General features: G+C 64.2%; 114 protein-coding genes, 3 tRNA genes and 2 pseudogenes. 47 read left to right on the top strand and 72 right to left on the bottom strand.

Annotation, left to right across the window (positions count from 1 at the left end):
• Nucleotides 1-526 (top strand): integrase core domain-containing protein (locus CH266_RS05315; RefSeq protein WP_141214500.1); only part of this gene is annotated, 526 nt, incomplete at its 5' end.
• Nucleotides 527-1129: 603 nt separating this feature from the next.
• On the opposite strand, the gene CH266_RS05325 is transcribed toward CH266_RS05315, so the two are convergent.
• The 4 genes from CH266_RS05325 to CH266_RS05340 all read right to left on the bottom strand — a co-directional run bounded on the left by CH266_RS05325 (nt 1130) and on the right by CH266_RS05340 (nt 4467).
• Nucleotides 1130-2005 (bottom strand): DUF2637 domain-containing protein, encoded by an 876-nt coding sequence (locus CH266_RS05325; protein ID WP_094714899.1) that lies wholly within the window; start codon nt 2003-2005, stop codon nt 1130-1132.
• Nucleotides 2002-2352, bottom strand: a complete 351-nt coding sequence (locus tag CH266_RS05330; protein WP_037143995.1) for a hypothetical protein — start codon at nt 2350-2352, stop codon at nt 2002-2004. Before CH266_RS05330 ends, CH266_RS05325 begins: the two co-directional genes overlap by 4 nt.
• The gene (locus CH266_RS05335) at nt 2352-3140 is read right to left on the bottom strand and encodes a ParA family protein (RefSeq protein ID WP_094714900.1); all 789 of its coding nucleotides are present in this window, start codon (nt 3138-3140) and stop codon (nt 2352-2354) included. Before CH266_RS05335 ends, CH266_RS05330 begins: the two co-directional genes overlap by 1 nt.
• 1129 nt (nt 3141-4269) lie before the next feature.
• Complete coding sequence (locus CH266_RS05340) at nt 4270-4467, bottom strand: helix-turn-helix transcriptional regulator (protein ID WP_094714985.1); 198 nt, start codon at nt 4465-4467, stop codon at nt 4270-4272.
• 138 nt (nt 4468-4605) lie between these two features.
• Between CH266_RS05340 and CH266_RS05345 the strand changes: the two genes are divergently transcribed.
• Nucleotides 4606-5241: a helix-turn-helix domain-containing protein gene (locus CH266_RS05345; RefSeq protein ID WP_094714901.1), complete on the top strand. Its 636-nt coding sequence runs from the start codon at nt 4606-4608 to the stop codon at nt 5239-5241.
• Nucleotides 5242-5380: 139 nt separating this feature from the next.
• A complete protein-coding gene (locus CH266_RS05350; RefSeq protein ID WP_255175849.1) occupies nt 5381-6433 on the top strand; it encodes a tyrosine-type recombinase/integrase in 1053 nt (350 codons plus the stop codon).
• Between the two features lie 221 nt (nt 6434-6654).
• Here the strand turns inward: CH266_RS05350 and CH266_RS05355 are convergent.
• The 7 genes and pseudogenes from CH266_RS05355 to CH266_RS05385 all read right to left on the bottom strand — a co-directional run bounded on the left by CH266_RS05355 (nt 6655) and on the right by CH266_RS05385 (nt 12625).
• A tRNA-Leu gene (locus CH266_RS05355) sits at nt 6655-6728 on the bottom strand.
• Nucleotides 6729-6772: 44 nt separating this feature from the next.
• Nucleotides 6773-8207: pseudogene (locus CH266_RS26035) on the bottom strand (TIGR00366 family protein).
• Nucleotides 8208-8323: 116 nt separating this feature from the next.
• Nucleotides 8324-9268 (bottom strand): Ppx/GppA phosphatase family protein, encoded by a 945-nt coding sequence (locus CH266_RS05365; protein WP_094714903.1) that lies wholly within the window; start codon nt 9266-9268, stop codon nt 8324-8326.
• Complete coding sequence (locus CH266_RS05370; protein ID WP_094714904.1) at nt 9265-9795, bottom strand: DUF501 domain-containing protein; 531 nt, start codon at nt 9793-9795, stop codon at nt 9265-9267. The genes CH266_RS05365 and CH266_RS05370 overlap by 4 nt, the downstream gene beginning before the upstream one ends.
• A complete protein-coding gene (locus CH266_RS05375; RefSeq protein WP_027496114.1) occupies nt 9792-10280 on the bottom strand; it encodes an FtsB family cell division protein in 489 nt (162 codons plus the stop codon). The genes CH266_RS05370 and CH266_RS05375 overlap by 4 nt, the downstream gene beginning before the upstream one ends.
• Nucleotides 10281-10539: 259 nt before the next feature.
• Entirely contained in the window at nt 10540-11826 is a 1287-nt protein-coding gene (gene eno, locus CH266_RS05380; protein WP_094714905.1) for a phosphopyruvate hydratase, read from the bottom strand.
• A gap of 88 nt (nt 11827-11914) precedes the next feature.
• Nucleotides 11915-12625 (bottom strand): lytic transglycosylase domain-containing protein, encoded by a 711-nt coding sequence (locus tag CH266_RS05385; RefSeq protein WP_045842124.1) that lies wholly within the window; start codon nt 12623-12625, stop codon nt 11915-11917.
• A 189-nt stretch (nt 12626-12814) separates the two neighbouring features.
• Between CH266_RS05385 and efeU the strand changes: the two genes are divergently transcribed.
• The 4 genes from efeU to CH266_RS05405 all read left to right on the top strand — a co-directional run bounded on the left by efeU (nt 12815) and on the right by CH266_RS05405 (nt 16818).
• Nucleotides 12815-13696 (top strand): iron uptake transporter permease EfeU, encoded by an 882-nt coding sequence (gene efeU / locus CH266_RS05390; protein ID WP_032373011.1) that lies wholly within the window; start codon nt 12815-12817, stop codon nt 13694-13696.
• 14 nt (nt 13697-13710) lie between these two features.
• Entirely contained in the window at nt 13711-14850 is a 1140-nt protein-coding gene (gene efeO, locus CH266_RS05395) for an iron uptake system protein EfeO (protein ID WP_032401194.1), read from the top strand.
• Entirely contained in the window at nt 14831-16081 is a 1251-nt protein-coding gene (gene efeB / locus CH266_RS05400) for an iron uptake transporter deferrochelatase/peroxidase subunit (RefSeq protein WP_094714906.1), read from the top strand. Before efeO ends, efeB begins: the two co-directional genes overlap by 20 nt.
• Before the next feature lie 95 nt (nt 16082-16176).
• Nucleotides 16177-16818 carry a dihydrofolate reductase family protein gene (locus CH266_RS05405; protein ID WP_094714907.1) on the top strand — a complete coding sequence of 214 codons (642 nt, stop codon included), beginning with the start codon at nt 16177-16179 and terminating at the stop codon, nt 16816-16818.
• Nucleotides 16819-16934: 116 nt separating this feature from the next.
• Here the strand turns inward: CH266_RS05405 and CH266_RS05410 are convergent, their stop codons facing one another.
• Nucleotides 16935-17303, bottom strand: a complete 369-nt coding sequence (locus tag CH266_RS05410; RefSeq protein WP_027496107.1) for an ArsR/SmtB family transcription factor — start codon at nt 17301-17303, stop codon at nt 16935-16937.
• An 89-nt stretch (nt 17304-17392) separates the two neighbouring features.
• Between CH266_RS05410 and CH266_RS05415 the strand changes: the two genes are divergently transcribed.
• Nucleotides 17393-19390 carry a heavy metal translocating P-type ATPase gene (locus tag CH266_RS05415; RefSeq protein ID WP_094714908.1) on the top strand — a complete coding sequence of 666 codons (1998 nt, stop codon included), beginning with the start codon at nt 17393-17395 and terminating at the stop codon, nt 19388-19390.
• Here the strand turns inward: CH266_RS05415 and CH266_RS05420 are convergent.
• From CH266_RS05420 to CH266_RS05435, 4 genes are all read right to left on the bottom strand, one after another.
• Nucleotides 19379-20293: a MazG family protein gene (locus CH266_RS05420; protein WP_027496105.1), complete on the bottom strand. Its 915-nt coding sequence runs from the start codon at nt 20291-20293 to the stop codon at nt 19379-19381. The genes CH266_RS05415 and CH266_RS05420 overlap by 12 nt on opposite strands.
• A gap of 2 nt (nt 20294-20295) precedes the next feature.
• Nucleotides 20296-23961 (bottom strand): transcription-repair coupling factor, encoded by a 3666-nt coding sequence (mfd, locus tag CH266_RS05425; protein WP_094714909.1) that lies wholly within the window; start codon nt 23959-23961, stop codon nt 20296-20298.
• A gap of 186 nt (nt 23962-24147) precedes the next feature.
• Nucleotides 24148-24792 (bottom strand): ScbR family autoregulator-binding transcription factor, encoded by a 645-nt coding sequence (locus CH266_RS05430; protein ID WP_027496103.1) that lies wholly within the window; start codon nt 24790-24792, stop codon nt 24148-24150.
• A gap of 188 nt (nt 24793-24980) precedes the next feature.
• Complete coding sequence (locus CH266_RS05435) at nt 24981-25619, bottom strand: TetR/AcrR family transcriptional regulator (RefSeq protein ID WP_032364106.1); 639 nt, start codon at nt 25617-25619, stop codon at nt 24981-24983.
• Between the two features lie 254 nt (nt 25620-25873).
• On the opposite strand from CH266_RS05435, the gene CH266_RS05440 reads away from it, so the two are divergent.
• From CH266_RS05440 to CH266_RS05480, 9 genes are all read left to right on the top strand, one after another.
• Nucleotides 25874-25944: transfer RNA gene (locus CH266_RS05440), tRNA-Gln, on the top strand.
• A 53-nt stretch (nt 25945-25997) separates the two neighbouring features.
• Nucleotides 25998-27470, top strand: coding sequence for a bifunctional UDP-N-acetylglucosamine diphosphorylase/glucosamine-1-phosphate N-acetyltransferase GlmU (glmU, locus tag CH266_RS05445; RefSeq protein ID WP_094714910.1), 1473 nt, complete (start codon nt 25998-26000; stop codon nt 27468-27470).
• On the top strand, nt 27467-28450 hold the full coding sequence (locus tag CH266_RS05450; RefSeq protein ID WP_027496100.1) for a ribose-phosphate diphosphokinase: 984 nt from the start codon (nt 27467-27469) through the stop codon (nt 28448-28450). Before glmU ends, CH266_RS05450 begins: the two co-directional genes overlap by 4 nt.
• Nucleotides 28451-28598: 148 nt before the next feature.
• Nucleotides 28599-29240 (top strand): hypothetical protein, encoded by a 642-nt coding sequence (locus CH266_RS05455; RefSeq protein WP_027496099.1) that lies wholly within the window; start codon nt 28599-28601, stop codon nt 29238-29240.
• An 18-nt stretch (nt 29241-29258) separates the two neighbouring features.
• Nucleotides 29259-30458, top strand: a complete 1200-nt coding sequence (locus CH266_RS05460; protein ID WP_032373017.1) for a sensor histidine kinase — start codon at nt 29259-29261, stop codon at nt 30456-30458.
• Nucleotides 30455-31114 (top strand): response regulator, encoded by a 660-nt coding sequence (locus CH266_RS05465; protein WP_094714911.1) that lies wholly within the window; start codon nt 30455-30457, stop codon nt 31112-31114. Before CH266_RS05460 ends, CH266_RS05465 begins: the two co-directional genes overlap by 4 nt.
• An 81-nt stretch (nt 31115-31195) precedes the next feature.
• Nucleotides 31196-31951, top strand: coding sequence for an ABC transporter ATP-binding protein (locus CH266_RS05470; protein ID WP_032371206.1), 756 nt, complete (start codon nt 31196-31198; stop codon nt 31949-31951).
• Nucleotides 31948-33330 (top strand): ABC transporter permease, encoded by a 1383-nt coding sequence (locus CH266_RS05475; protein WP_027496095.1) that lies wholly within the window; start codon nt 31948-31950, stop codon nt 33328-33330. Before CH266_RS05470 ends, CH266_RS05475 begins: the two co-directional genes overlap by 4 nt.
• Before the next feature lie 195 nt (nt 33331-33525).
• Nucleotides 33526-34383, top strand: a complete 858-nt coding sequence (locus tag CH266_RS05480; protein WP_032401187.1) for a DUF559 domain-containing protein — start codon at nt 33526-33528, stop codon at nt 34381-34383.
• 108 nt (nt 34384-34491) lie between these two features.
• Here CH266_RS05480 and egtD read toward each other — a convergent pair whose 3' ends face one another.
• Genes egtD through egtA form a run of 4 tightly spaced genes read right to left on the bottom strand, consistent with a single transcriptional unit; the run spans nt 34492 to nt 38750 of the window.
• Nucleotides 34492-35457, bottom strand: coding sequence for an L-histidine N(alpha)-methyltransferase (gene egtD / locus CH266_RS05485; RefSeq protein ID WP_094714912.1), 966 nt, complete (start codon nt 35455-35457; stop codon nt 34492-34494).
• Between the two features lie 9 nt (nt 35458-35466).
• A complete protein-coding gene (gene egtC, locus CH266_RS05490) occupies nt 35467-36207 on the bottom strand; it encodes an ergothioneine biosynthesis protein EgtC (RefSeq protein ID WP_094694711.1) in 741 nt (246 codons plus the stop codon).
• Nucleotides 36208-37512: an ergothioneine biosynthesis protein EgtB gene (egtB, locus tag CH266_RS05495; protein ID WP_176457017.1), complete on the bottom strand. Its 1305-nt coding sequence runs from the start codon at nt 37510-37512 to the stop codon at nt 36208-36210. It abuts the gene before it with no gap.
• Nucleotides 37509-38750: an ergothioneine biosynthesis glutamate--cysteine ligase EgtA gene (gene egtA, locus CH266_RS05500; protein WP_094694713.1), complete on the bottom strand. Its 1242-nt coding sequence runs from the start codon at nt 38748-38750 to the stop codon at nt 37509-37511. Before egtA ends, egtB begins: the two co-directional genes overlap by 4 nt.
• A 143-nt stretch (nt 38751-38893) precedes the next feature.
• On the opposite strand from egtA, the gene CH266_RS05505 reads away from it, so the two are divergent.
• On the top strand, nt 38894-40063 hold the full coding sequence (locus CH266_RS05505) for an aminotransferase class V-fold PLP-dependent enzyme (RefSeq protein WP_094714986.1): 1170 nt from the start codon (nt 38894-38896) through the stop codon (nt 40061-40063).
• 48 nt (nt 40064-40111) lie between these two features.
• On the opposite strand, the pseudogene CH266_RS05510 reads toward CH266_RS05505, so the two are convergent.
• A pseudogene (locus tag CH266_RS05510) lies at nt 40112-40939 on the bottom strand (DMT family transporter); the annotation flags it as partial.
• A 74-nt stretch (nt 40940-41013) separates the two neighbouring features.
• On the opposite strand from CH266_RS05510, the gene CH266_RS05515 reads away from it, so the two are divergent.
• The 3 genes from CH266_RS05515 (at nt 41014) to pth (ending at nt 43146) form a co-directional block, all read left to right on the top strand.
• Nucleotides 41014-41610: a TetR/AcrR family transcriptional regulator gene (locus CH266_RS05515; protein WP_048319468.1), complete on the top strand. Its 597-nt coding sequence runs from the start codon at nt 41014-41016 to the stop codon at nt 41608-41610.
• A 198-nt stretch (nt 41611-41808) separates the two neighbouring features.
• The gene (locus tag CH266_RS05520; protein WP_027496086.1) at nt 41809-42471 is read left to right on the top strand and encodes a 50S ribosomal protein L25/general stress protein Ctc; all 663 of its coding nucleotides are present in this window, start codon (nt 41809-41811) and stop codon (nt 42469-42471) included.
• A gap of 81 nt (nt 42472-42552) precedes the next feature.
• A complete protein-coding gene (gene pth / locus CH266_RS05525; RefSeq protein ID WP_032364117.1) occupies nt 42553-43146 on the top strand; it encodes an aminoacyl-tRNA hydrolase in 594 nt (197 codons plus the stop codon).
• Here pth and CH266_RS05530 read toward each other — a convergent pair whose 3' ends face one another.
• Entirely contained in the window at nt 43147-44781 is a 1635-nt protein-coding gene (locus CH266_RS05530) for a fatty acyl-AMP ligase (protein ID WP_094714913.1), read from the bottom strand.
• A gap of 129 nt (nt 44782-44910) precedes the next feature.
• On the opposite strand from CH266_RS05530, the gene CH266_RS05535 reads away from it, so the two are divergent.
• The 3 genes from CH266_RS05535 (at nt 44911) to CH266_RS05545 (ending at nt 48015) form a co-directional block, all read left to right on the top strand.
• Complete coding sequence (locus tag CH266_RS05535) at nt 44911-46593, top strand: peptide chain release factor 3 (protein WP_027496083.1); 1683 nt, start codon at nt 44911-44913, stop codon at nt 46591-46593.
• A 9-nt stretch (nt 46594-46602) separates the two neighbouring features.
• Nucleotides 46603-47256, top strand: coding sequence for a nicotinamide riboside transporter PnuC (gene pnuC / locus CH266_RS05540; RefSeq protein WP_032371214.1), 654 nt, complete (start codon nt 46603-46605; stop codon nt 47254-47256).
• A 147-nt stretch (nt 47257-47403) separates the two neighbouring features.
• Nucleotides 47404-48015 carry a hypothetical protein gene (locus CH266_RS05545; protein WP_027496081.1) on the top strand — a complete coding sequence of 204 codons (612 nt, stop codon included), beginning with the start codon at nt 47404-47406 and terminating at the stop codon, nt 48013-48015.
• Nucleotides 48016-48026: 11 nt separating this feature from the next.
• Here CH266_RS05545 and CH266_RS05550 read toward each other — a convergent pair whose 3' ends face one another.
• The 4 genes from CH266_RS05550 to CH266_RS05565 form a co-directional block, all read right to left on the bottom strand.
• Complete coding sequence (locus CH266_RS05550) at nt 48027-49025, bottom strand: enoyl-CoA hydratase/isomerase family protein (RefSeq protein WP_094714914.1); 999 nt, start codon at nt 49023-49025, stop codon at nt 48027-48029.
• Between the two features lie 45 nt (nt 49026-49070).
• Nucleotides 49071-49754, bottom strand: a complete 684-nt coding sequence (locus CH266_RS05555; RefSeq protein WP_032364166.1) for a DUF4166 domain-containing protein — start codon at nt 49752-49754, stop codon at nt 49071-49073.
• A gap of 79 nt (nt 49755-49833) precedes the next feature.
• Nucleotides 49834-51630: an ABC-F family ATP-binding cassette domain-containing protein gene (locus CH266_RS05560; RefSeq protein ID WP_032401069.1), complete on the bottom strand. Its 1797-nt coding sequence runs from the start codon at nt 51628-51630 to the stop codon at nt 49834-49836.
• Complete coding sequence (locus tag CH266_RS05565) at nt 51630-52565, bottom strand: 4-(cytidine 5'-diphospho)-2-C-methyl-D-erythritol kinase (protein WP_032371216.1); 936 nt, start codon at nt 52563-52565, stop codon at nt 51630-51632. The genes CH266_RS05560 and CH266_RS05565 overlap by 1 nt, the downstream gene beginning before the upstream one ends.
• 181 nt (nt 52566-52746) lie before the next feature.
• Here CH266_RS05565 and CH266_RS05570 point away from each other — a divergent pair, with 181 nt between their 5' ends.
• Nucleotides 52747-53736: a helix-turn-helix transcriptional regulator gene (locus CH266_RS05570; RefSeq protein ID WP_094650497.1), complete on the top strand. Its 990-nt coding sequence runs from the start codon at nt 52747-52749 to the stop codon at nt 53734-53736.
• A gap of 12 nt (nt 53737-53748) precedes the next feature.
• On the top strand, nt 53749-54564 hold the full coding sequence (locus CH266_RS05575; protein ID WP_094714915.1) for a DNA/RNA non-specific endonuclease: 816 nt from the start codon (nt 53749-53751) through the stop codon (nt 54562-54564).
• A 10-nt stretch (nt 54565-54574) separates the two neighbouring features.
• On the opposite strand, the gene rsmA is transcribed toward CH266_RS05575, so the two are convergent.
• From rsmA to CH266_RS05590, 3 genes are all read right to left on the bottom strand, one after another.
• On the bottom strand, nt 54575-55450 hold the full coding sequence (gene rsmA, locus CH266_RS05580; protein ID WP_032364124.1) for a 16S rRNA (adenine(1518)-N(6)/adenine(1519)-N(6))-dimethyltransferase RsmA: 876 nt from the start codon (nt 55448-55450) through the stop codon (nt 54575-54577).
• A 28-nt stretch (nt 55451-55478) separates the two neighbouring features.
• Entirely contained in the window at nt 55479-56606 is a 1128-nt protein-coding gene (locus CH266_RS05585; protein ID WP_027496073.1) for a resuscitation-promoting factor, read from the bottom strand.
• Nucleotides 56607-56708: 102 nt separating this feature from the next.
• A complete protein-coding gene (locus CH266_RS05590) occupies nt 56709-57536 on the bottom strand; it encodes a TatD family hydrolase (RefSeq protein WP_032381745.1) in 828 nt (275 codons plus the stop codon).
• Between the two features lie 21 nt (nt 57537-57557).
• Here CH266_RS05590 and metG point away from each other — a divergent pair, with 21 nt between their 5' ends.
• A complete protein-coding gene (metG, locus tag CH266_RS05595; protein ID WP_032373032.1) occupies nt 57558-59108 on the top strand; it encodes a methionine--tRNA ligase in 1551 nt (516 codons plus the stop codon).
• Between the two features lie 52 nt (nt 59109-59160).
• Here the strand turns inward: metG and CH266_RS05600 are convergent, their stop codons facing one another.
• On the bottom strand, nt 59161-60540 hold the full coding sequence (locus CH266_RS05600) for a WS/DGAT/MGAT family O-acyltransferase (protein ID WP_094714987.1): 1380 nt from the start codon (nt 60538-60540) through the stop codon (nt 59161-59163).
• A 186-nt stretch (nt 60541-60726) separates the two neighbouring features.
• Here CH266_RS05600 and CH266_RS05605 point away from each other — a divergent pair, with 186 nt between their 5' ends.
• Together CH266_RS05605 and CH266_RS05610 are read left to right on the top strand one after the other, a co-directional pair.
• Nucleotides 60727-61731, top strand: a complete 1005-nt coding sequence (locus CH266_RS05605; RefSeq protein ID WP_051365061.1) for an alpha/beta hydrolase — start codon at nt 60727-60729, stop codon at nt 61729-61731.
• Nucleotides 61732-61745: 14 nt separating this feature from the next.
• Complete coding sequence (locus tag CH266_RS05610) at nt 61746-62174, top strand: SRPBCC family protein (protein WP_027496068.1); 429 nt, start codon at nt 61746-61748, stop codon at nt 62172-62174.
• 3 nt (nt 62175-62177) lie between these two features.
• On the opposite strand, the gene rsmI is transcribed toward CH266_RS05610, so the two are convergent.
• Nucleotides 62178-63002 carry a 16S rRNA (cytidine(1402)-2'-O)-methyltransferase gene (gene rsmI / locus CH266_RS05615; protein WP_027496067.1) on the bottom strand — a complete coding sequence of 275 codons (825 nt, stop codon included), beginning with the start codon at nt 63000-63002 and terminating at the stop codon, nt 62178-62180.
• Between the two features lie 107 nt (nt 63003-63109).
• On the opposite strand from rsmI, the gene CH266_RS05620 reads away from it, so the two are divergent.
• Complete coding sequence (locus CH266_RS05620) at nt 63110-64621, top strand: dolichyl-phosphate-mannose--protein mannosyltransferase (RefSeq protein WP_094714988.1); 1512 nt, start codon at nt 63110-63112, stop codon at nt 64619-64621.
• A gap of 23 nt (nt 64622-64644) precedes the next feature.
• Here CH266_RS05620 and CH266_RS05625 read toward each other — a convergent pair whose 3' ends face one another.
• The 3 genes from CH266_RS05625 to CH266_RS05635 all read right to left on the bottom strand — a co-directional run bounded on the left by CH266_RS05625 (nt 64645) and on the right by CH266_RS05635 (nt 66181).
• On the bottom strand, nt 64645-65067 hold the full coding sequence (locus tag CH266_RS05625; protein WP_027496065.1) for a DoxX family protein: 423 nt from the start codon (nt 65065-65067) through the stop codon (nt 64645-64647).
• Nucleotides 65068-65136: 69 nt separating this feature from the next.
• Nucleotides 65137-65505, bottom strand: a complete 369-nt coding sequence (locus CH266_RS05630) for a GntR family transcriptional regulator (RefSeq protein WP_027496064.1) — start codon at nt 65503-65505, stop codon at nt 65137-65139.
• A gap of 7 nt (nt 65506-65512) precedes the next feature.
• Nucleotides 65513-66181, bottom strand: coding sequence for an SDR family oxidoreductase (locus tag CH266_RS05635; RefSeq protein ID WP_027496063.1), 669 nt, complete (start codon nt 66179-66181; stop codon nt 65513-65515).
• Between the two features lie 63 nt (nt 66182-66244).
• Between CH266_RS05635 and arsC the strand changes: the two genes are divergently transcribed.
• A complete protein-coding gene (arsC, locus tag CH266_RS05640) occupies nt 66245-66592 on the top strand; it encodes an arsenate reductase (glutaredoxin) (protein WP_027496062.1) in 348 nt (115 codons plus the stop codon).
• A 13-nt stretch (nt 66593-66605) separates the two neighbouring features.
• Here arsC and CH266_RS05645 read toward each other — a convergent pair whose 3' ends face one another.
• Nucleotides 66606-67844 (bottom strand): arginine deiminase, encoded by a 1239-nt coding sequence (locus tag CH266_RS05645; RefSeq protein WP_027496061.1) that lies wholly within the window; start codon nt 67842-67844, stop codon nt 66606-66608.
• A gap of 64 nt (nt 67845-67908) precedes the next feature.
• Here CH266_RS05645 and soxR point away from each other — a divergent pair, with 64 nt between their 5' ends.
• Nucleotides 67909-68409 carry a redox-sensitive transcriptional activator SoxR gene (gene soxR / locus CH266_RS05650; protein WP_080731190.1) on the top strand — a complete coding sequence of 167 codons (501 nt, stop codon included), beginning with the start codon at nt 67909-67911 and terminating at the stop codon, nt 68407-68409.
• On the opposite strand, the gene CH266_RS05655 is transcribed toward soxR, so the two are convergent.
• The 10 genes from CH266_RS05655 to CH266_RS05695 form a co-directional block, all read right to left on the bottom strand.
• Nucleotides 68325-69227: an SDR family oxidoreductase gene (locus tag CH266_RS05655; protein ID WP_032407705.1), complete on the bottom strand. Its 903-nt coding sequence runs from the start codon at nt 69225-69227 to the stop codon at nt 68325-68327. The genes soxR and CH266_RS05655 overlap by 85 nt on opposite strands.
• A 74-nt stretch (nt 69228-69301) precedes the next feature.
• A complete protein-coding gene (locus CH266_RS25325) occupies nt 69302-69457 on the bottom strand; it encodes a hypothetical protein (protein ID WP_167329154.1) in 156 nt (51 codons plus the stop codon).
• A gap of 57 nt (nt 69458-69514) precedes the next feature.
• Nucleotides 69515-70189: a ScbR family autoregulator-binding transcription factor gene (locus CH266_RS05660; protein WP_027496059.1), complete on the bottom strand. Its 675-nt coding sequence runs from the start codon at nt 70187-70189 to the stop codon at nt 69515-69517.
• Nucleotides 70190-70379: 190 nt separating this feature from the next.
• A complete protein-coding gene (locus CH266_RS05665; RefSeq protein WP_228139163.1) occupies nt 70380-70697 on the bottom strand; it encodes a GyrI-like domain-containing protein in 318 nt (105 codons plus the stop codon).
• A gap of 116 nt (nt 70698-70813) precedes the next feature.
• Nucleotides 70814-71266 carry a GyrI-like domain-containing protein gene (locus CH266_RS05670; protein ID WP_027496057.1) on the bottom strand — a complete coding sequence of 151 codons (453 nt, stop codon included), beginning with the start codon at nt 71264-71266 and terminating at the stop codon, nt 70814-70816.
• Nucleotides 71267-71429: 163 nt separating this feature from the next.
• On the bottom strand, nt 71430-72302 hold the full coding sequence (locus CH266_RS05675) for an SGNH/GDSL hydrolase family protein (RefSeq protein WP_057473752.1): 873 nt from the start codon (nt 72300-72302) through the stop codon (nt 71430-71432).
• Between the two features lie 220 nt (nt 72303-72522).
• The gene (locus CH266_RS05680) at nt 72523-73407 is read right to left on the bottom strand and encodes a glycosyltransferase family 2 protein (RefSeq protein ID WP_162182895.1); all 885 of its coding nucleotides are present in this window, start codon (nt 73405-73407) and stop codon (nt 72523-72525) included.
• Between the two features lie 167 nt (nt 73408-73574).
• Nucleotides 73575-74195, bottom strand: coding sequence for an acyltransferase (locus tag CH266_RS05685; RefSeq protein ID WP_235580006.1), 621 nt, complete (start codon nt 74193-74195; stop codon nt 73575-73577).
• On the bottom strand, nt 74192-75034 hold the full coding sequence (locus tag CH266_RS05690) for a glycosyltransferase family 2 protein (protein ID WP_094714916.1): 843 nt from the start codon (nt 75032-75034) through the stop codon (nt 74192-74194). The genes CH266_RS05685 and CH266_RS05690 overlap by 4 nt, the downstream gene beginning before the upstream one ends.
• 261 nt (nt 75035-75295) lie before the next feature.
• Nucleotides 75296-76429, bottom strand: a complete 1134-nt coding sequence (locus tag CH266_RS05695; RefSeq protein ID WP_176457018.1) for a hypothetical protein — start codon at nt 76427-76429, stop codon at nt 75296-75298.
• A gap of 82 nt (nt 76430-76511) precedes the next feature.
• Here CH266_RS05695 and CH266_RS05700 point away from each other — a divergent pair, with 82 nt between their 5' ends.
• Complete coding sequence (locus CH266_RS05700) at nt 76512-77060, top strand: hypothetical protein (RefSeq protein ID WP_027496056.1); 549 nt, start codon at nt 76512-76514, stop codon at nt 77058-77060.
• 49 nt (nt 77061-77109) lie between these two features.
• Here CH266_RS05700 and CH266_RS05705 read toward each other — a convergent pair.
• The 5 genes from CH266_RS05705 to CH266_RS05725 all read right to left on the bottom strand — a co-directional run bounded on the left by CH266_RS05705 (nt 77110) and on the right by CH266_RS05725 (nt 81192).
• Nucleotides 77110-77182 (bottom strand) — tRNA-Ala (locus tag CH266_RS05705).
• 56 nt (nt 77183-77238) lie between these two features.
• Nucleotides 77239-78111, bottom strand: a complete 873-nt coding sequence (sepX, locus tag CH266_RS05710) for a divisome protein SepX/GlpR (protein WP_032371228.1) — start codon at nt 78109-78111, stop codon at nt 77239-77241.
• Between the two features lie 149 nt (nt 78112-78260).
• Nucleotides 78261-78908 (bottom strand): GNAT family N-acetyltransferase, encoded by a 648-nt coding sequence (locus CH266_RS05715; RefSeq protein ID WP_032364078.1) that lies wholly within the window; start codon nt 78906-78908, stop codon nt 78261-78263.
• 37 nt (nt 78909-78945) lie between these two features.
• Nucleotides 78946-80205, bottom strand: a complete 1260-nt coding sequence (gene glp / locus CH266_RS05720; RefSeq protein ID WP_027496053.1) for a molybdotransferase-like divisome protein Glp — start codon at nt 80203-80205, stop codon at nt 78946-78948.
• Between the two features lie 33 nt (nt 80206-80238).
• Nucleotides 80239-81192 carry a UTP--glucose-1-phosphate uridylyltransferase gene (locus tag CH266_RS05725; protein WP_027496052.1) on the bottom strand — a complete coding sequence of 318 codons (954 nt, stop codon included), beginning with the start codon at nt 81190-81192 and terminating at the stop codon, nt 80239-80241.
• Nucleotides 81193-81298: 106 nt separating this feature from the next.
• Between CH266_RS05725 and CH266_RS05730 the strand changes: the two genes are divergently transcribed.
• The 4 genes from CH266_RS05730 (at nt 81299) to mscL (ending at nt 83705) form a co-directional block, all read left to right on the top strand.
• On the top strand, nt 81299-81895 hold the full coding sequence (locus CH266_RS05730; protein WP_094714917.1) for a 5-formyltetrahydrofolate cyclo-ligase: 597 nt from the start codon (nt 81299-81301) through the stop codon (nt 81893-81895).
• A 143-nt stretch (nt 81896-82038) separates the two neighbouring features.
• Nucleotides 82039-82383, top strand: a complete 345-nt coding sequence (locus CH266_RS05735) for an FmdB family zinc ribbon protein (protein ID WP_027496050.1) — start codon at nt 82039-82041, stop codon at nt 82381-82383.
• Nucleotides 82384-82472: 89 nt separating this feature from the next.
• Nucleotides 82473-83135 (top strand): RcpC/CpaB family pilus assembly protein, encoded by a 663-nt coding sequence (locus tag CH266_RS05740; RefSeq protein ID WP_094714918.1) that lies wholly within the window; start codon nt 82473-82475, stop codon nt 83133-83135.
• A 93-nt stretch (nt 83136-83228) separates the two neighbouring features.
• Nucleotides 83229-83705, top strand: a complete 477-nt coding sequence (gene mscL / locus CH266_RS05745) for a large conductance mechanosensitive channel protein MscL (protein ID WP_094714919.1) — start codon at nt 83229-83231, stop codon at nt 83703-83705.
• 109 nt (nt 83706-83814) lie between these two features.
• Here the strand turns inward: mscL and CH266_RS05750 are convergent, their stop codons facing one another.
• The 7 genes from CH266_RS05750 to CH266_RS05785 form a co-directional block, all read right to left on the bottom strand.
• Nucleotides 83815-84264 carry a hypothetical protein gene (locus tag CH266_RS05750; RefSeq protein ID WP_032390819.1) on the bottom strand — a complete coding sequence of 150 codons (450 nt, stop codon included), beginning with the start codon at nt 84262-84264 and terminating at the stop codon, nt 83815-83817.
• A 120-nt stretch (nt 84265-84384) separates the two neighbouring features.
• Nucleotides 84385-85182, bottom strand: coding sequence for an MspA family porin (locus CH266_RS05755; RefSeq protein ID WP_032390818.1), 798 nt, complete (start codon nt 85180-85182; stop codon nt 84385-84387).
• A gap of 764 nt (nt 85183-85946) precedes the next feature.
• On the bottom strand, nt 85947-86444 hold the full coding sequence (locus CH266_RS05765) for a MogA/MoaB family molybdenum cofactor biosynthesis protein (protein WP_197077495.1): 498 nt from the start codon (nt 86442-86444) through the stop codon (nt 85947-85949).
• Nucleotides 86445-86533: 89 nt separating this feature from the next.
• The gene (locus CH266_RS05770) at nt 86534-88042 is read right to left on the bottom strand and encodes a trypsin-like peptidase domain-containing protein (RefSeq protein ID WP_094714920.1); all 1509 of its coding nucleotides are present in this window, start codon (nt 88040-88042) and stop codon (nt 86534-86536) included.
• 100 nt (nt 88043-88142) lie between these two features.
• Complete coding sequence (locus CH266_RS05775) at nt 88143-89537, bottom strand: HAMP domain-containing sensor histidine kinase (protein ID WP_094621741.1); 1395 nt, start codon at nt 89535-89537, stop codon at nt 88143-88145.
• A gap of 56 nt (nt 89538-89593) precedes the next feature.
• Nucleotides 89594-90280 carry a response regulator transcription factor gene (locus CH266_RS05780; RefSeq protein ID WP_027496041.1) on the bottom strand — a complete coding sequence of 229 codons (687 nt, stop codon included), beginning with the start codon at nt 90278-90280 and terminating at the stop codon, nt 89594-89596.
• A 76-nt stretch (nt 90281-90356) separates the two neighbouring features.
• On the bottom strand, nt 90357-90971 hold the full coding sequence (locus tag CH266_RS05785; RefSeq protein ID WP_027496040.1) for a trimeric intracellular cation channel family protein: 615 nt from the start codon (nt 90969-90971) through the stop codon (nt 90357-90359).
• A 114-nt stretch (nt 90972-91085) separates the two neighbouring features.
• On the opposite strand from CH266_RS05785, the gene CH266_RS05790 reads away from it, so the two are divergent.
• Nucleotides 91086-91367 carry a PASTA domain-containing protein gene (locus tag CH266_RS05790; RefSeq protein WP_032371235.1) on the top strand — a complete coding sequence of 94 codons (282 nt, stop codon included), beginning with the start codon at nt 91086-91088 and terminating at the stop codon, nt 91365-91367.
• Here the strand turns inward: CH266_RS05790 and CH266_RS05795 are convergent.
• Nucleotides 91364-91792 carry a VOC family protein gene (locus CH266_RS05795; protein ID WP_094650518.1) on the bottom strand — a complete coding sequence of 143 codons (429 nt, stop codon included), beginning with the start codon at nt 91790-91792 and terminating at the stop codon, nt 91364-91366. The genes CH266_RS05790 and CH266_RS05795 overlap by 4 nt on opposite strands.
• Before the next feature lie 78 nt (nt 91793-91870).
• Here CH266_RS05795 and CH266_RS05800 point away from each other — a divergent pair, with 78 nt between their 5' ends.
• Entirely contained in the window at nt 91871-92887 is a 1017-nt protein-coding gene (locus CH266_RS05800; RefSeq protein WP_094644504.1) for a magnesium and cobalt transport protein CorA, read from the top strand.
• A 64-nt stretch (nt 92888-92951) separates the two neighbouring features.
• Here the strand turns inward: CH266_RS05800 and CH266_RS05805 are convergent, their stop codons facing one another.
• A complete protein-coding gene (locus CH266_RS05805; RefSeq protein WP_094714921.1) occupies nt 92952-94670 on the bottom strand; it encodes a metallophosphoesterase in 1719 nt (572 codons plus the stop codon).
• Nucleotides 94671-95104: 434 nt separating this feature from the next.
• Here CH266_RS05805 and CH266_RS05810 point away from each other — a divergent pair, with 434 nt between their 5' ends.
• The gene (locus tag CH266_RS05810; protein ID WP_094714922.1) at nt 95105-95401 is read left to right on the top strand and encodes a hypothetical protein; all 297 of its coding nucleotides are present in this window, start codon (nt 95105-95107) and stop codon (nt 95399-95401) included.
• A gap of 93 nt (nt 95402-95494) precedes the next feature.
• Here the strand turns inward: CH266_RS05810 and CH266_RS05815 are convergent, their stop codons facing one another.
• The 5 genes from CH266_RS05815 to mrf form a co-directional block, all read right to left on the bottom strand.
• Nucleotides 95495-96676, bottom strand: coding sequence for an RtcB family protein (locus CH266_RS05815; RefSeq protein WP_094714923.1), 1182 nt, complete (start codon nt 96674-96676; stop codon nt 95495-95497).
• 310 nt (nt 96677-96986) lie between these two features.
• Nucleotides 96987-98051, bottom strand: coding sequence for a VIT1/CCC1 transporter family protein (locus CH266_RS05820; protein WP_094714924.1), 1065 nt, complete (start codon nt 98049-98051; stop codon nt 96987-96989).
• A gap of 77 nt (nt 98052-98128) precedes the next feature.
• A complete protein-coding gene (rpmF, locus tag CH266_RS05825; RefSeq protein WP_027496033.1) occupies nt 98129-98296 on the bottom strand; it encodes a 50S ribosomal protein L32 in 168 nt (55 codons plus the stop codon).
• Between the two features lie 3 nt (nt 98297-98299).
• A complete protein-coding gene (locus tag CH266_RS05830; RefSeq protein WP_032385686.1) occupies nt 98300-98560 on the bottom strand; it encodes a type B 50S ribosomal protein L31 in 261 nt (86 codons plus the stop codon).
• Nucleotides 98557-99789, bottom strand: coding sequence for a ribosome hibernation factor-recruiting GTPase MRF (mrf, locus tag CH266_RS05835; protein ID WP_032365914.1), 1233 nt, complete (start codon nt 99787-99789; stop codon nt 98557-98559). The genes CH266_RS05830 and mrf overlap by 4 nt, the downstream gene beginning before the upstream one ends.
• 137 nt (nt 99790-99926) lie before the next feature.
• Between mrf and rpmB the strand changes: the two genes are divergently transcribed.
• From rpmB to CH266_RS05870, 7 genes are all read left to right on the top strand, one after another.
• Nucleotides 99927-100163 (top strand): 50S ribosomal protein L28, encoded by a 237-nt coding sequence (gene rpmB / locus CH266_RS05840; protein WP_032365915.1) that lies wholly within the window; start codon nt 99927-99929, stop codon nt 100161-100163.
• Nucleotides 100160-100330: a 50S ribosomal protein L33 gene (gene rpmG / locus CH266_RS05845; RefSeq protein ID WP_170944568.1), complete on the top strand. Its 171-nt coding sequence runs from the start codon at nt 100160-100162 to the stop codon at nt 100328-100330. The genes rpmB and rpmG overlap by 4 nt, the downstream gene beginning before the upstream one ends.
• A 3-nt stretch (nt 100331-100333) precedes the next feature.
• A complete protein-coding gene (gene rpsN, locus CH266_RS05850) occupies nt 100334-100639 on the top strand; it encodes a 30S ribosomal protein S14 (protein WP_032365916.1) in 306 nt (101 codons plus the stop codon).
• A gap of 14 nt (nt 100640-100653) precedes the next feature.
• A complete protein-coding gene (gene rpsR / locus CH266_RS05855) occupies nt 100654-100908 on the top strand; it encodes a 30S ribosomal protein S18 (protein ID WP_008719028.1) in 255 nt (84 codons plus the stop codon).
• Nucleotides 100909-100988: 80 nt separating this feature from the next.
• Nucleotides 100989-101915 (top strand): AEC family transporter, encoded by a 927-nt coding sequence (locus CH266_RS05860; protein ID WP_032365917.1) that lies wholly within the window; start codon nt 100989-100991, stop codon nt 101913-101915.
• A gap of 46 nt (nt 101916-101961) precedes the next feature.
• Nucleotides 101962-102426, top strand: coding sequence for a hypothetical protein (locus CH266_RS05865; protein ID WP_027496026.1), 465 nt, complete (start codon nt 101962-101964; stop codon nt 102424-102426).
• A 25-nt stretch (nt 102427-102451) separates the two neighbouring features.
• The gene (locus tag CH266_RS05870) at nt 102452-103024 is read left to right on the top strand and encodes a DUF1707 SHOCT-like domain-containing protein (RefSeq protein ID WP_032371242.1); all 573 of its coding nucleotides are present in this window, start codon (nt 102452-102454) and stop codon (nt 103022-103024) included.
• On the opposite strand, the gene CH266_RS05875 is transcribed toward CH266_RS05870, so the two are convergent.
• The 8 genes from CH266_RS05875 to sfnG form a co-directional block, all read right to left on the bottom strand.
• On the bottom strand, nt 103025-104971 hold the full coding sequence (locus tag CH266_RS05875; protein ID WP_032390810.1) for a vWA domain-containing protein: 1947 nt from the start codon (nt 104969-104971) through the stop codon (nt 103025-103027). It lies immediately after the preceding gene.
• The gene (locus CH266_RS05880) at nt 104971-106356 is read right to left on the bottom strand and encodes a sigma 54-interacting transcriptional regulator (RefSeq protein ID WP_032388654.1); all 1386 of its coding nucleotides are present in this window, start codon (nt 106354-106356) and stop codon (nt 104971-104973) included. Before CH266_RS05880 ends, CH266_RS05875 begins: the two co-directional genes overlap by 1 nt.
• Nucleotides 106357-106544: 188 nt before the next feature.
• The gene (locus CH266_RS25805) at nt 106545-106997 is read right to left on the bottom strand and encodes a hypothetical protein (RefSeq protein ID WP_255175852.1); all 453 of its coding nucleotides are present in this window, start codon (nt 106995-106997) and stop codon (nt 106545-106547) included.
• A gap of 495 nt (nt 106998-107492) precedes the next feature.
• On the bottom strand, nt 107493-109049 hold the full coding sequence (gene purH / locus CH266_RS05890) for a bifunctional phosphoribosylaminoimidazolecarboxamide formyltransferase/IMP cyclohydrolase (protein WP_094714926.1): 1557 nt from the start codon (nt 109047-109049) through the stop codon (nt 107493-107495).
• Nucleotides 109046-109660: a phosphoribosylglycinamide formyltransferase gene (purN, locus tag CH266_RS05895; protein ID WP_032371247.1), complete on the bottom strand. Its 615-nt coding sequence runs from the start codon at nt 109658-109660 to the stop codon at nt 109046-109048. The genes purH and purN overlap by 4 nt, the downstream gene beginning before the upstream one ends.
• A gap of 79 nt (nt 109661-109739) precedes the next feature.
• The gene (locus CH266_RS05900) at nt 109740-111098 is read right to left on the bottom strand and encodes a cell division protein PerM (RefSeq protein ID WP_255175853.1); all 1359 of its coding nucleotides are present in this window, start codon (nt 111096-111098) and stop codon (nt 109740-109742) included.
• Between the two features lie 171 nt (nt 111099-111269).
• Complete coding sequence (locus CH266_RS05905; RefSeq protein ID WP_094714928.1) at nt 111270-112487, bottom strand: DUF5336 domain-containing protein; 1218 nt, start codon at nt 112485-112487, stop codon at nt 111270-111272.
• 93 nt (nt 112488-112580) lie between these two features.
• Nucleotides 112581-113705 (bottom strand): dimethylsulfone monooxygenase SfnG, encoded by a 1125-nt coding sequence (gene sfnG, locus CH266_RS05910; protein WP_094714929.1) that lies wholly within the window; start codon nt 113703-113705, stop codon nt 112581-112583.
• Nucleotides 113706-113813: the final 108 nt, after the last annotated feature.

Below are 113813 nucleotides of genomic sequence, written 5' to 3' on the forward strand. Positions count from 1 at the left end.
CCGAATCCCCGACGGCGGCGGACATCGCAAGCTCGGCCGCGCGATCGGAAAGCGGCACAACAAGAAACAGGGCCGCGGTTACTCCTACGTCCATCACGCCGTCGACGATCACAGCCGGCTCGCGTATTCGGAGATCCTCGGTGACGAACGCAAAGAAACCGCCTCGGGGTTCTTCGAGCGCGCCAAAGCCTACTTCGCAGCCCATGACATCACGATCGCGCGTGTGCTGACCGACAACGGATCCTGTTACCGCTCAACACTGTTCGCGCAGACCCTAGGCCCTGGAATCAAGCACAAACGAACCAGGCCGTATCGGCCGCAGACCAACGGCAAAGTCGAACGATTCAACCGAACCCTCAACCAGGAATGGGCCTACGCGAACACCTACCTCTCCGACGAAGCCAGAGCGGCGACCTACCAAGACTGGATCCATCACTACAATCACCACCGACCCCACACCGGCATCGGCGGCAAGTCACCCATCGAGCGACTGACCGTCCACAACGTCCCCGGGAAGAACACCTAGTGCGACGATCATCTGCGCTTCGTCGGTGGCTGCGGAGGAAGCGGTGATAGTGGCCTGTTGGGGTCCGGAGACCAGGACGGTTGTGTGGGTGACGATTCCGGTGGTCCGGGCGTTGTGTGCGGCGGTGGTCCGTCGTCCTGTGCTGGAAGTATTCTGCGGCATGTCGGGCTCTCTTTCTGTTGCGGAACCGGCTCCCCCGGCCCTTTCGCTCTGCCAATTTCTTTCGCCGTCATCTGGCTCGAAGGAGAGAAGGCGGCGCACTGGACCGGCGTCCTGGCCCTGATCCGGAAAGTTTTCAGCCGCAGGCGCTTTGAAAGGTTTTCGGAGCCCATCGGGCCGGAGCAACGCGGAGTCAGGGTTGGGTAAGACGGGTCAGGGTGTTGCATGCTCGACCGGAGCCAGATGTGCGAAGGAAATTGTTCTTTCTGCTGTGCGGAGCGCAGCGGAGCTCAATCCGGAGACCGCCGGAGGTGGTCCCAGGGCAGCGCGTGCCTCGACGCAGACTGAGTCATCCGGGCGCGACCACCTCCCAGCCATCGACAGCCTGGGGCGATTGCGCGGGAGCGACGGAAAGCAACCAGGCTCGATGTCGCGGTAGCACTTCTATCCTGCGGACATGCGGTCACGCTCGCTGGCTGGCTTGTCATCAAACCTGGATTGCCCGTCCTGGTGGCCATCGACGATCCCTGCGGTGACTTCTTCCCACTTCCGATATCGGCGCATCGCGGTCGATGCAACGGAGCCGTCCGTTTCTCTACCGATTCGTGCCCACGACCATTCGCGGTGGGCGTGTCGGAGCCGCGCTGTTTCCGCAACTTCCGGTGTGAGGTCGTCTACTTGCAGTCGAGGCGAGTCCGGCGTGTCGACCTGTTCTCCACAGGAGCCGTCCTCACCTTCTGGATCGTCCCCACTCAGGTTCCGGCCTCGGTGGGCGAACTCAGCATCTGCCCAATCCGGTTGTTCTATCGCAGCACTTGGAGCAGATTCCGCCCTAACGGTCCCACGGGGCGCACGAAGTATGACGGCCAGCACTTCGGTCATTGCAAGGAGCGCAATAGGTGCAATGGTGGCAATACCCGCCGAGACGACGGCCGGAAGCAAGGTCGCACTCAACACTGCGTGGTACGAGTTACCCGCAATCGACGCCGATGCGGCAACACGCAAGATCGTGACGACGAAGCGACGGCCCTTGATCGTGCGGTTATCCGTATGATTCGACAGCGCAATGGCTGTCACTGTTGTCGAGACAATTGCGCCGTCCAACACCACTGGAATCACCCACGCCTCGCCGGGACCTATCCCAGCCATCACCGCGAGATCACGCAACACAGCGAAACTGAGCCAGAAGGACGCCCCGGCAATGCCTACTGTCAGCGCAACGGCCGTTGCCAGGGCCCACTGCAAGATCGCTGGATGGAGCGCAACGACGTCTGACGGCTTCGTTGTCAACGGAGTTGCCGCGGAGTGTGATCGGCTCATCGGATTCTCGGTCCTCGTGCGAGGGGGCCCGTTCGTTGCGGGAACGGCGCACCGTCGTTGAATCTGTTGCGCAACAACTCCAAGTAGTCTTCGATTGCCGCATTGACCAGATCTGACGGGCCTCGCGGCGCGCCGGGCGTTGCGGACAGCGCTTCGGCTGCATTGAGAAGATCGTCGACGGTGGACTGGTAAAGGTAGTACGAACGCTTCTGTTTTGCGTTGTCCGGTGACGGTTGCGCAACGGTCTCGGCCGACGAAACTGTGTCGTGGGGCTGCCGCGAGTTCTCCGGCGGATCGACTGGGCTCGATCCGGCGAGTGCGCTCTTCATACGTTCGGGCCGGGCCATCAGAGGTGTCCCTTCGTGAGCAGCGCAAGAGTGTCGCGATAGATCGTCGACAGGCTGCGAGATTGTGTTGTCCCCCAGTCGACCAGGCTGGTTTGGGCCTCCATCGAGTCTTTGATGACAACCCGCTTGGGAACGGCATCGCCGAGAACGTCGATGCTTGAGGCGATCTCGATCAATTGTTCTCGGCCGCTGATCGTCGCGATCTCGTGGAGGTTGACGATCGCACCGAGCATGGCGAGGTCCGGGTTGTAGCTGCGCTTGACTGCATCGATGGTGCGCAGCAATCGCGCGAGTCCATTGGCTGAAAACAGCGCGGACTGAGTCACGACGACGGCGGCGCGCGCTGCAACAAGGGCGTTGATAGTCAGCAGATCGAGGCTAGGTGGGCAATCGATGAGGATCACGTCGTACACGCCTCGTACGAGATCGATTGCGTCGCGAAGCCGCCGTTCTCGGCCGGCACCGGCGACGACCAATTGATCGCGGACGTAGGCCAGGGACTCGTTTCCCGGTGACGTGGGTACCAGGTCTACGCCAGGCCAGATGGTGGGGACGACAGCATCGGCGATGGTCGCGTTCGACGACTCGGCGAGTACGTCGGCAACACCGACATCGTCGCTCTCGAGTTCGGTCCTGCTCAGGACCGTGCTGGCGTTGCCTTGCGGATCCACGTCGACAACAAGCGCGCGCTTACCCGCTTGAGCAACGGCGTAGGCGAGGTGAAAAACGGTGGTGGTCTTGCCCACCCCGCCCTTCTGGTTGCAGAACGCAAAGATGTCAGCGGGCATGGTGGGTCTCACTTTCCATGGATGCATGGGACGAATTGGGGGTATAGCGGGAATGGGATGTCATGCACGCCTTGGAACCGAGGGATGTGTCGTGCCCCGTACAAGTGTTGGTTGTATTGCGGGTACGGGGCCTGATTCGCGAGTCGCGTCCCAGAGGCGAAAGGCATGCCATAGTGGTATGAGAAGCTTTTACTTCCAATACATCCCGGGTGTGAGTGACATCCCTTGTGTGCATGGGAGGTGGAACCACCGCAGGACATATGACATCCGGCGCCCGCGAGTCATCTGAGGCACTCTTTGCGGGTAATTCAGGTATGGGACTGGCGGGCAACGCCGCCGTACCGCTAGCGGGAGCGGCCTGCACTGGCGGGCTGCTGCTCTCGTGTCCAAGGAACCAAGTGTGTTGCCCTGGTTGCATCTTCGAGAATCTCGCGTCCACAACGGATACGAGCAAGAGCGCGGCAAGGATTGAAAAATCGAGGTCTGAATGACGGTTCGCCATGCCAGGCAACTCAGTGATGTCTGCATTGCAGATGGGTCGAGAACTCAACTGGTACCTCCATAGTGGTGACGTATGACAGACAAGGGACTTCGTTCGTTCCTCCGGACCCCCCATGGCCCCTGAGCCAATTTCCGCACCCACGTTGTCCGCTCCACGCCCGATAGCCCCGCGCCTCGATGGGCGCGCGGCTAATCGGTATCGCCACCCGTTCGATGATCAGTCGAGCTGGTGGTGCCTCGGGGCCGGTCTCCGAGGATTTACAAAGGGTGCACAGGCCGGCGGCAGGCTGGTGTTACGTCGGGCTCTGCCAGAAAACGACGCTGCTGCGGTACATCAGGCCTTGCTAGGAAGTTCCGTGGCCAAGGCTTGTGGACGCGAGCAGAAGAACTCGACCGCGCTGTCGCGGGTCGAAACATGCGTCATCGCCCGCTCGGCCCCTGACCTAAATCGAGGGCGGAGAACGGTGACTCGGCGAAATCTCTTGAATGACTTATCAAGACGCTCTATGATCGGTGACGAAGCTCCTTCCTCACGGGTTGTGGTTTCGACGCCCTCGGCCTCAGTGCTGGTAACACTGAGATTTTCCGGGGGCGTTTCATCTTCTTGAGGGACAATTCGCTCTGGGCCTCACGCGACGCCTGAGCTGGCGTCGGATTGCGCCTCAAGACCTTCGATGTACTCATCGATGGCCGTATCCGGGATCAGCCGGCGCTTGCCGATCTTGACGCTCCGGATTTCTCCGGACGCGATCTTGTTGAAAAAGTTGGATCGTCCAAGTCCCGTGCAAGCCATAGCCTCCGGGACAGACAGCAACCGTCTGGGCATCTTCAGCACCTCCACTGAATTGTGTAGTAAAGCCACATTTTGTGGTCATATTTGATCAGTCCACGTGGTTCCACCACAGAGTAACAAGTACGTAGCCATCCCACAACGACAGGACAATCTCCGCTAGACTGCGTAACCATGACGCAGTCGTGGGCGGAATCGATCGTTGCCCGGGTCGCCTCGGAAGTGCGCCGACTCCGGGGGAAAGACCACTCCGCTCTATCCGCAGCAAAGCTTGCCGACAGGACGGTTGACTTCGGGTGGGGGATCTCGCGATCTGTAGTCGCGGACTTGGAAACCGGACGCAAGAAGAGCCTGGACGTCTCGGAACTCCTGATTTTGGCTGCGGCACTGGGAGTCTCACCAGCGCAACTGGTCTATCCAGACCTCCCCAAGGGAACAGTCGAGGTCCTCCCAGGGCTGCAGCAGGAGTCTCACGATGCCCTCCGCTGGTTCAGTGGGGAGGCCGGGCTGATGCGGCCGAGCTCCGAGTGGGCCGAGGAGGAATCCGATGCTCCCTTCGAAATGTGGGTACGTGACACCTTCGACCCGAAGAACGATCGCGTCGGAATCACTCGTGAATGGCTCGATGCGTTGAAGGCAATGCGGCGTGCTCGGGTACAGCTCCGAAACGGCCTTTCCAAGAACGAATCAGCTGAGCACATCGAGTCGATGCAGTACCTGTACGAGGATGCACGTAGACGTTCGGAGGACCTGTTTCGGCGCATGACGGATCTGGGCATGAGCATGGGAGACGAGGACCGCGATGGCTAGAAATCAGCTACCACCTCAGATCCGGAAGATCACCGTCCGCGACAGGAAGTCGCACAAACCACTAATTCGCTATCAAGTCACAGTCGATACGGGTACCCGTACGGCCGTGGAGGTGGACGCTGACGGAGTACCTAGGACTGTGTCTAAGCGGACACAGACTCGCCGACGGTACAAGACCGAGCAAGAGGCCAGGACCGCGCTGGCCGCCACACTGAACTCGGTCAACGACGGGCTCTACGTGCATACGTCGGAGTTGACCGTGGAAATGGCGATCGAGTATTGGCTGACCTCGAAGCACTCGCTCAAGCCGTCGTCCCTTCACGGTCATCGAACAAACCTTCGCCCGGTTGTTTCAGAGCTCGGTCAAATTCCCATTCAGAAGCTCACAAAGCCCCACATCGAGTCATTGGTCAAGGCATTGCGAGCGGGTGGCCTGCCGACACCACAGGGCCGCCCACGCAAACCATGGTCGGCGCGCACTGTCAACTACATGCTCGGACTTCTGTCTTCGGTTCTGCAAGACCAGATGAGACAGGGCAACATCGTTCGAAACGTTGCTGCGATGGTCGACCGGTTGCCGTCCGAGGCTCGCGAGATGGACACACTGTCCAGGACCGAGGCGGCTAAACTCCTCGCCCATGTTGGCCGCGAGCCCTTGCCCCAGGCATGGCAATTGGCGATGCACGGATTGAGAAGGGGCGAGATCGCAGGCCTGCGCTGGTCGGACGTGGACTTGACCAAGTCGAAGCTCAAGATCACGAACACCCGCATCGCGGTAGGCAGCACGATAATCGAAGGACCACCGAAGACGAAGAAGTCTCGGCGCACGCTGCCACTTACCAAACCCCTTGCCGCCGCACTGAAGGCAGCGAAAGCGCAACAGGCCCAGGAGAAATTGACGCTCGGCGAGCACTACCAGGACTCAGATTATGTAGTGCGCCTTCCGACTGGACTTCCGGTGCACCCGAATCTACTGACGTTCAGGTGGAAGAAGATCCTCGAGTCGGCCGGCCTCAAGCACGTGCGCCTTCATGACGCGCGCCATACGTGCGCGACTCTCATGCACCGGCAAGGAATTCCCATTGCTGTCATTGCAGCCTGGCTCGGGCACGCCTCGGCCGCCTTCACCCTGAGCGTCTACGCACACTCTCAGGAAGAGGCCTTGATGGAAGCGGCAAGCAGCTTCGAGTAGCGCCGTTTCTTCTGCCCTGCGGAGGGCTCCATCAGCAATGTTCTACGGTCGCTCGGGGAACTCACATTGGGCGGTTGGTCCGGGCGAATCCATGTGGATTCGTTGGCGTGTTCGAGCGCCGATCCAGAGCAGTTAATTCGAGTTGTGACATTCTGTGACACCGAAGTGCGTGTTCGAACCATGATTGAAGCGCCATAACGCTCTGACCTGCCGAAACAGAGTGCCCCCAGTCGGACTCGAACCGACACTGTGCGGATTTTAAGTCCGCTGCCTCTGCCAATTGGGCTATAGGGGCCACCGCTGGAGTCGCGCTCCGGCGGTGACGATCATATCGGGCTGCTATTGCGCCGGGATGACCGGCGGCACGAAGTCGAAGGTCATGCCGAGGAGCCACACGAGCAGCAGGACCACCGGGAAGTGGAAGATGAACTGCAGGAACGTGAATCCGATCAGATCGCGCGCCCGCAGTCCCAGTACGGCCAGCAGCGGGAGCATGAAGAACGGGTTGATCAGGTTCGGCAGGGCCTCGGCGACGTTGTTGATCTGGACGGTCCAGCCGAGGTTCATTTGCACGTCTGTGGCCGACTGCATTACGTACGGCGCTTCGACGAGCCACTTACCGCCACCGGAGGGGACGAAGAGCCCGAGTATGACGGTGTAGATCGCGATGACCACGGCGAATCCGCCGCCACTGCCGATGTCGGTGAAGAAATTCGCGAGGTGTTCGGAGATCCTGACGCCTCCCCTGCCCTCCGCTTTGGTCAGCATGGCGGCCATCGCGGCGTAGAGCGGAAACTGCACGAGGATCCCCGCAGTGGCGGGGACCGCCTTGCTGACCGAATCGAGGAAGCGCCGCGGGGTGCCGTGCAGCACGAGCCCGAGCATCAGGAACACCAAGAGATAGCCGTTGAGACTACTGACGACCGACAGCACCGGCAGCGTCAACAGCTGGGAGACAAGCCATCCCAGCGTCATTGCCGGCGAAGAGCGGAAGGATGCGGCTGTATTCGAGCCACTCCCCCGGCCTGGTGCGCGGTGCCGGTTCAGCGACGGTGTCGTCCAGATTGACCTCCATGTCAGCGGCAGTCTTGATCGCGGCACCCTTCGGAGCAGACACGTGTGCGATGACGACCGTCAACACGATGATGATGACGCACATCAGCAGCGACTGCCACGTGAAGATGGTCGTACCGAAATCGAGGACACCCGTTATCGAAAGCAGTGTCGCCGGAAGCGAACTGGCCGTCGCCTGCAACTGAGCAGCTGAGGACGACATGCCCAGCGCCCACACCGCTCCGAGTCCCATGAATGCCGCAGCCCCGAGAGCCCGATAGTCCGTCCGCAAATCGTCACGCCGCGCGATGGCACGGGCCAACAGACCGGCGAACACCAGACTCAGACCCCAGTTGAGGAACGAGACCGAACAGGACAGCAGCGAAACGAAACTGACTGCGCTACTGGAACTCTTGGGCACCTGCGCCAATCGGGTGATCGATCTGGCGACCGGTGGAGAGGTTGCCACGACGTAGCCGGTGAGAACGACCATTGCCATCTGGAGCGTGAAGGCCGTCAGGTCCCAGAAACCGTTTCCGAATGCGTCGACCACATTCTGCGGAGACGACCCGTTTGCGAAGGCAGCGACCGCCACTACGACCACGCCGGCGAGGGCGAAGATGTACGCGTCGGGAAACCACTTCTCGGTTCCCTTGGCGAGCGCTTGCGCTACGCGCGCCAGACCTTTCTCAGCCGGGGCCTGCTGGGCGGGTGTCGTCATCGGTGGTCCTAGCCTCGTCGGGAGCAGTGACGTGAGCCACAGCGCCTATCAGGCTTCACCGAAACACGAAGCGATGCAACCTACATCGCCGCAGACCGGGTCTGCAGAATTGCAGATCAGATCTTGATCGACATCGCGATGCCGTCGAGGATGTCGTGTTCACTGACCGTCAACGAGCTCACAGCACCGCGTCGCTCGAACTCCTCGGCCAATACGCTGCACACGATTGCTCCGCCGCCGATGACGTCGACCCGACCGGGATGCATGGGGCCCAACGCACTTCGCTGCGTATGCGTCATGCCGATCAGTCGCTCGCACACCTCGAACAACTCCGAGAAGGGCACACGCGACAAGTGCACGGCGTCTGCGTCGTACTCGGGTAGTTCCTTGGCGATGGCCGCGATGGTCGTCATCGTGCCGGCCACACCGACCCAGCTCGACGCGTCGCCGATCGACACGTCCTCGAACGCCTCCGCCAACTTCTCGCGGGCGTACTCACGCGCACCGTTGATCTCGTCTGCGGTGGGCGGATCCGAATGCAGGAATCGTTCGGTCAGACGGACACAGCCGATGTTCGCCGAGAACGCCGCCTTGACGCCTTTGGCGTCGCCCAGTACGAGCTCGGTAGAACCGCCGCCCAGATCGACGACCAGGAAAGGGCCTGCAGCAGAGTCGAGTTCACCGACTGCACCGGCGAAGGACAACCGCGCTTCCTCGTCGCCGGTGATCACCTCAGCTTCGGCACCGGGGATGACCTTCCCCAACACCTCGCGCACCATCGAGAAGAAGTCCTCGCGATTCGACGCATCACGGGTGGCGGAGGTGGCGACCATCCGCACTGCGGTGGCCCCGGTCTTACGGATGATCTCCGCGTACTCCACCAATGCAACACGGGTGCGCTCGATGGCCTCGGGCACGAAGGCTCCGGTCGCGTCGACGCCTTGCCCCAAGCGCACGACCCGCATCTCACGAGCGACGTCAGCAAGGGTCTTACCGTTGTTGTCTGCGACGAGCAGGCGGATGGAGTTGGTGCCGCAATCGATCGCTGCAACCCTGGTCATGATTTCTCCGCACGTAGTTCTTCGATGGTCGGCCAATCGGCCGGAATAGCTTTGCCGCGCAACGCGTTTTCGGCTGCCAATGCCACCGACTCGTCGCCGAGCGGATTGACTCCTGGCCCCTTGGCCAACGAATGCGCGATCAACACATGCAGGCACTTGACGCGGTCGGGCATGCCGCCGCCGGTGAAATCCGTTCCGAGAGATTCGATCTCGTTGCGCTCAGCCAGGTACGACTCGTGTGCACGCAAATAGGCGGCAGCCAATTCCGGATCGGTGCCCAAGCGTTCGGTCATCTCACGCATGACTCCGGCCGATTCCTGCCGACTGGCTTCTGCCGTCAATCGCGGGTCGGTCAAGTAGTACAGGGTGGGAAACGGAGTGCCGTCGGGCAACTTCGGGGCAGTTTTCACCACACCCGGCCTGCCGTCCGGAGATCGATACGCGATTTCGAGTACGCCACGCGGTTCACGTCCGAGCTGCGATGCGACCGCATCGAGATCTTCCTGCGAGACTGCCGAGGAATTCACCCGACGGGTCCCCCTTCTGGTTCTGGCACCGGCGGGGCCGGAGCGGGTTCTGGCTGTACGACGGGCATGGGTGCGGACGTGGGCTCCGACGGCTCGTCCGATCCCTGCGGCTGCACCGCGGTGTTCCACAGGTCGGTGTACCACGGCCCGGTCGGGGTGTTGTCCACCTCGAGATCCTTGGAGCTCGGCGAGTAGTCACCGGGGAGCTGCACCTGATATGGCGTCTCCCCCGGCATGACGAACCGCAGCCGCTCGCGAGCATCGGCAGCGATACGGGACGGTTCGTTGAGCTGAGATTTCTGGGTCTCGAGCGCGTCGACCTCATCCTGCAGGGTCTGACGCTCCGCCAACACGGACTCGAGCTCGCCGCGTTGCGAGAAGTAGGTCCTGAGCGGCACGGCCAGCGTCAGCGCCAACGCGCACACCACGACTCCGAGAATGACCGCGCGTCCGGTGGACAGCCCGAAGAACGTTCGCTCAGGCATCTTGGGTCTACGAACACCGACGCGTCTGGGAGCGGCTTTGCCACCCACCACCGCGTCACGCGCCTGATCGGACGGCTCCGGTGGAGTGGCCGGCCGGCCGGAGGCGGTCTCGTCGCGAGACGCACCCCCGGTCGGCTTCGAGCGATTCGGAGACGAAGGACGGCCGCGGGGTCGGGGATCCCGTCCACCTGGACTGGTCCCGGACCTCCCGCGTCGTGCCATCATTCACTCTCCACTTCGTGCATACGTATCGGTTGACTCAGCCCTCGTAATTGAACCGGGGGAAAGCCAGCTCGCCTGCGTAACGCGCCGCGTCACCCAGAGCTTCTTCGATTCGCAGCAACTGGTTGTACTTGGCGACGCGCTCGCTTCGGGCGGGGGCACCGGTCTTGATCTGCCCGCTGCCGACGGCAACTGCCAGGTCAGCGATGGTGGTGTCCTCGGTTTCGCCGGAACGGTGGCTCATCATCGTCTTGTAGCCGTTGCGATGGGCCAGATCCACTGCATCGAGGGTCTCGGTCAGCGTGCCGATCTGGTTGACCTTGACCAGCAGTGCGTTGGCCGCGCCCTTGACGATGCCGTCTTCGAGACGCTCGGGGTTGGTGACGAACAGGTCGTCGCCGACGAGCTGAACCTTGTCGCCGATCGATTCGGTGAGTGCGACCCAGCCGTCCCAGTCGTTCTCGTCGAGCGGATCCTCGATGGAGACCAGCGGGTAGGCGTCGACGAGCTCGCCGTAGAAGGCCGACATCTGCTCGGCGGACTTGGTCTCACGCTCGAAGGCGTAGCCGGTGCCCGCGGTGTAGAACTCGGTGGCCGCCACGTCGAGGGCGAGCGCGACATCCTGGCCGGGCTTGAGACCGGTCTTGCCGATGGCCTCGAGGATCAGGTCGAGAGCTGACTTGGTGCCGGCGAGATCGGGAGCGAAGCCGCCCTCGTCGCCGAGGCCGGTGGACAGGCCCTTGGCCTTGAGCACTGCCTTGAGTGCGTGGTAGACCTCGGCACCCCAGCGCAGCGACTCCTTGAACGTGGCCGCACCGATCGGCGCAATCATGAATTCCTGCACGTCGACGCCACTGTCTGCGTGCGCGCCACCGTTGATGATGTTCATCATCGGCACCGGCAGGATGTGGGCGTTCGGGCCACCGAGGTAGCGGAAGAGCTCGAGTCCGGTGGACTCCGCAGCAGCCTTGGCGACGGCGAGCGAGACACCCAGCAGGGAGTTCGCGCCGAGGCGGGACTTGTCGGGAGTGCCGTCGAGGTCGAGAAGGGCCTGGTCGACGGTGCGCTGCTCGATGGCGTCGAGGCCGATGACGGCGGGTGCAATCTCGTCGAGCACCGCGTTGACGGCCTTCTCGACGCCCTTGCCGCCGTAGCGGTCTCCGCCGTCACGAAGCTCGACGGCCTCGTGCTCACCGGTGGATGCGCCGGAGGGAACGGCTGCACGGGTCAACGTCCCGTCGTCCAATGCGACCTCGACCTCAACCGTGGGGTTGCCACGGGAATCGAGGATCTCGCGAGCTCCGACCTGCTCAATGATGGCCACGAATGCTTCTCCTAGTAACGGGGACCGGCGGACTGTGCCGGGTGCAAGACTAGCCGCTGTTGCATGGTGCCCGCGATGCACGGAGTTTCTACGGCCTGGTGCCCACCGAGTACGCGGCCGCTCGATCTCGCACGTCGCGCAGGTACTGGCCCGAGAGGTTGTACGCCATCAACGCGCTCTCCCACCCCTGCGCCGTCCGCAGATCACCGCCGCGCGCGCAGAGATAACGCGCCGCCGTCAGAGCGGCGTCGTCGATGTTGTCCGGATCTGCGATGCCGTCGCCGTTGGCGTCGACTCCCCATTTCTTCCACGTCTCGGGGATGAACTGCATGGGTCCCATCGCACGATCGAACTCGGCATCGCCGTCCATCGATCCGCCGTCGGTGTCCGGGATCTCGGCGACGCCTGGGCCGCCGTCGAGTGGGATTCCGCGAATCGGCGGTGCGACGAGTCCGTCGGGTTGCACGGAAGATCCCTGGTAGGTGCCGTGCCGACTCTCGATGTACCCGATCCCGGCCAGTGTCGTCCAGGCGATGCCGCAGTCCGCGTCGGTCTCGGCCATGATCGCGGCAGCGTGCCCGTACGACGCGAGTGCGGTCACCGAGATACCGAGCGCATCGGTCTGCGGCTCTGCCCAGGCAATGAGCAGATCGGCCGTTCGGCCGGGCGCATTGAAGTCGATGATCGGCACCTCCGTGCCCGGGCCGGGCGGAATGCCCTCGGGAATCTCACGCTTCGGCTCGCTGCTGCCACATGCGGTGAGCGCAAGGAGTACCGATGCGGTGGCGAGCACGCAGATTCGTGAGATCACCTCACCATCCTGCACACGGAAGGTAATAGAAAGCTAAAGGCCGATAAAACCCCAGTACAACGTGCATAAGGACCAGGTTGCAGGGTGTATGTTTCTGTCAACCTTCACGCATGAGGGTCGCCTACCCTTCGCGAGGCAAGGCGTACCAATGTTCGACGCACAACAGGAGCACCTTCCGTGTCCGTACTGGCTGCCGCAGGATCTGCGCCGTCGATCGCTACCCAGATGTTCGGCAGCGGTCTGATCGGTCTTCGCGAGGGTCTCGAGACCGGCATCGTGGTGATGATTCTCGTGGCGTTCCTCGTCAAGGCGAACCGCCGCGACGCCCTCAAGTGGGTGTGGCTGGGAGTCGGCCTGGCCGTCGCGATGGTGGCGGCGATCTTCTTCGTGATCCACTACGGCACGTCCACCGTCACCGGACTGACGGCCGAGATCATCGCGGGAGCGGCCTCGCTGGTCGCCGTCGTCATCGTCACGGCCATGGTCCTGTGGATGCGCACCGCCGCCAAGAACATCTCCGGCGAGCTGCGGGCGAACATGGAGAAAGCACTCACCGTCGGGCCTGCGGCAGTGCTGACGCTCTCGTTCTTCGCCGTCGGCCGTGAGGGTGTCGAGACGGCACTGCTCATGGTCGGGTACGCCGAGAACACCAACGGCAGCCTGTGGCCACTGCTCGGACTTCTACTGGGCATCGTCGTCGCCGCAGTACTGACGGTGTTCCTGTACTTCGGCGCGGTGCGCATCAACTTTGCCGTGTTCTTCAAGTACACCGGCATCTTCCTCATCGTGGTCGCCGCCGGAATCCTGGCCTACGGCATCCGCGCCCTGCAGATCGGCGGAGTCCTACCCGGTGGCAGCGCTGTCGCCTTCGACATCACCGCACACTTCGATGCCTCGAGCTGGTACGGCACCGTGCTCGCCGGCATCTTCAACTTCCGCCCCGAACCCACTGTCTTCCAAGCGATCGCGTGGGTGCTGTACATCGTCGTCGTGTTGTTCCTCTTCCTCCGCCCGGTCCGCGTTCCCGCGGCTCCCGAGCCTGTACTTCAGAACTCCTGAAAGGCACCACCACCATGCGTCGTACCACCTACGCTCTGGCCGCGGTCGCGGTTCTACCGATGGCCCTGGCCGGATGCACCGAGAAGTCCTCGACCGAGGCCGCATCGGGCGATATCGCCGTCACGGCCACCGACTCGTCCTGCGACGTCGGTGCAACCGAGGGCACCACCGGAAACTCCACGTTCCAGATCACCAACAACGGCAGCAAGGTCACCGAGTTCTACGTCTACGGCGAGGGCGACCGCGTCATGGGCGAGGTCGAGAACATCGGACCGGGTCTGACGCGTCAGCTCATCGTCGCTCTGCCCGACCCCGGCACGTACCAAACCGCATGCAAGGCAGGCATGGTGGGCGACGGCGTCCGGGCCGACTACGTCGTGACCGGCGATTCGGTTCGCCAGACGGACGAGGACGGCTTGCTCGCCGAGGCAGCCGACGGCTACAAGCGCTACGTCGTCAGTCAGATCGACGCGTTGCAAGAGACCACGACGTCGTTCGTCACCGCGGTCAAGAGCGGCGACGTTGCCGCAGCCAAGGCCCAGTTCCCCATCGCGCGTAGCTATTACGAGCGCATCGAGCCGGTCGCCGAGAGCTTCCCGGACGATCTCGATCCGCGCATCGACCTGCGCGAGCCCGACGTCGAGCCCGGCGCGGAGTGGACCGGCTTCCACCGCATCGAGAAGGACCTGTGGACGCAGGGACTGCAGCCCGACACCAACGCGATGGCCGATCAGCTCGAGGCCGACATCACCGAACTTGCAGACAAGATCAAGGCCGACGACTTCACCATCGACCCCGTCCAGGTCGCCGGTGGCGCACAGGGATTGCTCGACGAGGTCGCCAAGACCAAGATCAGCGGTGAAGAGGACTTCTTCTCGCACACCGACCTGTGGGACTTCCAGGCCAACGTCGACGGCTCGCAGGCAGCCATCGCGGCCGTGCGTCCGATCCTCGACGAGCGCAACGCCGAACTGGGCACCGCGATCGACGCCCGCTTCGCAGAACTCGACGCCGAACTCGCCAAGTACCGCAGCGGCGACGGCTTCGTCTTCTACGACACCGTGACCGAACCGCAGCGACAGGAACTGTCGAACAAGATCGACGCACTGTCCGCCGAAGTGAGCCAGGTGCAGGGTGTCGTTGCCGGACAATAAGACTGGACAATTCTCCCGGCGGCGCCTGTTCGGTGCCGTCGGGACCGGGGCTGCACTCGTCGGAGTCGGGGCCATCGCGGGACACGCGACGGCCTCGGGAGCCGAGGTGCCGACGTCGGACGTCGTCGAGTTCCGCGGCGACCATCAGGCCGGCATCGTCACCCCGGCGCAGGACCGCATGCACTTCGTCGCGTTCGACGTCACCACCGACTCGCGCGAGGATTTCGTTGCGCTGCTGAAGAAGTGGACCCTGATGGCCGAGCGGTTGGTGCATGGCGAGGAGACGTTCGACGGCGGAGCTGTCGACGGTGGCCAGTACAACCCGCCCACCGACACCGGTGAGGCGCTGGGCCTGTCCGCATCGTCGCTGACGCTGACGATCGGTTTCGGTCCGGCACTGTTCGATCGATTCGATCTGGCCTCCAAAAGGCCTGCGTCGCTTGCCGATCTGCAGCACTTCCCGGCCGACAACCTCGACCCCCGCCGCTCAGGCGGAGACCTGTGCATCCAGGCCTGCGCCGACGACCCGCAGGTTGCCGTGCACGCCATTCGCAACCTCGCCCGGGTCGGCTTCGGCACGGTCTCGGTCAAGTGGTCTCAGCTGGGCTTCGGGCGTACCTCGTCCACCTCGACCACCCAGGACACCCCGCGAAACCTGTTCGGCTTCAAGGACGGGACCGCCAACCTCAAGGCCGAGGACCCGTCTTTGCTGGACGACAACGTCTGGGTTGCCCCTGACGATGATCAGGAATGGATGGCAGGTGGCTCCTACCTCGTGGCCCGCCGCATCCGCATGCTCATCGAATCGTGGGACCGCACCACGCTGAAGGAACAAGAGCGAGTGATCGGACGCAGCAAGGGAACTGGCGCACCGCTCGGCCAGAAGGACGAATTCGACGCACTCGATTTCGAGTCACAGGGACCCGAGGGCACCTTCATCGACAAGACCGCACACGTGCGTCTGGCGTCGAAGGAAAACCTCGGCGGCGTCCAGATCCTGCGTCGGGGATACAACTTCACCGACGGATCGGACGGCTTCGGCCACCTCGACGCCGGACTGTTCTTCATCGCCTACTGCCGCGATCCCCTGACCCAATTCGTCCCGATGCAGTTGGCCCTGTCTCGCAAGGACGCACTGAACGAATACATCCAACACGTGGGGTCTGCGGTATTCGCCTGCCCACCCGGCGTCGGAGAATCCGAATACTGGGGTTCGACGCTGTTCGAGTGATTCTTCGCCGGCCCCACCCCGTCCGGGCGGTGAGTTCGTGCACGCGGTTCGGTCTACACCGTCGTATGTTTTCGTCATCGACATCGGGAGCACATATGGGTCAGCTGGTTCGGGTACAGAATTTCACCGTCTCGAGCGACGGGATTGCTGCGGGCAAGGACCAGAGCCTCGAGAGCCCGTTCGGTCTCGACCATCTGGCACTGATGAGGTGGTACTTCGCCACCGCCAGTTTTCCTGGAAACGCCGGTTCGAGCGGAAGCCGCGGACTCGACGACTACTTCGCCCGCGACTTCGCCCGCAACATCGGTGCCGAGATCATGGGCCGACACAAGTTCGGGCCACAACGCGGACCGTGGGCCGATCACGAGTGGCAGGGCTGGTGGGGCAACGAGCCGCCGTTCCACACGCCCGTCTTCGTGCTCACCCACCACGAACGGCCGTCGATCACACTCTCCGACACCACGTTTCACTTCGTCGACGGCGAGCCCGCCGACGTACTGAAACAGGCGAAGGAGGCGGCCGACGGGAAGGACGTGCGACTCGGCGGTGGCGTCACGAGTATCCGCGAGTTCCTCGACGCAGATCTGGTCGACACCATGCACATCGCCGTCGCACCCATCGAATTCGGCACGGGCCTGAAGCTGTGGGATTCACCCGACGAATTGAACGACAGATTCGAGCACGAAGTTGTCCCGAGTAGCAGCGGTATGACTCATCACCTGTTCTGGCGTAGGTAGCCGGGCCGGATCAATGCGCCTTCGTTGCACTCTGACCGACTGAAACCCACATTGATCCCGACCCGAGGGACGAGGAATGCCCCTCCAGCGCGAGAATTGGGGCGAGTGAGAACAACTCAGGCGGAGTCGGCGTCGGAGGGGAAATCCGATGCCGACATTCCGAGGTGCTCGATGTGATAGACGGCCTCGTCGAGCAGCATCGCGACGTGGTTGTCGTACAGGCGATAGATGACGCTTCGGCCCGAGCGCGTACCGGTGACCAGTCCCATGGCGCGTAACAACCGGAGCTGATGAGATACCGCCGACTGTTCCATTTCCACTGCGTCGGCCAAATCGTTGACCCCGCTCGGCCCCTGCCGTAGCTGCGTCAGAATGCGCAGTCGGCTCGGTGTGGCCAGAGCCTGGAGGGTCGCGGCCACCGTGGCGGCAGATTCGGCATCGAGCTGCGCAGGTGGCGTGCTGCGTCCCTCGACTCCATGTCCCATGCGACAACTATAGTTTATGTACACATGTAAAGGTCTTCATGTAATCCTGTACGGTGAGGTTTGCCCTGTCCGACGGAACGAAGGCCCGCATGACTTCCACCAGCACCGCCCCGGCACCGGCCGACGTGCGACATCCAGCCGGCGCGAGCCGCACCCGTCTCGTCGACATCGCCGAAGTGAGATGGGCGCTGGCCGCGACGGCACTGTTCGCCCTCGGACTTCTCGCGCAGTTGATCGACGCGCCGACATGGACGTACTGGGCGCTCTACCTCGCCTGCTACGCCACCGGTGGGTGGGAGCCTGCGCTGGAAGGACTCCGGGCGCTGCGGGATCGAACGCTCGACGTCGACCTGCTGATGATCGTCGCCGCACTCGGTGCCGCCGCGATCGGGCAGATCTTCGACGGCGCACTGCTGATCGTCATCTTCGCCACGTCCGGTGCCCTCGAAGCGGTGCTCACCAGACGCACCGCCGATTCGATCCGGAGCTTGCTGGATTTGGCACCCGAGACCGCGACCGTGCTCGACGCCCCCGGCCACGAACGAACAGTCGATGCATCCGACCTGCGCCCGGGCGACATCGTGACAGTGCGCCCCGGCGAACGCATTTCGGGTGAAGGCACCATCGTCGACGGCGCATCCGACATCGATCAGGCCTCGATCACGGGGGAATCGGTGCCCGTCTCGAAATCCGTGGGCGACGAGGTGTTCGCCGGAACCATCAACGGCACCGGCGCCCTACGGATCAGGATCGACGTCGACCCGTCCGACACGATCATCGCGCGCATCGTCACCATGGTCGAGCATGCGTCCGAGACCAAGGCCGAGAAGCAACTGTTCATCGAGAAAGTCGAGCAGTACTACTCGAAGACCGTCGTGCTCTGCACCGCAGCGATATTCGCGGTGCCGATGCTGCTCGGGAACGACCTCGAATCGTCGTTGCTGCGAGCGATGACGTTCATGATCGTCGCGTCACCGTGCGCGGTGGTCCTGGCGACCATGCCGCCCCTACTCGCAGCGATGGCCACCGCGGGCAGAAACGGCGTACTGGTCAAGTCTGCCGTGGCGATGGAACAGCTTCGATCGATCGACACGGTTGCCTTCGACAAGACAGGGACCCTCACCGAGGGAACACCCCGGGTGGAGTGCATCGATATTCTGGGAACCCTGGACGAGCTCGAGGTGCTCCGCCTGGCAGCGGCGGCCGAGAACGGAAGCGAGCACCCGATCGGGCTCGCTGTCGTCGACTACGCCACGAGGCGAGGCGTCGCGATCACCACGGCAACGCACTTCAATTCGACACCCGGCATGGGAGTCACGGCCACGGTCGACGGCCGCACCGTCACGGTCACCAAACCCGAAGCCGAAGCCGAAGCCGAAGCCGCACAGCACAACACGAACGCCCCGGCCGAGCGCACCGCCGCCCTTCGAGAAGCCGAGGGCATGACGGCGGTGATCGTGCACCTCGACGGAGAAGCGATCGCGGTGATCGGACTCGTCGACATCGTTCGCGCCGAAGCCGACACCACGGTCGCAGGTCTCGAACGTCTGGTCGGCACCCGACCGGTGCTCCTCACCGGCGACAACGACCGCGTCGCTCGAGCAGTGGCAGCGCGCGCCGGAATTGTCGACGTACGCGCGGGACTGCTGCCCCAAGACAAGGCCGAGGCCGTCACACAACTGCAGAACGAACGTACCGACGGCGAGACCCCGCGGCGAGTGCTGTTGGTCGGCGACGGCGTCAACGACGCACCGGCGATGGCCACGGCCGACATCGGTGTCGCCATGGGACGTCGAGGATCCGATCTCGCGCTCGACACCGCCGATGCCGTCCTGATCCGCGACGACCTCGGTGCCCTGGCGTCCGTCATCGCGCTTTCGCGGCGAGCTCACCGCATCGTGGTCGCGAACCTGGTGATTGCGGCGACGTTCATCGTCGTGCTGGTCGCCTGGGATCTGATCGGCACCCTACCGCTACCGATCGGCGTGGCCGGTCACGAAAGCTCCACGGTCATCGTCGCTTTGAACGGGATGCGATTGCTGTCTTCGCGTGCCTGGAAGCAGAAAGCGTCCCGGTCAGCCCCGTAGACCCCAGTGTTCGATCCAATCCAACGCACTCATCTCTCCCGGCGTGACGCCCGCATTGCGGGCCGATGCCTCGGCATTACGGATCAACGCCGCGAAATCGAGTACTCGACGCCGTAATGCGTCCTCGGCACTGTCCCCGCCGTTCGAGTGGTCGACGCCGATGTGGACGACCCGCAGACCGTCCGGAACGAGCTCGTCGGGCAATCCTGCTTTGCTGGCGCGTCCGATCACCTTCTGCGCCAATGCAAGTGACGGCTGAGACATCGCGATGCCGTCCAGACAGGAGCCCCTGGCTTTTTCCGACGCCTTCTTCTCCTCCCACATCCGCTCCTGCTCGACGATGTCGATCGGTCCGGTGTCGGTTCGGCTCAGATGCGGGCTGCGGTGTGTCAGCTTCCGCACCAGACCTGCGGCAACGTCATCGACGTCGAAGGGGTCCTCCGCGGCATCCTGAGCGATCCGGGAGTGAAAGAGCACCTGTAACAACAGGTCTCCCAGCTCCTCACGGAGGTCGACCAAGTTGCCGGCGGCGATGGCGTCGAGCAGCTCGTAGGTCTCTTCCAGAAGATAGCCGCGCAGCGACTCGTGCGTCTGCTGAGCTTCCCAGCCGCCGACGCTACGCAAACGGTCCATCAGCTGAACCGCCGCGATGACGTCGTCGCCAGGAAGCTTCTCGGCCGCGACGACGCGTTCGCCGCGGGCGATCCGGTTCTGTACATCGGGATTGGTCCGGTCGGTGCTCACCAACACGGCATCGACGTCGTCGGGCGCGGCGGTGCCGGAGAACAACCAGCGCACCTTCACCGGAACCTCTTCGGTAAACTGTACTGCGCCACCGAGAAATTCGACGGCGTCCACCGGTACCTGAGTAGGACGAACAGGGTCGAGCAGAACGATCGTCACCGCTACACCCCCACAGTTTGCTCCAACAGGACGGACCGAGATGGCTTCCCGTCCAAGGATAGGATGAGATCGGCGATGAACTGCACCAATTCGACATCGCGAACGCGCGCCGCTCCGACACCGCCGCCTTCGACGCGGGGCAACGGCAGCTGCACCACTCCGGTGGTCGCACGATACGTCGCACTCGGGTACAGGCGCTTGAGCCTGATCTGCTTGGAATCGGGCAGGTCCATCGGAGCCAATTTCACCTGTGTCCCGGCCACATTGACGTCGGTCAGGCCGTATTCCTTGGCGATCAGGCGCAGCTTCGCGATGGAGACCAGGCGGCCGACCTCCTCGGGTAGCGGGCCGTAGCGATCGACGAGTTCGTCGATGACGGCGTCGATGCCTTCGGAGTCGGCCGCGGCGGCGAGCTTCCGGTAGCCCTCGAGCCGGAGCCGATCGCTGGTGACGTAATCCGGCGGGATGTTCGCGTCGACGGGGAGGTCGATACGCACTTCCTTGGGTGCCTCGTCCGTCGTGATCGGCTTACCGTCGGCGGCAGCGCGGTAGGCCTCGACCGCTTCACCGACGAGCCGCACGTACAGATCGAATCCGACGCCGGCGACGTGGCCGGACTGCTCGGCTCCCAGAACGTTTCCGGCACCACGAATTTCGAGGTCCTTCATCGCCACGGCCATACCGGCTCCGAGGTCGGAGTTCTGCGAGATGGTCGCCAAACGGTCGTAGGCGGTTTCGGTGAGCGGCTTCTCCGGCGGGTACAAGAAGTACGCGTACCCGCGTTCGCGGCTACGACCCACTCGACCGCGCAGCTGATGCAGCTGGGACAGGCCGAGCGAATCGGAGCGTTCGACGATCAGCGTGTTGGCGTTGGAGATGTCGAGACCGGTCTCGATGATGGTGGTGCACACCAGCACGTCGGTCTCGCGTTGCCAGAAACCCTGCACGGTGCGTTCGAGTGTTTCCTCGTTCATCTGACCGTGTGCGGTCGCCACTCGCGCCTCGGGGACGAGATCCCGAATCTTCTTGGCGGCCTTGTCGATCGAGCTCACTCGGTTGTGCACGAAGAACACCTGGCCGTCGCGCAGCAATTCGCGCCGAATGGCGGCGGCAACCTGCTTGTCGTTGTAGGCACCGACGTAGGTCAGCACCGGATGCCGCTCCTCGGGCGGGGTGAGGATGGTCGACATCTCGCGAATGCCCGCCAGGCTCATCTCCAGAGTTCGCGGAATCGGGGTGGCCGACATCGTCAGGACGTCGACGTGAGTACGGAGCGACTTGATGTGCTCCTTGTGCTCGACGCCGAAACGCTGCTCCTCGTCGACGATGACGAGGCCGAGGTCCTTCCAGGCGACACCGGTCTGCAGCAACCTGTGCGTGCCGACGACGATGTCGACGGTGCCGTCGGCCAATCCGGCCATCACTTCTTTGGAATCCGCACCGTGGGTGAAGCGCGAGAGCCCTTTGACCGTCACCGGGAACGACGCCATCCGCGCGGTGAACGTCTGCAGATGCTGTTGAGCGAGAAGCGTTGTCGGGACCAGGACGGCTACCTGCTTGCCGTCCTGAACTGCCTTGAACGCGGCGCGCACGGCGATCTCGGTCTTGCCGTAACCCACATCGCCGAGGATGACGCGGTCCATCGGGACGGCCTTCTCCATGTCGGCCTTGACCTCGGTGATGGCCGTCATCTGATCGACCGTCTCGGTGAACCCGAACGCATCTTCCATCTCGCGCTGCCACGGAGTGTCGGCCCCGAAGGCGTGTCCCGGAGCCGCCTGGCGAGCGGCATACAGCTGCACGAGTTCGCCGGCGATCTCGCGAACCGCCTTGCGCGCCTTGCGTTTGGTGTTCGCCCAGTCGGACCCGCCGAGCTTGCTCAGTGTCGGCAGTTCGCCGCCGACGTAGCGCGAGAGTTGATCGAGCGAATCCATCGGCACGAACAGGCGGTCGCCGGGGTGACCGCGCTTGCTCGGCGCGTATTCGACGACGAGGTATTCGCGCCGGGCACCGCCGATGGTGCGCTCGACCATCTCGACGAACCGGCCGATGCCGTGCTGGTCGTGGACGACGCTGTCGCCGGCGACAAGAGCCAGCGGATCGACCTGATTGCGACGCTTCGCCGGTAGCTTGCGCCCCTCCCCCGCCGCCGCGACACGGTTACCGGTGAGATCGCTCTCGGTGACGACCACGAGCTTCGCGTCGGGAAACACCAGGCCGTCGTGCAACGATCCACACAGGACGTTGACGACGTCCGGAACCGGGACGGCACCGGAATCGAGATGTGCGGCAGGCACTTCGGCCTCGGCGAGGCGCTCGATGATGCGCTTGGCGGTACCGGCTCCGGCCACGGAGATGACGGCCCGTCCCCCGGTGGCGATGTGAGCTCGCAGGGTGGCGTACAGCGCCGTCAACGCTTCCTCGGAACCTCGCACCTCGGGCACGGGATCGACGGCGAGCTCCACTTCCTCGCCGTTGCCCGACGCCAAGGGGCTGATGGTCCACCACGGCCGGCCGTGCACCTGGGCCGATTCACGTACCTGCCGCAGCGAGCGGTACGCGGAGGCACCGAGATCGAGCGAGGCCCCCTCGAGGCTGGACGTATCGAGGGTGGACGTATCCAGTGGCGCGGCTCCACCGATGGATGCCGCAGTCCAGGACGCTTCTAGGAATTCCTGTCCGGTGCGGACCAAATCGGTTGCGCGAGTTCGGATTCGCTCGGGATCGCAGAGCAGGACGTGGGTTCCGGCGGGCAGTGTGTCGGCGAGCAGTTGCAACTCGCCGGGTTGCAGCAGCGGCAGCAGCGCCTCCATGCCCTCCACCGGGACTCCGGCCGACAGCTTGTCCAGCATCTCGACCAACGCGGTGTCACCGGCATTGTCGGCGGCGAGCACGGCCGCGCGATCGCGAACTTCCTGCGTGAGAAGCAATTCTCGGCACGGCGGCGCGACGACGAGATCGACCTCGTGATCGGGGAGCGATCGCTGATCGGAGACCGCGAACGCGCGGAGCTCGGTGATCTCGTCGCCCCAGAATTCGACGCGGACCGGATGATCGGCCGTCGGCGAGAACAGGTCGAGAATGCCGCCGCGGACGGCGAATTCGCCGCGCTTGCCCACCATGTCGACGCGCAGGTAGCCGAACTCGACGAGTCGATGGATCAAGCCGTCGAAGTCCAGATCGAGACCGACTTTGAGCGTGACGGGTTCGATCTCGCCGAGACCCGGCGCCATCGGCTGCACCAGCGAGCGGACGGTGGTGACGATGACACGCAGCGGATCGCCGTAGTCGCTGTCGCCGGGGCGGGCGAGACGACGGAGCACATCGAGCCGCTTGCCCACGGTATCGGCGCTCGGGGAAAGCCGTTCGTGCGGCAGCGTCTCCCACGACGGGAACATGGCGACGCCGTCACCGAGAATCTGGGTGAGTTCACTCGTCAGGTCGTCGGCTTCGCGTCCCGTCGCGGTGACGATCAAAAGTTGGGTGCGCTGCGCGATTGCGGCGGCCACGAACGGGCGCACCGAGTGCGGCCCGATCAACGTGTGCTCGGCCGTTCCGATCGCGTCGGCGACCGCGACCATCGACGCATCCGTCAACGCGACACTGGCGAGCCCCGAAAGGTGAAGCGCCGCGTCGGGAACGATCGGGGCCGGCCCGGACGTGGTCATGGCAGGCAGGGAATCGGAAGACAACAGCAATGCTCCTGAACGAGTCGAGGCGATGGCTGCGCACGCACAGTCCCGTCGAGTCTATGGGAGCGCACCGACACCGTGACACGCGGGAGATGCCGTCGAACCAGGACCGAGCCCGAGAATCAGGGCCTCGAAATCGGAGCCTGGAACTGGGGGCCCGAACTACGGACCGAAGCGAATGACGCGACGGGCCGCGAATTCGCGGAAGTAGTCCAACTTGTTCGTCGGCACCAGCGCGGGGAGCAGGTAGTACCAGAGTCGCTCCATCCGCGAGGGCAGTTCCTCGGTGGTGGAGGTAGCGACGGCGACCATGTGAACGCCGGTGAGGATTTCGAGCACGAGTGAACCGATGGTGCTCGGATCCGAACTGGGGTCGATGTCACCCTGTGCGATGGCCTTGGCGGCGAGCTTGTCGAATGCGACGCTCCAGCCGGCCATGACGTTGCCCTCGGTGCCGCGGTAATCACCGATCTGATGGCTCAGACGCAGCATCGCCGACACCATCGGGTCGGTGACGGAGAGGTCGACGACGATGTAGGAGATCCCGATCGCAGCTTCCAGGGCCGGGATGCGCCCGTCGTTGAACTGCATGCAAGCCGTGCTCAGACGCGCATTGCCCTCGTCGATGACGGCACGTGCGAGTTCTTCCTTCGAGCCGAAATGGAAGTACAACGCGCCCTTGGTGACCTGGGACTGAGAGATGATTTCACTGAGGCTTGCGTTCGCGTACCCGAGGCGCAGGAAGACATTCGCTGCGCCTGCAAGCACGGTGTCGCGAGTGATCTCAGCGCGAGCCTGCCTGACCATAGGATCCGCCTCTGCGATTGAACTTCCACTGCGCAAATTACGCCCGAACGGTACCACTGAGCAGCTTTACGTTTGACGCCAACATGCATCGGTCCGGATGACAATCGCCCCTGATGTGTTGCGGCCCTCCCGCCCGACAAAGGGGACGATACCCCCTTTTTTACTCGGTGAGAGCCGAAACAGAGTTGTCATTCCTCGGTCAGTCGAGGGTCCGCCTCCAGATTCGTCAGCCCGTTCCAGCACAGGTTCACCACGTGGGCCGCAACCACTTCCTTGGGCGGCGTTCGCACGTCGAGCCACCACTGGGCCGTCATCGACACCATGCCGACCAACGCCTGCGCATACATCGGCGCGAATTCCGGATCCAGACCGCGCCGGGAGAAATCCCCCGCGAGCATGTGTCCGACGCGTCCCACGGCCTCGTTGAGGAGAGATGAGTACTTGCCGTCCTCGGCCGATGCCGGCGAATCACGGACCAGAATGCGGAATCCGTCGGTGCGCTCCTCGATGTACGTCAGCAGGGCGAGCGCGACTCGTTCGACCCGAATACGCGACCGGTTGAGTTCGAGAGAACTGGTGATCATGCCCAGCAGTGTCGACATCTCGCGATCCACGATGACGGCATAGAGGCCTTCCTTGCCCCCGAAGTGTTCGTAGACCACCGGTTTGGACACGTTCGCGCGTCCGGCGATCTCCTCCACCGACGCCGCCTCGTACCCACGCTCGGCGAACAGCGTGCGCCCCACCTCGATCAACTGCTCGCGTCTCTGCGTCCCCGTCATGCGGACACGAGGTGTGCGTTCCTGCTCGGAGGCTGCGCCTGTCATCGAAAACCGCTTCCGTCACCGACCGTGGGCAATGCGGACGTCGAATCGACGCCTACTTACAGACTAACGATGCCCGATCCATCCGTTTTTCCTGCCGCAGGGGCCGCGCCGGAACGACGCGAGTGGTCTGTTATGCGTCGCGGTTCGACTCACCGCCACCTCTCATGCGAGGATCGGTGCGCTCAGTGGGAGCGCAGCGGCTAACGAAGGCGTCGTTCGATTCGTCGGCCACTGCTGCCACCGCTGGTCGATTATCCGCCGTGGTGTAATGGCAGCACCTCTGATTTTGGTTCAGATAGTTCAGGTTCGAGTCCTGGCGGCGGAGCGAGCAAGACCATTCGTGCATGCCCGTTTCGCGTCATCGCCCCGAGGAGCTCAATGCCTGTGCAGACCGCCGTGGTCGTTCTCGCTGCGGGTGCAGGTACCCGAATGCGGTCCAAGACTCCGAAAGTTCTGCATCCCCTGGCCGGGCGCACCATGCTCGCCCACGCGCTGCACGCCGCCGCCGATCTGGGCCCGGACCACCTGGTCACCGTCGTCGGCCACGATCGCGAACGGGTGAGCGCCGCAGTTCACGATCTGGCCGCCACGTTCGGCCGCACCATCCACACCGCAGTGCAGGACCGACAGCTCGGTACCGGGCACGCCGTCCAGTGCGGCCTCGCGGCGCTACCGGACGACTTCGAGGGCACCGTCCTCGTCACTGCCGCCGACGTCCCGCTGCTCGACGGCCATACCCTCAAAGCTCTGCTCGACGAGCACCTGAGCGCTCCCCGCCCGGCGGCGGCGACGGTACTGACCTTCCTCCCCGAGGATGCCAACGGCTACGGCCGCATCGTGCGTACGAACGACGGCGAGGTGGCCGAGATCGTCGAACATGCCGACGCCACCCCCGCTCAGGTCCTCATCGGTGAGGTCAACTCCGGCGTCTACGCATTCGACGCGGTCGCTCTGCGCACGGCATTGGGCAAGCTCAGCACCGCCAATGCGCAGCACGAGCTGTACCTGACCGACGTCGTCAAGATCAGCAAGGCCGACGGCAAGGCCGTCTACGGCACCCAGCTCGCCGATCCGGACCTGGTGGTGGGCGTCAACGATCGCGTTCAGCTGGCGCACGTCACGTCCGTGCTCAACCGCCACATCATCGAACGGCACATGCGCGCAGGCGTGACCGTCGTCGATCCCGCGACCACCTGGATCGACATCGACGTCACCCTCGGCGCGGACGTACGCATCGAACCCGGCGTTCAACTACACGGCAAGACGCACATCTCCGACGACGCGGTCGTCGGTCCCGACTCGACGCTGCGGGACGTCGAGATCGGCGAGCGCGCGTCGGTCGTCCGTACCCACGCCGAGCAGGCCGTCATCGGACCGGATGCGACGGTCGGGCCGTTCACCTACCTGCGCCCCGGGACCGTCCTCGGCACGGGCGGCAAGCTCGGTGCCTACGTGGAGACGAAGAACGCGACGATCGGCAACCACACCAAGGTCCCGCACCTCACCTACGTCGGCGACGCCACGATCGGGGAGCACAGCAACATCGGCTGCTCCAACGTCTTCGCCAACTACGACGGCGTCAACAAGAGCCGCACGGAAATCGGATCCCACGTACGCACAGGATCCGACTCGACGTTCGTCGCCCCTGTGCACGTGGGCGACGGCGCTTACACCGGTGCAGGAACAGTGGTTCGGGACGATGTTCCTCCCGGCGCACTGGCCGTGTCCGGTGGCAAGCAACGCAATATCGAAGGCTGGGTCGTTCACAACAGGCCCGGAACCGAAGCTGCACAGGCAGCGGCGCGCGCAGATCGTGCTCGGCAAGAACTAAAGGACGGCGAAAAGCAGTGACCACCCCTAATTGGATCGACAACCAGAAGAACCTCATGTTGTTCTCTGGCCGAGCACATCCGGAGTTGGCCGAGCAGGTCGCCAAGGAACTCGGAATCGACGTCACCCCGCAGACGGCACGTGACTTCGCCAACGGCGAGATCTTCGTGCGCTTCGAGGAGTCGGTCCGCGGATCGGACGCATTCGTTCTGCAGTCGCACCCGTTCCCGCTCAACACCTGGCTGATGGAACAGCTCATCATGATCGACGCACTCAAGCGTGGATCCGCCAAGCGCATCACCGCGATCCTCCCGTTCTACCCGTACGCACGCCAGGACAAGAAGCACCGCGGCCGCGAGCCGATCTCCGCTCGCCTCGTCGCCGATCTGCTCAAGACCGCCGGTGCCGACCGCATCATCACCGTCGATCTGCACACCGACCAGATCCAGGGCTTCTTCGACGGTCCCGTCGACCACATGCATGCACACAGCCAGCTCGCCGATCACATCCGCGGCAAGTACAGCCTCGAACACATCACCGTTGTCTCCCCCGACTCCGGCCGCGTGCGCGTGGCCGAAAAGTGGGCCGACTCGTTCGGCGGCGCACCGCTCGCCTTCATCCACAAGACGCGTGATCCCCTGGTGCCCAACCAGGTCAAGTCCAACCGCGTCGTCGGCGAGGTCGAAGGCCGCACCTGCATCCTCATCGACGACATGATCGACACCGGCGGCACCATCGCAGGCGCAGTCAAGGTCCTCAAAGAAGCCGGAGCGGGTGACGTCGTCATCGCCGCGACCCACGGCGTGCTGTCCAACCCGGCCGCCGAGCGCCTCGCGAACTGCGGTGCCAAGGAAGTCGTCGTCACCAACACCCTGCCGATCAGCGACGAGAAGCGCTTCGACACGCTGACCGAACTCTCGATCGCACCGCTGCTCGCCCGCACCATCCGCGAGGTCTTCGAAAACGGCTCCGTCACCAGCCTTTTCAACGGCAGCGCGTAACAGTAGGTCTGTTTCACTCGATCCGAAACCCGCTCCGCCCGCTCCCCACCTGCACTGCATGAACTACGTCACGCCCGTGGCCGGAATATGCAGCTCGCGAGACGGGGGCGTGCGGGGCGGGTTTTGTTGTCACCTAAGATGACTCGTCGTGATCGACGCACATTCTCTCAACGCCCCGGCCGGAACTACTACCGTCAGAATCGCTCGATGGACGCCGGGCGGGTGCGTCTGGTGCGGCAGCACCGACAGCGTCGAAACCTTCCGTAACGAGCCGCGGTGCGGCCTGTGCCGAGAGAAGGAAGCCGTCATCGACGAGGCGAAGCACTTCATCGGCATGTACGGCCTGCGGCCTCTCGGTGGCACGCTCGCGTCCGACGACGAGGAGGAGCGCGAGTACCGCGTCACCGCCCGCGATGCGCGTGAGGTGCTCAACCGCATTCGACTCGAGAAGCTTCCCGACCCGGCCGCGGTCCGCAAAGCGTTGCGGCCCAGAGCCGCTGCTGCAGTGAACGCAGCGGCGTCTTCGTCGGCGACGACGTCGGGGTCTGCTCCGGCGAAGGCACCCACCAAGAAGTCGCAGGCCGGTGTCACCGGCATCGACGCGATCGAACTGCAGTCGCGGGTGGAGAAGTTGCTGACTCAACTCACCTCGGTGGACGAACAGATCAGCGCACTGGACGGCGCGCAGGGCCTACCGGCACGCGCACGTATGAAGGATCTCGAGAAGCAGCGGACGACCGTTCTGACGACGCTGGCCGCCCTCGAGAAGGCGCGTCGCCGCACCAACTGATGCACGTAGTCTGATCGAGTGCTGCGCAAGCTATCGATCTCACGGCAGGTACTCGACGCCGCGTACGCGGTCGTGTTCGTCCTGCTGCTGCTGGCGTCCACCGTGAACGGAGTCGCCGGTACCGCAGGTGTGGGCGTTCTGGTCGGGTTCGGCGTTGCACTGGCCATCCGACGCCGATCTCCACGATGGTCCTTGGCGCTCGCCTGGGTGCTGGCTGTCGTGCAGATGGTCACCGGAGTGCTGCCGCTGTCTGCCGACACTGCGATCTTCGCAATTCTGTATTGCACGGCCGCGTACGGCGACAACGTGGTTCGACGCCTCGGGCTCGCGTCCGCCGTCGGCGGCGGAGTGATCGCAGCGGTGTATCTGGCCTACGTGGACGGCAATCCGTTCGGCCCACCCACGGAAGAGGGCTTTCAGGAACCCCGACTCCTACAGTTCGCTTTCCTCCTCGCGGGCCTGTGGGCGATACTCGGGTTGTCCTGGGCCTTGGGTCGCTTGGCCTACGCGCGGCGCACATCGATCGAATCGGCACACGCGCGCGAGCTCGCGGAGGTTCATCAGGCCCGCGCCGAGCACGAGGTGGCAATCGAGCAGGAGCGCAACCGAATTGCCCGTGACATGCACGATATCGTCGCGCATTCGCTGGCTGTGGTGATCGCACAGGCCGACGGCGCGCGGTACGTACGCGCTGTCGATCCCGCCGCGGTGGACACCGCACTGACCACCATCTCCGATACCGCCCGCGCCGCGCTGTCCGATGTACGGGTGCTACTCGGCCAGCTGCGGCACAGCCAAGGCGACCTGCCGAACCCGACATCGGAGGATCTGGATCGACTGCTCGCCTCGATGCGGGCCACCGGTCTGCAGATCGACGCCACCATCGACACCACCGGCTCGTCGTTGGGGGCCGGAGCGCACCTGGCGCTGTACCGCATCGCACAGGAATCGTTGACCAATGCGCTGCGCCACGGCGACCCGGACGAGCCGGTGTCCGTCACCATCGAATCCGATTCTGCCGGCGTCGAACTGACGGTCCGCAACAGTGTCCGCCCCGGCCGTTCGGTCACCGAATCCTCCGGCCACGGTGTCGCCGGCATGAAGGAGCGTGCCGGCCTCTCGGGCGGTACGTGCATCGCATCCGGTGACGACTCGTCGTGGACCGTCACTGCGTGGCTGCCTGCCGCGTCCGAAGCCAGCAAGGGAAAAGTGTCATGAGCGAACGCATCAGAGTGGCCCTGGTGGACGACCAGCAACTGTTCCGGGCGGGCATTCGTATGCTCATCTCCTCCCAGTCCGACCTCGAGTTCGTCGGGGAAGCGGGGAACGGCGTCGAGGCCGTTGCACTCGCTGCGTCCGCAACGCCGGACGTGATGCTCATGGACGTACGGATGCCGGTGCTCGACGGTATCGCCGCCACCGAGCAGATCCTGGCAGCATCCGACAATCCGCCGCGGATCCTGGTGTTGACGACGTTCGACCTCGACGAGAGCGCTGCACGTGCAATCCGTTCCGGTGCAAGCGGATTCGTACTCAAGGACGCCGACCCTGAGTTCCTGCTCGCGGCGATCCGCACGGTGCACGCGGGCAACTCGGTCATTGCCGCGTCGGCGACGACCGGCCTGCTCGCGCACTTCACCCCGACTCCCGCTGTACCGAAGGCACCGGCCGAATTCGCCACTCTCACGGCGCGGGAGAAGGAGCTGTTCAGGCTCACCGCACGCGGGTTGAGCAACTCCGAGATCGCCGAGCTGGAGTACCTCAGCGAAGCCACCGTAAAGACACACATCAGCCGCATCTTCGCCAAACTCCACCTGCGTGATCGGGTGCAGTTGGTGGTCTACGCCTTCGAGCACGGACTGACTGGAGACTGACACCGAAGTCATCCTGCAGATGTACGACGCGAAGACTCGCGCCTGATTACTTCGGTCCGGCGAATTCATAGCGTTGTTGCCATGACCATCACAGCAGGCCCTGTTGCACGGGCATTTCAAGTCAGCAAGCATTTCGGCGACTCGTCCAACCCGGTGAGCGCGCTCGACAACGTCTCTCTCGACATTCACGGCGGCCGGTTCACCGCCATCATGGGGCCATCGGGTTCCGGCAAGTCCACCCTCATGCATGTCATGGCAGGGTTGGACACCCCCAGTTCCGGGCAGCTCATGCTGGCCGGAGCCGACATCACGTCGGCGGGCGACGACGCTCTGACGACGTTGCGCCGCAAGCAGGTCGGCTTCATCTTCCAGTCGTTCAATCTCGTTCCGACGCTCGACGTCAGGGGCAACATTCTGCTGCCGTTCGAGCTGGACGGCCGCGCGCCCACCGCTGAGGAGTCGGCCTGGATCGAGCAACTCATCGACACCCTGGGGTTGCAGAGCCGCGTCGGGCACCGGCCCCATCAGCTCTCGGGTGGGCAGCAGCAACGCGTCGCGATCGCTCGCGCTCTGGGTACTCGGCCGCAGCTGATCTTCGCCGACGAGCCCACCGGCAACCTCGATTCCCGCACCGGGCGTGAGGTTCTCGGCCTCCTCGCTGCGGCGGTACATCAGTACGGTCAATCCATCGTGATGGTCACCCACGATCCAGTCGCGGCCAGTTACGCCGATCGCATCGTCTTCCTCGCCGACGGCCGCATCGTCGACGAACTGGGACGTTCGACGCCGGAACAGATCTCGAACTACATGCTGGGAATGGAAGGTGTTCTCCGATGAGCGTGTCCACATCTGCTCGGGCGTCTCGGGAACACGGTGCGAGCATTCTGGTGACGGCGCTCGCGTCGTTCTTCGGCGTCGTGCTGATCCAGGCCACTGCGTTTCTGGTCGACATCTTCGACGACGGCAGCGACAGCACCGGAATCGTGGCGTTGTACTGCGTAGCCCTGGTGTTCATCGGCCTTGCCCTGTATGTCGCGGCTGTCGTCACCTCCAACACGTTCGCGACGATCGTGGCCGGCCGCACCCGCACCATCGCGCTGCTCCGCCTACTGGGTGCCCGGGCTCGCGATCTGCGTCGATCGGTCGCCCGGGAAGGCTTCCTCGTCGGGTTGTTCGGTGGCGCAGTCGGTCTGGTGCTCGGTGTCGGTGTCAGTCACCTGGCCCGCGCCGTCGCGGTATCGGCCCGCCAATTGCCGGACGTGCAGTACACGTCCGTACAACCGCTCGTGGTCCTTCCCGTCGTCACCGTGGTTCTGACGACGACGCTGGCGTCGTACGTCGGATCACGGAAAGTTCTGGACGTCACTCCGATTCAGGCGACCGGCGGTGCCGTCGACACCGGAATCGAGACCCCACGGTCGAGGCGGGTACGGACGGTGTTGTCGATCGTGCTCATCGCGGGCGGTGTCGTGCTGCTCGGCCTCGGTGTGCTGATCGGGATGGTCAACCCCGGCGGAGTACTGGTCGCGTTCTTCGGCGGTGTGGCATCGTTCACCGGCATCATGGTGGGTGCGTACCGCATTCTGCCCGGCGTGCTCCGACTTGTCGGAAGGATGGCGGGCCGCGGGCCGGCCGCACGATTGGCGTCCGCCAACGCAATTCGCTATCCGGATCGCAGCACCCGCACTGCAGTGGGCCTGCTCATCGGGGTGACCTTGGTGGTCACCTTCGCAGTCGCGATGTACAGCTATCGATCGATGCTCGTCGACGAGTACGACGAGGAGACCATCGGTCAAGTGCTGACGGTAACCGTCGGAATCATGACCGGCCTCATCGGTTTCTCCGCCGTCATCGCCGCGGTCGGCATGGTGAACAACCTGCTGCTGAGCATTCTGCAACGTACCCGGGAAATCGGTCTGTTGCGCGCACTCGGATTCACCCGCAAGCAGATTCGTTCCATGATCGTCTCGGAGAGCACCCAGATGGTGGTCGCGTCGATGGGCTTCGGGCTGATCCTCGGAATCGGATACGGTTGGGCCGCAGCACAATCGCTGCTGGGTTCGCTGAGCGGCGGCGGCGTGTCTGCTCCGACACTCCCCTGGGCCGTCATCGCAGGCACGGTACTGTGCGGCGGGCTTCTGGCGCTCGGAGCATCGTTGGCACCGGCGCGGCGGGCGAACAAGATCTCGCCGGTACTTGCGTTGGCGGACACCTGACCTCGAGGCTTCGGGTTGGCTACCAGGGCATGGTTGCGCACTACCGACGCCGATCGACGGAATTCCGTCGATCGGCGACCGTAGCGTGCAACCGTGCCCGCTCCGCCGGGCAGTCCTGTGGATAACGTCGTCGAGTTATCCACAATTGCGAGATTGCCACTGTTGCGCGGGCCCGTCAGCCGCAACGGTGTAGCAATGGGGGTCTACACAGTGCAGCAATTGCTCGCACAAGGAATCAGCACGAGCACGATTTCGAGGCGGTCGCGGTCGGGTGAGCTGGTGCGACTGCTACCGAAGGTCTACGCGACGGAGAAGCCGGACTATTTCGGACTGTGCCTCGGGGCCACCCTGTGGAGACCGGACGCCGCACTGAGTCACGAAAGTGCGGCATGGTTATGGGGACTGATCCAATACGAACCGCGTCTGGTCGACGTCACTGTCGGCCCGACCGGCCAGTCGAGGTCGGTGCCCTGGATCCGAGTTCACCGCCGAGTTCTCGGCGACATCACCACGCGACGCGGCATGCGAGTGGTGTCCCTGGAGCAAACGTTCGTCGATGTCGCGACCTGCTTGTCGACGCCCGATCTCGAGAAGTTCTTCGACAACGCCATAGACAATCACGTGCCGTGGCGTCGGGTCGCTGAACTGTGTGACACGGCAAAGGGCATGGACGGGATGGCTGCAGTGCGCAAGCAGCTTCGAAGCTGTTGCCCGAGAACCCTGTCCGAGCCGGAGCGGGTGGTGGCGCGGGCATTGAAAGCTCGCCACTTCACAATGGAGATCAATGCGCGCGTAGGTAGGTTCTACGGCGACCTGGTCGACTTTTCCGCACGAGTCATCGTCGAGATCGACGGACGAGAGTTCCACACGGATCCCGCGACGTTCAACAACGATCGTCGACGCCAGAACGAGTTGGTGCTCGACGGATGGTTGGTGCTGCGATACTCGGCGGCCACAGCACTTGCCGAACTCGATCGCGTCGTGGACGAAATCATCACGGTGGTGCGTCGTCGCCGGAAGTCGGTTGCAGCAACGGGACGTCGACTCCCGTGAATACGCGGCATCGACGGGCAGGGTTGCCCACTACCGACGCCGATCGACGGAATTCCGTCGATCGGCGGTCGTAGCGTGCAGTGGTGCCCGCAATGCCGGCTCTGTCGTTCAGACCCTTCCGGCCAGGATCAGAGCGAAGCGCGAATCTGCGTCGGACCACAGATGGAGGACGTCGAAGCCCGCCATCTTCAATTCACCGGCAATGCCGTCCGGCCGGAACTTCGCGGAGATCTCGGTACGTAGATCTTCTCCGGACTCGAAGTGCACGTGCAGGTCGAGATCCTTCAGATACACCTCTTGCGCGGCTGTGGCCCGCAATCGCATCTCGATCCACTCGTGCTCGGCGTTCCACAGTGCCACGTGTTCGAAGGCCTCGGGGTCGAAATTCGCGCCGAGCCGAGAGTTCAGGACCGACAACACGTTTCGGTTGAACTCGGCTGTCACCCCGGCCGCGTCGTCGTACGCGGGAACGAGCACGTCCGGATCGATCACCAAGCCCACCCCGAGCAGCAGAAACTCGCCGGGGTCGAGTGCGTCCGCTACAGCCGCAAGGAATTCCTCGCGTTCCTGCGGGATGAGGTTCCCCAGAGTGCCGCCGAGGAAGGCGATGGTGCGGCCTGTTCCGGAGGGAAGATTGTGCAGGGTGTCGGTGAAATCGCTGACGATGCCGTGCAGTTCCAGCGTCGGGAACTCCTTCGAGATCTGCTCGATAGCACCCTCCAAGGCGGTACTGGACACATCCTGAGGCACATACGTTCTCAGCGAACCGTGTTCGATGCCGGCAGACAACAGCAGCTTGGCCTTCTCCGACGAACCCGAGCCCAGCTCGATCAACATCGACGATTCGGTGGCCCGGGCGATGTCGAGTGCATGCTCCTCGATCAGCGCGCGCTCGGTGCGGGTCGGGTAGTACTCCGGCAGCACCGTGATCTGCTCGAACAGCTCACTGCCGACGGCATCGTAGAAGTACTTGGGCGAGAGCCACTTCGGGTCGGCCGTCAAGCCCTCCCGCACGTCCTTGCGCAATTCGTCCAGCAGCGTCGTGTCGGTCAGATGTACGTCCACCGTGCTCATGACTCTCCTTCATTCTTCCAGGGTCGAAACGGTGACACCGGTCGCTGTCGCGACGACGATGCTGCGGTCGTCGATAGAGATCCATTCGGGATCGCCGTCGACGGGTTCGGAGGCGATCGTGACCGAATCCTCGGTCTGCAGTACCGACAGCGAATGATGCACCGCCGTGGCATACATGGACGTGCCGTCCGAGAGCAGAAAATTCAGGCGCGCCTTGGGCGACCTGGCCAGAACCTCTCGAACCAGCATGCGCAATGCCGACTCGGGATCGTGTGTGCGCAACAGGTTTCGCAGCACGATCCACAATCCGGCGGCGTCGGTAGGGGCCGGCAGCATCAACGCATCGGTCGGCGGAATCTCCGACCACAGCTCCGCCAACGATTCCGGCCAACCGAACACGACGCCGTTGTGGCTGAATGCCCATCGCTCGTCGGTGAACGGGGCACAGGCACTGCGTTCGACCGGCATTCCCACGGTGGCCGATCGGACCGCCGCGATCACCGACGTCGACTGCAGTTGCGGCAGAGCATCGTCGATCGCAGGGTCGGTCCAGATGGGCATCGGATTGCGATAGCTGCGTACGGTGTCGTCGCCGTCCCACCAGGCAACGCCGAACCCGTCGGCGTTGATGGTGCCGCCGCCCCGCATGTCGGTGGGCGCGAACGATTGTGTGCGCAGGGAGTTCTCGCCCCGGGTCAGCAGTGACCCGACCGAGGTAGTTGCTCCGAGGTACCCGAGATGACGGCACATTCAGTGCGACTCGACGTCGCGGGCCAACCGGAACCCACTGAAGATCTGCCGACGAATCGGGTGATCCCAATTTCGGAACGTCCCGCGGCAGGCCACCTCGTCGGTGCCGAAAGAGCCGCCACGCAACACCTTGTAATCGCCGCGCAGAAACACCTCCGAGTACTCGGCATACGGGAATGCCTCGAATCCCGGGTACGCCTCGAAACCCGAGGACGTCCACTCCCACACGTCACCGATGAGCTGATGGACCCCGGCCGAGGACACACCCTGCGGATACGCCCCCACATCGGCCGGTTCGAGATGTCGCTGATTCAGATTGGCATGTGCTGCAGTGGGTTCGGCGTCTCCCCAGGGATAGGCGCGGGAGGTGTTCGACGCCGCGTCGTACCGCGCGGCCTTCTCCCATTCCGCTTCCGTCGGTAGCCGCTTGCCTGCCCAGCGCGCGTAGGCGTCGGCCTCGAACCAGCACACGTGCACGACGGGTTGCAGCGGACGCACCGGCCTGCGCACCCCGAAGCTCCGACGCCACCAGGTGCCGTCGGAATCGGACTCCCAGAACTGCGGGGCGGTGAGCTGCGCGTCGACGCGGTGCGCCCACCCCTTCTCCGTCCACAACTCGGGGCGCTCGTAGCCACCGTCGGCGATGAAGTTCATGTACTGCGCGTTGGTGATCGGGGCCCGGTCGATGGCGAAGGTCGGCACGTGCACGGCGTGCGCAGGCCGCTCGTTGTCCAGAGCCCACGGGTCGAGTGACGTTCCCATCGAGAACGGCCCACCGGCAATGATGGCTTCCCCCGCCGCCGGCATCGTGGACGTCGGTGGTGCGGGAGCAGTGAGAACGGCTGGACCGGAACGTAACTGGTGGGTTGCGAGCATGGTTTCGTCGTGCTGCTGCTCGTGCTGGGCGATCATCCCGAACGCGAATCCGTGCTTCTCGACCGGTCGGCCCTCGAACGTGCTGTGCTCCAACACGTCCCAGGCTTTGTCCCGCACGGTATGCACGTAGGCGCGCGCTTCCTCGGGCGTCAGGAGCGGCAGGGACGTTCGCGACGAACGCGAGTGCTTGAACGCGTCGTACAACTCGTCGATGTCCGGCCGCACCGGGTCGCGGCCACCGACATCGCGCACGAGCCAGAGTTCTTCCTGACTGCCGATGTGTGCCAGATCCCAGACCAGTGGACTCATCAACGGCGAATGCTGAGCCATGAGTTCGGTTTCGTCCACGCACTCGGTGAGCGCGGCGCTGCGGGACCGGCTCCGAGTCAGCACGGTCTCGATCCTGGTCCTGAGTTCTTCGGCGCTCACACCGATTCCTTTCGGCTTTGCGATGTCGGCGACACCGCATCGAATTCGTGGGGCGAAATACCGGCGCGACATCTCCGAGATGCCGCACGCAACTGCTGGGAGAACTCTCCTCCCGCGGACGATGCGAGATCGAGCAGTTCGCTTGCGGCCCTACGCAGCTCGCCATCGGCCATACCTGCCCGGGCCGCATCGAGCCACCGACCGGCTGTGCCTGCGCCGAGTTCGGTGGCCTGGGAAACCAGATCGGGAGTGGACAACAGCGCCTCGAACGCGGCGGCCGGTATCACCCATTGACCGTCGGGTTGCGCGTCGAGGTAACGGATTTCGAGGTGGCCGCAGGCTCGGACATGCGGGAACAGCGTCGTCAGGTGGTAATCGAGATCGGCGTAGGTTGCCGGACGACCGACAACGCTCGGATCGTCGAGCCACTGCGCAAAAGTGATGCCGGACGGCGCTTCCCAGTTCTGGGTGGTTCCCCGAATACAGAGGAGCGGAACGTCGAGTGCCCACCGCGCGTAATCGGCAATCGGATCGCCCGTGTTCGGTACCGTGGTCCGGCTGGAATCGAGTTCGAGCCAGGTCCGCATTCGCTGCGATGCCCACGCACCTGTCGGTGCCCCGGCGAGTTCGGGAGAGCGCGCGAACGCGGCGACGAAGGCCGGGCCGATGGCGTGCAGCATTTGCCATCGCGAAGTGACCTCGGCCCGATCACGTCCGGCGTCGACACTGACCTGGGTGGCGGCGGTGTTGCACATCATCAGCTTGCCGAAAGGCCCGATGGTGGTGAAACGGTTTTCCATCGCGCAGTAGCGCGGTAAGACCAGTAGTCGTTCGGGATCTCGCACGGCGTCGGCGGGAACTGCGCTGATGGAGATGCCGTCGCGACCGAGCATGTCGTGCAACAGTCGGGCATCGGCGTCGAGCAACGGTTCGAGCTGGGAAACGGAAATAGAAGGCGAACTGGACAATTCGACTTGGCCGCCCGGTTCGACGGTGACGATACTTCCGCCCGGCAACGTCAGGGCGGGTGACTCGGGAGCGATACTGCGCGGGGAGTGATCACCGAGCGCAGCGGCCAGAGCTGACAGGGAGGGCCGCGAACCGTCGTCGAGGGCCGTGAGCCATTCGAGTTCGGCACCGATGAGCGACGGTGGCCCCAGCTTGAAACACACCTTCGACACATATGCCTCGATGGCTGGGCGCGTGCTCAGCTCGAGGGACTTCTCGTTGGAGGACACATTTCCTTCTTTCCCACTCACCGCGATCCGACTACGCAATGTACCCAGCTGCCAGGATCGAAAACGCCGAGATCCCGCGTCGTATCGAGGCTACCGATTGTGGAACCCTGATGCCCGAGAGTTCGCTACCGGAAGGACTATCGATGCTCGATCACGACCGCATTCGCCGCGACACCCCTGGTGCGTCGGGCCGGGTATTTCTCGACAGCGCCGGCTCCTCGCTGCCGCCCACCGTCGTCGTCGACACCGCGATCGCCCATCTGCGCCGCGAGGCGGAGATCGGCGGGTACCGGGCCGCGAGCGAACGCCTCGACGATCTCGCGGCGGTCAAGACGTCGATCGGAACCCTGATCGGGGCACCGGCGTCGACCATCGCTCTGAGCGATTCCGCCACTCGTGCCTGGACCGACTTCTTCTACTCGGTGCCGTTGTCGGCCGGGGATCGAATCCTGCTGTGCGAGGCCGAGTACGCCAGCAACGCCATTTCCGCGCTGCACCGCGCCGAGGTCTCCGGGGCCACCGTCGAGGTGATTCCGAGCGACGCGTCGGGGTGCATCGACGTGGACGCCCTCGAACAGATGCTCGACGACCGAGTCCGGGTGGTGTCGGTCGTGCACGCGCCCACCAACGGAGGCTTGATCAACCCGGCCCGCGCGGTGGCCGATCTCGCCCATCGACACGGTGCCCTCGTTCTGCTCGACGCGTGTCAGTCCATCGGCCAGCTGCGGGTTGACGTGGACGAACTCGGCGTCGATGCGCTGTCGGCCACCGGTCGCAAGTGGCTACGCGGGCCCCGAGGTACCGGGTTCCTGTACCTGCGTCCGGAGTTGGCCGCGAGCTTGCATCCACCGGCTCTCGATCTGCACAGCGCGCAGTGGGAGGACTCGTCCACCTACCGGATGGCCGATGACGCAACACGTTTCGAGTTCTGGGAATGCGACGTCGCAGCCCGCCTCGCCCTCGGCGCGGCCGTCGACTATCTACTCGAACTGGGCATCGACGACGTCGCGGATGCCATCTCCGAGCGCGCCGAGTACCTACGTGCCGGAATGCGAGGCATTCCCGGGGTCACCGTCCACGATCTCGGTGACCGCAAGAGCGGCATCGTCTCGTTCACCGTGGACGGTGAGGAGCCGGTGGCCGTCCGCGACCGACTTGCCGACCGAAACGTGACGGTCACGGTGAGCCATCGCGGTTCCACTCGACTGGACATGACAGGCCGGGGACTCGACGCCGTTGTCCGTGCATCCCCGCACTACTTCGTCACCTTCACCGAGTTGGACACGATGCTCGCTGCGCTCGCCGGCGCGTGAGCGGGCTCTACGGTCCGGATGTGCGCTGAGGTAGGCGGCGACCCCGATCCCCGAGACTGCGAGGCCCGCGATACCGAACCACGTGACCGCGTCGCCGAACATCACGAAAGCCCAGAGCATCGTCGTAGGCGGTGTCAGGTAGAGCAGCACGCTGGCACGAGTCGGTCCACTGCGGCGTACGACGAACAGGTACGCGCCGTATGCGCCGAAGGTCGACAGCACCACCGTCCACGCCACCGCAGCCCAGAAACCCGTCGTCATCGGCGGTACCGCGTCACCGGCAAGTGCACTCCACGTCATGAAACCGACTGCGCTGATGCCACATTGGATGGCCATGGCCAGCGCGATGGGTTCTTTCGGATCCAGTAGCCGTTGCCCGATCGTCCCGGCCGACAGCGCCAGCATGCCCGCGGCAGGAAGCAGGTAGACGGGCCACGCGAGATCGGCACCGGACAGGTCACCGATGACGACGAGCGTCACTCCGGCGATGCCGACGAGGAGGCCGAGGATTCCTCTCGATCCGACGCGTTCGCCGAAGATCCTGCTCGAGGCCAGCGCGACCACCAACGGCTGCAAAGCAGCGATCAGGGCGGCGACGCCCGGAGGGACGCCCATGCCGATGCCGGTGATGGTGGCACCGAGGTAGAGGAACTGGCAGAAGAGGCCGAGGACTGCGTGGATACGCAGCGCGTGCCACGTCGGGGTGAGTCGTCGCCATCGGCACCACGCGACGAGGAGCACGACTGCCACCAGGTACCTCCAGGCCAGCAGCGTGTGGGCCGGAGCTTCGGCGGTGCCGAATTCTGCTCCGATGAAGCCCGAACTCCACAGAATCACCAGAGCTGTACCGGCGAGAACATCGATGCGTGAGGTCATGAGAGCGATGTAAACATACAGGTCTGTATACTCGCAGTGCACCCCACTCCGACCAGCGCTTTCGAAAGGTCGCCATGCACGACAAGCCACTGACCCCCGCAGCGGAACGAATTCTCACCGTCGCGAGCGAGCTCTTCTACGACCGCGGAATCCGCGCCGTCGGCGTCGACCTGATCGCCGAGGAAGCCGGCACGACCAAGAAGACCCTGTACGACCGCTTCGGCTCCAAGGACGGCCTGGTGCAGCGCTACCTGAAGCGTCGATACGACCTCTGGTGTGCGCACGTGACGCAGTACGTCGACTCCCTCGACCAGGGTGAGCAGCGTGTACTCGGGGTCTACGACGCACTCGACCTGTGGATGCGCGACAACCATCGCGGCTGCGGATTCGTCAACGCATTCGCCGAGTTCGGCGGCACCGACAGCCCGGTGTTGGCCATCATCGAGTCGGAGAAGGCGTGGACGCGATCGCTGTTCGCACGCCTGGCCGCCGATGCCGGATACCCCGATTCAGAAGAACTCGGGACTCGATTGTCACTGTTGCACGAAGGTGCTGTGGTCATGGGAACCGCAGGCGGTCGGGACGACGCCATCGCCGTCGCCCGGTCGGTGGCCGCCGAGTTGCTCGCTGCGCTCGCAGTGGCGCGGGTAAGTGCCCCAGCAGGCACATAACCGAGCCACTGCTGAGCATCGTGTATTGTCTTCCAGGTTGTCTCGGCGAGGGTAGATCCGGCTCATCAGGATCCACCGTTATCGACGCGGCTCGGCCCCGTTGGCCGCGCTCGTTCGTGTCCGCCCCGACGAGTTTGACAGCCCGACGAAGTACGCCGCACGAACCACAGATCACAGTTATCAGGAGCATGTAGCACCATGGCATCGAAGGTAAACAACCTCACCGCACAGGTCCGCACCGAATTCGGCAAGGGTGCCGCACGCCGCGCTCGTCGCGACGGCCTCGTCCCCGCCGTTCTGTACGGACACGCAACCGACCCCCAGCACCTGGCACTCGACGCCCGCGCATTCGCTGCCGTGCTGCGTAACGACGGCACCAACGCTGTGCTCACCCTCGACATCGCCGGCAAGTCGCAGCTGGCACTGACCAAGTCGATCGTCGTGCACCCGATCCGTCGCAGCATCGAGCACGCCGACCTCCTCGTCCTGAACAAGGGCGAGCGCGTCACCGTCGAGGTCAACATCATCGTCGAGGGCGACGCCGCACCGGGCACCCTCGTCACCACCGACTCGACCGCCGTCGAGATCGAAGCCGACGCGCTCGAGATCCCGGAGAACTTCGTCGTCTCCGTCGAGGGTGCCGAGATCGGCACGCAGATCACCGCGGCGGACCTGGATCTGCCGTCCGACGTCACCCTCATCTCCGACGGCGAGACCCTCCTGGTCAACGTCGTCGAGGCACCGTCCGAGGAAGACCTCGAGGCCGACGGCGAAGGCACCGAGCCGATCTCCGAGACCGGCGAGGCCGAGACTCAGGAAGAAGCAGCTTCCGAGGACGAAGACAGCTCCGACGAGAGCTGATCCTCTCCCCTACATCTCGAGCGGCGCGCTGTTCTCCTTCGGGAGACGGCGCGCCGTTCGTTTCGAACCATCGATGGAAGAATGACGCCCGTGAGCACCGAAAACGGCCCCGCCCTGATAATCGGGCTCGGCAACCCCGGTCCGCAGTACGACAAGACTCGGCACAACGTGGGCTTCATGGTCGCCGACGCACTCGCCGGACGCGTCGGCTCGTCGTTCTCGTCGCACAAGAAGTCCAATTCCGACATCGTGCAGGCCCGGCTGGACGGCCGTTCGGTCGTCGTCGCGAAGCCGCGAACGTTCATGAACCTCTCGGGCCAGCCGGTGGCGGCACTGGCTCGGTTCTTCTCTGTCGACCCCGCGAACATCGTGGTGGTGCACGACGAACTGGACATCGACTTCGGCGCACTGCGACTCAAGCTCGGCGGCGGTGAGGGCGGGCACAATGGTCTGCGCTCGATTTCTCAGCACCTCGGCACCAAGGACTACCTGCGGGTCCGCGTGGGCGTCGGACGGCCACCGGGACGGATGGATCCGGCGTCGTTCGTGCTCAAGCCCTTCTCGACGCCCGAACGCAAGGACCTCGGCGTCGTGATCGAAGAAGCCGCCGACGCCGCCGAGCTACTGCTGAAGGTCGGTCTCGAGGCGGCCCAGAATAGGGTGCACCCGCGCTGATCAGTTCAGCAGCGACACCGAGTTGGCCCGTCGCAGTTTGCCGCTCGACGTCTTCGGGATGCTGCCCGGCCCCAGGACTGCCACCGTGCGGGGGCGCACTCCTACCTCCGAATGCACCGCGTGGATCACTTCACGCTCGATCCGCTTGACCTCGTCGGGGTTGTCGATATCGTTCGTTTCGACTGCAACAGCGAAGCTTTCGCGTTTGTCGCCGGCGTCGAGGCGGATCGCGACGGCGTTACCGGGCCGAACTCCCGCGACGGTGCCCGCGGCTCGTTCGATATCGGTGGGATAGATGTTGCGGCCGCCCATGATGATGACGTCCTTGACCCGGCCGCAGACGACCACCAGTTCGTCCTCGGTGATGTAGCCGACGTCGCCGGTATCGAGCCAGCCGTCGGCGTCCTGTGTCGGCACGGGGCCGTCGACGGTGATGTATCCGGGCGTGACGGCCTTGCCGCGGACCTCGATGATGCCGACGCCGCGCGCGGTGAGCACCTGCCCTTCCTTGTCCACGACACGGCCCTCGAGACCGGGAACGAACTTTCCGAGAGTGGCCAGGGATCGGGTGTTGCCGCGGGCGGACGGGACTGCGCGGCCGAGCGTTTCGAGTAGATCCGCGTCGACGACGTCGATCACCTGCCCTTGGCCGGGGTCCGGAATCGACACGGCGAGAGTCGTTTCCGCCATTCCGTACACGGGCGCGAGGGCCGCGGGATCGAGCTTGTACGGCGCACCCGCTTCTGCCAACGCGATCATCGTGTCGGGGTCGACGGGTTCGGCACCGTTCCACGCGTAACGCAGCGTGGACAGATCCAGATCCAGATCGTCCTCCGCCTGACGCAGCCGACGCGCCAACAGTGAATACGCGAAATTGGGTGCAGCAGTGACTGTTCCGCGGTACTTGTCGATGAGCTTGGCCCACAACAGCGGCGAGCGCAGGAAGTCCAACGGCGTGATGCTCACGACCTCGGCACCCACCTGCATCGGCACCGACAGAAAGCCCACCATGCCCATGTCGTGGAAGAGCGGCAACCAACTGACCATGACGTCGGAATTGACGTCGAACTCGATGCGATCGATCATCGCGTACGCATTGACGTAGAAGTTCTCGTGCGTGATGCGCACGGCCTTGGGCGACCCAGTGGAACCGGACGTGAGCTGCTGCAGCGCGATGTCGGTCTCGGCCGTCGGCACCGGATCGATGTCGCGACCGGACTTCATGTCGTCGATCTTCAGCACGGTGATGCCGCGCTCGACGAGCACCGGTGCGGCGATGTCGAACGGGGCTCCCAGAATCACCGCCTTCGCGTCGATCATCCGGACGACGGTTTCGGTGTCCTCGCCCCAGACGGCCAGATCTGTCCGCGGGGTGGGCTGATGCAACATCGTCACCGACGCTCCGCGCATCCACGTGGCCTGGCAGGCAGGCGCGATGTCGACGGGCTGGCCGGCGAGAATACCGATCGCGTCGCCGTGTTCGACCCCCGCGTCGGCCAACGCGCCCGCCATCCTCCGCGCCTGCTCGTGGATCTCACCCCACGACTGACGCAACGCCGCCTCGGGCTCCCCGGTGACCAAACCACGTTTGCTGCTGCTTGCGGTCTCGAACATCTCGTCGGTGAACTTGCTCAACGCGTCATCTCCTCGTTCGACGGTCCTTCCGCGTCCCTCACCCTAAGCAATCCCGCGATGACCGGTGACCGTTACCGGCCGCGTATCCTTGACCTTTGCCGTTGCCGTGACTACGAGATAGAGGCCTTCGTGAGTACCCCGCCCAGTTCCCCCGACGTCGATGCAGCACTCGACGGGTCAGGACCGAACTCCGGCCCCGCTCGACACTCGGCCAGGGAACTCGATTTCGAGGTCGCGAGGCGTCGAACATTCGCGGTGATCTCACACCCCGATGCCGGTAAGTCGACGCTCACCGAGGCCCTCGCCCTGCACGCGCGCGTCATCTCCGAGGCCGGTGCCATTCACGGCAAGGCCGGCCGTCGCTCCACCGTCTCGGACTGGATGGAGATGGAGAAGGCGCGCGGCATTTCGGTGAGTTCGACTGCGCTGCAGTTCAATTACCAGACCTCCCCCGACGCCGAGGTCACCAACGTGATCAACCTCGTCGACACCCCCGGCCACGCCGATTTCTCCGAGGACACCTACCGCGTCCTGACGGCGGTCGACGCGGCCGTCATGCTCATCGACGCCGCGAAGGGCCTCGAGCCGCAGACCCTCAAGCTGTTCCAGGTGTGCCGCCAGTTCGGCATCCCGGTCATCACCGTCATCAACAAGTGGGACCGCCCGGGTCAGTCCCCGCTCGAACTGCTCGACGAGATCGAGTCACGCATCGGCCTGACGCCGACGCCTCTGTACTGGCCCGTCGGCATCGCGGGTGACTTCCGTGGCCTGCTCGATGTGCAGGACGGCAGCTACATCCGCTTCACCCGAACTGCGGGTGGTGCCACGATCGCGCCCGAGGAATTCATGACGGCCGAGGCCGCCGCGCAGCGCGAGGGCGTCGACTGGGACACCGCCGTCGAGGAGAGCGATCTGCTGATCTCGAGCGGCCAGCAACACGACCAGGAGATGTTCCTCGCCGGCCAGACGTCACCGGTGATCTTCGGATCGGCGATGCTGAACTTCGGCGTGCGCCAGATCCTCGACACCCTGGTGGCGCTGGCCCCCGCACCCGGCCCCCGTGCCGACGTCTCCGACGGGGTGCGCGCGGTGACCGATCCCTTCAGTGCCGTCGTGTTCAAGGTGCAGGCCGGCATGGACACCGCACACCGAGACCGCCTGGCCTTCATGCGCGTCGTTTCGGGCGTGTTCGAGCGGGGCATGGTCGTCACGCACGCACAGACCAAGAAGCCGTTCACCACCAAGTACGCGCTCACCGTCTTCGGGCGTGACCGGACAACGGTCGAGAACGCCTACCCCGGCGACATCGTCGGTCTGGTCAACGCCACCGCGCTCGCGCCCGGCCACACGTTGTACACCGACAAGAAGGTCGAGTTCCCACCGATCCCGTCGTTCGCACCCGAGCACTTCTCGGCACTGCGCGTCGACAGCGCCGACAAGTACAAGAAGTTCCGCCGAGCCGTCGAACAACTCGACTCCGAAGGCGTGGTTCAGGTGCTGCGCAACGACATTCGCGGCGACGCCTCCCCGGTTCTCGCGGCCGTCGGCCCGATGCAGTTCGAGGTGGTCACCGCACGAATGAAGACCGAATTCGGCGTCGACGCTCGGATGGAACCGTTGGGTTACTCACTTGCTCGGCGCACCGACGCGGCGTCGGCCGTCGAATTGGGCCGCCAGCGCGGCGTCGAGATCTTCACCCGGACCGACGGTGCCCTGCTGGCTCTCGTCAGCGACAAGTGGCGACTGCAGTACATCCAGAAGGAGATGCCCGAGCTCACCCTCGAGCCCCTCGTCGCCGCAGGCGATCAGTAGCCTGTCGCGGTGCTGACAGATCTGCTCGACGCCGAATTCAGCGTGCTGGGCCACCCGGTGCTGTGGCGCGAGGTGATCGGGAACGGCTTCGGACTGCTCTCCGCGGTCGGCGGGATGCGTCGAGTCGTGTGGGCGTGGCCGGTGGGAATCATCGGAAACGCGCTGCTGTTCACCGTCTTCATGGGCGGGGTGTTCCACACTCCGCAGGCGTTGGATCTGTACGGACAAGCCGGACGGCAGCTGATGTTCATTGCCGTCAGCACCTACGGGCTGGCCCGGTGGATGCGCGGCTCGAAGAACTCGGGGGCCGCCGTCGTTCCACGCTGGGGCACTGCTCGTGAGCGACTGGTGATGATCACTGTCGCAGTCGTCGGAACGATCGTGTTCGCGCAGCTGTTCGGGTACCTCGGTTCCTACGGCAAGTGGGCCGATGCGTGGATCTTCACCGGCTCGATGCTGGCGACGTTCGGCATGGCCCGCGGGCTCACCGAATTCTGGCTCATCTGGATCGCGGTGGACATCGTGGGCGTCCCGCTGCTGGTGATCGCCGGTTTCTACCCGTCCGCTGTCCTCTACTTGGTATACGCCGGGTTTGTGACCTGGGGTTTCGTGGTGTGGTTCAGGATTCAGAACAAGCCTTTGGACCAAAAAATGGCGATCTAAACAATCGTGATGCTACTCTCAGGCGGTCCGAACAAACTTCGAGTACGTTTTGGCGTGCTCGACGCGGAGTTGGGCGTCATGTGAGTTCTCCGATCATGGCGTCTCGGCGCGGAACCACCCGAGAATCACGATGAAGTGGAAAACGACATGACTAAGGGAACGAACTACCCATTGGCCGGGATCAAGGTCGGTGGCGCTCCCGCGCATCGTTTGGCGACGCCGCCGAAGTCCGATTCCACTCCGTCCAACGGTGCCCGCACCGACAGTTCGGTAGCTGCACCCGCCGAGAAGGCGGCCGAAACCACCACCGATTTCCCGGCGGCAGTGGTCACGTCCACCGACACGGCATCCGCTCCACAGCCCGCAGCATCAGAGAAGCCCGCCACGGAATCGAACGAGGTTGAAGTGACCACCAGCGATCAGATCTCAGAACACGGCCTGCCCACCAACGGCCGTTCCACCGCTCACGCCTCCAGCGGCAGCACGTCGCCGTCTCTCGGCCGCGGCCAGGCACCCGACCGTCGTACCGCCATGGGCGTCGCCTCGGTTCGTATCGCGGGTCGGCTGACCCAGAACGAACTCGGCAGCCGCACCGGCGACATCCGCACCCCCGACACCTCCGTCGGCCCTGACGAGCTGCTTCAGCTCCTCGGCGAATACCTCGTCTCCGGCGGTCTGCAGAACCCGGAGATCCACGTGCGTTCCAACGGCCAGACCATCGTGCTGGACCTGCAGAATCCCGCCAAGGGTTACCGCTGACCCACTGACGGTCACAGCAGCTGCTGGAAGGCCTCTGGTCGCACCATCTCGAGCACCAGAGGCTTCCACTGCGGCGCGCGGTCCTTGTCGACCAGCACTGCGCGCACCCCCTCGGCGAAGTCCGGTTCTGCGATGATCCATGTCGCCAGCCGCAACTCGCGATCGAGGCACTCCCGCAACGTACTGTCCGCAGCCCGCTCGATCAGGGCATCGGTGGCCATCAAGGACGTCGGCGACAGCGTTGCCAACTGAGTCTTGGTAGTGCGAGACCACGCGGTATCGCACTCCAATGCATCGATGATGTCGACGAGCGAGGTCTTCTCGAACACCGTGGCCACCGCCTTCGCGTCGAACGACAATTCCGTCGTCGGCGGCGGGGTCGTGTGTCGCTCGAGCGCTGCACCGAGATCGGTGCCGCCGAGAATGTCGTCCTTCAGCGCCTGAACGGATTCGCTGGGACAGAAGTGTGTCGCCAATCCCAGTGTCACAGCGTCGGATCCAGTGATCCGAGTGCCTGTCAACGCCAAGTAGCGTCCGATGTGATCAGGCAACCGGGACAGGAAGTAGCTCGAGCCCACATCGGGAACGAATCCGATCGCCGTCTCCGGCATCGCCAGAAGAGCGTTCTCGGTCACGATCCGCACGCTGCCGTGCACCGAGATTCCGAGCCCTCCCCCGAACGCCGCGGCCTCGATGACCGCCACATACGGCTTGGGGTACGTCGCAATGATCTCGTCGAGGTCGTACTCGGCAGAGAAGTAGCGCGGCCCGGCTTCTCGGTCGCCGTCGATCACGGCCTGCCTGATGGCCTTGATGTCTCCGCCGGCGCAGAACGCGCGCGGTGAACTGCTCGTCACCAGAACCGAACCGACGGTGTCGTCGTCCCGCCACGCATCGAGTGCCGCGCGAATGCAGTGGATCATGGCCTCGTTCAACGAGTTCAGGGCCTCCGGCCGGTTCAGGACGATATGCCCGACACCACCGACTACCTCGGCTTCGACTACGGCCACTGCGGACTCCCTTTCACCTGCTTCGATCGACGCGTAACAGTAGCGCTATTCGCGTGATTCGATCGAGCGCGGCCGCGCGTCGGACGGTATGTCGGCGGGACGGCACTCGCGCTCCTCCGCGGTGAACCACCCGCGATACAGGAACAACTGGCCGAGCACCGGGCTCTTGACTTCGATCTCGATGCGGTGCCGTTCCTCTGCCGCGTCCCACCATTCCCGGCCGATCGTGACCGCGGAGGCCACTTTCGGCAACTTCGGCGCAATGGGACCGAGCAGAAACCGCGGCACCTCGCTCTCGAGCACCAACCCACCGTCGGAGTCGACCGCACACGTGGTGTGCACCACCATGTCCGACGAGAAGCCCAGATAGTCGAGCGCATACGCGTCGGATTCGGCGGACGACACCATCACCGAATTCATCCCCTGCGGACGCGCGGCGAACGCGAAGCGACGCACGAAAGACATTGTCTCGCGGCCCAATTCGTCGACGTACGCATAGTTGGCAATGGTGAAGGGCACGTCCTTGCCCACCCCAGCAGGAAACAGGCCTCGCTTACGACCGGCCCACAGCAGCGGCGGAGGAACGAGACGAGAATGGGTCATCTCCTCCATCACACCGACCCCGAACTGAGCCCGATGATCCGAGGACTGCAAACCGAAACGCCATTGGACCTTGGGATGCAGACGAGCGAAATCCGAACCCATCACTTCTGCGACGACCGATGCCATGTGCACAGTATGCGCTGCGCGCATGTGCATGAAACTTCGTAGCAGGCTACGAGTTACCACTCACATGCGGCGGAGCCGCTCACTCCAACTCGGCGGCCAATTCCATCCAGCGTTCCTCGGCGACGTCCTTGTCGGCGAGGACCTGCTTGAGTTCGGTGTCGAGGGCCACGAGCTTGTCCGGCGCAGTGGCAGCCTCGGCGAGTTCGGCGTGCAGTTCGGTCTCCCGCTTGGACAGGCGAATGACGAGCTTCTCGAGCTTGCTGAGTTCCTTACGGGCCGCGCGCTCCGAAGCCGCATCACGGGTTGCCTTCCGCGGCACCCCGCCGGTGGTCAACGAGTCCGGCGTCGCGTCGGCGGCGAGGACGGCCCGCCTGCGCAGGTAATCCTCGATGCCGCCGGGCAGGTTGGTGAGCTTGCCGTCACCGAACAGTGCCCACGTCGAGTCACAGATGCGCTCGATCAGGTACCGGTCGTGACTGATGACGACGAGCGTGCCCGCCCAGCCGTCCAGGATGTCCTCGAGCTGTTGCAGGGTGTCGATGTCCAGGTCGTTGGTCGGCTCGTCGAGCAACAGCACGTTCGGCTCGGCCATCAGGACTCGCGTCAACTGCAGGCGACGGCGTTCGCCACCGGACAGATCTCCGACCGGCGTGCGCTGGCGAGCGGGAGTGAAGCCCAGCCTTTCCGCGAGCTGCCCGGCAGAAATCTCCTTGTCGCCCAACGTGATCCGCTCGGCCACCTCCTTGACCGCGTCGAGGACACGCAGCTTCTTGGGTAGGTCGTCCAATTCCTGCTTCAGCCACCCGATCTTGACGGTCTGGCCCTGGATGCGCTTGCCCGAAGCGGGCTGCAGTTCACCGGCGAGCGTACGCAGCATCGTCGTCTTACCCGAGCCGTTGACGCCGACGAGACCGACGCGCTCGCCGGGAGCCAGACGCCACGTGAAGTCCTTGACCAGCTCACGGCCGTCGGGAGTTTCCAGGCGCGCGTCCTCGAGTTCGATGACGACCTTGCCCAGACGGCGCTGTGCAAAGGAGGACAGCGCGACGGAGTCACGAGGCGGCGGTACGTCGGCAATCAATGCCTCGGCGGCCTCGATGCGGTATTTGGGCTTGGACGTTCGCGCGGGAGCACCGCGGCGCAGCCATGCGAGTTCCTTGCGGGCCAGGTTGCGACGCCGCTCCTCGGATGCGTCGGCCTGACGGGAGCGCTCTGCACGCGCGAAGACCCAATCGTTGTAGCCACCCTCGTAGGTTTCGATGCCACCCCCGACGACCTCCCACGTCTGATTGGCGACGGTGTCGAGGAACCACCGATCGTGCGTGACGACCAGTAGCGCGCTCCGACGGCTCACCAGGTGCGCGGCCAGCCACTGCACGCCCTCGACGTCGAGGTGGTTGGTGGGCTCGTCGAGCACCAAAAGATCCAGATCCTGAACGAGGGCTGCTGCCAACGCGACTCGTCGGCGCTCGCCACCGGAGAGGTTGTCGATCGGCGCGTCCAGTCCGGAGCTACCGGCCGGACCCAGATCGGCAATACCGATGCCGGTCAGGATGTTTCGTACCCGCGAATCGCCGGCCCACTCGTGCTCGGCCATCCCGAGCGGATCGAGCACCACCTGACCGACCGTCGACCCGGGCGGCAACACACCACGCTGAGTGACGACGGCCATCCGCAGTCCGTTGACTCGGCTGACGCGTCCCGAATCGGGGGGTTCGATGCCGGCGAGAACCTCGAGGGTGGTGGTCTTGCCACCGCCGTTGAGGCCGACCATGCCGATGCGTTCGCCCTCCTGCACACCGAGGGAGACGCCGTCGAGCAGAGGCTTGACGCCGAACGACTTACTGACGTTTTCGAGATTGACGAGATTGACCATCAGGAAAAACCATTCGATTCACTAGTGACCACACGAGCACCGGGAACCGGTCCACTCGCAACACGGACGGTGCGGCACACGCCTGCACCGGACAATTCAGCGCTCACCGACACCGCCGCATCGGCGTCGGCGCACAGGAACGCACACGTGGGGCCCGAGCCGGACACGATGCCCGCCAACGCACCCGCAGTGACACCCGCTCTCAGTGTGCGACGCAACTGCGGCATCAGCGAGACCGCAGCGGCTTGCAGATCGTTGCCCAACAGCGGGGCGAGAGCCCGCGCATCACCCGACGCGAGGGCATGCATCAAATCCTCGGTGCCGCCGAGCCTGGGCGGATCGCCCTTGGCCCGCAACTGATCGAGCTCGCCGTACACGGCAGGGGTCTGCAGACCACCCTTCGCCAGAGCCAGAACCCAATGAAAGTTGTTACGCGAGAGCACCGGAAGCAACTTCTCACCGCGGCCGGTACCGACGGCAGTCCCACCGTGCAACGAGAACGGCACATCGCTACCGAGCTCGGCCGCCACCTCGTCGAGCTCGTCACGCGAGAGTTCGAGATGCCACATCGCGTTGAGCGCAACCAACGTCGCGGCAGCATCGGCACTACCGCCCGCCATGCCGCCGGCGACCGGAATGCCCTTGTCGATGGTGATCTCCACCGACGGCTCGCGCCCGACCCGACGGCCCAACAACTCGGCGGCCTTCCAGACCAGGTTCCGCGAATCCGTCGGAACGACCTTCGCGTCGTCGCCGCGCACCCGAACCGACAACGCCTTCGCCGGAACGACCGACAACTCGTCGGAGAGAGACAGCGCCTGGAAAACCGTCGTCAACTCGTGAAAGCCGTCGGGACGCAGGTCACCGACCGAAAGATGCAGATTCACCTTCGACGGGGCCCGAACGACAACGGGCGTGGGAACGACAGACAGCACGTTTAACCACAGTAGTGGAGAAACATGGGCCGGGTTCACCATCAGACGGCCCACCTGGGGGTACTCAATGTCACGTTCGGTGGACTTTTCGGGGGTCAATGTCACGTTGAGTGGACTTCGGTGGCGGCAAGAGAGCGCAAAGAGGACCGAAGGTGTCCGCATTCGGTGGCATTGTGTGGACATGAAGGAAACCTCGGCCCGGCTGTTGCGGCTGTTGTCGCTTCTGCAGACCCGGCGCGATTGGGCGGGTGCAGAGCTGGCGGAACGGCTCGACGTGACGCCTCGCACGCTGCGGCGCGATGTCGACAAGTTGCGCGATATCGGCTATCCGGTCAATGCGACGCCGGGCGTCGGCGGCGGCTATCAGTTGGGGCCGGGTGCCGAGATGCCCCCGCTACTGCTCGACGACGACGAGGCGTTGGCGGTGGCGTTCGGCCTGCAGTCGGCGGCCGGTGGGTCGGTCGCGGGGATCGGCGAGGCGTCGTTGCGTGCGTTGACGAAGCTGCGGCAGGTGATGCCGTCGCGCATCCGCCATCGACTCGACGCCCTCCGGATCGACGTGGTGGAGCACACGCCGCGGTCTGCGGTGGATGCGGCGGTGTTGTCGACGGTGGCTGCGGTGTGCCATGGGCACGAGCGACTGAGATTCGACTACCGCAAGCACGACGGTTCGGAGTCTCGGCGCGAGGTGGAGCCCTACAGCTTGGTTCGGGCGGGAGCGCGGTGGTATCTGCTGGGTTGGGATGTGCTGCGCCAGGATTGGCGATCGTATCGGGTGGATCGGCTCACTCCGAAGATTCCCACCGGCCCACGGTTCACGCCGCGGGAGTTACCTGCGGGCGGCGCGGCGGCCTACGTCTCGCAGGGAATCGACCGCGCGTTCACCCAGGTTCAGGCGCGCATTCGCTTGCATGCGCCGATCGAGACGATCGCCCCGATGGTCGACGAGCACTGGGGCACACTCGAATCCATCGACGACACCTCGTGTGCGGTGGTGCTCTCGGGAGACTCACTGCCGTCGATCGCCCGCTGGCTGGCGGCGTTCGACACCGACTTCACCGTGCTCGACCCGCCGGAACTGAAAGAGGAATGCCGCGTGGTCGCCGCGCGTCACGCGGCCCTCGAACGGAGATACCTCGCCGCGGTTCACCCTCCGGTAACCGACGCGTGAGTCAATGGGTCCATGACGACCCCACTCGGTTTCGACCCGACCTTCCTGGCCGACATCGACGTTCCGCTGCCGGGTCGAGCAGGCCTGGTGGTTCTTCCGTACACGCATTTCTCGGTGTCCATGGATCCTGCCCGACGCCTCGCCGCGGTCACCGGCGTGAACATCGACGGCTCGAGCCTGAAAGACATGGAGCGAGGCGATGATTGGCGTCTGGACGAGCGGCTTCCGGCAGCGCAGCAGGCGGGGAACGAGTTGTACTCGAACAACGACCTCGACCGTGGGCATCTCGTTCGCCGACGAGATCCGGTGTGGGGCGAGCTGTCGGTCGCGACGCGTGCCAATGCGGATACCTTCCACTACACGGTGTGCGCTCCGCAGACGGCCACTCTGAACCAATCGAAAACTCTGTGGCTGGGGCTCGAGGATTACGTACTGGGCCATGCCGAGCAGTACGGGCAACGACTCGCGGTGTTCAGTGGCTGTATCTTCGCCGACGACGATCCGATCTACCGAGGCATTGCCATACCGCGTCGCTTCTTCAAGATTGCCGCGTGGTCCCAGGATTCGGCACCGGCGTGCACCGGATACGTGCTCGATCAGTCGCCGTCACTCGACCCGATTCTCGACAAGCCGCTTCGGGTCGAGACCGATCCCCCACCGCTCGGCCCGTACCGCACGTATCAGGTTCCGGTAGCAGACATCGCGTCGGCGACCGGCTTGGAGCTGGGAAGTCTCACCGAGGCCGACCGGTACGCACCTGTCGCAGCGGCTCGCGCCGAGGCGTCGAAGTGGACCGAACTGACGCGACTGTCGGACATTCACCTGTAAGGACGAGACGTCAGGCCTCGGTAGCCGCCAGGCGAACGAACGCTGCCGCGTCGATCGTTTCGCCGCGGGCCGTGGGATCGATTCCGGCCTCGCGAAGTCTTCGCTCCGCGGCGACGGGTGAACCGGCCCACCCCGCGAGGGCTGCTCGTAAAGTCTTGCGGCGCTGGGCGAATGCGGCGTCGATGACGGCGAATACCGACTTCCGGTGTGCAGTGTCGGTCGGCCACGGCGGCTCGGCGTATCGATCGATGCGCACCAGCCCCGATTCCACTTTGGGAACCGGCCAGAACACCGAACGGCCTACTGCCCCGGCCCGTTTGACGTCACCGAAGAATCGGGCCTTGACGCTGGGAATGCCGTAGATCTTGCTTCCCGGTACCGCGGCGAGGCGATCGGCAACCTCGGCCTGGACCATCACCACGGCCACCCGCAGGCTGGGTAGCTCCGAGAACAGGTGAATGAGCACAGGCACCGCGACGTTGTACGGCAGGTTCGCCACCAATGCCGTCGGGTGTCCCGGAATGTCCTCGGCCCGTACGCGCAACGCGTCGGCTTCGATGACCGTCAACCGTTCGGCGAGGGTGGGGGCGCGGTCGGCCACCGTGATGGGCAGCCGGGTCGCGAGCTTGGGGTCGATCTCGACCGCGACAACGGCGTCGGCCACATCGAGCAGAGCGAGAGTCAACGATCCGAGGCCGGGACCGACTTCGAGGACGGTGTCCTGAGGTCCGACACCGGCGGAAGCGACGATGCGTCGCACGGTGTTGGCGTCGTGCACGAAGTTCTGGCCGAGTTGTTTGGTGGGACGCACGTCGAGCTCGGCAGCGAGAGAGCGGACTTCGGCAGGACCGAGCAGAGCCGCAGCTCCCCTCACATGTTCGGACACGGTGCGAACTCTACGGGCGGGCAGGTGATCAGCGGTAACCCAGACGCGAGGTGCATGCCGGCCATGCGCCCCAGCCCTGCGACTTCTGCGTCACCGATGCGATGGCGATCTGTTCTTCGCGGGTGGCGAGGTCGGCGCGCGGTGCGTATTTCAGGCCGCCCTGGCGTTCCCAGGTGTTCTGGTCGAATTGCACGCCGCCGTAGAAACCGTTGCCGGTGTTGATGGCCCAGTTGCCGGTTGCCTCGCATTGAGCAAGCGCGTCCCAGATCGCACCGTTCTCCACGGGTGGGACCTCGGTGCCGGGCTTGGCTCCGACTCGAACGGTCTTCGGCTGCGCCGGCACCTTGACCACTTCGTCGATCTTCTCGCGTCCGGCCTCGACCCCGTTGACCATGTTGATCTTCCAGGTGATGTCGGAGACGCCGGGAGCGCCGGGGTTCTCGACGACGGTCTTGCTCATGTTCATCGTCGGATCTTCGATGCGCTGTTCCGGGGCATCGGTGTCGGTGGTCTCGGTCTTGGTGACGGTCCGGTCGCGCGTGACGACGATCTCGGCACCGTCGGTGACGGCGGCATCCGGATCCGGCGACACGGTGTCGGCCTCTTCCAACGGCTTGCCCGCTGCTTCGAGGAATTCGCGCACGGTCGGAGCGGCGAGCGTCACCGGCGTTGCCGGACTGCCTCCGTCGACCAGCGAGACCTGCTTGGGCAGGGCCACGTCCAGTTCGGTGCCGTCGAGGGGCAACCGCTCGGAGCGAGACGCCGACACGTGGACGTCCTCGGCGAGGCCCGTCTGCTGCAGAGCTTCCTCGACGGTCAACGCGGTGGTCCAGATCTCCTCCGGCTTGCCGTCGACGTTCAGCGTGATCTCGCGAGCGCGGCGCAGCACGACGGTGTCGCCGTCACTCAGCCCGGAGTCGGGCGCGGGAACGACCAGATCCTTGTCCGACGGCGTGTAGCCGGCATCGACGAGAGCGCTGTTGACGTCGGTCTTCATCGTGCTCAGCGAAATCATGTCGCCGTCGACGTCGATGGTCACGGTTTTGTGACGGCTCACCGCCATCACGCCCCCGGCGACCAGCGTCATCAACAGGGCCGCGATGACCAGGTAGAGCGTGGTCGAACGAGCGGAGTTGAGGCGTCTGATAGTCGACAAGTTTCGTATTCCTGGCGGTTGCAAGCGTGACTTCGGGGTCGAAACGCCCGAGTTCGGTCACGGTACGGTAACGAATTAGTACCTCCGCCGCAACCCAAGGAGCTAGAGCCCGTACACCCGCTCGGCATTCGCCGTGGCATGCGCCGCCAGTTCGGCCGGGTCCTGGCCACGAACCTCGGCCAGCGCCCGGGCGGTGTACGGCAGGCAGTACGGCTCGTTGGGTGCACCGCGAAACGGATGCGGAGTGAGAAACGGAGCATCCGTTTCCACCAGCACCAACTCGTCGGGCACCAGCACTGCGGCCTCACGCAGCGCATGCGCGTTCTTGAAACTGACCGTCCCCGAGAAGCTGAGAACGTAACCGGCGTCGACGCAGGCCTTGGCGGTCTCGGGCCCGCCGGAGAAGCAGTGGAAGATCACCGTCTCCGGAGCGCCCTCGGCGACCAGGACCGCGAGCAGATCCTCGTCGGCCTCGCGGTTGTGAATCATCAGCGGCTTCCCGAGGCGCTTGGCGAGATCGATGTGCCAGCGAAATCCCTCGTGCTGCTCCGGGACCGTCGCACAGTCGTCGAGCTTGCCGGGCCAGTAGTAGTCCAGACCCGTTTCGCCGATGGCGACGACGCGGGGATCGGCCGCGAGTCGTTCGATCTCGGCCTTCGCTGCGTCGTCGAGCACATTCGCACGGGTGGGATGGATCGCGACCGCCGCCCACACCCGTGGATCCCAGGATGCAGCGTCGACGGCGAAGCGCGCGGCCTCGAGATCGTCGGCGATCGTGACAACCCGGGTGACCCCCACCGACTCGGCGCGATCGACGATCGCGGCCACGCTCGCGGCATCGGTCGCTCCGCAGGCATCGAGGTGGGTGTGGGCGTCGACGAGGGTGCCGACGGCATCGGGCAGCGGTGGCGCGGGACGTTCTCTACTCACGCTGGATAGAGTAGGCGCACCATGACTGCGCCAGCTGATGCCTCACGGCCACCCTTCTACGTCACCACGGCAATCGCGTACCCCAACGGAGCACCTCACATCGGGCACGCGTACGAATACATCGCCACCGACACGATCGCGCGCTTCAAGCGCCTCGATGGCTACGACGTGCGTTTTCTGACGGGAACCGACGAGCACGGCCTCAAGATGCAGCAGACCGCGCAGAACGAGGGCATCGACGTCCGCGAGCTCGCGGCGCGCAATTCCGACGCCTTCCAGGCGGCGCACGATCTGCTGCAGAGCTCGTACGGCCGCTTCATCCGCACCACCGATGCCGACCACCATGCCGCCAGCCAGGAACTGTGGCGACGGATGGAGGCGAACGGCGACATCTACCTCGACTCCTACTCCGGCTGGTACTCGGTCCGCGACGAGGCGTTCTACACCGAGGCCGAGACCACCCTGACCGAGGACGGGTCCCGCGTCGCGACCGAGACGAACACGCCCGTCGAGTGGACCGAGGAGTCGTCGTACTTCTTCCGGCTCTCGCAGTACCAGGACAAACTGCTCGAGATGTACGACGCGTCGCCCGATTTCATCGCGCCGAACACGCGCCGCAACGAGATCGTCAATTTCGTCAAGGGCGGTCTGCGCGACCTGTCGATCTCCCGAACCACATTCGACTGGGGTGTGCCGGTACCCGGCGATCCCGCGCACGTCATGTACGTGTGGGTCGACGCGTTGACCAACTACCTCACCGGTGCAGGTTTCCCCGAGACCGACTCGGAGGCGTACCGGAAGTTCTGGCCCGCCGATCTGCACGTCATCGGCAAGGACATCACGAGATTTCACACCGTCTACTGGCCTGCATTCCTGATGTCCGCAGGCATCGAGCTACCCAAGCGGGTGTTCGTGCACGGGTTCTTGAATGTCAAGGGCGAGAAGATGTCCAAGTCTCTGGGCAACGTGCTGACCCCCGACTCGTTGGTGGAGAACTACGGCCTCGATCCGGTGCGCTTCTTCTTCCTCCGCGAGGTCTCGTTCGGGCAGGACGGCAGCTACAGCCACGAGGCAATCGTCGCCCGCGTCAATGCCGACCTGTCCAACGAACTGGGCAACCTCGCGCAGCGTTCGCTGACGATGGTGGCGAAGAACCTCGAAGGACAGCTCCCGACACCGGGTGCATTCACCGCCGAGGACGAGGCGATGCTGGCCCGCGCGGACGCGCTGCTGGAGATCTGCCGACGCGAATTCGATGTGCAGGCAATCCATTCCGCGCTCGAAGCGATCTGGTCGGTACTCGGCGAGACCAACCGCTACTTCTCGCTGCAGCAGCCATGGGTGCTGCGCAAGACCGACCCCGATCGCATGGCCACGGTGCTGTACGTGACGATCGAGGTGTTGCGCATCGTGAGTATCCTGGCCCAGCCCGTCATGCCCGATTCCGCGTCGCGCATCCTCGACCTGCTCGGGGCGTCGAACCGCGAATTCGCGGACATCGCAACACGTTCGGTTCCCGGCACCGCTCTCCCTGCCCCGACGCCGGTGTTCCCGAAGTACGAAGAGAAGTAGGCCCATGTGAGTGGAACTTCGTAGCCCACTACGAGGTTCCACTCACATGGGGCTACGCCGCCTTTTCGAGCTCCTCCAACGTGTTCTCCAGATGCGTGAGCATCCGCTGCAGGTGCGGCACACTGCGTCGGCACCCGATGAGCCCGAAGTTCAACGAATCGCCGTTGCTGGCGACGGTGATGTTCAGCGCCTGTCCGTCGCACACGATGGACGCCGGGTAGATGCCGTCGAGTTTCGCGCCGTTCCAGTAGAGGTCTTCCTTGGAACCCGGCACGTTGGAGATGATCACGTTGAACGGCGGCGGGGTGTAGTCGACGAATCCCGGCACCGGCCCGAACAACAACGGGGCCATGGTGATTGCACCGACGGCAAGCGCTTCGAGGGTGTTGAGCTCCCCCATCATCTGCTTGCCTCGGACGGTGGACTCCTTGATGCGTCCGAGGCGAAGCAGCGGATCGGATTCGTCGGTCCCCAGGTTGCACAGAATGGTCGTCACGGAGTTACCGGCGTCCTTGCTGTCACCCTCCTTGCGCAGCGAGACCGGCACCATGGCAATCAGTGGCTCCTCGGGAAGCGCGTTCTGGTCGATGAGGTAAGCACGCAACGCACCGGCGCACATCGCGAGCACCATGTCGTTCAGCGTTGCATCGAGAGCGGTACCGACCTTACGAATTCGCTCGATCGACCAGCTCTCCGCCGCGAAGCGTCGAGCGCCGCCGATGGGCACGTTGAACATTGTCCGCGGTGCCCGCAGCGGTAGCTGTGCGCCTTCTTTCTTCAACGCGCGCAACCCTATTCGCGCGGAGGCAGGGGCGAAGTCCACCAGGTCGCCGGCAATCTTGCGTCCCATGGACAGGCCGCTGCCCAGTTGCGCCAGCCGCCCGGGCTCGGCCTTGTCGACCTTCTTTCTGCCGCGACCGAACAACGACGGGTCCCAGGTCGCCACTCCGCTGCGATCCTCGGGGTCCGTCGAGAGTGTGCGCTGCATGAGCTTCAGCGCGCTGACGCCGTCGACCAGCGAGTGATGCACCTTGGTGTACAACGCAACTCGGCCGTCGGCCAGACCCTCGATGATGTGCAGTTCCCACATCGGCCGGTAGCGATCGAGCGGGGCACTGTGATTGAGCGAGAGAAACTGGAACAGCTCGCGGATGCGTCCCGGCGAGGGCAAGACAGCGCGCCTGACGTGGTACTCGAAGTCGACGTCCTGATCGAAAGCCCACGCGAGAGTTCCCATGATCTGCACCGGGCGGGCCGGCCGCTTGCGGAACAGCTCGTGCACTTCACCAGTGGTGAACTTGCGATGCACTTCCTGTGCGAACTCGTGCGGATCGCCGGGCGGTACGAACAACTCCAGTCCGCCCACGTGCATCGGGTGCTCCCGCGATTCGGCGATCAGAAACATCGATTCGGTGATGGGCATGAGTGCCATGAGCTTTCCTTTTTCCATTTGTTTTATGTCACGGTACGGCACCGAATGTGACTCAGAACACGACCTTACGTGCGCTCACGAAATCCCACCCGCTATTGTCCGTTACCAGGGGTTCCAAACAGAACGGGATCCGACGCACGGCGCACACGCGCCCTGCAACAGCCAACGGGGATGGAGGCGACGGCTATGAATCCGGCGCTCACCGTAGTGAAAACGTCCGACGCGGCAGCCACTGCGCGCCGCCGCGATATCCGCGGAGCAAGTCTGCAGTCGCAGATCCTGTCCAAGTACCTGCAGTTCACCGTGCGCCCGTTCCTGACGGTGTGGGCGCAGGCACCGTCACTGCCGTGGCCGATGGGTTTGGTCGATTACGCGGGTCTGCTCGTCCCCCAGATCAGCGGCACCACCCGCAGTCGCGTCATGCTCTCCGAATGCGAGGCCGAATGGATTCGGGCCGAGGGCAGCGGAACCGATCGTGTCGTTCTGTACATGCACGGCGGCGCCTTCGTGTGCTGTGGACTGCGGACTCATCGGCGGATGACGTCACGCGTCTCCAAGAGCGTCGACGGCGCAGTCCTGTCGGTGAATTATCGCATGATGCCGCGTAACCCGATCGCACACGCCGTCGAGGACGGGGTCGACGCCTACCGCTTCCTCCTCGATTCCGGCTATCGCCCGGACCAGATCATCATGGGCGGGGATTCGGCGGGCGGATATCTCGCTTTCATGGTCACCTTGGCTCTGCGTACCGTCGGCCTTCCGGCACCTGCCGGCATCTTCACGATGTCGCCGCTGACCGACATGGATCCCACCGGCAAGCTCACCCACGAGAACGCGGACAAGTGTTCGGTGTTTCCGTCCAACGCCGTTCCCGCACTGACCGCCCTCGCCGATCGGGTCGACGCACGGATCGTCATCGAAGGTGAACGCGGCCCTCGGGTCTCACCGGTCGACGGTGATCTCGCCGGCCTGCCGCCGGTGCTGATCCAGGTCGGATCGACCGAAATGGTCTATGCCGACGCCGAACTCATGGCGGAGCGCCTCGCCGTCGCCGGCGTCGACTGCGAACTACAGGTCTTCGAGGATCAGGTGCACGTGTTCCAGGCCGCCGATTTCGTTCCCGAAGCGCGTCGCGCACTACGCGCCATCGGCGAGTTCGCCCGTAACGTCAGCCCCAGTACAGAAAGCTGAGATACCTTCTCCCCATGGCAGTCACAGTGAACAAGTCCGTCGACATCGAGGCGGACGCAGCGACAATTCTCGACGTCCTCGCCGACGTCGAAGGCATCCCCTCGTGGTCTCCCGTGCACAAGAAGTGCGAGGTGGTCGACCGCTTCGACGACGGTCGGCCGAACCACGTCAAGATGAAGGTCTCGATCATCGGTATCAACGACGAGCAATTGGTCCAGTACACCTGGAGCGAGAACGAGGTGTCGTGGAGCTTGGTGGAGAGCACCCAGCAGAAGGCCCAGGAAGGCCGATACACGTTGACGCCCAAGGGTAACGGGACGCACGTCGAATTCGAGCTGACCGTCGACCCGAAGGCTCCCCTGCCCGGCTTCCTCGTCAAGAAGGGCACCAAGACCATTCTCGAGGCAGCGACCGAAGGGCTACGCCAGCACGTGGTGGGCTGAGCGTCACTGATCCTTGCGGGCGGCGAGAACGGCCTCGTACACCTCGCGCTTGGACACGCCTGCGACGGCCACCTGAGCGCAGGCGTCCTTCAATCGCATGCCCGACGCCACCAGCGATTCCACCTCGGCCACGAGATCCTCGGGTTCCTCGGCGACGGCGACCGCTCCTTCGAGTACGACGGTGATCTCACCGCGCACTCCGTCACGTGCCCAGTCGAGCAGCTCCCCCAGTCCGCCGCGGCGGACCTCCTCGTAGGTCTTGGTGAGCTCTCGGCACACCGCAGCGCGGCGGTCTGGGCCGAGAACGTGCACCGCGTCCTCGAGACATGCGACGAGCCGATGCGGGGCCTCGAAGAAGACGATGGCACGCGGTTCGGCGAGCACCGACTGGAAATACGTGCGCCGCTGTCCCTGCTTGCGCGGGGCGAAGCCGTCGAAGCAGAAGCGCTCCACCGGCAGCCCCGACAGTGCGAGGGCGGTCGTGACGGCCGACGGCCCGGGCAGGCAGGTCACCGGCAGGTCGGCGTCGACGCAGGCCGCGACCAACCGGTAGCCCGGATCGCTCACCGACGGCATGCCCGCGTCGGTCACCAGCAGTACGGTCTTTCCCTCGGCGACGGCCTCGACCAGTGCGGGTAGCCGCGCCGTTTCGACCTGGTCGTAGAAACTGACGACCCTGCCCCCGATCGTCACGCCGAGGGAGGACGCCAGTTGTTTGGTGCGTCGGGTGTCTTCGGCGGCCACGACATCGGCACTACCGAGGGCATCACGCAGGCGCTGCGAGGCATCTCCGACGTCGCCCATCGGGGTGGCAGCAAGGATGAGCATGTCTCCAGTGTCTCCCATGCGGTGCAGCGGCGTGCCGCCCGCTCCGGAACACCGCCTACGATCGGTACGTGACCTTGCTGACCTCTGAGCGCTCCGGCGACCGGTCGATGGTCAGTCCCGGGCCAACCGTTGCCGCGCGCGACTGGTTCCACGACACCGATGTACGACGCGGTTGGATCGTCACCCTCGTCGTCACCGCCATCTGTGCGATCACCCGCTTCACGATGTTGCGCTACCCCACCGACGCCGGAACGCCGGTGTTCGACGAGAAGCACTACGCACCGCAGGGTTATCAGGTTTTCACCGGCGGCGGGCTCGAGGACAATCCGGCCTACGGACTGGTGGTGCACCCGCCGGTCGGCAAGCAGCTGATCGCCGTCGGCGAGGCGTTGTTCGGCTACAACGGTTGGGGATGGCGTTTTTCGTCCGCGGTTGCCGGAACACTGTTGGTACTGCTGGTGATTCGCATCGTCCGACGCCTCACCCACTCGACGCTCATCGGTGCGATCGCCGGAATCCTGCTCATCGTCGACGGTGTCACGTTCGTCAGCAGCCGTATCGGCATGCTGGACATCTTTCTGGCCCTGTTCGTCACCGCTGCTCTGGGTTGCCTGGTGGTAGACCGCGACGACGTGCGAAAGCGACTGTGGACGGTCCGAGCCGAGGGCCGCATGGACGTCAGCGATCTCGGCCCTCGAATGGGTGTGCGGTGGTGGCGTTTCGGCGCCGGCGTCATGCTGGGTCTCGCATGTGGCACCAAGTGGTCGGGTCTGTATTTCATCGCGTTCTTCGGCTTGCTGAGCGTGGCGTTCGACCTGGCTGCTCGTCGCTCGTACGGGGTTCGCCGACCGTGGCGCGGAACTGCGGTGCGCGACATCGGACCCGCGCTGTACGCGCTGGTGATCGTTCCGATCGCCGTGTACCTGATGACGTACTGGGCGTGGTTCACCTCCGAGACCGGTGTCGACCGACACGAGGTGGGCAACGGAATCGGTTTCGGCGGACCGTTCTCCTTCGTCCCCGGTGCCCTGCGGTCGCTCTGGTACTACAGCGGCAGTGTGCTCGATTTCCATGAGGGACTGACCAATTCGGCAGGTAATCGGCACCCGTGGGAATCCAAGCCGTGGACGTGGCCGATGGGCCTACGCCCCATGCTGTACTACTTCGCCGACGGCGAGAGCGTGTCGGGTTGCTCGGCGTCGTCGTGCGTGAAGGCGATCATGCTGATCGGCACGCCCGCGATGTGGTGGTTGGCCTTGCCGATGCTCGCCTGGACGCTGTGGTCCGTTCTCGTACGACGAGATTGGCGCTACGCCACGGTTCTCGTCGGTTACGGTGCCGCACTGTTGCCCTGGTTCGCGACCCTCGATCGGCAGATGTACTACTTCTATGCGGTGGCGCTCGCGCCGTTCATGGTGATGGGCTTCGCGCTGGTACTGGGCGACATCATCGGAAAAGCGAGCGCCTCGGCCGAGAGACGCGGCACCGGACTGCTTCTGGTGTGCCTGTACATCGCGGTGGTGATCGCCAACTTCGTGTGGCTGTGGCCGATCCTCACCGCGATGCCGATCACCCCGCAGATGTGGCAGGAACAATTGTGGTTACCGAGTTGGCGCTGAGCGCCCACTCGGCTCGCTACCGACTACTGCAGAATTGCGGTCTTGCCCTTGGTGATTCCGTCGATGCTGATGCGACCGGCACCGAACGCCGCGAGCATCAGTGCGCCGACGCCGAGAGCGACGACGAGCTCGTAGCCGTTTTCGGTGGCGAACACCCCGTTCTCGAAGTGGACGAGGAATGCAGCTCCCAACATATCGGCGAACAGCAGCAGACCGGCGATCGGAGTGAAGATGCCGAGAACCAATGCGCCGCCGCCGATGAGCTCGACGAACGTTGCGAAGTAGGCAGACGCCGTGGGTACCGGAATGTTCATCGCCTCGAAGCTGGCAGCAGTGCCGTCGAGGCCGAAGGTGTTGAGCTTCTGCCACCCGTGGGCGATGAAGACGACTCCCAGGCCGATACGGGCTACGAGGGCGACGGCGTCACGGACGAGTGTTGAGTTCATTGATAGGCATCCTTCTGGCGCGGCTGAATGGGCAGCACCACCCTGACAGAAGGAGGTTGAAGCGTCAACTTACCGGCCGCCTGCCCCTTTCAGAGCAGCTTCGAGAAACGTTCGCGCCTGGTCGTCGTCGAGGCCGATAGATCTGACGGCCCGGACGAATTCCGTTGCGGCCCTGGCTGCAATATCTCGTGACGGGTCACCGCCGGACGCCACGAACGATCCGGACCTACCCCGCGTCTCGATGATTCCCTGCTGTTCGAGCTCCCGGTAGGTCTTCGCCACCGTGTTCGGCGCGATCTTCAGCTCTTCGGCAAGCCCACGTACCGTGGGGATCTTTGTTCCGGCGATGAGATCCCCGGACCGCACCAATCCCAGAATCTGCATCCGCAATTGCTCGAACACCGGGGTCGTGTTCGACGGATCGATGCTTACGCGCACGATCGCCTCATCGAACCGCGTCGACAGCGTCGGCGATGGACGTCGATCCGGACGTGAGCATCAGCGTTTTGCCGATGGCACTGCCGGTGTCGATCAGACGGGCGACGACCGCTGCCACGTCGGCACGGGTCACCTCGCCCGGGTCGAGTGGAGGCTCGGTGAGCGAAACCGAGTCCGTCGCATCCTCGTCGGTCAGCTTGCCGGGGCGAAGAACGGTCCAGTCCAAGCCCGCGCGGGACGAAACATCTTCTTCCGCAGCAGTTTTGGCTCGGATGTATGCTTTCCATCCCTCGTCGAGGTCGTCCGCGACCGGCTCACCGGCCCCGAAGGAACTGATCAGCACGTAGCGGCGAACGCCGGCCTTCTCGGCGGCATCGGCCAACAACACCGCACCGGCCCGGTCGACGGTGTCCTTGCGCTCGGGACCGCTGTTGGGACCTGCACCGGCCGCGAACACCACTGCGTCGGCACCGGAGAGAACGTCGGCCAACTCGTCGACGGACGCAGACTCCAGATCGATGACCTGCGGCAGCGCACCGAGGGCCGTGACGGCATCGACGTGATCGCTGTTGCGAATGAGCGACACAGCGCGGTCACCGTGCGCCGTGAGAACCTGCGTGAGATGTTGGGCGATCTGGCCGTGCCCACCTGCAATGACAATGCGCTTGTCGGTCATGCGACTACTCCCGTTCCTGACGTGATCTGTCGCGTTGGCTACCCGCGTGACAGGATTGCAAACATGACCCGGGCCGCAACCATCTATCACAACCCACGCTGCAACACCTCCCGCACCGTTCTGAAGACGATCGAGGATGCGGGCATCGTCCCCCAGGTCGTCAAGTACCTCGAGACGCCGCCGACCGAAGACGAACTCCGCACGCTGCTCGCCGACGCGGGACTCTCACCACGTCAGGCTGTTCGAACCCGAGAGAGCATCTACAAAGAACTCGAACTGGCGGAGGCCGACGACGAGACCTTGATCGCGGCGATGGCGGCGCACCCCATTCTGATCGAACGCCCGATCGTGGTCACCGACAAGGGAACCGTGTTGGCTCGCCCCGCCGACAAGGTCCTCGCCGTCCTGTAGAAACGCCTGTCGGTCAAAGCCTTTCGCGAGACACCGGGCACGACATACACCGGGGGCCACCCCGGCCCGAGCCCAACTCGGACCCGGAGATTCGCAACACCTCGATGCCCGACGCCTCGAGCCGCGCATTGGTCTCGACGTTGCGCTCGTAGGCAACGACCACCCCCGGGGAGATCGCGAGGGTGTTGTTGCCGTCGTCCCATTGCTCGCGTTCGGCGGTCACATGATCGAGTCCGGTGTCGATCAACCGGAGTTTGCCGATTCCCATCGCATCGGCAGCGGCTTCGAGGAACGGGTCGGCGCCGCGAATACTGACGCCGGCATCCTCGCGGTGAATCGTGAACGCGGACAACGTGTCCTGAATAGCCGGATACATCACGACCGCGTCGGTGTCGACCATGGTGCAGACGGTGTCCAGATGCATGGACGCACGCTCCTGCGCGATCGGCACCACCAACACGCTGTGCGCCAGATCGTCCTCGAAGAGACTGCGTGCCAACGCTTCTGCGCCCGCAGGGGTGGTGCGCTCCCCCACACCCACCGCGACCACTCCAGGAGCGAGCAGCAACACGTCACCGCCTTCGACCGGAGCGGTACGGGATTCGTACGCACGTCGCACGCCTTTGAACATGGGATGGAATGCGTAGATCAAGTCGGTCAGCGACGTTTCCCGTACTCGCGCAGGCAAGGCGAGGGAGGTGATCGCCACTCGGTTGTCGATCCAGAACGACGAGTCACGGGTGAACAGCAGATTGGGCAGCGGATCGATGACGAAGTCGCCCCCGTGATGCATGCGGCGAACCAGCGAGGCACCACTGGGCTCGGCCTCACCGGACTCGGCTTCGAGCAACTCGTCGAATGTCATGCCCGCCATCAGGATCTGAGCCAGTTCGGCTGCCGGGATACCGCGCAGGTACTGGGCGAGATCCTCGGCGAGAGCCCGTCCGAGCCGTCGAGCGTCGACGGCAGCCGAGATGCCCTGCATCCGAGCGGCACCGCTGACCGTCATCGCTTCGGTGAGAAGTTCGCCGAGCAGCAGCACCGTCACGCCGCGGCTGCGGAGCAACTCCGCGAACGCATCGTGCTCGTCCTGTGCCCGGTCCACCCACGGCAATCCGTCGAACAGCAGTTGGTCGTTGTTTCTCGGAGTCAGGCGCCGCAGCTCGTCGCCCGGGCGGTGCAGCATCACAGTGCGGAGCACACCTACCTCGGAATTGGCTCCCAACGGGCCCGCAGCGGAGTCGACGCTCATGAACGAACGGTAAACCCATTCGTCGTTCAGCGCTGGCATCCGGACCTGAAGTAATGTCGAGGTCGTGCCGATGCCCGAGTGGAACGTCCGTGAACTGACTCCAGGCCAGCTGTCGGAGCGCAGCGGCGTCGCCGTGTCCGCGTTGCATTTCTACGAGAAGCAGGGCTTGATCAGCAGTCGACGAACATCGGGCAACCAGCGCAGGTTTCACCGCGAGACTTTGCGCAGAGTGGCGTTCATTCGTATCTCGCAGAAGGTGGGAATCCCTCTCGCGACCATCCGTCAGGCGTTGAGCGAACTTCCGGACGAGCGAACGCCCACCCGCGAGGACTGGGTCAGGCTGTCGACGCGGTGGCATCGCGAACTGGACTCGCGTATCGAGCAGTTGGTTCGCTTACGGGACGATCTGACCGGGTGCATCGGCTGTGGTTGTCTGTCGTTGGCCGGCTGCGCTCTGGCCAACCCGCACGACCGGCTCTCCTACTCCGGCCCCGGTGCCCGCACACTGGACGTCGACTTCGACGCCCCGTCGGTGCGACGCGGCTCGAGCAGTTTGGAGAACTGATCGTTCGCTCGTTGCAGCACGAACTCGTACGGTGGCGCGAACTTTCGCGAGATCCAGTAACCGAAGCGAATGTCGTTGGAGGAGTACACGAGGTACTTGCGTTTGGCGATACCGGCGAGAATCGCATCGGCCACGACCGACGGTTCGACAGCACGCTTCTCGAACCGGTGCTGCAGCTTCTGCACCCGAGGATCGTCTCGATCGATACCGGCGATCTGCAGCGTCTGCACCAGGCCGGTCTTGACCCCACCGGGCACGACGAGGCTGACGCCGATTCCGTGACGTTTGAGGTCGTATCGAAGAACTTCGGACACGCCACGAAGGCCGTACTTGCTGGCGCTGTACGCAGCGTGCCAGGGCAGAGGAATCAATCCCGCCGCGGACGAGACGTTGACCAGATGCCCACCGCGGCCCGCCTCGATCATCGGCGGGAGGAATTTCTCGATGACATGGATGGGACCCATGAGATTGACATCGACCATGGACTTCCAATGCCGATGCTCCAGATTCTCGACGGTGCCCCACGCCGAGATGCCCGCGACGTTCATCACGACGTCGAGGCTGCCGAACTCGGCGTGAATATCGTCCGCGAAGGCGGTGACCGCTTCGAAATCGGAGACGTCGAAGGGCAAGGAGTGGCTGACCGTGCCGCCCGCTCGACCGACCAGGTCCACGGTCTCGGCAAGCCCGGAGGCGTTGATGTCGGTCAGGAACAGTTCAGCTCCCACAGCTGCAGCCGCGATGGCCGTCGCCCGGCCGATTCCGCTGCCCGCTCCCGTGATCAACGTCTTCTTGCCGCGCAGATCGTATGTAGCCATCGAAGCTTGTTCCCCCACCGGTTGCCACGTGTCAGGTCGATTCCGACCCTACGCGGTGACGACCGACAGGGCCGTCACAATCTCTGCGACATCTCGTCTCGGTAATCGGCGACGGTGTTTTCGATACGCGTCGCCTCGTCGTCGGCACCTCGTTTTCGCGCGTCGTCCGCGCGGTGCTGCAGAGTGCCGATCGCTTTCCGGAGCTCGTTGTCCGACATTCTGTGTTCCATGTCACACAGTGTGCGCCTCGCATCGGCGCGCAGCAAGTACCCCGGGCGACGAGAACGTCAGACGGTGACCGAGCTCGAATCGATGTTCTCGCGCACGAAGCTCGAGAGGCTGCGAGCTGCGAATTCTCGGAAGTAGGCCAGCTTGTCGGCAGGCACCAACGACGGCAGCACGGTGTTCCACACCTTCTCCATACGAGACGGCGCATCCTCCAGACGCGACTGCGCCTCGGACACCATCAGAACCCCGGCCAGCATTTCGCACACCAGCAGTGCCGCGTTGCCTGCGTCCAGGTGGTCGGCGACGTCGCCGTGCTCGATGGCCCGCTCGAAAAGATGCTCGAAGATGTTGCCCCAGGTGCCGAACACGCTTCCGCGAGCGGTGTCGGACCCGTCGATCTCCATCTGCAACCGGTACATCACACGAACGAGCGGATCCGACGCTGCCAGTTCGAGAACCGAGTACGAGATTCCGATGACGGACTCGAGGGCTGGGCTGCGGCTGTCCACCAGCCCCGCGCAGGCCGTGGACACGCGCTCGTGACCTTCGTCGACGATGGCGCGAGCGAGTTCTTCCTTGGACGCGAAATGGAAGTACAACGCGCCCTTGGTCACGCCGGACTGCGCCGACACCTGACTCAGCGTGGCATTGGCATGCCCGACGTCGAGGAAGAGATCTGCTGCAGCGCGCAGCGCCGCCGCGCGAGTGGCTTCGGCCCTGAGTTGTCTCACCATGTTGCTACACCCCTGCTCAGTCGATCCTGCGATGACATCGACACCTTGTGGTACGCGCTGGCTCCCGGGTGCTGAACCCACGAACTCGAATTCACGTTCCCTATACGGGCTTGTCAGCGCTCGCCAATAGTAACCGGTTCGTCGGCGATTTTGTGATTCGAAAGTGACAAATACATGAAGAAGACCTCGTTTACAAAACGATCGAAACGAAAAGTTCCACTTCTCCAGCATTCGTAACGACTTCTACTTCCTCGGCGTAAGCACGGAATAGCGTCCCGGATCGAACGCACTCGTCGACTTGCGCCCAGACGTCTTCGATCGGATCCGCGAGACCACCACTGGGCACGAACACTGCAAACACACCAGTCGGTATGGATACGAACACATCTCCCACAGCGACGTCACTCGGAGAGTCCAGCGGGACACCGACGAGTGCATTGACGGTGCCGTGCGCATCGGGGACATACACGGTGGTCACCTCCGTGGCGTCGATGTTCTTCTCGCGCACACGATCTCGGAGGAATCCCATCCATTCGCTGCAACTGGCCTCGGCACCGGGCTCCACCCGCGGTGCCACCAACCCACCGAACAATTCGGCACTGCGCGCGGTGATCCGAAAGCTCATCACGAACCGCCGGGCTGCGTGATGGCCAAATACAGGTCGACTTTGTAGGCGTGCGGGTAGCACTCGTAATCACCGGTGAACGATCGCACTATCTCCCCGTTCTCCTCGGCGTGATCGATCTGATTCCACAATCGAGTGAGAACGTCGGGAAAGTAACCCACCGCGGAGAATCGGGCATATTTTGCAGACGGCACTTTTGCGATCAAATGCCCACGCGTCACCTGCCCGAGCGACGAGCACTGGTAACCGACTATCTGTGTATTGTACGATCCGATTCCAGGGGCGAAGTCCGTGTAGATCGACGCAAGCGGTCCGGCAGTCTCCTGATTGAGCACTGCGGACCACGCCTGGTTGAGGGCAGGATCGTTCAACCGCCCGAGTGCTCGTTTGGGACTGCGAACGGGGAGACCGGCGACCCACGTTTCGGGGAGGTCGACGATCTCGAACGACATTCACACTCCGTATGGAAGTTGCAGGGGCAGATCCAGCGCTCGGATCGTCGGTTCACGATATAACCCGTCAATCTACCGGGCCGACCGGTACGCAGATGATCGTTTGTTCAACAGGATGTGTCACTGGGTCTTGTCCCCGCGCATTGTGACCGACGAAGCGACGTCACCGACCGATTGCGTCGAGCACCAATCCCGCCATCGCAGCGCTGCCCAGCGGGGTCGGATGCAAGAACGGTGTCGGACCGAACGTCATCGAGCCCGTGAACCAGCGCTCTGCAATCGGTGCACATGCGTCGTGGCCGACGGCCGGCCCCGCCACATCGACGAACGTCGCCCCATGTCTGACGGCACTGTCTCGAAGCACGGAATCGAACCGGACGAAGAAATCCTGCACGAACGCCGCGTCGGCACCGTGCAGATTCGAGTCCGGGAAACAGCCCTGATGGTCGAAGTAACCACCGTGACCCACCAGCACGACGACGGCGTGTGGTGAACGCTGCGTAATCGCGTCGAGTACGCCGTCCAACACCGGCCCCAGCTCCCCCAGCCTCTGGTCTATCTCCTGGAGGACCACGGGGTTGTTTCGGCACCGAGGATCTTCCTGCGGCACAGGTTGCAGGCACGGCCCGATCAACTGCGCCCAATTCAGGTCGTTGCCGCCTATCGAAAGGGTCACCAGCGTCGTATGAGGCCGCAGTGCATCGATCTGAACCGGGACACGATGAGGCAGTGGCGTGTACGTGCTCTGCGGCGTGGACACGACGTGTGCGCTCGTCGCCCCACTGCACGCGACGCTGGCGAAGGACACAGGGTGCAGTGCGCTCGCGATCATGGCCGGATACGCCGCGTCGGATCGTCCACAACCGTCTCCGCCGGCATAGGACAACCACGCGGGCCCGGCAGCCCCGGAGTCGCCCAGAGCGACGTAGTGGACGGGGTTGTCGACGACGACGTCCGCCGACGCAGTCCCGACGAGCTGTCCCGTCAGCAGAGACAAGGCAAGACCGACGACGAACGTCCGAACATCGAAGCGCACGACACGCCCCCGCCTGCTATGCGGCCGCCCGACCGGCCACCCCGACTCGACTCTCGGATACCCGCGGGTCGAAGAACTACGAGACAGTAACACCGCGTCGGCGATCACGCGGGCCTGTATCGAACCGTGGGGCCGGTTCCGGGGGCGGCAGCAGATACAGCGAGTAGATCGGCGCTACCGACCGGACAATCGTCGCGTACCGCTCGAATCAGCCGTGAATTTACTCGGCCGACGCCGTGGTGGCATATTCGCCATCGCGAACAGGTGACGAATATTGTTGCGATGTCACGCCCTCGTTCGAATGCGACACCGGCAGAATTCGCGGCTCGCATCCGGACAAAATTCGAGTCAACGGCCAATGCACGGTATGCAGAATCATGTCCGCGATCAACAGTCGACGCAGCGCCTTGTTCGCCAAATCGTGGTGGGCCCATGTTCGGTAGGAACTCAGCACATAATGACGATATTCGAGGGGCGGAGTCAGCAGCCGCCGACCGGACACCTCGACGCACATCGTTTTGATCAGCGCGATCTGGAGACCGACGCGGTACAGGCACAGCGAGAGATCGATATCCTCGTGCAGGTCGGTACGCAGACTCACGCGGTCGCGGGCGGCTTCCCAAGCGGAGCGGCGAATGGCGAAGTTGTTACCCGAGGCCGCCGAGACCCGTAACTCGTCGGGTTTGCGCTTGGTGGAGTAGTCCACGTACGCGCCGTACGGTGCAGCCCACGGGGAGTCGTACAGGTAGATCGGCCCGGTCACCGCCGCGTAGTCCAGTCTGCGGTCGAAGAAATCCAGAATCGACTCGGCCCAATCCGGAGCTACCCGAGTGTCCGCATCGATACGTCCGATGATGGATCCTTCGGCCCGATCGAAACCGGCGTTGCGCGCATGAACGACGCCTCGCTTCGACTCCCGGACCAGAACTATCTCCGGAAACCGGCGGCTGTAGCTCGCTACCACGCCGGCGGTATCGTCGGTGGAATTGTTGTCCACCACGATTATTTCGTGAATGTGTTCACGTTGCGCCAATAAAGCGTCCAGGCATCCACCCAAATGCGCCTGTTCGTCGAATGCGGGCACAACAACAGAAAGAGTGTTCACAACGCCAACCCCTGACACCTTTTTGGCAATGCGTAGCTCGACAATTTCCGAAGCGAATGCAAAGAGTGCCGAGCCTCTGACGCAGATGATGCTACATCATCAATTCGACGAAATAAGTCGTCCAATTTCGGATCGATAATAGCCTTTTGTCGATATCGACAAGCGCTTTATCGATCGTTCGTCAGAGTATTGCTCTCGAAATCAGGCGTCGCGCCCGCTATGGCTCGCGCGTCGGGTAGATCGTTCAACTCCCGGCGACGAGCGGCTGGACTGCCGACGTACACCGCGTCCGGTTCGCAATCCTTGGTCACCAACGAGTTCGCCCCGATGATGCATCCCTCACCGATGCGGACCCCGGGCATGATCACCACACCGGACCCGATCCACGTGCCTCGCCCGATGGTGACCGACTCGCCCCTCAGCAAGCCTGCCCGTCGCCACGACGGTCCGACGTCATGGGTACTGGTGATGATCCGAACGTGGTCCGCCAGGAACACATCGTCACCGATCACGATGTCGGCAACAGTGTCGAAGTGGCACCCGAAATTCACGAAGACCCCGGTGCCCATCCGTACCGACCCGCGACCCTGGATCATCGCGCCGCCGTATATCAAGCACGGCCCGTCCGTCCGGACTCCCGCCGGCCGCAGCAAGGTCGCCCGCAGTACCGCCGGAACGAACGGCAGGTTCGCCACCGACACGAGGGTTGCCTGACGCATCTGAAAGAGGGCCCACTTGACGTTCGACGAGTCGCTCGCCCAGGTCGGGATCAGGGAGCGCAGGTTCACGCGGCCTCTCGCATCCGTTCGTCGGAGAGCGCACGGTCGTCGACGGGTAGCGCGCGCGAGGGCACCGCCGAGAACATTCTCGAGATGGGCCAGCGCAGCGTGTGCAGGAGCCAATCGATCGCAACGATCCGGGCCAGCTTGGCCGATGCGAGCCCGTGCTCCTTGTAGGAGCGGTAGCCCGCGATCGCGTAGTTCACGTACTTCACCGGAGAGGTAGCCGATCGCCGGCCGGAGACCGCAGCCTTCATACGGCCGTTCTGAGCAAGCGGCAACTTCTTGCCGACCAACGACAAGCACAGATCGATGTCCTCGTGCACGCAGGTCTTGTCGCTGACGACATCCCGAACCTCGTGCCAAGCAGATGCGCGGATTGCGAAATTGTTGCCCGATACCGCCAAGGCGCTGCGCACCGACGGGTCGCGCTGCTCCGCTCGAGCATGTTGCCACGCCAGAGGCCGGGCCCACGGCGACTCGTACAAGTAGGTTCGCCCGCCCGCTGCCGCAACCGTGGAGTGCTCTCCGAAGAATTCGATGATGGAGCGTGCCCACCCGGGCCGGACGCGCGTATCGGCGTCTATGCGGCCGATGATGGACGACTGCACGAGATCGAAGCCTGTGTTCCGGGCATGCACGACGCCCCGATTCGGCTCGTGCACCAACTGCACCTTGTCATTGACCTCGCACAGGGTCTCGACCAGATCGAGCGTCCCGTCGGTCGAGCCGTTGTCCACCACGACGATACGGTCTATGCAGTTTCCCTGATCGAGCAGCAGATTCAAGCATTCGCCGATGTGGTCGACCTCGTCGAGCACCGGAATTACCACACTGAGAGTGTTCATTTCGATCCCCTGATTGAATTCGACACCTACCGAACGCGCAGGCACGCGTATAAAGATACGACATCAGCCACGCGAACACTAAAGTCAGCCGAAGAAGCAGCCCCAGCTCAGAGCGCCGAAAACTGCAGCGTGACGCGATTATCGGCGCTAAGCAATCCAAAAGACCGTTTCGGGTCAATGGTGCTCATAACACGTTCGAAAGAATTCGATTCCCGTTAATAATCGAATGTTGTTCGAATCCGCCATATTGCCGGAAATGCCTCAGCTCACGCGACGACGTATGAGGCCGATGGATATCGATCGTGCTCGTCGTAAATACGACGCAGCCTGTCGCCAGCGCCTTCGGCGGATCGCCGTGTCTACTGCCGCAACCACACCATCGTCGGTCACGCCTGCCTCTTCCATGGCAGCAAGCCCGTTTCGCAGGTGGTGGCACTGACGGTTCGTCAACGTCAAGGACCTGACCGCATGGAGATCGATGGGTCCTGGAAGGGCAGCACTCTCCGCACCTGCAGCGGCCAACCCGATCTTCGTCCTGATGCACTTGAAGCACACTCCGCAGTTGAATCGACCGTCGCGATTCTCCCAGCACACCCGTAGATGCTTCATCGCCGTCTCGTCCAGGCCTATCCGCCGGAGCTTGCCGAGCCGATTCACCTCCAACTCGTGGTGATCGAACGTGACACTGCTACTCGACCACAGCGGGTCCAGATCGGGATGGGAACCCCACGGCAGCAGATCCCAGCGACTGTTGGACGACGGAATCATGACGGTGCTCACATGCTGCGACAACGCCAGCCCCACGTGAGCCAGGGCGGCTCCGTGAAGGTCGTATCCCCAATCGAGCGGCAATCGGTCTCCGAACGCCGACCTCAACGTGGTCTTGACCTCGATCAGCGGCTTGCCGAGCTCCGCGGCCGCGTCTCGGGCACTGGCCAGTGCCCGAGAGGCCAAATCCTCGTTCCCGGCGGAGATGTCGAAACCGTGAACGAATATCAAATGGGTGATGCGATCGGATTGGGTGATTGCCGAATAGAAGCTGTCCACGCCTCCACTGAAGAAGCAACCCACCCCTCGGCCGTCGGACATTGCATCGGAAGGTTCAGCCGATACCGATATCCCATGAAACCGTCTGGGATACCAGTCGAGAAACACTTTCTGCGCCTCGGGAGCGCCTCGAAGTGCCGTCGAATTCACCGGGCCGTCGAAAGCGATACTCCACTTCTTTCGCATTCCCGCTACCAGCATCGGAGGAAGCCACGGAGTCGCCGAATGGTCCAACTCGTAATTCGACGCGGTGGTCACCACAGCCTCTTTGCCGAGAGGCGTCACTATCCGGGCCGCAATTCGATGAGCCTCGGTGTCCTCGACATGCACGGTCATCTGGCTGGTCACCGTATGAAGTGTGACACAGGCGCCGGCGACGTAACGCCGCACCGACAACTTACGGAACCGGCTGGTCGGTAGGGTCGGATGTGTGCACACGGTCAGGATCGAGACTGCCCTGTACGACGACGTCGAACTCGTCTATCAGGACGACTCCGTGGCCGGCTACTACCTGTCGACGCCATCCAGCCGCGTCACGTTCGTTCGCACCGGACCGCAGACCGCGGACAGGACTCCCCTAGGCACCCGACGGTCCACAGATATTCGCGCGACGGTCGGCGGTGACCCGATTGCGGTGCAACTGGGGTCCGCACGAGTCGTGAAACGCTCGTATCGAGTACGTCTGGCCTACCGAGACCGCGTACTAATGCTTGCCGCGAAAGACCTCGAGTCCAGCGCACTGATCCGCGGCGACACGGACCGCGGCAACGACTCGTTCGGCGACCTCACTCGCGAGTACGACGGCGGAGTGAGCGCGTTCTGGGGCCTACCGTTCACGTTCTTGCGCACGAAGCTCGAACCGCCGACGCCGACGGCGGACGAAGCGTTGGTCGGCATGACCGCCGCAGCGGCATTCGGCACCGGAGGACTGTCCGTCACCACGATCGCAATGAGTGCACTGAGCTCTGTATTGCCTTGATTCACAACGAAAGCCGCCACTCGAGGTGAGTGGCGGCTTCGTTTCGGGGTGGAGCTGAGGGGAATCGAACCCCTGACCTTCTCGATGCGAACGAGACGCGCTACCAACTGCGCCACAGCCCCGTTTGCCGTCGTCTCGACCGGCTGGGCAACTCTAGCAAAGCCCCTCGGGACCGCTGTTACGCGCCCTGTGCCCGACGGAAATCGCCGTCATCGTCGCGGCGTGCCTGGAACGGCTCCTCGTAATGATCGAGATGCTCGAACTCCGGGTCCTCGTCGTCGATCTCGAGCACCACGGCTCCGGGTCGACGCAGACGCTGCGGCACGAGTTCGAGCTCTTCGTCGGTCTCCGATTCCACACCGAGGCGCGAGCGACCCATGCGGGTGAGTCGTCGTCGACGAATCTCTTCTTCGATCTGCACCTGCCTGCGCAGGTAGTACAGGTATCCGACGAGGACTGCGACGGACAGTCCGCACAGCCACCACACCGTCGGGGAGATGATGAACGCCAGTGCCGCGGTCGTGATGGCGGCGAACACCAGGCCGAGAACCGCGCGCTGACGGAAGGCGTATCGGGCGGCCCGGGCGATGGCGTCGGCCTCGGGATCGAATCCGCCGCGGCCGCGTCGGCGAGGCACGAAGTCGTCGTCGACGACTCCCGGCTCGTGTGCGGGAGAGCTCGCGCGAGGTGCGTCGTGGACCGGTTCGTCGCGTTCGAGGTCGTTTTCTTCTTCTGCGTGAGTGTCCATGGGGTCCTCCGCGGTACCGGGTAGATCGGGTGAGTCCGAACGAATCGACGCGAATTTCGGGCCGAAGATCTCGCTGGCGGGCGCGGAGACCCGCAGGTCGTCCTCCGGCCGCCAGTCGGGATCACTGCGGTGGCCGGTCGCGGGGCCGCGCTGCTTGCGCTTGGTGCCACCCCGATGCAACACGCGCGTGGCGAGTGCTGCGTCCGTGGTCTGCATGATCTGCGGACGCTTGGTCATCAGCATGGGAAGAAGAACGAAGAGCCAGACGGCCACGAGACCGATCCAGATGATCGAGTTCGGCATCGGCGATGTTCTCCTTCCTCAGGCGACAGCGACAGTCGAGACGCCCTCAGGTTATGTGGAGCAGGTGCGAGAACCCCGCAGACGCGCCGACCCGAATTACACTCCTGTCACTTTGACAACATCTGCAACCGAACACCGTGGAGTGAGCGCTATGCCCACGCAGCCCTGCCCGCGCGGACCAATCGATCGACGACCGATCCCTGCACCTCTCCCGAGGTGATCGCGACGAGTTTGTGGTCGCGCCACTCGCCGTCGACGTCGAGGTACTTGTAGAGCAGGCCCTCTTCGCGGAAACCGACGTTGCGCAGCACGGCCTGGCTGGCGAGGTTCTCCGGACGCACCGTTGCCTCGACGCGGTGCAACCCGACCGGTCCGAAACAATGATCGAGTCCGAGCGCCAGCGCCGCGGTGGCGACACCTTTGCCGTTGACTTCCTTGGACACCCAGTACCCGATCCACGCCGACCGGAGCGCGCCCCGCACGATGTTCCCGGTGGTGATCTGCCCGCAGAATTCGCCGTCGACCTCGATCACCATCGGCAGCATGTGCCCCTTGCGTGCCTCGGACTTCAGGCCCGAGCACAGTGTGGGCCACGAGGAGATGTGGTGTCGGGAATTCCAACTGCCCTCACCGCTCGGCTCCCACGGCTCGAGGTGTGCGCGGTCCTGGGTGCGGATTCGACTCCAGGAGGCTGCGTCGCGCATGCGGACGGGCCGAACCGTCACCGTTCCCCCGGCCACTCGCACTGGACCCAATTTCGCCGGCCAACCCGGGTGGCTCGACCACGTTCGCGGCATCAGTCGATCGTATGCGCTGCGCGTGTGAGCGCGTGCGTCAGCCGCGCTGAGCGAGGAACGAGACCTTCACTTCTTCGCCGGTTCGGATCTCGGTGACGTCGGGATCGATGACGACCAGGCAGTTCGCCTCCGCGAGTGTCGCGAGCAGATGAGACGACGAGCCCGGAGCACCGCCGAGAGCCTGGACGAGATATTCGCCGGTGCCCTCGTCGCGCATCAGTTGCCCTCGCAGGAATCCCTTGCGGTCCTCGATCGATGTGATCGGTGCGACGGTCCGCGCGGTGACGGTCCGGCGCAGTGGCTGGCGACGGCCGAGTGCGATGCGAATGAGTGGACGGACCATCACCTCGAACACCACGAGCGCGCTGACGGGGTTGGCAGGCAACAGGAACGTGGGCACCTCGTCGCGTCCGAGCTGGCCGAATCCCTGCACCGAGCCGGGGTGCATGGCAACCCGCTCGACTTCCATGTCCCCGAGTTCGCCCAGCGCCTCACGGACGCCATCGGACGCGCCTCCGCCGACCGCGCCTGCGATGACGACGATCTCGGAGCGGATCAGCTGGCCTTCGACCACTTCACGCAGTCGCTTGGGGTCGGTGCTCACGATGCCGACGCGGTTCACGTCGGCTCCGGCATCGCGTGCTGCAGCAGCGAGGGCGTAGGAGTTGACGTCGTACACCTGGCCGGGCCCGGGGGTCCGATCGGTATCGACCAACTCCCCGCCCACCGAGATGACCGACAACCGCGGACGCGGGTGCACCAGCACCTTGTCGCGTCCGACGGCGGCCAACAGGCCGACCTGCGCGGCACCGATGATCGTTCCCGCCCGCACGGCCACGTCGCCGGGTTGAACGTCGTCGCCGATCTTGCGCACGTAGTCACCCGAGCGAACCGGACGGAACACCTTGACACGGGCGCGGCCGTTGTCGGTGCGATCCAGCGGCAGGACTGCGTCGGCCAACGTGGGCAGCGGCGCGCCGGTATCGACCCGCACGGCCTGACGCGGCTGCAGGCGGATGGGCTGACGCGAACCCGCGGAGACCTCGCCGACGACGGGCAGCGTCAGGTCGATGCGCTCGTCTTCTTCGTTACGCAGGTCGGTACCTGCGGAGGCGACGTCGACACTGCGTACGGCGTAACCGTCGATCGCGGCTTGGTCGAAGCCGGGAAGGGGACGCTCGGTGACCACTTCCTCGGCACAGAGCAGACCCTGCGCTTCCGAGATGGCGACCCGAACAGGCCGTGGAGCCACCGCCGCTGCGGTCACCCTGGTCTGTTGATCTTCGACCGAGCGCATCTGGCCCTTCCTCTATGGCATCGACCCGCGATGCTATTCGTACGTCGTCAGTTCCGGTGCCCAGCTGTCGCTCAAGCGTTCGTTCAGCCATTCACGCAGCGCGGGACCGTAGTCGTCGCGCTGCAAAGCAAAGTCAACCGCAGCGCGTAGGTATCCCCCGGGATTTCCGAGGTCGTGTCTCGATCCACGATGCACGACCACGTGAACGGGATGGCCCTCCTCGATGAGAAGTGCGATGGCGTCGGTCAGCTGCAACTCGCCGCCGGCACCGGGCTCGATGCGTCGCAACGCGTCGAAGATCGCGCGGTCGAGCAGATAGCGGCCCGCGGCAGCCAAGTTGGACGGTGCCTCTTCCTTCTTCGGCTTTTCGACCATGCCGGTGACTTTGAGGACGTTCGGATTGACGGCATCGGGCACGATTTCGACGGAGAAGACGCCGTAGGACGAGACCTTGTCGTCGGGAACCTCGATGGCGCACAGCACCGAGCCGCCGCGCTTGGCGCGCACCCGGGCCATGACGTCCAGCACACCGCGCGGCATCACCAGATCGTCGGGCAGCAGCACCGCGACCGAATCCTCGTCGTCGTCGAGTGCTTCCTCGGCGCATGCGACGGCGTGACCGAGTCCGAGCGGTTCGTGCTGAATGACCGATTGCACGTCCAGAAGCTTGGGGGCGACGCGTACCTTCTCAAGCATTTCGAGCTTTCCGCTCGCTTCGAGCTTCTTTTCCAGAACGAGGTCCTCGACGAAGTGGGCGACGACACCGTCCTTGCCGGGAGAGGTGACGATGACCAACCGTTGTGCGCCGGAATCTGCCGCTTCTCCGGCGACGAGTTCGATACCGGGAGTGTCGACGACCGGAAGTAGTTCCTTCGGAACGGTTTTCGTGGCCGGCAGGAACCGGGTACCCATGCCTGCGGCGGGGACGATGGCCGTGCGGAAGTGCACAGGCGTGGCGGCGGTCGTCGCTGAAGCGGCTTCTGTCATGGTGCTCACCCTATCCGTGGTTTCTGGAGATTGGCTCGGCGTGTGCCCCGTTCGACCCCCGAGTGCATATCGTTGAACGACAGCACGAGAGGGAGAGTGAACCGTTGTGAGCGTTCCCGAATTTTCGGAGAACACGCCGAAGGATCTGTGGCGGGAGCATGTCCTCGCCGAACGCCGACTGCTCGACGATGCGCAACGCGCGATGGAGTCCTCCGCACTCTGCCATGCCGTCGGCGAATTGGCGGCCGAACACTCGGTCGTGGCGGCGTACGTTCCGATCGGCCGGGAGCCGGGGTCGATCGAGATGCTCGACGCGATGGCCGCGGCCGGAGCCACGGTTCTGCTGCCGAGTGCCCATGAGCCGGGGCCGCTGAAGTGGGCGCGTTACGTGGGCCGCGATGCGTTGGTGCGGGCACCGTACGGGCTGCTCGAGCCGTCGGGTCCACTACTCGAGCCCGACGCCGTCGGGCAATGCTCGGTGGTGCTGCTACCTGCGCTGGCCGTCGATCGACGTGGTGTCCGGCTGGGCCGCGGAGCCGGGTTCTATGACCGGACTCTCGACCTGTGCAGCCCCGAGGCCATGCTGGTCGCCATCGTGCGCGACGAGGAGCTGTTCTCCCGGCTACCGGCCGAACCGCACGACCGCCGCGTGACGCACGCGCTGACTCCCGGCGGCGGGCTCATACGCTTGGGTACGGAATAACGCTACGATTCGATTCGTTGGCACTCCTGACTGTAGAGTGCTAATGCTCTCCCCAGTTTCGACGAACAGACAAGACACCGGCGGTGTTCGGCCTCGGCCAGCAGAGCGCGAACCTCCTCGGTGACCAGCGCGGAGGAAACACGATGCCCACCTACTCATACGCCTGCACCGAGTGCGACAACCGCTTCGACATCGTCCAGTCCTTCACCGACGACACGTTGACGGTGTGCCCGGCCTGCTCCGGCAAGCTGCGAAAGTTGTTCAATTCGGTCGGCATCGTCTTCAAGGGCAGCGGCTTCTACCGCACCGACAGTCGGGGCAACTCCGGCACCGCCAGCGAAGGCGCGAGCGAGAAGAAGTCCGACGCCGCGGCCACGAAGTCGGAGACCAAGAGCGATTCGAAGCCTGCTGAGAAGAAATCGTCGGATTCGTCCTCGTCGAGCAGCTCCTCCTCGTCCTCCACCACGAAAGCTGCTGCCAGCCAGTAGTTTTCGGATCCATCCACAGGCCGGTCTGTTATCCACAGGCCGGCCTTTTCGGTCTCTTCGGGCCAGTTGGGACCGCTACCGTTCCGGTCATGGCTGCCCGCAAGAACCGACTGGACTCGACGCTGCTCGACCGCTTCGCTCAGCGTCCCGCGTGGGTGGGATCGGTGAAAGTTCGACGCATCGCCGCGGGCATTCTGGTGGCCGTCGCAGTCCTGCTGTTCGTCGACGACGCCGCAGGCGATAATCGCGTCCGCGTCGTCACGGCCGGCCGCGACCTGACGCCGGGAACGATACTGACGTCGGCCGATGTTGCCGTCGCCGAATGGGATTCGGCCACGGTGCCCGACGGCGCAGTGCTCGATTCCGCCGACGTGGACGGACGAACGCTGACCGGCCCGGTTCGAGCAGGCGAATTGCTCACCGACGTCCGGCTGTTGGGCTCTCGAACGGCCACCGCGGCGCTGGGGGCCGAGGCACGCGTCGTACCGGTGCATCTCGCCGACGCAGGCGTGACCGACCTGCTCAGAGAAGGCGATCGGGTGGACGTCCTGACCGTCGAAACTCAGGAAAATCCCGAAGCCCCACCTGCTGCTCGGATACTGGCATCGGGGGCAATGGTGGTGCTCGTCTCTGCCGAAGCCGGTGGGAGTCGTCAACGAGATCGGGTGGTGCTGCTGGCCCTACCGACCGAGGACGCGACGACGGTGGCGGCCGCATCTCTGGTGAGCGCTCTGACGGTGACGCTGCACTGAGATGGCACCCGGGCGATTCACGAGGTCCGAAGTCGCTCGATCTGGGTTAACGTCTGGCGAGACAGAAACATACCCAGAGATCGGAGAGCGCTCATGTTGAAGGGCTTCAAGGACTTTCTACTGCGAGGCAACGTGGTCGACCTCGCGGTCGCAGTCGTCGTCGGCGCAGCATTCACGGCCATCGTCACCGCGTTCACCACGAACATCATCAACCCGCTCGTGGCCGCCCTCGGCGGAAGCAACGAATATGGGTTCGGCTTCAACATCACGTCGTCCCCCGAATCGTTCGTCAATGTCGGTGCAGTCATCACGGCCATCATCAACTTCGTCATCATCGCGGCGGTGGTGTACTTCGTGCTGATCCTGCCGGTGAACACCGCGAAGAAGCGTTTCGTCAGTCAGCCGGAAAAGGAACTGAGCGACGTCGACGTGCTGGTGCAGATCCGCGACATCCTCGCAGGGGGAACCGTTGCAGGACAGAAGCTTTCAACGGCGGCCGACACCACCGGCGGCAGCGGCGAAGCAATCGATTCCTCCTCCCCCGACCTCGGCAAGCACTCGAAGGACTGACACCGGTCTGCTTCAACGAATGAATGCGCCATTCACGCTGTCAGACGGCGTGAATGGCGCATTCATTCGTTGTGGGGCGTGCGACAGGCCGAGAGGGCCCGTCAGGCGATCAGTTGGTGAACGTGGTCAGCGGTAGCTCGTCGAGCGTGATCGAGGTGCCATCCGCCTCGCAGGCGGACTTCACTGCTGCGCCGTTGTCGACGAACGCCTTGCCCGACTCGCTGTCGGGTTCCGACAGTTCGAGCGTGTCAGCCGGAATGGCGTCCGCGAACGTCGTGATCGCACTGGCGACGTCACCGGACGCGGTGCCGGACAGTGACTTCACCTTGTCGACGGCCGCCTGCTTGTCCGCAGTCCACTGCTCGATGTTGGCTGCCGACCCCGGGCCCGCCTTCACCAGACCGACGAACGCATTGTGGTCGGCGGCGAAAGAGTTGCACACGTCGGTGTTCTGACCGGTGGCTGCCGAGTCGTCACCACCACTGCAACCGGTGAGCAACCCGAGAGCAACGACGGCTCCGGCGGCGAACACTGTGAAACGGGCTTTCGGGTAGGTCACTGCTTCTGCGCCTCTCTACATGTCGAACTACGTTCGAGCCGAACATAGTTCAGGCCCGCACGGAGAATCCGTGCGGGCCTGAACCGGAAGAACTAGGAAACCAGAATCAACCGATCGAGATCAGTTGAGGCGAGTTGCCGGGCCGTACGTGGTGATCGAGTCACCCTTTGCGCTGAGCAGGGTGACGTACGGACGAACCGTGACGTTGCCCAGGATGCCCGTAGCGGTGCCGTGGACGCCGGCGAGCTGGATGGAGCCCTGAGCACCTGCAGCGTCACCCTCGGTCTTGGAGATGTTCGCCTCTTCGTTGAAGGTGGCGATTGCACTCTCGGACTGAACGACGCCGCCGCCGGGAGCGAGATCGATGGTCGCAGTTGCCTGCGGGATCAGCTGAACGCCGACGTCGAGGCCACTGGTCGAGGTGCCCTTGCCGCCGAGATCAACCGTCGGGCCTGCAATGAGGTTGCCGTCTTCGTCGACCGGTCCAACCACCGGAATGTTGCCGGTGACGCTGGACTCATTGCCGCTGCTGATGCCGAGGTTGGCCGAAGGCGAAGCCCACTCGACCGACACGCCGCCGTCGAGGCTCAACGGGTAGCCGATCTGCAGGCCGGCGGTGAGGGTGCCCTCGAAGTCGTCAGCCGTGGGGCCCTGAACGTCGAACGTTGCGCGGCCGTCGTAGAACCACTCACGGGTGAGCGGGTTACCGTCGAGAGGCGCAACGCCGCTGACGAAGGAGTCGGACAGCGTCAACGTCACGGTGTTGCCATCGGCGTCGACGATGGACTTCGCGCTGTCGACAGCGGCAGAAGCGGTTCCGGTACCGAGCACCAGGCCGACTACCGAAGCGCTGGCAGCAACTGCGACGCTCATGGACTTGAGTCCCCGGCTGCGCCGCGACTTCTGGATCTCCGTCATTTATTCCTCATCATGTTCAGTCCCAGCGCGGTGTCGCACGGGGAAGCTTGTGGCTTTCACCCTCGAACTGAATCGCACGCGTCAGTGTGTGCGAGCCCGAGCCGGATGGAGCCTGAAGGCCACATCCTCGATTGTTCAGTTCCGAGATGAAGGGCGCGGCACCGGTTGGTCCCACGCCCTGATCCCTTGGAAGCTGAGGGGAACATTAGAGGAGATGCCTGACCGTGACAATCCCTACGATCGACGCCCAAACGTTGCCATCTCGTGATGTGTTTCGTCGGCGTGAACATCTTTCACACCCGTGTTAGCGATAACCTGCGTCACAGCATCTCCCGAGAAGTGGAAACCGTTACAGGTGCCGATCAGGAGTAAAACGACCCTGATATGGGAAGACGCAGCGGGAGTCCTGTCCGGATTGAACGATTGGACCGTTCCACACCCCGCCTGTGGTGTCCGTTTTCGGCGGCTTCGCCCGGCACTACCGCCGGGTAGGTCGCTAACGACAGGTAAACGACTAACTAACAGAGCTGTCATTCCAGCCAACAAAATGTGTTGTGGATCACACTAAAAGTAATGGGGTGGTCGCTGCTGCTTCAACCAATCGACCGACAAAGAGTCGCCATCGGGCCCGTCGGCCCGGTCGTCTCCCGTGGTCTCCGGCAGCACGTCTCCGAAGATACGAGCGAGCCGGGCCCGTTCTGCTCGGGCCCGGCTCGCTTCGTCGTCCGGTCGATTCTCGATCGGCTCGTCGTTCATCGCAGTGACTACGCGTCCAATCCCGACAGTTCGGCAATGACCTGACTCGCCAGCGGAGTCAGCGTCGCCATACCGTCACGGATGGCCGCACGGGACGACGCCAGGTTGACCACCAGCGTGCTGCCCGATACTCCGACCAGTCCCCGCGACAGGCCTGCGTCCAACGATCCGGCTGCCAGGCCGGAAGAGCGCAGCGCCTCACTGATTCCCGGTATTTCGCGATCGAGCACCTCGGCCGTGACGTCGGGAGTGACGTCGCGAGGCGAGACACCCGTGCCGCCGACGGACACCACCAGATCGACACCGCCGATCACCGCAGTGTTCAGCGCATTCCGCACGTCCACTTCGTCGGCCGTCACTGCCACCACACCGTCGACCAAGAAACCGGCCTCGGTCAACAGTTCGGTCACCAGCGGACCCGTCGAATCCTTCTCGTTGCTGTGAGCAGTGCGGTCGTCCACGATGACGACCAACGCGCGGCCGGCCAAAGGTGCGTCGAGTTCCATACCGCTCACCGTAGTAGTAAGGCCCGTACCCGGCTCACGCTGTGCGTAAATAGTTGCAATGGTTCCGTGCCTACCGGCTTCCCTGAGCATCAGCGACCGCCCGGGAACGACGGGATCTGCAGTGACGGGACCTGCGCGGCGGGTGCCGCAGCCGGCTCGGCCGTGCCCAGCGTCACGTCGACGGTCTTCTCGCTGCCACCGTCCGTGTAGGTGATCTTCACCGAATCGCCGGGTGCATGCGAGCGCACTGCGGCGATCAGCGCGTCACCGCTGGCGACGATCCGATCGTCGACCTTGGTGATGACCGCGCCCTTCGGAATGCCTGCCGCCGCAGCCGGGCCACCCTCGGTGACCTCGACGACGGTTGCGCCGTTGGCATCGTCCTTCGACGGCACCTGCACACCGATCATCGCTTGGGTGGCCTTGCCGGTGGTGGTCAGCTCATCGGCGATCCGCTTGGCCTGATCGACCGGGATCGCGAATCCGAGACCGATCGATCCGCTCTGCGCGCCGGAGCCCTCACTGCCGCCGAGCGTGGCGATGGCGGTGTTGATGCCGATCAACTGGCCATCGGTGTTGACGAGAGCGCCGCCGGAGTTACCGGGGTTGATGGCCGCGTCGGTCTGAATGGCGTCGATCACCGAGTTCTGGTTGCCGGACTCACCGGACGTCGATACCGGGCGGTTGAGCGAGGAAACGATGCCGGTGGTCACGGTACCGGCCAGGCCCAGAGGCGAACCGATGGCGACGACCTGCTGGCCGACCTCGAGGTTGGACGAGCTGCCCAACTCGATCGGCGTCAGATTCGTCTTTCCTTCGGCCTTGATGACGGCCATGTCCGAGACGGAGTCCGCACCGACGATGGTGGCGTCGGCCACCGACCCGTCGGCGAACGCGACGGTCAGCTTGCCGTTGGCCCCGGCACCGGTGGCGACGTGGTTGTTCGTCAGGATCAGGCCGTCGCTGCTGAGGATGACGCCGGAGCCCTCACCTTCCTGCTGCGAGCCCTTCACCTGAATCTGCACGACACTCGGCAGCACCTTGTTCGCGACGGCCTGAACGGAACCGTCGGGGAAGTTGGCGGCCGGCTGAGCGGCGGTGATCGGTGAGTTCAGCGAATTGGTGACACCGGCGTTGTTGCCGTTGGCGTTGTTGGTCGCGATGGCACCGACCGCGCCGCCGATTCCGCCGCCCACGAGAACGAGAGCAATCGCTCCGGCCACCAGAGCAGACCGGCCCGGACGGGTCTTGACGGTGCCAGACGCCGAATGAGGCTGCGACGCAACCTGTTGGGGCTGCGCATGCTGGCCCGGGTTGTGCTGACCGGCCTGCGAGTCGCCGTGCTGACCGTAGGGGCCGTAGCCGGGCTGGTACTGATTCTGCCCGTAGCCCGCGTACTGCTGGGGGTAGCTCTGCTGGGGATGCGCCTGCTGGGGTGGGAACTGCTGCGTGGGATTCTGTTGCGTCGGATTCTGCTGGGTGGGCTGGTGCTGAGTCGAGGGATCGTGCTCGCCGCCGTGTGAAGCCCGGTCCGCAGGATGATGCTGTGCACCGGCATCCCGTCCGGGCTGTTCTGGTTCGTTACGGTCGTCGCTCATCGCTGTTGCTTCCTTCGATAGAGACCTCGGCTTCGAGGTCGCCCGCCTTCTTGCTACTCACTGTGCAGGGCGGTACTGAGAGCGCGCTGAGACTCGCCTATCAGTTTGCCGAGAGTGTCTCGTGGTCCGCGGCACCCTCACCGGGCAACACGATTCGAATGAGCGCTCCACCCCGCTCGGACACCTCGACGGCAATCGTGCCGCCGTGTTTGACGACCACCTGTCGGACGATGGCAAGTCCCAGACCGGATCCGGGCATCGAACGCGATGCCGTCGAGCGATAGAAACGCTCGAAGACGAGTTCGCGGTCTTCCTCCGGAATGCCGGGGCCCGCGTCGTCCACTGTCAGCTCGAGCAGGCCGTCACCGATCTGCCGCATGGCAATTCGCACTTCTCCGCCGCTGGGGCTCCACTTGGCCGCGTTGTCGAGCACATTGAGCACTGCCCTCGACAGGCCCGCCTGATCTCCGTAGACGAACCACGGCATGAGCGTGGCATCGAAGTCGATCTCGTTGCGACGCCTGCGAGCTCGTTCGAGGCTGCGCTCGACGGCATCGGCAAGGTCGACCCGCTCGAACACCGTCTCGGGTGCGTCCTCGCGTGCAAGGTCCACCAGATCACCCACCAGCGTGGACAATTCCTGGATTTGCGCCACCACGTCGGTTCTCAGCTCGGCCATGTCCTCGTCGGGAATGGACGGTGCACCCGGACGCCCGGCCGCGATCAACAGTTCCATGTTGGTGCGCAGCGACGTCAACGGCGTCCGAAGTTCGTGCCCGGCGTCGGCGACCAATCTGCTCTGCCTGCCCCGAGATTCGGCCAAGGCTCGGAGCATCGTGTTGAAACTCTCGGTCAACCGGGCCAATTCGTCGTCGCCCGTCACCGGGATAGGCGTCAGATCGTCGGTACGCGCCACTCGCTCTGCGGCCGCAGTCAATCGTGCGATAGGCCGTAAACCGGTGCGCGCCACGGCCATACCGGCACCCGCCGCCAGCACGACACCACAGGCTCCCACGATCAGCAGAACCCACGCCAAACGATCCAGCACTTCTCCGGTGGGCAGCAGTCGCTGCGCCACGATCAGGGTGCTGCCGTCCTTGGTACGCAGTGCGAGCACCCGCTGATCGTCGAGTGTGCGCAGCGACGAAGCCTGCTCTCCGCGCACCACAGCAAGTTCCGAATCGCCGACGGGCACCTTGGGTCCGGGCGGGTTGTAGCTGGTCATGTCGGGGTAGATCAACGCCACACTGACGTCGGTGCTGTACAACGTGGCACCGGCCACGAACCGTGGGTCGTAGGACACCAGGTCCGATTCCGCCAATGCCGATGCGCGAGAACGCAACTGCGTGTCCACGTCGCCGTACAGCGCGCGCGAGACCACGGTGTAGGCAGCGATGGCCATGACGGCCACCGCGATCGCCACGACGGACGCAGCCAACAGCGTCACCCGCCACCGTAACGACACCGATCTCGTCAACGGCGTCGGTGGCCGCATCGGTGCCGGCGGAGGTGGAACACCGTCGGGCGTCTTGCGCCCGAACGAACTGCCTATCACGGGGGCGTCTCGCGCAGGACGTATCCGACACCGCGAACGGTATGGATCAGCCGCGACTCCCCTTCGGCCTCGGTCTTGCGCCGCAGATACCCGACGTACACCTCGAGCGCGTTGCCGGAAGTCGGGAAGTCGTAGCCCCAGACCTCTTCGAGAATGCGACTTCTGGTGAGCACTCGGCGCGGATTGGTCATGAGCATCTCGAGCAACGAGAACTCGGTCCTGGTGAGGCTGATCGAACGCTCGCCGCGCGAGACCTCACGGGTGACCGGGTCCAACGACAGGTCCGCGAACGTCATGGTCTCCGAGTCGATGCCGGCTTCCATCGCTGTGCGCCGCAACAATGCCCGCAGCCGAGCCAGGAGCTCCTCGAGCGCGAACGGCTTGGGCAGGTAGTCGTCGGCGCCGGCGTCGAGACCGGCTACGCGCTCGGACACCGAGTCACGCGCCGTCAGCACCAGGATCGGTAGGTCGTCGCCCACGCTGCGCAATCGCCGACACACCTCGAGGCCGTCGAGACGCGGCATCATCACATCGAGCACCAACGCATCGGGACGCGCCGCAGCTACCTGTTCCAGGGCATCGAGGCCGTCGACCGCCAGGTCCACGGTGTACCCGTTGAACGTGAGCGACCTGCGCAGCGATTCGCGCACCGCTCGATCGTCGTCGACCACCAGTATCCGCATCGGTACAGTTTGTCCTGGTCGACTGAGACACGGCTGAGAGGGGTGGTCGGTCGGTACGCGCTCAGGCAGTCGGAGCTCACAGCGTGGGTAGGTTCCGAGCCTGCGGCAGATTCCATTTACGCCACAGAGCGAGCAATCTCAGGCCGGTCGCCAGTATCGTCCCCGCGACCAACCCGACGTTCTCCGGCAGAGTGAGCGCCTCGGCCACCACGACGGCCGTCGCGCCGAGCAGCGCAGGTAGGGCATACAGGTCGCGGTGCAGCAGCAGGGGCACGTCGTTGACGAGGACGTCCCGGATCACGCCACCGGCTACGGCCGTCGTCGTCCCGATGAGCGCCCCCGACAGGGAGCTACCGCCGACACCCAGGGCGATCGTCGCGCCGGTCGAGGCGAACAGGCCCATCCCAAATGCGTCGAGCACGAGCACGCCTCGGCGCACCTTGCCCATCTGCCGATGCGCGACGAACACCACGAGCGAGGCGAAAAACCCGACGGTGACGTTCGGCCAGGTGTCCAGCGACGTCGGCGGATGGATACCGAGCAGCAGATCGCGAACGATGCCGCCCCCGATGCCCGTCGTGATTCCGACGACGCAAACCCCGAACAGGTCGAGTCGTCGATATACCCCGACCAGTGCACCCGACGCCGCGAAGACTGCGATACCGATGTATCCGAGGAGGTCGAGAAGCACCGAACGAGCATGTCATGCGACTGACAGCTGCTTCACAGCAACATCGAAACGCTGTCACAGCCTCCAGGAGCACGGTTGCGTTGTCAGAGAGCGCTGCCGAGTAAGGACGAAGACATGGGTATCGGATTCAAGAAGACGATCGCCACCCTCGCGGTGGCTGGGGCACTGACCCTCGGCGGCGGCGCTATCGCCGACGCAGCACCCGACCGCGCGACGCTTCCCGCAGTGGCCGGAATGACCGAATCGGACGCGGTGCAGGCGTTGTCGGATGCAGGCTTCTCCGACGTCAGCTCCGACTACGACCGTCCCGACGCGACGGTCGTCGGAACCAACTTTCAAGCCGGTGACAAGGTCAGCGAGAACGCCGCCCTCCTACTGATAGTCGGTGCCGGCTAAGTCAGCCGAACCGTCCCGTCGTCGTCGACGCTCCAACCGGGGTTGTGGCAGATTTCCCAGATGACTCCGTTGGGGTCGGCGATGTGGGCGTGATAGCCACCGAACGATGTTCGCTGAGGTGTCTTGATCGGTGTCGCGCCCGCCGCGAGAGTGGCCGCGAACATCGCGTCGACGGCTGCCGCGTCGTCCACGTTGTGCGCCAACGTGACCGAGCCGAGGTCGTGCTCGCGCGGCGGCCGTCCCAGATCCCCGTCGAACGCGGTGGCGTCGTACAGACCGAGCACCGCACCGGGCCCGATCTGGAAGAACAGGATTTCGCCAGGAACGTCGAGCAACGGCGTCCACCCCAGCCCGTCGCAGTAGAACGTTCGGGCTGCATCGAGATCCGCAGTGGCCAGAGTGGTGAAATGAACTTGCTGCTGCATCGCCCCATTGTTTCAGGCGATAGTCTCGATCGGGTGCCGTCCGGCACATTCGAAGTTCTCGAACCGAGGTGACCCGAAGTGCCGATCGTCGACAATGCCGTCTACGTCGAGGGAAAGCGGACCGCGAATCCGGAGAGTCTCGACATCACGTTCGAGTGCATGCGTGACCGCCACGGCATGGCGTGGATCGGCCTGTACCGTCCCGAGATCAGCGAAATCAACGCGGTGGCTACGGAATTCGGGCTTCACCGACTCGCCGTCGAGGATGCCATCGCGGCACATCAGCGGCCGAAGCTCGAACGCTACGCCGAGCAACTGTTCGTCGTGCTGCGGCCCGCCCGATACATAGACGAGACCGAAAAGGTCGAATTCGGTGAATTGCACATTTTTCTCGGAGCCGATTTCGTCGTCACGATCCGTCACGCCGAATCACCCGAACTCGGCCTCGTCCGACATCGACTGGAGGAATCGCCCGAGTTGCTCGCGCTCGGACCCGAAGCCATCCTGTACGGAATCCTCGACCAAGTGGTCGACGAGTACGTCCCCGTAGTGAAGGGACTGCAGACCGACATCGACGAAATCGAGGACCAGCTGTTCACCGGCGATCCCAGCGTATCGCGGCGTATCTACTCACTGCTGCGTGAGGTATCCGAATTCGACCGTGCTGCAAAGCCTCTGGTGGAGATGATCGAATCCCTCAAGCGCGGGTCCGACAAGTATCACGTTGATGTCGAACTGCAGCGAAACCTTCGGGATGTGTTGGACCACGCAATTCGCATCTCCGACCGCATCGAATCGTTCCGATCCAACCTGCAGAACGCGATGACGGTGCACTCCACCATGGTGGCGCAGCAGCAGAACGAAGAGATGCGGAACATGACGCAGGTCAGCCTCGAGCAGAACGAACAGGTCAAACGAATCTCGTCCTGGGGTGCAATCCTGTTCGCGCCGTCGCTCATCGCCGCGATCTACGGCATGAACTTCGAGGACATGCCGGAACTGAAGTGGCACTTGGGTTATCCACTGGCGCTGATCGCCATGGTGATCTGCTCCAGCGCGCTCTACGTGGTGTTCAAACGTCAGAAGTGGCTGTAGAGCGGCTGCGCCGCACGTGAGTGGAAGTTCGTAGCAGGGGTCGAAGTTCCACTCACATGGGCAGTCAGGAGGAACCGAAGATCGGGCCCACCGGGATGTCGCGCTCGAAGGTGAGGCGATCGAATTCGTTGCCGTATTCGTCGATCGCTCCGATGGACATCGTGCTGGCCTTGATACCCGGAATACCGGGCACCACATCGACTCTGACGAACGAGTAGTTCAGGAATCTCACGCGCGACCACGTGATCGACTCCGCCGACTTGGTGCCGTCGGGTGCCCAGACGTAGCTGTTCGGAACAGCCGTGTCCGGCAACTCGTGGCCCCGGTAGCTGACGCCCTCGCCGTCCTGGAACGTGTAACGCGGACGGCCACCCCCGCCGACGGTATAATACACGGTGCCGTCGGTCTTTCCGCGAACCGTGGCGTTGTCGCCGGCGACCCGCGTCGCACGGTTGGCGCGAATCGGATCGGTGCGCTCGAACACGTGGTTGTGCGCCTGGAGCACCACGTCGACCTCGTACTTGTCGAACAGCGATACCCACGCGTCACGTACGCCGCCGTCGCTCGCGTGCGTCGACGTGGTCGAGTAGGCGCAGTGATGAAAGAAGCAGACGATGAAGTCGATGTTCGGGTCTGCCCGATACTTGGCGAGAGTCTGCTCCACCCAGGTGTTCTGGGCTCCGCCGCTGTAGCCGGTGTTGGCCTTGATCTCGTAACTGACGTCGTTGGCGTCGAGCGAGAGCACCGCAGTGTTGCCGTACACGAACGAATACGCCGACGGGCACCCCTTCGGGCCAGTACTGGGCTGATCGAGACGTGCCGCGTGGCCACCGTATCCGTTGGGGCTGTACAGCGCCTCCATGTCGTGATTGCCGGTGGCGAACAACCACGGTGCCGTCGATGCGCTGGCCTCGATGGCCTGAAAATAGCCGTCCCAGACGAAGGGATTGAACTTGTCGAACCCCTTCGGTGGCGTCTTGCCGTGGCCCGCGAACTGCGGTGGCAGACCGGCACCCGACGGGTCCGCGTAGGCGATATCGCCGGCAAGAATGTGGAAGTCCGGACGCGACGCCTCGATCTGGCGATTGATGTTGCGCGCGTGTTTGACCGACGGTTCGTTGTCGGCCTTGTAGTACAGGTCGTCGTAGTCGCCGGCCACCAGACCCGCTGGCTGCGAGGGTGTTTCGTCGACGCCCTGGTCCCCCATCATGGTGAAACGGAACGGAGCAATGCGTCCGGTCGGCAGCGCGGGAGATGCACTGCGAATGTCGCTGACGAAACCGTCCGCGGTACGCCATCGGTAATAGTGCGGCAGCTTGGGCGTCAGATTGTCGACGGGCACGTGCACGTAGTACTGCTCAGCCGACAGAATGCCGCCATCGGTCTGCGGGACTTGGCTGACGAGGTTGCGCACCTCGGCGGAGGTCGTCGCACCCAGCGCAGGCGTCGGGCCGTGATCGAGAAAGACACCGGTGATGCCGGGATTACGGGAAAGCTGAGCGGAGAATCGCAACTGCGTCGCCGGGTCGTTGCCGAAGCCCATGTGTCGACCGGCCACCGCCAGCGGCGCGTCCTGCGCATAGGCGGTGCGCGCGAACACCGAATTCCCGACGCCCACCGCGGCTGCCGTCGCTGCGGCACCGACCAGAAAGTTGCGTCGACTCACCGGGTGCCGCCGCAGGAACGACCGATGCCAGTCGTGCTGCTCGGCCATCGTCATGTTCTCGGCGAGCGTCCCCGGAATACCGGTCGCGACGGTCTCGCCTGCGGGATTGAGCGTCATGAATCGATGGTGACCGTGAAGGCCCCTCGGGCGCTGAACGGAACGGAGCACTTCAGGTGAACAAGTGGAGAACACCGAGGCACAACGGGACGAACGTGGACAATCCCGTCGGGGAGGAAAGCCCCGCGCCTGCCATCGATCGGTGGTGCGGACATCGGGGCCGACCACGGACAAAGATTGGGCGAAACACAAGCAATCGAGCGCATGTCGGTGTGCCCGTTCAACCGAAACGGACATACGCGGCCTCGAACACGTCCAGTTCGGGGCCAACTGCCCCGCCGCCCGCGAGATCCGCTGTTACTCTGATCACGAAACTTGAGGTCAGCGCCCGTTGGCTGAAGTTCGACGTGAGTTATACACCTCCGGTGATTGCACGCGCCCCTGTGGCTGCAGCCAGTCAACGGGAGCCAACAGTTGAAAACCGAGGAGAAGTCATGCTGAAGAAGTCGTTGACCGTAGCTGCACTGTCCATTGCCTGTGCGGTCGGATTGGCCCCGCTGGCGCAGGCCGCCGACGTGCCCGATTTCAAGGACAAGATCGAGGGCAAGTCGATCTCCGCCGCGCGAGCAATCATCAAGGACAGCGGCAACCTGATGCTGGTCAAGCTCGACGGCCCCATCAACGGATGCGAACTCGCAGATCGCGAAGCAACTGCCCTGCGCTCGGTGTACTTCGCGCCCATCGACCGCAGCAACGTGACCATCACCTTCTCGTGCCCCGAAGAGGAGTGAGTCTTCTCCTCCCCTGAACGACATGAAGGACGCGCACCGAGAGTGATCTCGGTGCGCGTCCTTCGTCGTTCAGCAGGTTCAGGCCCTGCACCCTCAGGTCCCCTTGACGTTGAGAATCTGACGTAGCTCGTGCTCGACGCTCACCAGGTCGCGGGCGTCCTCCATCACGACATCGATGGACTTGTAGGCGTCGGGAATCTCGTCGATGAAGTCGGCACTGTCGCGAAACTCGATCCCCTTCATCCGCTCCTGCAAGTTCTCGTGGGTGAACCGCTTCCTGGCCTCGGTCCGAGAGAACTGTCGACCGGCACCGTGGGGTGCCGAGCACAGGCCGGCCTTGGAACCCTTACCGGCGACCACGTACGAACGCGTCCCCATCGACCCCGGGATGATCGCCTTCACACCCTCGTGTGCGTCCACCGCACCTTTGCGGGTGAGCCACACGTCCTTGCCGAAGTGCGTTTCCTTCACCGTGTAGTTGTGGTGGCAATTGATCCGCTCGACCTCGCGGTGGTTGTCCATTCCCATCCATTCGGCAAATACCGCGCCGAACCGGTCCATCATCTCGGCCCGGTTCAGGTACGCGAACCGCTGCGCCCACTTCAGATCTCTGATGTACTGCCCGAATTCACGAGAGCTCTCGGGCAGGTACGCCAAGTCTTTGTTGGGCAACGATATCCACCACTGCGCACACAGACGCTGCGCAATCGCGATGTGCTTCTTCGCGATCTTGTTCCCCACGCCCCTCGACCCACTGTGCAGAAACAGCCACACCCGATCGGTCTCGTCGAGGCACAACTCGGCAAAGTGATTGCCGCCGCCTAACGAACCGAGCTGCTCCCGCCACTGCGGTGAGTGGTTCAGCTCTACACCGTCCCTGGCCGCCAACTCCTCGAGTTCGAGCAGCTTTGGCGCAGTGAACCGCCATCGATCGACACCGACGTTGTAGTTGCCGGGCGAGAGGGGGATGCTGGCCTCGATCGCCAGACGCAGATCCTTCAGGTTCCGTCCACCCAGGTCACTGAAAGTGAATTCCGTTCGGACACCGATCATTCCGCAGCCGATGTCGACACCGACGGCGGCGGGAATCACGGCACCCAACGTCGGAACAACCGTCCCCACAGCACTTCCCATGCCGCTGTGTGCGTCGGGCATCAGAGCGACGTGCGGATGCACGAACGGCATGGACGCTGTTTCTCGGGCCTGCTCGAGCGTCTTGTCCTCGAGCTGCGACGCCCAGTTGAGCAGCCGTAAGCCCACCTTGTTCGGGGGCATGATGTTCCTTTCTGCCCCCTCGTCGAGAGAGAGCTATTCGATGGGTCGCTGTTTGCCGGTGAGAGCAGCACACAGCTCGGGCGAATATGCGCGCAGCACAATGCTCAGACCGGCTCTCGCGTAGAGAGCGGCACAAGGCAGACAAGTGGCGCGCATGGCGACGACCCTATCGAGCGAAAAGACTCCGACGCGAACTAATTAATTCGAACGCGAGGATGGCAGACGGGACAGAATGCACAGAAGTGCGCCGCTCGGACGGGATCCCGTCGATGTGCGTCGCATTTGTGCATTCCGGCCCAAGAAGCGGAACCTACACTCCCCCACCGAATGCGAGTCCAAGTAAGTACGTCGCCCCGGCCGCGCCGTATCCGATGGCGAGTTGGCGCAGTGCACGTTTGACGGGCGGGCCGCCGCTGAGCAGTCCGACGATCAGGCCCGTACAAATCAGCGCCAGTCCGACAAGCACTGCTGCAACGGCAAGGGCCACATAGCCTTCGAGACCGAACAGATACGGCAACACCGGGATGACGGCACCGGAGGCGAAGAAACAGAAGCTCGCTGCGGCGGCGCCGAGTCCGGTTCCGATGGATTCGTGCTCGTCGATGTCGGTGGCGGGTTCTTCGACGGCGGGCAGCAGTCGGATGATGTCCGCGGCTTTCGCGTCGGCTTCCTCGTGGGTCATTCCGCGAGCGCGGTAGACGAGGGCGAGTTCGTTGGCGTCGACATCGAGGTGTTGAACGGCCTCATTCGCGGCGCTGTCGGGCGACGACGCCTCGAGCAGTTCGCGTTGCGAGCGCACCGAGACGTATTCGCCTGCTCCCATCGACAGCGCACCGGCAAGCAGGCCGGCGAGTCCGGTGACCAACACGATCTGGTTGGACACTCCGGATCCGCTGATGCCGAGCACCAGGGCGAGGTTGCTGACCAATCCGTCGTTGGCACCGAACACCGCGGCGCGGAAGGTTCCCGAGAGTCGATTACGGCCGCGGGCAGCCAATGCCCGGATGACCTCGGCGTGAATTTGCTCGTCGGCCGTCATCGCGTCGGTGGCATCCGCGTCGGTCGCGTAGGGCGATCGGGTCTCGGCGCGTTGCGCGAGGGCGAGCACGAACACCGATCCGAAGCGGCGCGCCAGCACGCCGAGGATCCGGGTACGAATGTCGCCTTTGAGTGGCATCCCGACGCGATCGCCGAGCAGATTGCGCCAATGCTGTTCGTGGCGACCTTCCGCGTCGGCCAACTCGAGCAGAATGTCGCGTTCCTCGCCGTTGCGCCTACCCGCCAGGTCGCGATAGACGGCGGCCTCGGCCCGCTCGTCGGCGAGGTACTGCCGCCATCGCTTGACGTCCTTCGACGAAGGTTCCGTTCCGTCCATCGAGCAAACGTACCGGGCTCCGCCCTCGTGCGCGTTGTGCGTACCTGGAAGGGCGCACAACGCGCACGAGGGGGCAGTCAGCTCGGGTCGTAGACGCCGGCCTGAACTGCTTTGACCAACCTGCGCGGCACTCTGAACTCACGGCCCTGAAAACGCACGGTCACGAGATCCGGGGCGACGGCCTTCCACTGTGCCCGTCGGCTACGCGTGTTGGAACGCGACATCTTTCTCTTCGGAACAGCCATGTCTCACGCCTCCTTTCGGCTTCGACGGCCGTAGCGCTTCTCGAACTTCTCGACGCGTCCCTGGGTGTCCATGACGCGTGTCGCCCCGGTCCAGAAGGGATGCGATTCGGACGAGACGTCGACGACGATCAGGGGGTAGGTGTTGCCATCTTCCCACTCGGTCTCGCGGGTAGACGTGACGGTGGATCGAGTAAGGAACTTGTTCCCGGTGCTCGAGTCCTGGAACACCACCGGATGGTAGTCCGGGTGGATGCCTGGCTTCATTCTGTTGCCTCTCGTGACTGGTCTGCGTACGGGGATTCGCTGCTCTCGCAGGGGTCTTCGTGCCACTGGCCGAACGGGTCGGTCCACGTGGCCCACTGAGCGGGATCGGTCATCTCGTCGTCGGACACCAACGCCCACTGCAGAGTTCGGTCGATCTCGGTGGGGTCGGCTTGATGTACCAAGATCACCAACGACGTGTCTCGATCGCCGAATTGCTCGTCCCACCGCAGCGCAGCCATCGCTCGCCGGGTGGTGTCGACGCGATCCTGTTCCACCGGAGTCATTGCTGCAAGCCACTTTCCGGCGCTCGCGACCCGTAGTCCGCCGCCCGCCGATTCGATCCACAGCGCTTCGTCGGGTTGCGTAGCGACCCATGCCCGTCCACGGGCGGTGACGACGCCGTCGAGCAACACGTCGATGGCCTCGTGCAGTCGTTCGGGATGGAACGGCCGAGTTGCGGTGAACTCCACGAGTGCGACTCCGCAGTCGACGGACAAGGGCGGCTGGCCGCGCAACAGCGGAGAGTGGGCGTCCGTGATCTCACCGCGCCGGGCATCGAAGGGAACGGACGCGAGAACTGCTGGGCCGTCGACCATCGAGTCCTGCGGAACCCAGACGACGGGTGCGTTCGGTGCCAACCGCGCGAGGACAGCCGCAAGCCTTGCACGCTCCCACGCGTCGACATCGGGACCTGCGGTGACGACGAGCGCGTCGGAGTAGTCCACCTGGCCTACTACCAACTGCGCGACGGTTCGATCGTCATCCCCACTCGCGACGATGCCTCGGTCGGCCAAGGTGTCGTCGCCGGTGGCGTCGGCCAGCCAGGTTGCGGCGTCGAGGCAGCCGATCACGGCCTCGATACGTACGTCCCTCGAGGCCGGTCCGTCGATCTGCCCCACCACGTCGGCGACGGTGACGTTGTCCACCGCCCAGCACAACGCCTCGGGCTCGAGCGCGGGGTCCAGAACGAGCACGATGCGATCGACACTGCTGCGACTCGACAGTGCACGTAGCAGCGGCAGCAGGTCCTCGCGCAGCGTGCAGGAGACACAGCCGTGCGCCAGTTCCAAGATCGTCTCGCGCGGGTTCTCACCCAGGACGAACAACGTTCGGCGTACGACGCCCTCGGTGACGCGGCTCAGGTCGTGGCGGACTGCGACAGTTCCCGGCGCGAGCAGCGATGTCACGACAGCGTCCATGGCTCCGGTCCAGCCGGAGACGAGGACCATCGGGGTTCGATCGTCCGGTGATGTGTTCACGAGCGCCTTTCTTCTCGACAACGATTGTCATTCCCTGAGGATGCACGCTACATTCGCTTGAACGCTTTGTCGAAAACGATTGTCATAACGGCAAGAAAGGAGTGCTCATGTCAGCGCACTGCCAAGTCACCGGCCGCACCCCCAGCTTCGGAAAGTCGGTCTCGCACTCCCACGTGCGCACCAGCCGCAGGTGGGATCCCAACATCCAGCGCAAGACCTACTACGCCCCCAGCCTCGGACGCCGCGTCACCCTCACGCTCTCGGCCAAGGGCATCAAGACCATCGACCGCGACGGCATCGACGCCGTGGTGGCCAAGATCCGCGCACGTGGGGAGAAGATCTGATGGGCAAGAGCACCGACGTCCGTCCCATCGTCAAACTCAAGTCGACCGCCGGTACCGGCTACACCTACGTCACCCGCAAGAACCGTCGCAACGATCCCGACCGGCTCGTGATGAAGAAGTACGACCCGGTCGTCCGCAAGCACGTCGATTTCCGAGAGGAGCGCTGACCGGTGGCCAAGAAATCGAAGATCGCGAAGAACGAACAACGCAAGGTCGTCGTCGCGCGCTGGGCAACGCGTCGCGCCGAGCTCAAAGAGATCATTCGCAAGCCCTCGAGCAGCGATTCCGAGCGCGCGGGGGCCCAGGCGGCACTGCAGCGTCTGCCACGCGATTCGAGTCCGGTACGATTGCGCAATCGTGACGCTGCGGATGGACGTCCGCGCGGTTACCTACGGAAATTCGGGCTGTCCCGCGTGAAGATGCGCGAGATGGCTCACCGCGGGGAGCTGCCAGGCGTCCACAAGTCGAGCTGGTAAGGGAAAAGGTAGAGATGGCAGTCAAGAGAGCACCGTCGAAGAAGGTCCGCGCAGAGGCGGGACGTCGACCGAAGAAGAACCCGTTGAACGCCGCCAAGGTCACCACGGTGGACTACAAGGACATCAACCTTCTTCGTCAGTTCATTTCCGACCGCGGCAAGATCCGTAGCCGCCGGGTCACCGGGCTCACCCCGCAGCAGCAGCGCCAGGTCGCTGTTGCAGTGAAGAACGCTCGTGAAATGGCATTGCTGCCGTTCACCAGCCGCTGAATCAGCTTTCGAGAAAGGCCACGTAGCCCTGGGCTACGTGGCCTTTCTGTCGTTCCCAGCAAGAAACGAGCAGTTCTACGATGTCCGGCGTTCTCGAAGGCTTCACCGTCATCTTCGTCGTCATCGCACTGGGCTACCTGCTCGCCCATCTGAAAGTCCTCGGCGAACACGGCCAGTTCGTTCTGAGCCGATTGGTCTTCTTCGTGGCGACGCCGTCGCTGCTGTTCGTCACGTTGGCCAATTCGGACCTGTCGGTCATCCTGTCCCCCGTTCTTGCCGTCGCCGGTTCCACTGCGCTGCTCGTCGGGGCCATCTACTTCGTCATCGCGAAGCTCGCGCTGAAACGCGCCGTGCCCGACGCGACCGTCGGCGCACTCGCGAGCTCCTACGTCAATGCCGCGAACCTCGGTATCCCGATCGCCGTGTTCGTTCTGGGCGACGCCAACTTCGTCGCTCCCCTGCTGCTGTTCCAGATCATGATCTACACGCCGATCGCGGTGACCGTCCTCGACATCTCCACCAAGATCGACGAGGTCTCTCTGTTCAAGACGGTCACGACGCCGTTCCGAAATCCGATCGTGCTGGCCGGGGCTGCGGGTCTCGTACTGTCGATCACCGGATTCGAGCTCCCCGAGGCGCTCATGCAGCCGTTCCAACTCGTCGGCAACCTGTCCGTTCCGGGTGCACTGCTCGCGTTCGGACTGTCGCTGTACGGCGCGCGGGTGCTGCAGAAGGGCATCAGCCCGCGACGAGACGTGGCTCTGGCGACCCTGTTCAAGATGGCGCTGCAGCCCCTGCTCGGGTATCTGATGGCCCGATTCGTCTTCGGCCTCGACGGGCACGACCTGTTCGCCATCGTCGTCGTCTCGGCACTGCCCACAGCGCAGAACGTCTTCGTCTTCGCGAGCCGTTACCAGCGAGGGGTCGTTCTGGCCCGCGACACGGCATTCGTCACGACCCTGGTCTCGATTCCCGTCATCGCACTCGTCACGGTGCTGCTGGCATGAGACGAACACAAAGGTTCTCCTCAGCTCCCAGCGCTACTTTGGGTTCATGAGGTTTCTCGCTGCAGGTGTCATGCTGTGCCTGCTCTTGGCCGGCTGCAGCACCGCCGCCGGTGACGACGACGAGACGACACCGACAACGAACTCCACCACCCCCATCGGGTTCGTCCAGCAACCCAGCGCGCCGCCCGTCCCCCACGAGGTTCCCGTCGGCGACGTCGGCACGATGTTCGAGTCGACCCCGGATCTGATCCGTGCGACGACCACTCCGTTCGAGTCGTGGAGCCAGGTGTCCCCCAACACCATCGCGGTGCACTTCGTCACCGGCACGCCCGAGTGCTACGGAGCCGACGCGACGGTGACCGAGACCGATACGGCCGTCACGATCGAACTGCGTACCGGGACCAGACCGGACGCCGAGGACAAGTCCTGCATCATGGTTGCCGTCTACGCCACCATGCAGATCACGCTGGCGTCGCCGCTGGGTCATCGCGCAATCCTGAATGCGGCCTGACCCGGTCGCCGGTAATGTCCGACCGGTGAGCGACCAACTACCCGACCGAAATCGAAGTACGGTGCGCGCTGCCGATGCCGATCGCAACCTCGTGGCGCAGCTGCTGAGCGACGCGTTCGCCAACGGTCAACTGACCGTCACCGAGTACGACGAGCGGACGGCCGCGGCGTACCGAGCGAAGACATACGGCGACTTGGACCTGTTGACCGACGACCTGGCCCTCACCCCACCTCCGCAGACGACGCACACCGGTGCGCCCCAGACCGATCGAGCCATCGCGATCATGAGCGGGTCGGTTCGCAAAGGCGAGTGGACCGTCGCCGCACGCATCGACGCGCTCGCCTTCTGGGGTGGAGTGCAACTCGACCTACGCCGAGCGACGTTCTCCGCCCAGGAAACCACGATCAACTGCGTCGCGATCATGGGCGGCATCGAGATCACCGTGCCGCCCGGCATCGGCGTCGAGGTCCGCGGCACCGGGATCATGGGCGGATTCGAGCACGTCAGCGCCACGCACCCCGGTGCGCCCCGAGTGGTCATCACCGGACTCGCCTTCTGGGGCGGAGTCTCGGTGGACATCAAGGCAGCAGAGAAGTGACTACGACCGTCGACGCTTGAGGTAGTCGCTCACCACTGCAGCACCCAATCCGTCCAGATCCGGCGCGATGACCCTGCCGCCGACCCGTTCGGCCATCTTGTCGACCACCCGGGCCAGACCGGGATCGTCACCGAGACGGAAAATCGTCACCTGCGCACCGAGTTTCGCGACGGTATCGAGCTCACGCACCGTCAAACCCAACGTCTTCGACGACGGCGGGTAATCGAAATACGCATGACCGTCCGGCTCCAGATGAGCCGTCGGTTCACCGTCGGTGACGATCAAGACCACCGGCTGTGCATTGGGATGACGACGCAGATGCCGCACTGCGAGCATCAACGCGTGATGCAGATTGGTGCCCTGATCGTAGGCACCGTCCAGGCCGGCGAGCTCCGAGGCCGTCAATGTCTGTGCATGCCTGCCGAATCCGATCAGCTGCAGATCGTCCCCGCGGAATCGAGTGCTCACCAGATGATTCAGAGCCAGTGCGGTGCGCTTCATCGGTACCCAGCGGCCGTCCATCACCATCGAGAACGACGTGTCGACCAACAACGCCACCGCAGCCTGCGTTCGGGTTTCGGTCTCGCTGATCTCCACATCCGTCACCTGCAGCTGCACCGGAAAGCCCGATCCCTGTGCAGCCGTACGCAGGACGGCATTGTTGACCGTGCGGGTCACGTCCCACGGTTCGGTGTCGCCGAATTCCCAGGTGCGCGACGCTCCCGTCGGCTCACCCATCGCGCCGGCCTTACGAGTATCTCGCTCGCCGCCGCGTCGAGACAGCTTTCCAGCGACATCCTTCAACGCCGACTGCCCCAATTGACGCATGGCCTTGGGCGACAGACGCCACTGACCGTCGGCACCCTTGTCCATGAAACCCTGCTGTTGCAGCGCCTTTTCGAGCTCGGCGAGCATCCTCGCATCGGCCGCAGCCTCGGGCCCGAGTTGCTTGAGCAACGCGTCGGCGTCGATGTCGTCCAAGGCAGCGCCGTTGTACTGCTGCGAGAGCTGATTGCCCAGGTTCTCGAGATCCGCGATGTCCTGAAGCGCACCGGTACCGTCGCCGAGGCCCATGCCGTTCTCGCCACGGAAATTTTGCGAGCCGTCCCAATCCTCACCGGGCCGGGCCTGCTGCAGATTCTGATCCAGTTGATCGAGCTGATCCAGCAGGTTCGAATCACCGAAGGCCTGCTGCGCCAACGCATCCAACTCTGCTCTCTGCTCGGGAGTCAGAGAGTTGCGTAGTCGCTGCGCGGCGGCAGCCCTTTCCGCCAGTGAATCGAGTAGCTCGTCGACATTCTTCGGATTCTCCGGAAAATGCTGACCGTGCTTGTTCATGAACTCGTCGAACTGCTCGTCGGTGTTCTCGCCCTTGTTGTGGGCGTCGAGCAGTTCGTTGAGGTCCTTCAGCATCTCGCTGATGGCCTGGCGATCCTGCTCGGTGGCACCTTCGAGAGCCTGCTTCATGCCGGCGAATCTCTGATCGAGCATCTCGCGGCCGAGCAGATCCTTGATCTTCTCGTAGTTCTCGCGCCCCTCCGACGAACGCCAGTCGTAATCCGAGAGCTCCTGCACCGCCTGGGCGGTGGACGGAGACAGATCGCCGATCTGCATCTCCTGGAACCGCGCATCGTCGTCGAGGGCACGCGCCAACGCCTTACGCTCCTCGAGCACCGCCTTGTCCAGCAGCTCACGCACTTCCTGCAACGTGCCATCGAGGTTGTTCTGCTTCAACAGATCTCGGCGACGCTTGGCAGCCTGGGCCGCGAGGTCGTCGAGCCCTCTCATATTCTTCGTTCCGCGCCGCAGCATCTCCTGCAACGCCCGGCGAGGCGACGCCCCCTCGAGGACGTCCTCGCCGATCGCATCCAACGCCTCCCGCAGATCGACGGGAGGAGCCAGTGGATCCGGGCCCTCGTGATAGCGCCCGTACCTGGAGCGACGCATCAGCTGTACACCGTCTGGCCGTCGTCGTCGGGATCCTTCGAGATTCGCCGCGCGAGGTAGAGACCTTCGAGTGCCAGTTCGACGGCGGCTGCTTTCTCGCCGTCCGAGGTTGCCTTCAACCGCTCGGTGATGTCGCCGATCACGGATACGTCGGGCAGCTCGTCGAGCAGTGCCTTTGCGGTGATGCGATCGCCGGTGACGATCGGGTCGCCGGTCTCGACGGCCGTCACCAACGCCGCGAGGTTCAGGCCACCCAAGTGTGCCCGGACGGTATCGGCCGTCGCGCGTCGAAGCATGTGTTCGAGGACCTCGATTTCGCGGCCTTCTTCGCCCGACTCGAACTCGACCTTGCCGCGCAGCACCTCGATGATCGTTCCCAGGTCCACTGGCCGCGCTACCGCGTCCGCTTCGCCGAGTATCGCGGCGCGGTGAACCGCTGCGGCAGCGATCGTTTCGGCAGCGGCGATCGCGAATCGTGCCGAGACGCCGGAGCGCTGGTCGACCGACGGCGATTCGCGCAGCAGTCGAGTGAATCGAGCGAGCACCTCGAGCAGGTATGCCGGGACCTCGGCCTGCAGGTCCGCTTCCTGATCGATGACGGCTACCTCGTCGTCCAGCTCGAGCGGGTAGTGCGTTCTGATCTCGGCACCGAAGCGGTCCTTGAGCGGGGTGATGATGCGTCCGCGATTGGTGTAGTCCTCGGGGTTGGCACTGGCCACCAACATGACGTCGAGCGGGAGCCGCAGGGTGTACCCGCGGACCTGAATGTCGCGCTCCTCCATGACGTTGAGCAGCGACACCTGGATGCGCTCCGCGAGGTCGGGAAGCTCGTTGATCGCCACGATGCCGCGGTGACTCCGCGGAACCAGACCGAAGTGAATGGTCTCCGGGTCGCCCAAGCTGCGGCCCTCGGCGACCTTCACCGGATCGACATCGCCGACGAGGTCGGCCACCGAGGTATCCGGGGTCGCGAGCTTCTCTGCGTACCGCTCGCTGCGGTGCCGCCACTCGATGGGCAGATCGTCGCCCAGTTCCTTCGCTCTACGAATACTCGCAGGGGTGATGGGCTCGTACGGATGCTCGCCCAGTTCGGCACCGGCGATCACCGGCACCCACTCGTCGAGCAGCAGATTGAGGGTGCGCAGCAGACGCGTCTTGCCCTGCCCACGCTCACCCAACAGAACGACGTCATGACCGGCCAGAATCGCGCGCTCGAATTGCGGCAGCACCGTCGACCCGAAGCCGACGATCCCCGGCCACGGATCTTCGCCGTCACGCAACGCCGTCAGAAGATTTTCGCGGAGCTCTTCCTTGATCGACCGCTGCCGATGTCCGGATGCCTTGAGTTCGCCGAGAGTGGAGATGCCAGGTTTGGTGGAGGTCACTTCTCCACGCTACGAGCGTTTGACGATTGCTGCCATCTAGTGGTCCGTTGTGGTTCCGCCGAGTTCGCACTTATGCCACCCGAACTGGACAAATCCCCTGCACAACTGCGATCTCGCTAGATCGGTGCTCCTGCCTCACGGAGCTTGGCCCGAACTCGACGGACGACTTCGTCGGGACGACGGCGGAGTTATTCGGAATTGACCCGAACGATATGCCAAACGCACTGCTGCAGGTCCTCGTACCGCTCGATGTCGCGGGTCCGCTGACGCTCGTCGAGCCAGTGCTGCACGCCCTCGTATTCCACCCCGACACGCCACCTCTCCCACCCCATGTCGATCCGCGCGACAAATCGACCACGCGCATCTCGAATGTCGATCTGGGTGGTGGGTTTCGGAAGTCCAGCGTCGATCAGCAACAGTCGGGTGCGCGTCTCCTGCGGCGATTCCGCACCTCCATCCACCCGACCGAGGGCGTCGAGCAGCGCCCGGATACCCCGACACCTCGGACGCAGTGACGCGAATGCACTCACCGCATCCCGCTCGAGGCCGGTGGCGGCCATGAGTGAATCGAGGAAGATCACGGACTGCGGTGACGGAACCCATCGCCCGATATCGAACGCGGTCCGTACCGGGGTGGTCACCTCCACCCCGCCGACCACGAGCACATCGCCAGGCTCGATCGAGTCGCGCCGGAGAATAAGCCCTGGGAATGAATGGGATTTCTCCAGCGCAAGCACAGTGGGTGGCACCGAGGCGTCGACCCATCGCGCGCCATGTATGGCGGCCGCCGAAGTACCCGCGACAATTGCGCTGTTGCCGACGCACACAGATGCCGCCACAGCCAGGGTCCGCGCATCCAGGGTGGTTCTCGCGGGCACATACGTGTCACGGAACACTCGTACATAGTCGCGGCTCAGTCGATGACGACTCAATGCTCCCGACTGCACTGCAACCGACCCACGAAACGGTCCTGACTCGATCCCCATCGCTCAACCCTGGCAGGGTCGAGCCCCTCGGAACGGCCAGCAGGCCAATCTGTGGATTATGGTTTCGGTCATCCACAGATCGCCGAGATCGCAGTTATGCGAGTGGAAATGGTGTAAAAGGCTGCACAACTGCGATCTCGACGGAACAAGCTAGTGGGCGAAGTGCCGCGAACCCGTCAGATACAGCGTCACGCCCGCGTCCTGGGCAGCAGCGATCACTTCGTTGTCGCGGACCGAACCACCGGGCTGCACAACGGCTTTGACGCCCGCGGTCATGAGAACCTGCAAGCCGTCGGGGAACGGGAAGAAGGCATCGGAGGACGCGACCGAACCGACGACGCGATCCCCGGCACGCTGGACAGCGAGGTGGGCGGCGTCGACGCGGTTGACCTGGCCCATTCCGACGCCGACCGACGCGCCGTCGTGGGCGAGCAGAATTGCGTTGGACTTGACGGCTCGTCCTGCGCGCCAAGCGAATTCGAGATCCTTGAGGGTCTGCTCGTCGGCGGGTTCGCCCGCAGCCAGGGTCCAGTTGGCCGGATCGTCGCCGTCGGCGTCGATGACGTCGCGCTGCTGCAGCAGTGCCCCGCCGGAGATCGGCTTGAGTTCGACACCCGCGGTGGGCGGCGCTTCTGCGAGCAGAACTCGAATGTTCTTCTTGCGCTGCAGCACTCCCAGCGCGCCGTCGGCGTAGGACGGCGCGATGATGACCTCGGTGAAGATCTCGGCGACCTGCTCGGCCATCTCGACGGTGACCTCACGGTTGGCCGCGATGACGCCGCCGTAGGCGCTCACCGGATCGCACGCATGCGCCTTTCGGTGCGCCTCGGCGATGTCGGTGCCGACGGCGATGCCGCACGGGTTGGCGTGCTTGATGATAGCGACGGTGGGCTCCGAGTGATCGAACGCTGCCCGCCAGGCCGCATCCGAATCGGTGAAGTTGTTGTACGACATCTCTTTTCCGTGCAGCTGCTCAGCCTGCGCGATGCCGGCAGCAGCAGAGGAGTCGACGTACAGGGCGGCCTTCTGGTGCGGGTTCTCGCCGTACCGAAGTACTGCGGAGCGGTCCCAGGTGCCACCGATCCACTCGGGAAACACCGTCTCGGTGTCGGGGGTCAGGACGCTCGACATCCACGACGCCACTGCGACGTCGTACGCCGCGGTGTGCTGAAATGCCTGCGCGGCAAGAGATGTGCGCTCGGCGAGCGTGAATCCACCACCGGAGACAGCGGTGAGTACGTCGTCGTACCGGCTCGGGTCGACGACAACCGCGACCGACGGGTGATTCTTGGCCGCGGCGCGCACCATCGAGGGGCCACCGATATCGATCTGCTCGACGCATTCGTCGGGTGTCGCACCGCTGGCGACGGTCTCGGTGAACGGGTACAGGTTGACCACGACGAGCTCGAACGCCTCGATGCCCAGCTCGTTAAGCTGAGCCAGGTGCTCGGGCTTGCGGGTGTCGGCGAGGACCCCGGCATGGACGCGAGGATGCAGCGTCTTGACGCGGCCCTCGAGGGTTTCGGGGAATCCGGTGAGGTCCTCGACCTTGGTGACCGGGATTCCGGCGTCGGCGATCTTGCTCGCCGTCGATCCGGTGGACACCAGAGCGACGCCCGCGGCATGCAAACCGGTCGCAAGTTCGATCAGTCCGGTCTTGTCGTAGACACTGACCAGTGCGCGGCGCACCGCTTTACGTTCACTCATCGGATTATCTGAGCCTTTCGTCCATCGGAGGTGACACCTTTGGCTGCGACCGCTGCGATCACGTCGACCAGCAACCGTCGTTCCACAGTCTTGATGCGTTCGTGCAATGCCGCTTCGTCGTCGCCGTCGAGAACGGGCACGGCTTCCTGAGCCAGGATCGGCCCGGTGTCGACGCCGGAATCGACCAGATGCACCGTCGAACCGGTCAGTTTGACGCCGTGGTCCAGCGCGTCCCGAACGGCGTGCGCACCCGGGAACGACGGCAACAGCGCCGGGTGCGTGTTGACGATCCGGCCGGCGAACGCGTCGAGAAATCGGGGACCGAGGATCTTCATGAACCCTGCGGTGACGATCAGATCGGGCTCGAACCCCAGTGCAGCGTCGGTGAGCGCCTCATCCCAGGCCGCCCGATCGGCGAAGTCTCGCAAGCCGATACGAAAATGTGGGATCGCGGCATCGTCGGCATGACGAGCGGCCGCGCACTCTCGATCGACTCCGACGGCCACGATGCGTGCCGGGTAGTCCTCGGCAGTTGTCGCGGCGACGAGCGACTGCAGGAGCGAGCCGGTCCCCGACGCGAGGACGACGACCCGCGCGGGTGTCTCACGCAAGGCAGTCAGCGCACTACTCCTGAGGTATCGAGGGGATCGTTCGAGCCAGCAGAAAGCCTAGTCGCTCCGACCCGCGCCCCTACCGGGCAGGTCCGTCCTCCGCAGTGCTCGACGCGTCGTCCTGGGCCGGGGGCGGAGCGACGATCTCGGCTTCGAGCGGTTCCTCGGATTCGGCGTCTGCCGCGATCGGATCGTCTGCTTCCACTGTCGCGACCGGCTTCTCGTCGACGACCTCGGCCTCGACGACGGTGTCCGCGACAGCCTCGTCCGGCTCCGACGCAGGCGCTCGAATGGCCAGTTCTGCTGCGGGCACGGGCTGCTCGGTACCGGATCGGTCGTGGGGTTCGTGGTCGGGTTCCGGGTCTGCTCGACGCCACACGACGATGGCCGCCGAAGCGGATCCGACGACGCCGAGCCAGGCGAAGGTCAACAGTGCGAAGCTCCACACGGTGACTTCGACTGTTCCGAACGTGCCGAGGTTCCCGCCTGCGGCGTAGCCGAACACCGCGGCGAGGGCTCCGGTGACGGCGGCTACCGCCCACACCGAGGAGACCGCGACCTGGACGTCCACGCTTCGGATCGCGCAGTCGCGTCCCAGGAGTAGCCCGGCTGCGATGGGAACGACGAGCATGACGACCCAGATCGTCTGCGCGGAGCCCTCGGGGAGGACGGCGAGGATCGGGAGCGGTGGGAGCGGCCCGCCGGTCGTCGAGAACAGGCTGACCGATGCGTCTCCGAAGCTCGCCGAGGACCCCGTCGCGACGGCGAGGGCACCGAGGACGATGTTCGGCAGGTACAGCACCGACAGCACGGTCAGTCCCAGCATGCCGACGAGGGTGCGTCCGTTGTCGAGCAGTGAACCGGCGGTGTCCCAGGAGGCGAGCAGAGCCAACAGCACGATGGCGGCGCCGCCGGCCATCAGCACCGAAACTGACCGCACGAGTGGTGCGACGAGTGCGCGTACCCAGTCTGGAAGGTGTCGATCGATCACCAGGGCATCCCAGCGAGCGAGGATCAGGCCGGTGCCCGACGCCGCTGCGTGTACTCCGGCCACCCACGAGAAGGCGACGAGTGCGTTGGGGCTCGACAGTCCGATAACCGTCGACGCATCCTTGGCGACGGCCAGAGCGATGGCCGTGAAAGCGAGGGGTCCGGCCATCGACGCGGCGAAAACCCACCTGACCATGCGGCGGTCGGTGGTCTCGTCCACCGCGTGGTGAACCGTGCGTGCGACGGACCAGGCGACGACGAGGGTGGGAAGCATCGGGGCGACGCCCATCGACGTGCCACCGATACTCAGCGGCACCAGGTGCACCGCGAACCAGGAACCGGCGATGGCACCGAGGGTTCCGGTGAGATCGCTGTTGACCGAGACAAGGGTGATCAGAACCAGGGTCGTGGCGATGACCACCACCAACCCGGAGGTTTTGAAGGCCACTGCAGCGAGCGTTCGTGACTGATCGGGCGTAGGCCCGGTGCTCACACGGGAACTGCGTGCGGCCGCGCGTCGAGTATCTCGGTTCAATAGATCGCTCATCACTACGAGATTCGCATCAACGACGCGGCACGCCGGTCAGGCGCGCCGCGAAGTCGAGTGTGACGTGCGAAATCAGTCGCGCTTGTTGTCGTCTTCCGCGGGAGTCGCGCCGAACGATTGAGTCGGTGCGCCGTACGGCGTCGACTGTGCGCCCGACTCGGACTCGTCGGGTGTGCTCGACGGCTGACCGTAACCGGACGGCTGGCCGCCGTACTGGTACTGGTTCGGCGGGTACGCCTGCCCAGCGGGCGGACCGCTCGGACCGGTGTACGGCGGCGGTGAGTAGCCACCCTGCGATCCGGTGTTGGGCGCAGGCTGATTGCCGTACGGCGACTGTGCGCCGGGACGGTAGGAATGCTGTCCGGACGTCTGTCCACTCGGCGCTTGCCCGAAGTTCGACGAGCCCGCTGTGTTCGACGGGGCCTGACCGTAGGCCGGCGGGTTGCTGTAGTTCTGCGGTCCGGACGGTCCACCGAACGACGTCGTCGGCGCGTTGTACGGATTCTGCTGGCCGTAACCGGACTGCTGACCCTGGTTCCCGAAGCCGGACTGCTTGGGTGCCGGGGCCTTGACGATGCCTGCATCGAGCAGCAGCGCAACCACAGCGGCCGCTGCCTGCACGAAGCCCAACACGAGCACAAGGATCGCGCCGATTCCGAGCGAACTGCTGGTGCTGGCGAACTCGTTGCCCTCGGCACTGGGCAGGCTGAACGATTGGAAGACGAGCACCAGGAATCCGGCGATGGCCAGTGCCGCGATCACGGCCTGGTTTCGGGCGTCCTTCTGCAGCAGCGACGCACCTGCGATCAGACCGGCGGCGAGCAGAAACGCGATCGACGCCGCACTCCCACCGGACTCGAAGAAGTTGGTGCTGAACGAGGTCTGGATGCCGCTGGGCAATTGCTCGGACGACGACACCTCCGCCGTGACGAAATCGAGCAGGCCGAGCAAGAAGTTGACGACACCGAGTCCCAGCACCACGAAGGTCAGAATCTTCGGCAGATTTGCGAGCCCGGCACCGGACGACTTCGTCGAGTGCCCGGACGTGCCCGGCGCGGACCCGCTCGGTGCGGAGGTTCCTGGCACGGGTGGGCCGAACGGGTTGGATACCGACGGCTGGTGGAACGCCTGGTTCTGACCCGACTGGGGGTAGGCACCCGACGACGGCTGATTCGGCTGATTGGGCGTGGATTGATTCGGCGTGGACGGGGGGCCGTAGGACGGTCCGCCTCCGCCGTAGCCACCAGAGTTGGAGCCCCCGTTGTCAGGGCTGCCGGGCGAGTAGGTCATCGCGTCTCCTCATCCTGATAGTGCCGTACCCAGGTCGGTCGGGTCCGAGATCTCACGCTACTGCACGGACCCGACCGATCGAGGAACTCCAGGTCAGTGGGACGCGACCAACTCGTGGTCGTTCGATTCGGCCGCTTCGAGCTCCCGCACCAGCGGCAGCACCTTCGCTCCGAAGTATTCGATTTCCTCCTGAAAGTGCAGGAAGCCTCCGAGAACGAGGTCGACGCCGAGGCGTCGGTAGGCGACGATGCGTTCGGCAACCTGCTCCGGGGTGCCGATCAACTGCGTCTTGAACCCGTCGTTGTACTGAACGAGGTCCTCGAACGTCGAGTCGGCCCACATCCCCTTCTTGTCGGCCGTCGAATTGCCCGCCTGCTGCACCGCACCCCTGAAACCCTCGACGGCAGGCTTGTTGGCCTTCTCGATGATCTCTCGCAACGTATCTCGTGCTTCCTTCTCGCTGTCTCGCGCGATGATGAAGCCGTTGAGCCCGAACTTGACCTCACGCCGGTGATCGCGCGCGATCCGACGCAGGTTGTCGAGCTGCTCGGTGACGCCGTCGAAATCCTTGCCGTTGCTGAAGTACCAATCGGAGTACCGGCCGGCATTCTCCTGCGCGGCGGACGAGTTACCACCCTGGAAGAGTTCAGGATTGGGCCGTTGCGGGGTGTTGAGCGGCTTCGGCTTGAGCGTGAAATCGTGGATCCGATAGAAATCGCCCCGGAAATCCACGTCGTCCTCGGTCCAGATCTTGCGCAGCACCTGCAGGAATTCGGCGCTGCGACGGTATCTTTCGTCGTGCTCGAGCCACGGCTCACCGAGGTGGGTGAATTCGTCCTTGAACCAGCCACTGACGACGTTGACCGCAAAACGGCCGTTCGAGAGGTGGTCGGCCGTCGCTCCCAGCTTGGCCAACACGGCAGGCTGCCAGAGCCCGGGATGCACGGCGGCAATGACTTTCAGACGTTCGGTGGCCAACAGCAACGCGAGCGAGAAACTCGTCGACTCGTGCTGGAACTCGGCCCCGTAGCTCGCCTCGTAACGGACCTGACTGAGCGCGTACTCGAAGCCGTTGTTCTCGGCGGTCTGCGCCAGCTTCTTGTTGTACTCGTAGTCCCAACTGGTCCGTTGCTCGATGGTGCTGGTGACCAGGCCACCCGAGACATTGGGAACCCAGTACGCGAACTTGATTGCATCGGCGATCTTTTCGGTGCTCATGTGTGCGTCATCCTTCATCGGATGAATGCGCCATCCACGCACTCAGATGGCGTGGATGGCACATTCATCCGGAAATCGGGGGTCGGATCGGGGCCGGAGATGTCGGGA

Origin of the sequence: Rhodococcus sp. 06-1474-1B (assembly GCF_002258885.1) — a bacterium.
In the GTDB taxonomy this organism is placed as follows: domain Bacteria; phylum Actinomycetota; class Actinomycetes; order Mycobacteriales; family Mycobacteriaceae; genus Rhodococcoides; species Rhodococcoides fascians.

Excerpts from the sequence above, each read along its gene's own strand:
- CH266_RS05325 (WP_094714899.1), bottom strand. The coding sequence starts at position 2,005 with ATGAGCCGATCACACTCCGCGGCAACTCCGTTGACAACGAAGCCGTCA.
- CH266_RS05330 (WP_037143995.1), bottom strand. The coding sequence starts at position 2,352 with ATGGCCCGGCCCGAACGTATGAAGAGCGCACTCGCCGGATCGAGCCCA.
- CH266_RS05335 (WP_094714900.1), bottom strand. The coding sequence starts at position 3,140 with ATGCCCGCTGACATCTTTGCGTTCTGCAACCAGAAGGGCGGGGTGGGC.
- CH266_RS05340 (WP_094714985.1), bottom strand. The coding sequence starts at position 4,467 with ATGCCCAGACGGTTGCTGTCTGTCCCGGAGGCTATGGCTTGCACGGGA.
- CH266_RS05345 (WP_094714901.1), top strand. The coding sequence starts at position 4,606 with ATGACGCAGTCGTGGGCGGAATCGATCGTTGCCCGGGTCGCCTCGGAA.
- CH266_RS05365 (WP_094714903.1), bottom strand. The coding sequence starts at position 9,268 with ATGACCAGGGTTGCAGCGATCGATTGCGGCACCAACTCCATCCGCCTG.
- CH266_RS05375 (WP_027496114.1), bottom strand. The coding sequence starts at position 10,280 with ATGCCTGAGCGAACGTTCTTCGGGCTGTCCACCGGACGCGCGGTCATT.
- efeO (WP_032401194.1), top strand. The coding sequence starts at position 13,711 with ATGCGTCGTACCACCTACGCTCTGGCCGCGGTCGCGGTTCTACCGATG.
- CH266_RS05405 (WP_094714907.1), top strand. The coding sequence starts at position 16,177 with ATGGGTCAGCTGGTTCGGGTACAGAATTTCACCGTCTCGAGCGACGGG.
- CH266_RS05410 (WP_027496107.1), bottom strand. The coding sequence starts at position 17,303 with ATGGGACATGGAGTCGAGGGACGCAGCACGCCACCTGCGCAGCTCGAT.
- CH266_RS05415 (WP_094714908.1), top strand. The coding sequence starts at position 17,393 with ATGACTTCCACCAGCACCGCCCCGGCACCGGCCGACGTGCGACATCCA.
- mfd (WP_094714909.1), bottom strand. The coding sequence starts at position 23,961 with ATGACCACGTCCGGGCCGGCCCCGATCGTTCCCGACGCGGCGCTTCAC.
- CH266_RS05430 (WP_027496103.1), bottom strand. The coding sequence starts at position 24,792 with ATGGTCAGGCAGGCTCGCGCTGAGATCACTCGCGACACCGTGCTTGCA.
- CH266_RS05435 (WP_032364106.1), bottom strand. The coding sequence starts at position 25,619 with ATGACAGGCGCAGCCTCCGAGCAGGAACGCACACCTCGTGTCCGCATG.
- glmU (WP_094714910.1), top strand. The coding sequence starts at position 25,998 with ATGCCTGTGCAGACCGCCGTGGTCGTTCTCGCTGCGGGTGCAGGTACC.
- CH266_RS05465 (WP_094714911.1), top strand. The coding sequence starts at position 30,455 with ATGAGCGAACGCATCAGAGTGGCCCTGGTGGACGACCAGCAACTGTTC.
- CH266_RS05470 (WP_032371206.1), top strand. The coding sequence starts at position 31,196 with ATGACCATCACAGCAGGCCCTGTTGCACGGGCATTTCAAGTCAGCAAG.
- CH266_RS05475 (WP_027496095.1), top strand. The coding sequence starts at position 31,948 with ATGAGCGTGTCCACATCTGCTCGGGCGTCTCGGGAACACGGTGCGAGC.
- CH266_RS05480 (WP_032401187.1), top strand. The coding sequence starts at position 33,526 with ATGGGGGTCTACACAGTGCAGCAATTGCTCGCACAAGGAATCAGCACG.
- egtD (WP_094714912.1), bottom strand. The coding sequence starts at position 35,457 with ATGAGCACGGTGGACGTACATCTGACCGACACGACGCTGCTGGACGAA.
- egtC (WP_094694711.1), bottom strand. The coding sequence starts at position 36,207 with ATGTGCCGTCATCTCGGGTACCTCGGAGCAACTACCTCGGTCGGGTCA.
- CH266_RS05505 (WP_094714986.1), top strand. The coding sequence starts at position 38,894 with ATGCTCGATCACGACCGCATTCGCCGCGACACCCCTGGTGCGTCGGGC.
- CH266_RS05515 (WP_048319468.1), top strand. The coding sequence starts at position 41,014 with ATGCACGACAAGCCACTGACCCCCGCAGCGGAACGAATTCTCACCGTC.
- CH266_RS05520 (WP_027496086.1), top strand. The coding sequence starts at position 41,809 with ATGGCATCGAAGGTAAACAACCTCACCGCACAGGTCCGCACCGAATTC.
- pth (WP_032364117.1), top strand. The coding sequence starts at position 42,553 with ATGACGCCCGTGAGCACCGAAAACGGCCCCGCCCTGATAATCGGGCTC.
- CH266_RS05545 (WP_027496081.1), top strand. The coding sequence starts at position 47,404 with ATGACTAAGGGAACGAACTACCCATTGGCCGGGATCAAGGTCGGTGGC.
- CH266_RS05555 (WP_032364166.1), bottom strand. The coding sequence starts at position 49,754 with ATGGCATCGGTCGTCGCAGAAGTGATGGGTTCGGATTTCGCTCGTCTG.
- CH266_RS05560 (WP_032401069.1), bottom strand. The coding sequence starts at position 51,630 with ATGGTCAATCTCGTCAATCTCGAAAACGTCAGTAAGTCGTTCGGCGTC.
- CH266_RS05570 (WP_094650497.1), top strand. The coding sequence starts at position 52,747 with ATGAAGGAAACCTCGGCCCGGCTGTTGCGGCTGTTGTCGCTTCTGCAG.
- CH266_RS05575 (WP_094714915.1), top strand. The coding sequence starts at position 53,749 with ATGACGACCCCACTCGGTTTCGACCCGACCTTCCTGGCCGACATCGAC.
- metG (WP_032373032.1), top strand. The coding sequence starts at position 57,558 with ATGACTGCGCCAGCTGATGCCTCACGGCCACCCTTCTACGTCACCACG.
- CH266_RS05600 (WP_094714987.1), bottom strand. The coding sequence starts at position 60,540 with ATGGCACTCATGCCCATCACCGAATCGATGTTTCTGATCGCCGAATCG.
- CH266_RS05605 (WP_051365061.1), top strand. The coding sequence starts at position 60,727 with ATGAATCCGGCGCTCACCGTAGTGAAAACGTCCGACGCGGCAGCCACT.
- CH266_RS05610 (WP_027496068.1), top strand. The coding sequence starts at position 61,746 with ATGGCAGTCACAGTGAACAAGTCCGTCGACATCGAGGCGGACGCAGCG.
- rsmI (WP_027496067.1), bottom strand. The coding sequence starts at position 63,002 with ATGCTCATCCTTGCTGCCACCCCGATGGGCGACGTCGGAGATGCCTCG.
- CH266_RS05620 (WP_094714988.1), top strand. The coding sequence starts at position 63,110 with ATGGTCAGTCCCGGGCCAACCGTTGCCGCGCGCGACTGGTTCCACGAC.
- CH266_RS05625 (WP_027496065.1), bottom strand. The coding sequence starts at position 65,067 with ATGAACTCAACACTCGTCCGTGACGCCGTCGCCCTCGTAGCCCGTATC.
- CH266_RS05635 (WP_027496063.1), bottom strand. The coding sequence starts at position 66,181 with ATGACCGACAAGCGCATTGTCATTGCAGGTGGGCACGGCCAGATCGCC.
- arsC (WP_027496062.1), top strand. The coding sequence starts at position 66,245 with ATGACCCGGGCCGCAACCATCTATCACAACCCACGCTGCAACACCTCC.
- CH266_RS05645 (WP_027496061.1), bottom strand. The coding sequence starts at position 67,844 with ATGAGCGTCGACTCCGCTGCGGGCCCGTTGGGAGCCAATTCCGAGGTA.
- CH266_RS05655 (WP_032407705.1), bottom strand. The coding sequence starts at position 69,227 with ATGGCTACATACGATCTGCGCGGCAAGAAGACGTTGATCACGGGAGCG.
- CH266_RS25325 (WP_167329154.1), bottom strand. The coding sequence starts at position 69,457 with ATGGAACACAGAATGTCGGACAACGAGCTCCGGAAAGCGATCGGCACT.
- CH266_RS05660 (WP_027496059.1), bottom strand. The coding sequence starts at position 70,189 with ATGGTGAGACAACTCAGGGCCGAAGCCACTCGCGCGGCGGCGCTGCGC.
- CH266_RS05670 (WP_027496057.1), bottom strand. The coding sequence starts at position 71,266 with ATGTCGTTCGAGATCGTCGACCTCCCCGAAACGTGGGTCGCCGGTCTC.
- CH266_RS05690 (WP_094714916.1), bottom strand. The coding sequence starts at position 75,034 with ATGAACACTCTCAGTGTGGTAATTCCGGTGCTCGACGAGGTCGACCAC.
- sepX (WP_032371228.1), bottom strand. The coding sequence starts at position 78,111 with ATGCCGAACTCGATCATCTGGATCGGTCTCGTGGCCGTCTGGCTCTTC.
- CH266_RS05715 (WP_032364078.1), bottom strand. The coding sequence starts at position 78,908 with ATGCCGCGAACGTGGTCGAGCCACCCGGGTTGGCCGGCGAAATTGGGT.
- glp (WP_027496053.1), bottom strand. The coding sequence starts at position 80,205 with ATGCGCTCGGTCGAAGATCAACAGACCAGGGTGACCGCAGCGGCGGTG.
- CH266_RS05725 (WP_027496052.1), bottom strand. The coding sequence starts at position 81,192 with ATGACAGAAGCCGCTTCAGCGACGACCGCCGCCACGCCTGTGCACTTC.
- CH266_RS05735 (WP_027496050.1), top strand. The coding sequence starts at position 82,039 with ATGCCCACCTACTCATACGCCTGCACCGAGTGCGACAACCGCTTCGAC.
- CH266_RS05740 (WP_094714918.1), top strand. The coding sequence starts at position 82,473 with ATGGCTGCCCGCAAGAACCGACTGGACTCGACGCTGCTCGACCGCTTC.
- mscL (WP_094714919.1), top strand. The coding sequence starts at position 83,229 with ATGTTGAAGGGCTTCAAGGACTTTCTACTGCGAGGCAACGTGGTCGAC.
- CH266_RS05755 (WP_032390818.1), bottom strand. The coding sequence starts at position 85,182 with ATGACGGAGATCCAGAAGTCGCGGCGCAGCCGGGGACTCAAGTCCATG.
- CH266_RS05765 (WP_197077495.1), bottom strand. The coding sequence starts at position 86,444 with ATGGAACTCGACGCACCTTTGGCCGGCCGCGCGTTGGTCGTCATCGTG.
- CH266_RS05770 (WP_094714920.1), bottom strand. The coding sequence starts at position 88,042 with ATGAGCGACGACCGTAACGAACCAGAACAGCCCGGACGGGATGCCGGT.
- CH266_RS05775 (WP_094621741.1), bottom strand. The coding sequence starts at position 89,537 with ATGCGGCCACCGACGCCGTTGACGAGATCGGTGTCGTTACGGTGGCGG.
- CH266_RS05780 (WP_027496041.1), bottom strand. The coding sequence starts at position 90,280 with ATGCGGATACTGGTGGTCGACGACGATCGAGCGGTGCGCGAATCGCTG.
- CH266_RS05790 (WP_032371235.1), top strand. The coding sequence starts at position 91,086 with ATGGGTATCGGATTCAAGAAGACGATCGCCACCCTCGCGGTGGCTGGG.
- CH266_RS05795 (WP_094650518.1), bottom strand. The coding sequence starts at position 91,792 with ATGCAGCAGCAAGTTCATTTCACCACTCTGGCCACTGCGGATCTCGAT.
- CH266_RS05805 (WP_094714921.1), bottom strand. The coding sequence starts at position 94,670 with ATGACGCTCAATCCCGCAGGCGAGACCGTCGCGACCGGTATTCCGGGG.
- CH266_RS05810 (WP_094714922.1), top strand. The coding sequence starts at position 95,105 with ATGCTGAAGAAGTCGTTGACCGTAGCTGCACTGTCCATTGCCTGTGCG.
- CH266_RS05815 (WP_094714923.1), bottom strand. The coding sequence starts at position 96,676 with ATGCCCCCGAACAAGGTGGGCTTACGGCTGCTCAACTGGGCGTCGCAG.
- CH266_RS05820 (WP_094714924.1), bottom strand. The coding sequence starts at position 98,051 with ATGGACGGAACGGAACCTTCGTCGAAGGACGTCAAGCGATGGCGGCAG.
- rpmF (WP_027496033.1), bottom strand. The coding sequence starts at position 98,296 with ATGGCTGTTCCGAAGAGAAAGATGTCGCGTTCCAACACGCGTAGCCGA.
- CH266_RS05830 (WP_032385686.1), bottom strand. The coding sequence starts at position 98,560 with ATGAAGCCAGGCATCCACCCGGACTACCATCCGGTGGTGTTCCAGGAC.
- mrf (WP_032365914.1), bottom strand. The coding sequence starts at position 99,789 with ATGGTCCTCGTCTCCGGCTGGACCGGAGCCATGGACGCTGTCGTGACA.
- rpmB (WP_032365915.1), top strand. The coding sequence starts at position 99,927 with ATGTCAGCGCACTGCCAAGTCACCGGCCGCACCCCCAGCTTCGGAAAG.
- rpsR (WP_008719028.1), top strand. The coding sequence starts at position 100,654 with ATGGCAGTCAAGAGAGCACCGTCGAAGAAGGTCCGCGCAGAGGCGGGA.
- CH266_RS05860 (WP_032365917.1), top strand. The coding sequence starts at position 100,989 with ATGTCCGGCGTTCTCGAAGGCTTCACCGTCATCTTCGTCGTCATCGCA.
- CH266_RS05865 (WP_027496026.1), top strand. The coding sequence starts at position 101,962 with ATGAGGTTTCTCGCTGCAGGTGTCATGCTGTGCCTGCTCTTGGCCGGC.
- CH266_RS05875 (WP_032390810.1), bottom strand. The coding sequence starts at position 104,971 with ATGCGTCGCTCCAGGTACGGGCGCTATCACGAGGGCCCGGATCCACTG.
- purH (WP_094714926.1), bottom strand. The coding sequence starts at position 109,049 with ATGAGTGAACGTAAAGCGGTGCGCCGCGCACTGGTCAGTGTCTACGAC.
- CH266_RS05905 (WP_094714928.1), bottom strand. The coding sequence starts at position 112,487 with ATGACCTACTCGCCCGGCAGCCCTGACAACGGGGGCTCCAACTCTGGT.
- sfnG (WP_094714929.1), bottom strand. The coding sequence starts at position 113,705 with ATGAGCACCGAAAAGATCGCCGATGCAATCAAGTTCGCGTACTGGGTT.